The following is a 111,549-nucleotide window of genomic DNA, read 5'->3' on the forward strand; positions in this document are numbered from 1 at the left end:
ATCTCTAGTATTGTAATGATTTAATGTAATCATTGACTCTCAATTGTGGTGATTTCATTTTTGTAGGCAAATACCTTGGCATTATGTGCGCGTGGTGCCTGCGAACTGTGATAGAGGGAGCAACCCATGACCAATCGCTTGATAATCCTGTCGGCAAGCACGGCATTGATGGCAACAGCCAGCGCCGCATCAGCCGATACGTGGCGCTATGCACATGAGGAGGCCGCGACTGAGGTGCAGGGTGTTTTCGCGGAAAAGTTCAAGGAAGAAATCGAGGCAAACTCGGACCACACGGTGCAATTGTTTCCCTTCGGCACTCTGGGTGAAAGTGCCGATATTATGGAACAGGCCCAGTCCGGCATCCTGCAGTTTGTCAACCAGTCACCCGGATTTACAGGCGCCTTGATACCCGAGGCGCAGGTGTTCTTCGTGCCTTATCTGTTGCCACAGGATGAGGCGACGCTTCAGGAGTTCTTCCGCAATTCCAAAGCGATCAACGAAAAATTTCCAGGGCTTTACGCAGAACAGGGGCTGGAGCTGTTGACAATGTATCCTGAAGGCGAGGTTTGCATGACCACGCAGGAGGAGGTTAAAACGCCCGAGGATCTGGCCGGGGTAAAGTTCCGTGTCATGACCAATCCGTTGCTGGTCGAAAGCTATGCCGCACTCGGCGCTACGCCGACACCATTGCCTTGGGGCGAGGTCTATGGGGCGCTGCAGACCGGCATCATCCAGGGTCAGGAAAACCCCGGCTTCTTCCTCGACTCGACCAAAATGTACGAGGTGACGGAGTATGTCACATGTATCGGCCACAACAATTTCACCACCGCGATGATGGCCAACAAGGATTTTTATGACGGTCTGTCGGACGAGGAGAAGCAACTGATACAGAACGCTACCGACGCGGCGTTCGACCACATTCTCGACTATCAGGCGGGCCTTCAGGACAAGTCGCTTGAGAACATCAAATCCGCCAAGCCGGAAATGGTGATCAATATCCTGTCCGACGAAGAGCGCCAGCCGTTCATGGAGACTGCCGACGCGGTGGAAGCGGCATTCATCGAAATGACGGGGGACAGCGGCAAGGAGATTCTCGAACAGATGAAATCGGACCTCGAAGCGGCCGGCGCGGCGACGCAATGATATCCGACCCGTATGCCGGACGCGGTAGCGGTTCGGCGTATGGCCCACTTTGTCGCATGTGATAGGCTGAATCCACGGTGTCCAACGAAGAACACTCCCCAACAGGCGTGGTGCCGGTCGAACCGGAGCATGATGTCCTGACTGATGACACCTCGTCCCTTCCGGGGATACTTGGTGTTATCGATCTGGGCATTGCAAAGCTTGAAGCGATCATGCTGGCAGTCGGTGTCCTGCTAATGGCGTTGAACACGGTAGCCAATGTGATTGGCCGTGTGTTTTGGGAAAGTCTCTACTTCTCAGAGGAACTCAACCGGATCCTGATCATCCTGATCACCTTCGCAGGTATCAGCTATGCTGCCCGCCACGGGCGGCACATCCGCATGTCGGCGATCTACGATACCCTGCCACCCAAACCGCGCAAGGCGCTGACCATCTTAATTTCGCTGGTGACCGCGGTATTCATGTTGGGCTTGGCTTGGTACTCACTGCAATTCCTGCTGACGACGATGGGGCGTGGCCGGGTGTTGCCGGCACTGCAAATTCCGGTCTGGATCACACTCTGCTGGGTGCCGCTGGGTTTTCTGCTTACCGGTCTGCAATACGTGCTGACCGCGATCAAGAACGTCATCGAACCTGACATCTACCTGTCGACCAATGTGCTTGAGGGCTATGACAACGACGAGCGGGAGGTCTGAACCATGGCATGGGCCGTATTTGGCGTGATGATCGTGCTGCTGCTGATGGGATTTCCGATGATGATCCCGCTGTTGGCAGGTACGCTGACGGGCTTCCTGATGATTTTCGGCAATTTCGGTCAGCTTGAAACCGCAGTACAGCAGATAGTCGCGGGCATCCGCCCGGCCTCTCTGATCGCGGTACCAATGTTCATCTTTGCCGCCGACATCATGACACGCGGACAATCCGCCGGTCGCCTGATCGACATGGTGATGAGCTTTGTCGGCCACCTTAAAGGCGGCCTTGCGGTATCCACAGCGGCGGCCTGCACCATGTTCGGAGCGGTCTCTGGCTCGACACAGGCAACGGTGGTGGCAGTTGGCTCTCCGCTGCGCCCCAGGATGCTGAAGGCCGGCTACAAGGATAGTTTCGTCTTGGCTTTGATCGTGAACTCCAGCGACATCGCCTTCTTGATCCCGCCCTCCATCGGCATGATCATCTACGGAGTCGTTTCCAACACTTCGATCGCCGAACTCTTCATAGCCGGCATCGGGCCCGGGCTGTTGATCCTGCTGTGTTTTTCAATCTTTTCGGTGATTTACGCCATTCGTAATGATGTGCCGACCGAACCTAGGGCGGCTTGGAGTGCCCGCATCAGGGCAGTTCAAAAGGCGCTCTGGCCGATGGGATTTCCGGCAATCATCATCGGCGGCATCTACGGCGGCATTTTTTCTCCGACAGAAGCGGCCGCGGCTTGTGTCCTTTACGCGCTGATCCTCGAAGTCATCGTGTTCCGTGAACTCGACTTGCGTGGTGTCTATGAAACCGCAAAGTCGACCGGGCTGATTACTGCCGTTGTCTTCATCCTCGTCGGCGCGGGGGCCGCGTTTTCCTGGATCATTTCCTTTGCCCAGATTCCGCAAACGGTGCTGGGTGCCGTCGGCATAGACGACATGGGTGCTATCGGAGTGCTCTTCGTGATCTCCGTTGCCTTTTTTGTTGGATGCATGTTTGTCGATCCCATCGTAGTGATCCTTGTGCTGGTGCCAATTTTTGCACCCGTGGTCGAAGCGGTTGGACTCGACCCGGTCCATGTCGGCATTATTATCACGCTGCAGGTTGCCATCGGCTCGGCGACGCCACCGTTCGGCTGCGATATCTTCACTGCCATTGCCGTGTTCAAGCGGCCCTATATCGAAGTGATCCGCGGAACGCCGCCGTTTATCGCTATCCTGTTGTCGGTTTCGATCGCCCTAATCTTTTTCCCACAAATTGCGCTGTTTTTGCGCGACCTGGCATTCAATTGAGAAGCTCATGTTCAAGACGATTCTGACAGCCTGCGATGGCTCCACCCAATCGGAGAACGCCCTCAAGAAAGCCATCGAACTAGCGGATCTCAGTAACTCCGAACTTCTTATCCTGACGGTGTATAGGCACCATTCAATGAGTGAGGCATCACTTTCGATGGTGCAGGGCCGAAGACACGCGACACCGGATGAGGCTTTGCAGGAATACGGTCGTGAGATTGTCGATGCAGCCCGCGACATGGCGAAAGGAGCCGGTCTGACCAAGGTGCGCGCCTTTGTGCAGTCCGGCCAGCCCTCTCGCACTATTGTCGAATTCGCCAAGAAGCATGACGCGGATTTGATCGTTCTCGGATCGCGCGGCACCGGTTCGATTGACGGATTCTTCTTAGGCAGCGTGTCGCACAAGGTCACGGGAATCGCAGCGATTCCCGTTCTTGTGGTCTGAGGCCGCTGTGGTCGCCTCGCGCTGGGCGCTGCCCAAAACTATTCAACCTCGCTGCCACCCACCGGATGAGGATCTGCCAAGGCTTGGGGTTATCGCGCTCGCGACGGATCTGACGTTTGAACGGGATGCCGCGCGGTTGATAGGGTGGAACGAAGCAGTTGTTCATGTCGCACGCATTCAGTTTGATAACCCAACTACGCCCGAGAACCTTAGCGCGATGGGTCCAAAGATCGCCTCGGCCGCCGCGCTGATTGTGCCAGGGGCCAAGTTGGCAGCTATTGCGTTTGCCTGTACGGCTGCCTCGGTAACGATCAGCAACCGCGTCGTTGCGGAGGCGATTGGCAACGTCCATCCCGGAGTGCCTGTGGTGACGCCTTCCGGGGCTGCGGTTGCTGCACTCAAGGCACTTGGTGCGGACCGCGCTGCGCTGCTAACGCCCTATCTGCCGGAGACAACCGCCCCGATGGTCGACTACTTTGAACGCAATGGCATCAATATCGAAAGGAGCGCCTGTTTTGGTCTTGCCGACGACCGCGACATGGCACGGCTGGAAAAGGACACTCTTATTGAGGCTGCTGTGTCGCTGGATAGCGACAGCGTCGATGCGGTCTTTCTTTCGTGCACCGCAATGCCTTCGCTCGACGTGATCGACGCTATCGAGGCAAGGATCCGAAAACCGGTTGTTGGCTCGAACCAGGCGACACTGTGGGCGCTGCGCGGTCTTGCGGGACTGTCGCAACAAACATCAAGAACAGAGGGTGTTGGAAGGCTGTTCGGACTGCCTGCACCGTCTGGCGATTTGTTCAAATGAGGGCCAACTGCGTCAGCGTTGTTGAAATCAACGCCGCGCGCATTCGCATAGCTGACCATGTCCGGCGAACCTTCGTTGAACCGTCCGTATCGCTCTCAGAACGGGCTGGACAACCGGTACACCTGAAACTGGAGCACCAGCAGATCACCGGCAGCTTCAAGCTACGCGGAGCAATGAACGCAATTTTATCACTCGACGACGCCGCGCTGGTGCGTGGCATTGTAGCGGTTTCGACCGGCAATCACGGTCGGGCATTGGCGTATGCTGCCCGCGCCGCAGGCTCGCGCGCCACGATCTGTATGTCTGAACTTGTGCCACAGGCCAAGATCGACGGAATCGCAGCCGAGGGCGCGGATATCCGCATCATCGGGAAATCTCAAGACGAAGCGCAAAGGGAGGTTGACCGCCTCGTCGCCGAGGGTGGCTTGACAATGATCCCACCATTTGACCATCGCGATGTGATCGCAGGGCAGGGCACATTGGGGCTGGAGCTTCTCGAAGATGTGCCTGATCTCGCCACCGTATTGGTCCAGCTTTCTGGTGGCGGTCTGATCTCCGGAGTCGCGGCGGCAATCAAAGCCCGCAAACCTGAAGCCCGTATCGTCGGCGTTTCTATGGAACGCGGAGCTGCGATGTATGCTTCCCTGGTCGCGGGTAGGCCTGTCGAGGTCGAAGAACTGCCAAGCCTCGCGGACTCGCTCGGTGGCGGCATCGGATTGGAGAACCGACTGACCTTTTCTATGACGATGGATCTCGTCGACGATGTTATCCTGCTGAGCGAGAACGAAATCGCCGAGGGCATTCGGCATTGTTATGCAAAAGAGCGCCAGATCGTGGAAGGTGCGGGGGCGGTTGGTGTCGCGGCGGTGCTGGCGGGCAAGGTCTCTGCGCAGGGGCCTCTGGCGCTGATATTGAGTGGCGGCAATATCGATCTTGCAGAGCACCAGCGTCTGGTTTGTGGAGGTATGACATGAGCGGCATTCATGTGATCGACGAGACCCGGTTGCGCAAAGCAGTGCCGTTGGACTTGGCGGCAGTGGATTGCATAGACGCCGCGTTTAGAGCCTTAACCGACGAAGGTGTGGTGATGCCGCCCGTGCTATCTATGCATCTGCCGCGAGCGAATGGTGAGGTGGATATCAAGACCGCCTACCTGCCAGGATTTTCCGGTTTTGCGGTCAAAGTCTCGCCCGGCTTCTTCGACAATCCGGCGCGCGGCCTGCCTTCGACTTCTGGTTTGATGATCCTGTTCTCCGCAGAGACTGGACAGGTTCAGGCAGTATTTCTGGACAATGGCTACCTGACAGACGTGCGAACTGCAGCGGCTGGGGCAGTTGCCGCGAGGGCGCTGTCTCGCAAGGACGCGAAGCACGTAGTAATCTTGGGTGCTGGCACGCAGGCGCGGATGCAATTGCAGGCTCTGACACTTGTCCGGCCCGTAGAACGTGCCGTGATATGGGCTCGCAACGCAGAAAAAGCTGCACAGGCGGCGCGAGATTGCGCTGAGAATCTGGGTATTGTGGTTGAATCGACAACCGATTGTGAAGGCACGATCACCGGTGCTGACATAATCGTCACAACGACCCCGTCGGCCGATCCGCTTGTGATGGCTGACTGGCTTCGTCCGGGTCAGCATGTCACGGCAATGGGTTCCGATCAACCGGGCAAGTCCGAACTTGATCCTGCCTGCTTTAAGCGCGCTGATCTCTACGTGCCCGATCGTCTGTCGCAAACCCGCAAAATGGGTGAGTTGCGCGCCGCGATTGACGCAGGTTTCGTCGTTCAGGATCGCGACTTCGCCGAACTGGGTGACATACTTTGCGGTAGTGCCCCAGGTCGCGGCAGCCCGGATGATATCACGATTGCCGATCTTACCGGCACTGGCGCTCAGGACACCGCCATCGCAACCCATGCGCTTGCGGCAATTTCAACGAGGGGCAACGCCCGATGACCACTTTTGAAAAGAACTTCACCACCGAAGAATACGAGCGCCGTCTTGCCAAGACCCGCGCGGCCATGTCCAAGAAAGGGCTGGACGCGATCTTTGTCAGCGACCCATCCAACATGTCCTGGCTGACGGGCTATGACGGCTGGTCCTTCTATGTCTTTCAGGGCGTGATCCTGACCCTGGAAGGAGAGCCCGTCTGGTGGGGCCGGGCTATGGATGCCCTTGGTGCCCGGAGGACAGTCTTCATGGACGGTGAAGATGCAATTCGCGGCTATGACGATACATACGTGCAGAACCCTGACAAACACCCGATGGAAGACCTCGCAGGGCTGCTTGGCGAACTTGGCCTCGAGGACAAGCGCATCGGGGTGGAGATGGACAACTACTATTACTCCGCCACGGCACACGAATGTCTGAAAAAAAAGCTGTCCAAGGCGACACTGAAAGACGTGACCGGGCTGGTGAACTGGCAGCGCGCGGTTAAATCCGAGCGAGAAATCGAATACATGCAGCGCGCTGCGCGTATCGTTGAAGCCATGCACGAGCAAATTCTGGAAGTCGCTGAACCAGGAATGCGCAAGAATGACCTGATCGCAGAGATCTACGCCACCGGCATTCGCGGCGCCTACGGATACTGGGGGGATTATCCGGCAATTGTCCCGATGGCACCTTCCGGTCTCGACGCCACAGCGCCACATCTGACATGGGACGACCGACCGCTGGAAATTGGCGAGGCCACCTTCTTTGAAATTGCCGGGGCGCACAGGCGTTACCAGTGCCCGCAATCTCGCACGTTGTTCCTGGGCGAAGTGCCGCAGAAATACCGCGATGCCGAGGCTGCCGTGCTGGACGCCATTGAGGCGGGGTTGGAAAAGGCCAAGCCGGGCAATCAGGCTCAGGACATCGCCAACGCCTTCAACGCGACGCTCAACAAGGCAGGGTTCGAGAAAGATAGCCGTTGCGGTTATGCCATCGGCATAAGTTATCCGCCTGACTGGGGCGAGCGCACCATTTCGTTCCGTCGTGGTGATACCTCGGTGTTGGAGCCGGGCATGACGTTCCACTTCATGCCTGCCCTTTGGCTCGACGATGGCGGGCTCGAGATCACTGAACCGATACTGATTACTGATGACGGCCACGAATGCCTTTGCTCCACGCCCCGTGAACTCTGGGTGAAAGGATGACTGTAAATCCGATTGCGCCGACAATTCCGTTGGATGCCCAAGGCGCGCATCACGGTTTTCTGAAACTTCCCTACAGCCGCGATGATAGCGCCTGGGGTTCAGTCATGATCCCGATCAGCGTGATCGCCAATGGCGACGGTCCAACGGCGTTGCTGACAGGTGGGAATCACGGCGACGAATATGAAGGCCCGATTGCCCTTCAGGAATTGGCGAGGTTCCTGAAGCCGGAGGAAATTCGCGGCCGGGTCATCATCCTGCCGATGATGAACCTTCCCGCCTTTACTGCCGGATTGCGCTGCTCGCCGATTGATGGCGGTAACCTGAATCGCAGTTTTCCCGGGCGCCCGGACGGAACGGTGACGCAAAAAATTGCGCATTACGTGGCTACCGAACTCGTACCGTCAGCTGATGTAGTTCTCGACTTTCACTCCGGCGGGCGGACGCTGGACTTTCTACCTTTTGCAGCAGCGCATATACTGGCAGACAAATCTCAGGAGGCGGCCTGCATGGAGGCAATGCAGGCATTCAACGCCCCCTATTCGGTGCGAATGCTGGAAATCGATTCCGGAGGAATGTTCGATACAGAAGTGGAAGAGCAGGGCAAGATCTTCGTGACAACCGAGCTTGGCGGCGCGGGAACCGCCACGGCGCGTAGTGTCGCTATAGCCCGGAAGGGAGTTCGCAACCTGCTCTGCCACGTCGGAATTTTATCGGGTGCACCAGAAGTTGCTGCCACGATTGAACTCGACATGCCTGATGAACGATGTTTTCAGTTCGCCATGGGCGCGGGGCTAATTGAGTACCTGATCGATCTCGGTGACACAGTCGAAGAGGGGCGGCCAATTGCCCGCATTTGGCCCGCTGATCGCTGCGGTACAGACCCGGTGCCATGTTTGGCAAGGCGCGATGGCGTCCTTGCGGCCCGCCACGTTCCAGGGCTGGTCAAAGTCGGTGACTGCGTTGGGTTAATAGCCGTCCCCGTGGAGTGACGGCGTCGTTGCGCTCTCGATCCCCGGAAAATTGCCGCTCAGAAGCAATAAGCGTTTGCAAATATTAACGTCGATAATCTGGTACGTATCAATTTGGTTCGTTTAGGCTGATCGCGGCGCGGCGCACTAACGCCTGAATCTCGGACGGCATTATTGGTGAGCGACTATCAGCTTTAATACTCGAGTTGGCCTGCGGTCGTGCATCGATGGCCGCCTTGTACAGGAATTGGATGCAAGTGCCTCTCACGTCCGTCCTTTGCGATCTTCAATCGACCCGCAAATCAGCCCCTGGCGGAGCCTTGATGCTCCATGTCAATCTCCGTCCGGATAGAAGCTGAGCATAAGCATTGGGACCGACCTTCGGCCCGGCCATGTTGTGGAAGGTGCGTCGCATATTGCGAAAGAGAGCGGCCTCGAGCCGCAAGACGTCTGTCGCAGTTCCGTGAGCCCAGAAATTCGACCGGATCAGGGCACCGTCGGGATGCTCACCATGGAGCTGGATGACGACGGCGGAAGAGACCTCCGGTGGTCGGAACGCATATTGCACGCCCTTGTAATTCTGGAACGCAGAGGCCTGAACCCTGGTGCCCGGCGGCACAAGGTAAAGACTGTGCTCGAAATGACCTGGGAACATGCGCAGAAGATGGGGTATTTCGCGCGACCGATCATAGAAAAGAACGTCCGGCGAATTGCAGTCCGGATGAACGGCGTAGACGAAAGTCTCCTGCGCTTCGACCAGATCCATCAGGCTATGGAAATCGTCGGGGGTCGCATAGAAGTAGGTGCATTTGCGCATGTCAGCCTGTCTTCAATTCAGCTATGAACGCATCGAAATTGGGCGCGATGACGTGCAATCCCACGTCAAGCGGAACTTCATGATCGCGGAACAAGATTTTCCCGTGGTTAGGTCCCTTCAATGCGATGACGATCTGGTTGCCGCCATCATCTCTTCCGATGCTCAGATACCACGGACGCAGTTCCTGGCCAAAGTGCGCGTTGTAATGCCAAAGGTCATCGTAGCTGTGTTGGGCATTCACGGCATAGAGCGCGTGCAGGGTGGTGCCCGTCTCGCGTCCGTTCTCCATGAACTGGATGAGCCGGTTTTCGGGCGTTTGCCCGTTCCGCGTGGCAAGCCAGTCACGATAGGCAGGGGGAAGCCGCGCTTCGAACACGCGTTCCAGTAGGTCCAGCGTATCGGGGGAGAGGGAAGGCGGCGTGGGCTTGTGATCAGTGCTCATTTCAGGGTCTCTCGCGCGCCGGTTGGAACGTAGTCCGCTGCTGCGCCACGGTCCGTGAAACCCGGTTTGCAAGGATCGCTTTGCCAATCGCCAGCCGTCATCCTTCGCGCCGTTCATGCGCTGACATTTCTTGTCAATCCACACCGCGTCAAGTCTCGAAAGCGTTGTTCTGCAGTGCCGTATCGTGCATATGGAACTTTTTTCACGGCAGAGTGTGCAGCCGTCGCCATCGGTGCGCCAAGAAACGTGAACAATCTTCATGGACGCGGATACAGGCGGCATGGATACTTGTGTCGCGCAACAGCTGAAGGATCAGCGCCTGCGCCGCGCCTTTTCCGCATGGCGCAGCATTTCGGTAAAGGCGCTCACCTTTGCTGCGCGGAATTTCGACGCAGGAAGCACCGCGAAGATCCCCCCTTCGGGCAAGTGCCATTCGGGTAAGATCCGGGTCAGCAAGCCCGAGGCGACATGTTCCTGCACCAGATAATCGGGCAAGATCGCCAAACCCGCGCCCTCCTTTACGGCGGCCATGATCGCGGGCGCACTGTCGATTGAGAGATGGCTTTGCAACTTCGCGGTAACCGTGTCGCCGTCAGCGCCTTGAAACTGCCATTGCAGCGGGTCGGACAGCGCCTTGTTTGCGATGAAGGGGGCAGCAGCAAGATCGTCTGGATGTCGGATACGATCGAACTGACCCGAGTTGGCTCCCGCGCCGACTAGAACCTGTCTGAACCCACCCAGTTTGCGCGCCAAAAGCGTCGAATCGCGCAGCCACCCGATCCGAATAGCCAGATCAAGATCGCCTGCCATCAGATCGCTATGATCATCGCCAAGATACAGCTCGACCTGGCAATCAGGATATTGGCGCCGGAATGAAGCGACAAGCGGGGCGATTACCGCCGTGCCGTAATCATGCGGGGCGGTCATGCGCAATGTGCCCACGGGTTTCTCTGAAAGCTGCGACAGCTCACTAAAAGCCTCTTCCGCCTGATTGAGGATGGACGTGCAATGCGTGTAGAACAGTCGACCCGCCTCGGTGGTGCTGACCTTGCGCGTGTTGCGCACCAGAAGCGTTGCTTTCAGCTCCTGCTCCAGCTGGGTCACCTGACTGCTGACCACGGCCTTGGTCACCCCAAGCCGGTCGGCGGCATTGGTGAACGACCCTGTTTCGACGACGGCGGCAAAATAGGCCAGCCGGTTCAGATTATGCGCTTTCGACATGCGCCGACTGTTAATCTTTGGCATACATTTTGTCAAAATCGTTTGTCTTATCATCAGCAACGGATGCGCCTATCTCGGTGCCCAAGGAGACAGACCATGACACAGACAGCGACATTGCATTACCTTTTCGACCCGCTTTGCGGCTGGTGTTACGGGGCGTCGGCAACCATCGGTGCACTGGCAGATCAGCCCGATATCGACCTGCAGCCCCATGCCACCGGCCTCTTCGCCGGCAGCGGTGCGCGGCCGATGAAAAGCTTCGCGGCGCAGGCCTGGGTCAACGATCAGCGCATCGCCGCGCTCAGCGGCCAGAAGTTCACCGAAGCCTACCGTCAGAACGTGCTGGGCGCCGATGATGCCTCATTGGATTCTACCGTGGCCACGCTGGCCGTAACGGCCGTGGCTGACACCAACCCGGAGCGCGTTATCGACACACTGCGGGCCATTCAATCCGCGCGCTATGTCGCGGGCAAGGATGTGACCGCTGCGGCAGTCGTTGCGGACGTGCTGACCGATCTCGGCCTTGCGGATGCCGCGGCGCGTATCTTGAGCCCGGATACTGGGCTTGCAGACCTGGTGCGCCGACGCACGGCACAGGCCCGCAGCCTGATGACGACGTTCCAGCTCCAGGGCGTTCCTGCCCTCATTGCCGAAGCCGGGGGCACGCGCGGCGCGCTGGATGCAAGCACGCTCTATTCCGGCCCCGATGCTGTTCGCGCCGCGCTCAAGCTGCGCTGATCCACCTACAACCAAAGGACAAAACCCATGAACCGCAGAGACATCCTGAAACTGACCACTGCAGCCGGGGCCGCTGCCATGATGGCACCCGGACTCTCTTTCGCCGATGCGAACGGGCTGACCTGGACCCATTTCCCTGCCGGCGAGAGCGGCTTTTTCCGCGCGCCGGTCCTGGTCCAGGGCGCTACCGAGGCTGTGCTGATCGACGGCGGGTTCACCTTGCCGGATGGTCGTGCATTGGCCAAAGAGATCGAGGCTACGGGCAAGAGCCTGACCACGATCTACATCAGCCAGAGCGATCCCGATTTCTACTTCAGCCTGCGCCCGATCGTCGACGCCTTCCCCGAGGCCCGCATCATTGCAGCCAGCGAAACCGTCGCAGCCATCAAGGCCAATGTGGCGAAAAAGGTCGAAACCTGGGGGCCGCAACTTGGCGAGAACGGCCCGGCGACGGTGGCAGACGTGGTCATGCCCGAAGCAGATGACACCAGGACGCTCACGGTAGACGGCCATTCAATCGAAATCGTTCCCGCCGATGGGCTGGCCAACCGCCGCTACCTGTGGATCGAGGATCTGCAGGCGGTGTTTGGCGGCGTGATGGTGTTCTCTGGCGTGCATGTCTGGACCGCGGACACGCCGACCAAGGAACAGCGCGCCGCATGGATCGCCAATCTGGACGCTATTATTGCTCGCAGCCCGCAGGTTGTCGTGCCCGGCCACATGACGCTGGAAGCGCCGATGGGACTGGAAGCCGTGCAATTCACCAAGAGCTATCTTCTGGCGGTCGAGGAAGAACTCGACAAGGCAGATGGTTCGGCAGATCTGATTGCCGCGATGACCGCCCGCTATCCCGATCTCGGCATGAGCGTAGCATTGAACGTCGGTGCCAAGGTTCTGACCGGCGAGATGACATGGGGTTGATCCCCGTCTGACACGTTTCGTGACGTGTGCCACTCGCACAATCAGACGAAAGAGAGCGGCCAACTCGTTTTGGCCGCTCTCGCTTCGTTTCGGATAACGACAGATTGCAAACCTTCGAACCCAAGGCGACGGCGGAGACGATGGTGCCCGCCATCTTTTGCGAGCGCTTTTGAGCCAGCGTTGTCGCGGCTCAGATCATCGTAACGAAGGTCGGGTTCGGGCCACGCGTCGTCACGGTGGCCCTGACGTTCAAACCTTAGCAGCCATCTGAGATGGTTGAGCTATTCCCTGATCTTTGGGCAGGATCTGGCATAGTCTAAGCTACTCGTTGCACCTGCCGACCGACAATTACCTTTGCGCTGTCTTCAACATACTTATCGATCGCGTCACCCAGAGTTACATCACGGCGACGCGTGTCTGCGGCCAGTAGGTGTTCGAGAATTGTTGGCTTCGAGAGGTCTTTTTCACGTTTTTCTATCCAAGCCCCCGCAGTAGAGCGTAACTCAAAGGTTCGGTTTTCGCGTAAGACGGTCTTTCCGCGCCGCCGAATGGCAATCTGGGCGAGCCAGGCCACTCAGCCATCTTTCTGCATGCGCTTGATGATACTACCCATGGCGTTACAACATGAGGTTTCATCTACAGCATATGTTGTAAACCATGACCGAAATGGGCGAAAATTAAAACAAAAGAGACGAGAACACGACTGCGCTGTAGGCGATAAATGGCTGATAAAGAAAAAAATATAACCTTCTCAAAGCATCGCATTTATCGGTTGCCCCGATGGAGGATCGGACCGACTCCCTAGTAACCTGAGGCAGGTAGGGGGTGCCTATGTGCGATCCATGTGCAATGCGATCCGCCAAGAGACTTACGATTTCACAGATACTTAGCCCTGATCGGAATCCAGTGGCTTCGGTGGGTCTGGCTTCTTGCGGTTAGCCCTCGATCCCGCCTTGCGCGCTGCAGCGAACCCGCGGTCCGTGGCCATGAAGCGGTCGAGCATGGGGGCGACGAGGCGGGCGGGCTCAAGATCCTGTCCGGTCTGTTGGCCCAGGACAGCCGCGTAGTCGCAAAGGTCACGGTGCACATCAGCGGGAAGTTCGACGGTCAGCTTGACCGGCTTGTCGTCATGGATCGGGCCAAGCTTCAGTTTCGTCATCGGACTTCTCCCAAGGGCTCGAGGATCAGGTCGCGGGTGACCATGACGCGGACGGGGAAGCCCGGGCGTATGGTCAGTGTCGGCGGGACGGCGAGCTGCTGGCGGACGATCTCGTCCCCGGTCCGTCCGATCGTGTCCTGCGCGGCCTCGCGGATGGCGCGGGCGACATCGTCTTCGGTTTCTGCGCCACTTTCCAGGCCGAGGTTCAGGATCGTGGCGAGGCCAGCAGCAAGGAAGACGCGACCCCAATGATAGTTGACCCGGTCCTGCAGGCCGGACGCGCCTGTTCCGTCAGTGCCGGGCGCGCGCTCCAGCACAATGGAGCGACCATCCGGAAGGATGAGGCGGGTCCAGACCAGAAGCAGACGGCTTTGCCCGGATGCGATGCGGCTGTCGTATTCTCCCAGAAGCCGAGCGCCTTGCGGGATCAGCAAGTACCGCCCTGAGGGGCTATCAAAGACATTCGACGTCACCTGTGCCGAGATCTGGCCGGGAAGGTCGGAGCGCAGGCCGGTGATCAGGGCGGCCGGGATCACCGTGCCGGCCTGCAGGATGTAGGGGCTGGGCGGCGGCACTATGCGTTGCGCACTGACGGTGTCCGTGTCTCCGGGACGGGTGAGGAACGCCTCCCGGCCGGAAATCGGATCGCTTGCCGTAGGGCTGCCCAATGTGGAGGGGAAGAGCGCGCCGGTCGCGGGGGAGGTCGGTGTGGCCTGTGTTCCGCTGCGCGGCACGGTTTGCGCCTCGGCGAAAAGGGCGCTCAGCCGGGCGGCGTCGAGTTCCTGGAGACGGCGTTGTTCCTCCGGATCGACTGTGGGGGCCAATGGACCGGAAAGGGGCGGTGCCGGGACCGGCTGGCCGCGATCTTGCGCCCCAAGGATGGCGCGGCCCAACTCACCGGGCAAGGGTGGGCCGAGACGCGGGACATCGGCGTAATCCCGAGGAAGTGAGGACAGCCCTTCAGCCGCCTGAATGCGTTCGGTGGAAAAGAGCTCCGTCTGGTTGCCCTCCTGCCGGTTGTTCTGCAGGGCCACGATCAGGATTGCGCCAAGGCCAAGTCCGCCGATGGCGGTGGCAAGGGCAATGGCCCGGCGGGACAGGCGCATGACACGGGGCGGATCGGGCCTGAGACGGAGTTCATGGGCGATCTCTTCCTCGGTCCGTGGCGGCTCTTGCATATCAGGGACTTGTCTCATCGCTCCACCTCTGGCTGGGGCGCACGCGGCGGGCGCTGATCGCCATCCGTACGCACGATCCGCACGACCTGCTGTCGTCTTTCGCCGAGACGCAGTTCTGCAGCCCCGAACAGCCGGTCCTCGATCAGGACGTTGCCGAGCACGCGGGTGTTCACGATCTGGCCGCGCCCATCCGCGCCGATCACGAAGAGCGGAGGCATTTCGCCCTGGGCGATGCCGGGGGGGAACACGACATAGACACGGCGCCCGTCGTCGAAGACCGAGACCGGCCGCCAGGGCGGGGCATCGCCCTGCAAGCCGTAACGGTAGTGCCGTTCGGCCTCGTGCGGGATCGCCGGGCGGCGGATGGTCGGGGCGCGGGGCGTGGATCGCACCTCTGGATAGGCCCATGCGACGCTGGGCATCCAGGTCTCCTCGTCTGCGTGCAACTCGATTTGGTAGGTGCGCCGGTCGGTGTTTACGACGAGATTGGTGGAGATGTCGGGGCGGGTGGGCTTGACGAGGATATGGACGCGCTCGGTGCGGCCCGACCCGCTGGTTGTGTCGCCGATGATCCAGCGCGTGGTGTCGCCGGCCGCGATCGGGCCGGGGCCGGTCAGGCGTTCGCCGGGTTCGAGCGCGATATTCGTGATCTGCCCGGGTGCGGCATAGACCTGGTAGAGCGCGCCCTCGCTCCACGGAAACACCTGCATCGCGTTGTAGTAGCCCTGCTGTCGGGGCTCGACCCGGGCGGCGGCATTGGCGGCGATGATGCGCGCTTCCGGCGTGTCCGCTTCCGGATCGCCACCGCGGGAGGGCGTCCATGGGGGCGGCGTGTGGACCGGGCGGGGCGGCCCGTCGGCCGGAGGTGGTGCCGGCGGTGGCGCAAGGGCCGGGACCTGGTCATCATAGGCGATCTCGGGCGGGCGTTGGCCCGTGCAGGCGGTGAGCGCGGTGGCCGCGAGGAGAAGGACGGGCATGGGGGGCAATCGGCTCATTGGGCGCTCTCCTTCGACCAGTTGATGGCGTGGACATAGACGCCGAGCGGGTTGGCTCGCAGGCGCTCGGCATCGCGCGGCGGCTGAACCACGACGCTGAGGATGGCGGTCCATCGTTCGGTGGCAGCGAGTTGGCCGTTCTCAAAGCGGCGCTCGACCCAGGCGACGCGGAAGCTCGTGTCCGAGGCGCGGATGACGCTTGAGACCTCGACTGAAACCTGCGTGTCGCCGACCATGGCGAAGGGATCGTTCACGCGGGCATAGTCGTTCAGCGCAATCGCTCCGCGATCCGTGGCGAAGTCATAGGCGCTGAGTCAGCTCTGGCGCAGCACGATAGGGTCTGCCGGGACCTGCCGGACATTCTCGACGAAACGGGCGAGATGCCAGGCGATCTGCGGGTCGGTCGGGCGATACTCGGCCAGCGCCGGGGCGACGGCTTGGGCTGCACCGAGGTTGTCCACCTCGACCACGTAGGGGACGACGCTGCTGCGCGTCGATTGCCAGGCGAGGGCCGCGCTGAGCCCGGCGGACAGAGCGAGGCAGCCGAGCGCCATGAGGCGCCAGTTGCGGGCCTGGACGCGGGCGGAGCCGATGCGCTCGTCCCAGACCTGGGCTGCCTTCTGGTAGGGGGTGACGGGCTCGGGCGTGGTGCCGTATCGGACGCTGGGTCGTCGGAACATCAGGAGGACCTTTCGGAGAGGCTGACGACCGTGCCGCCACCGCCATGATCGCCGGAGCGGAGCGCATGGGCGGCCGTCGACAGGCCGTGCTGGAGGGATTGCTGGCGCTTCATCCGGCGCGCCCAGTCCGGTGGGCCGTCATTGGCCGGGGCGGGCAGGGCGCCACCCGCCATCCGTCCCCCGGTTGCGGCATAGGCTGCGCGGGCGCCGGACTGCGCACCGTCGGAGATCGCGCGCCGAAGCGGACTGAATGCCGCGACGGCACCGGTCTTTCCGACTGCGGCCACGCCACCGACGGACTTGCCCAATGCCGTGCTGCGCGATGCTGCGCCAAGCTGGTAGGCAGTAGCGGTTCCGCTGCCGACTGCGCTGGCACCGCGCAGGGCGGCACCGCCAGTGCCAAGGGCCATCCGAGTTCCGGCGACACCGGCGACCGCGGCCCCGCCCACGGCGATACCGGTGCCGAACGCGGCCCCTGCGCCAAGTTGCGGCCCACCCGAGACAATGCCATTGGCGATGCCGGGACCGAAGATGCCGAGGGCGAGGAGCGCCAGCGCGCCAAGGACCACGGACATCGCGTCGTTGATTGTGGGTTCACCCGCAAACCCGGCGGTGAACTCGCTGAAGATGGTGGAGCCGATACCGACGATGACGGCCAGCACCAATACCTTGACGCCTGAAGAAATGACGAGGCCCAGCACGCGTTCGGCCATGAAGGCGGTCTTGTTGAACAGGCCGAAGGGCACGAGGATGAAGCCTGCCAGCGTGGCCAGCTTGAATTCGATCAGGGTGACAAAGAGCTGGATTGCGAGGATGAAGAACGAGAGCAGGACCACCAGCCAGGCGAAGAACAGGATCCCGATCTGGATGAAGTTCTCGAAGACGGCGACGAACCCGGAGAGGTCGGCGATGGAGGCGAGGATCGGCTGCCCGGCCTCGAGCCCGACCTGCGCGATGCGCCCGGGCTGCAGCAGCTCGCTGGCGGAGATCGTGCCGCCGGTGGCGACCAGGCCAAGGCCCGCGAAACTGTCGAAGACGATCCGGGCCAGCGTGTTCCAGTTGCCGATGATATAGGCGAAGACCCCGACGAAGAGTGTCTTCTTCACCAGCCGGGCGATGATGTCGTCATCCGTACCCCAGGCCCAGAACAGCGCGAGCAGCGTGATGTCGATGACGATCAGCGTGGTTGCGAGAAAGGCGACGTCGCCGCCGAGAAGTCCGAAGCCGGAATCGGTGTCGGTGGCGTAGTCTTCGGGCGTCAGGTCACGGCAACGCGCGAGGGTGCCGCGCAAGGCGTTATCCCTGACCACATGCCCGGTGTCGGCCGGCAGGACCGTGCGTGTCAGTTCGACCACGGCGGCGAGGGCGGCGAGACCGCCCACACCGAAGGCGACAAGGCGCAGAATTCGCGGGGTGTCGAGGGCCATACGCTTACTCCCCGAAGAAGCGCACGGTGCCGGGGGAATAGCCGCCGCCGTAATCGAGGAATCGGGCGAGGTTCTCGCGGCCCTGTGCCTCCGCGGAGGCGATCCGGGCGGCTTCCAGCGCTTCGGCACGGTTCTGCGCGGCGATGGCTGCCGTCAGATCGGCGATCTGTGTCGATTGCAATGCGAGCAGTTGGTTGCCAGCCTGCGCGACCTGCAGGGCCCCAACGGCTCCTTGGCTTTCGCGGATGAGCGCGTCCATCTGAGTTCGCGCGCCGTCGATATTGCCCACGACCCCGGCCTGCACGCGCAACGCGTCTTCGAAGCCCGCGACGGAGGTCTCCCACCGCTTGCGCGCGCCTGCGATCATCGCGTCGAAATCGCCCTGAGCTGCGGCAGCACCGTAGTCCTGCGTGAAGGCCTGTTCGATAGTGGCCACGTCGAAGGCGAGGCTTTGGGCATCGGCTAAGAGTCGCTGGGTTTCGCCGATGGCGTCCTGCAGCTGCGCCAGAGAGGAATGCGGAAGGTTCGCGAGGTTCAGCGCATCGTTCATCAGCATCTGCGCCTGGTTCTGGATCTGCGCGATCTGGTTGTTGATCTGCTCGAGCGCGCGGGCGGCCGAGAGGATGTTTTCAGCATGGTTCCGCGGGTCGTAGACGATCCGCCCACCGCCGCCGAAGAAGAAGGCCTGGGCGGGTGTCGATATAACCGGTGTCAGGACGAGGGCGCTGGCCATCAATGCGGCGGCGAGTTTGCGGGTCCGGGCAGGGCGCTCAGGATTGCGGGTCATGTTCTGTCTCCTTTTGGTCAGGGTGAGGGGGTGTCGGATCGGCTGGTGCGATGTCGGGCCCGAGCAGGTCGATGGCCCAATCAAGACCGCGATGACGCAGCCAGGCGGCGGCGAAGCCATCCCGGCCATGGGTGGCGATAAGATTGCTGATTGCGGCCTGATCGGCCTTGGAGGCGGCGGCGGTGAAGGCCAGAGCCACCTCGCCGAGGCCCAGCGAGAAGAGCCGGTTGCCCCGCCGCGACTGGCAGTAGTAGTCGCGCTTCGGCGTCGCGCGGGCGAGGATGTCGATCTGGCGGTCGTTCAGCCCGAAGTTCTGGTAGATCCGGGCGATCTGCGGCTCAAAGGCCCGTTCGTTGGGAAGGAAGATCCGCGTGGGGCAGCTCTCGACAATCGCGGGCGCGATGAGGGACCCGTCGATATCGGCCAGCGATTGGGTGGCGAAGATCACCGAAGCGTTCTTCTTCCTCAACGTCTTCAGCCATTCGCGCAGCTGCCCGCCGAAATTGGCGTCATCGAGCGCAAGCCAGCCCTCGTCGATCAGGATCATCGTGGGGCGGCCGTCGAGGCGTGCCTCGATCCGGTGGAAGAGATAGGCGAGCACGGCGGGTGCGGCGGGGGAACCGATCAGCCCCTCCGTTTCAAACGCGAGCACGTCCGCGCTGCCCAGGTCTTCGGCCTCAGCATCGAGAAGCCGTCCGAAAGGCCCGCCGAGGCAGAAGGGTTTCAGAGCGCGTTTGAGTTCTGTCGATTGCAGCAGGACCGAGAGGCCGGTCAGTGTGCGCTCCTCGCGCGGGGCCGAGGCGAGCGAGCTCAAAGCCGACCAGAGATGGTCCCGCGCAGCAGGGTCGATCGTCGCGCCTTCGCGCCCGAGGATTCCCGCGAGCCAGTCCTGCGCCCAGGCGCGTTCGGACGCGTCGTCGATCCCGGCGAGCGGCTGCAGCTGCACGGCGGGGTCTTCGTCGGCCAGTGCATCTCCGAGGTTTTCCCAATCGCCACCCATGGCGAGCGTGGCGCAGCGGATCGAGCCGCCGAAGTCGAAGGCGAAGACCTGGGCACTGGCATAGCGCCGGAACTGCAGCGCCATGAGGGCCAGCAGGACCGATTTGCCCGCCCCGGTCGGGCCGACGATCAAGGTATGGCCGACATCGCCCACATGTGTGGAGAAGCGGAACGGGGTCGTGCCGTCGGTTTCGGCGTGGAACAGTGGCGGGCCGTCCAGATGGTCGTTCCGGTCCGGCCCCGCCCAGACCGCCGAGATCGGGATCATATGGGCGAGGTTCAGCGTCGAGATGGGTGGCTGACGGACATTGGCGTATAGATGGCCGGGCAGGGAGCCGAGCCAGGCCTCGAGCGCGTTCAGCGATTCCGGGATGCAGGTAAAATCGCGCCCCTGCACGATCTTCTCGGCGGCCTTGAGCTTGGCCTCGGCGGCTGCTGCGTCCTCGTCCCAGATGGTGATCGTGGCGGTTACGTAAGCCGCGCCCGCCACATCGGCGCCGAGTTCTTGCAGTGCCTCGTCGGCATCCGCTGCCTTGTTGGCCGCGTCGCTGTCGAGCAGGGTCGAGGCTTCGTTGGTCATCACCTCTTTCAGGATCGCGGCCACGGACTTGCGCTTGGCGAACCACTGCCGGCGGATGCGGGTGAACACTCGCGCAGCATCCGTCTTGTCGAGGCAGATCGCCCGCGTGCACCAGCGATACTCGAAACCCTGCGTGTTCAACTCGTCGAGCAGTCCGGGCCAGGTGGCGCTCGGCAGCCCGATAATGGTCAGCGTCTTGAGATGCGCGGCCCCGAGCCGAGGTGTCAGTCCGCCCACCAACGGATCATCGGCCAGCACCGCGTCCAGATGCATCGGCACCTCCGGCACGCGGACGTGTTGGCGCCGGGTCGAAACGGTTGAATGCAGGTAGGTCAGGGTATCTTCATCGGAGAGCCAGGCGATCTCCGGCATGAACCCGTCCAGCAGATCGGTCAGCCGGTCGGCGCGGCCGACAAAGCTGGAGACAAGATCCTGAGGCTTGGTGCTGCGATCAGGGGCGTTCTCCAGCAACCAGCCTTCGGCGCGGCTCGCGTCGTCAGCGGGCGGCATCCAGACCAGCGTCAGGAAATACGCGCTCTCGAAATGCGCCCCTGCTTCTTCGAACTGCGCGCACCGTTCGGCATCGACGAGGGCGGAGACAGGATCGGGAAACTTGGAGGCGGGGTAGTCCTGCGCTGGTATACGCTGCGCTTCTAAGAAGACAGTCCAGCCGGAGCCAAGCCGCCGGAGCGCGCTGTTGAGCCGGGCCGAAGTGGCGACCAGTTCGGCGGGCGTGGCGGATTCCAGATCCGGCCCCCGAAACCGCGCTGTGCGTTGCAGGCTGCCGTCCTTGTTCAGGATGGCGCCGGGCGCGATCAATGCAGCCCAGGGCAGAAAATCGGCCAGTCGGGCGGATTTGGAGCGGTATTCGGCGAGACGCATCATCGGCTCAGACCCCGAACCAGGAGGGGTAACGAAGATGTCGCCGCGCCACCTCGGCGATCTGCGCATCCCGCTTCGCGGCCCAGACCGCGAGGAGATGACCGACGAGCCAGAACACGAGGCCCACAAGCCAGAGCCGTAGGCCCAGCCCGATGGCGGCCGCCAAGGTCCCATTCGCGATGGCGATGGTGCGGGGAGCACCGGCCAGCAGGATCGGATCGATGAGGGCCCGGTGCACCGGCGCAAAATAGCCGGGGATGTCGGTGGGGTTCTCCATCAGATCAGCGCTCCGCCGCCGAAGGAGAAAAAGGAAAGAAAGAAACTCGAGGCCGCGAAGGCGATGGATAGGCCGAAAACGATCTGCACCAGCCGCCGGAAACCGCCCGAACTGTCGCCGAAGGCCAGTGTCAGCCCCGTGACGATGATGATGATCACCGCGACGATTTTGGCGACCGGGCCTTCGATCGATTCCAGGATGGTCTGCAAGGGGGCTTCCCATGGCATGCCCGACCCTGCGGCGAGCGCCGGTTCGGGCAGGGCAAAGACGACGGAGCCGAGCGCGGTTGCGCCAAGGGCTGTGCGAAGTGATGGCAGAAGGGTCATGGATGGCTTCCTTGTGTTGGTGGGAAAAAGGGGGTGAGGGCGTAATCGCCCGAGGCGGTCAGGCCGGTGACACGCGCCAACTCGGAAAGGCGACGCTCGGCGCCCCGTCCGGACAGAACGGCGATCAGGTCGATGGTTTCTGCGATCAGCGCGCGCGGGACGGTGACAACTGCTTCCTGGATCAGCTGTTCGAGCCGCCGCAGCGCGCCGATGGCGGACCCGGCGTGAATCGTGCCGATCCCGCCCGGATGGCCCGTGCCCCAGGCCTTGAGCAGGTCGAGCGCTTCCGGCCCACGCACTTCGCCGATGGGGATGCGATCAGGCCGCAGCCGCAGCGACGCGCGCACGAGATCGGACAGGGTCGCAACGCCGTCTTTCGTGCGCAGGGCCACGAGGTTGGGGGTCAGGCATTGCAGCTCGCGCGTGTCCTCGATCAGGACCACACGGTCGGAGGTCTTGGCGACCTCCGCCAAGAGCGCGTTGGTTAGCGTTGTCTTTCCGGTCGAAGTCCCACCCGCGACGAGGATGTTGGCCCGGCTCGTGACACCCACGCGCAAGTGGTTGGCGGCGTCGGCGGAGAGAATGCCGCCAGAGACATAGTCCTCGAGGGTGAACACCGCGACGGCGGGCTTGCGAATGGCAAAGGTCGGCGCGGACACGACTGGAGGCAACAGGCCTTCGAAGCGTTCGCCGCTTCCCGGCAATTCCGCAGAGACACGCGGGGCCGCAGGATGGACTTCCGCGCCGACATGATGCGCGACAAGCCGGATGATGCGTTCGCCATCGGCAGGGGAGAGAACTGCGCCACTATCAGCCAACCCATCGGCCAACCGGTCGACCCAGAGCCGCCCGTCAGGGTTCAGCATCACCTCGACGACGCCCGCATCCTCGAGCCAGGCGGCGATGCCGGGCCCGAGTGCCGTGCGCAACATGCGTGCGCCGCGAGAAGACGTCTCGGTTTTGAAGGGCGTAACGGTCATGATTGGCCTCGCGATGGATCACGAGACCGATCAAGAAGACCGCTATTGGCCTAAGGGCAACAGCTGTGAAGGCGTAGTAGGGGCGTGGCGTGCAGAGGCAGGCAGGAGCGTAATTCGAACCCCACAGACCCCAGTTGCGTCTTGAACAATGTGTCTTTCTACTAAAAGCCTTTTCTGGCCTTATCCGCGACCAATCGACGTCGAGTAATAATTTGTGCAATCATCAATGTAACGAAGGAGATTGCTGTAATAGCCCACTGGCAGTTTGAAACCTGTATCTGCTGCAACTGAACGGTCTTATCAAGCATCAAGACTAAGACTCCAGCGGCGAAATATGTCGAATTCATAAGTGCACAAGCATGGTAGATAATGAAACTTGCGCCAAAGCCGTCATAGGACGGCTTTTCACTATTTCTTGGAAGCACAGAGGAGCCAAAATCGGCAGCGCCAGGTTTCTTGAAGAAAAAGTCTCGAATTGAGTTGACTACTCGAGCATATAGAATCGCATCTAGCCTTAAGCCCTCAATATAAGAAATTACTGCCGCACCAACTAGGCTGAGCAAAACGGCCGAAACTCCAAATATGAGAAAGGCAAGGATGCGTGCCTCCTCGCTTATCCCATCTTTTGAGAAGTTGAGAAGAGCCAGCCCGACAGTGGTGATGGGAATTGCCGTGATGAGCAGAAAATATCTATAGAAGGTCGCAAGTACCTCGTTTGTCTTGAAATGAGCCTGAGATATGTTCTCATATTCCTTTAGCTGGAACTGAGAAAATGCATCTGACACGTCATTTTCTGGTGCCATTTCGCCCGCCCAATCTCTACTTGTTAGTCGTGGTCCAGATGGTCCACCGTTTGCTTTCTCGTTCAAGTTTCGATTTTAAACAGAATTACAACCGTGACAAACGATCCAACATTCGGTCAATCAGGCTTTTGGCGGCAACTTGATTGACAGAGCAATCATAGATCAAATCGAAGACCTCCTTGTAGGTTGCGCGCTTGCTCGCTGGCAAACTCTCAAAGATGTCGCCTTCGGCCTTTGTGGTTCGGGCATCGACCGCTTTCTCGATCGAAGCGAGGCGACCAAGCATCGCACGGCGGTCTTCATCTTCAAAGAGATCAAATTCCACGGCTTTGCGCATCTCCGCAAGGAGCGTCCCAATCTCGGCCTTGATCGACTTGGCAAAGCGCGCAGACACGGCGCCTTGCTTAAGAACATCAAGCTTCTCGTAGATTTTGTCAGCTGCAAGCTCAAAAGTCTTAAGGCGATTCCGCTTTTGCGAGGAGACGCGGCACTCCCGCGCCACCTCAGCGCCCACTGGCCTCAGATGCGCAATGATGTTGTCCAGATGCATGTTGCTCTCAAACTCATCGCGTCGACCGTTCGGAACCACACGTCCATCCAGCACATGCACTTCACCAATCGTCCAAGAGCAGAACCGGTCTTCCGGAAAAACCTCTAGAAAGAGCCGATCATGACCCACCTGAATATTTCCGACCCGCGCGCGCAGACCACGGACGCCCTGCGCGGAGGGTATCGCACCCTGATAGTCGTGATGGATTAGCCAGCCGACTGCCGCCGGTTCGCCATCAATGCTCTCGATCTCAAATGTCTTCAGACTGCGTAGAGAGGCCTTCTTGGTATCCGAGTATTCAACATAGTCGCGATAGGGCCTACAGACTGGCTCCTCAGCGCCGTTAATGTGAATCTGATAGGACTTGCCGGCACGGCCGTGCGCTTTGAGAAGAGTTGCAATCTCTTGACCGTAAGAGAATTCGGGTGAGAAAGGACAGGGGCAGACCTGGCTCACAAACGCCTCGATCTCGATCTCATTGAGCAGACGGTCATTGGCGATCCGGCGAGGTTTGATCAGTTCGACCTCGAAGAAATGTGCGGGATAGTCTTCCGGTTCCAGCTTCTTAAGTGTCACGGCTTCCCGTACAATTGTGCGTAAGTCCGCCTCACTATCGTTTTTTGCAAGCATCCGCTTCACTATGCGGCCGTCCCAAGTTGCTTCCAGAACCTTCGTGTCTCCCTTGGCGCGCGAGCGAAAGACAAGCTGCTGGACGTATCCAAGACCGGATAGACGCCCGACACCGCGAAAGCCACGCGCATCCGTTCCGCGCTTTTCGCTGGCGCCGAACGAGAGCATGCGCGCGGGAAAGTCTTTATTGGACAAACCCTTGCCGTTGTCGCGGATTACGACGCGCCGATCGATGTGATCGAGATTGATCTCGATACGGCCTTCGTCGATGGACGACAGTAGGCCAGACGCAACGGCATCATCAATGGCATCGGTGGCATTCTGAACATACTCGCGGAAGATAGAAAGCGGATTGACATACATTGAGCTGCTCAAGAGCTCCAAAACATCTTTACCTACGAAGATTTCCGTTTCGTCAAATCCCTCATCATCTATCCGTGCCGCTTCAGTCATTCTTCTTTCCCCTGAAACTCTTTTACGCATAGACTTGCGTAATATTCTTGATTTGAGCTTTCACTTTTGATCCTGGCTGAACGTCTTCATCGGTTAGTCCGGCATCTTCAACTCGCTCGTCTTCCGGCACCAGATAGGAATTAATGTCTTCAACACGCCTAAGTTTCTGCGCCGACCAGATCTTCGCCTCGTCCGATTTGGACATCGGCACGAAGTAACGCGCAGCGTCCCGTAGTTTGCCAACCGCCAGTGTGTTAAGATCATGCACATAGTCGTTCTTGTCACGGCTACACAAATATTCAATGAGTTCAGTTCGCTCATCGGAGGAGAGCGCTGCTATCGCATTTTGAAACGAGTCAAACTCCGCGCGCCCGTCATATTGTTCATACCAAAAGCGATTGAAAATGTAGTGGTGAGGGCGAAGCAGAATATTTTCGAATTCTTCAAAAGTATCACCATAGGCCGTGCGGAAGAAATCCGGTGCTCCACTGACGACGCCATGCGTTGCCTGTAGGATGACCTGCATCGAGCGAAGGTAATAAGAGTTCCATCTCTTCCCTATATGGCCGCGGTCAGGCCGCGTAACCGGTTGATATCGCATTGGGAAAGAGAAAATTCGAATACCAAGCTCTTCATTGAGTGTCACGTTGAGCCGCATTCGCTCGAACAGGTCGGCCGGATCATCATGGAAATTATAGAGCATATAATTAGACAGCTCGGTTATCCCGGCTTCAGCAGAATAACGGATTGCTTGCTCGTATGGTTTCTTGACCCCAAGATGGTCAAACGCAATTCGCAGCGGTTTAAGGGCAATGCGCGAAAGCTGCTGTAAATACATCGGATCTTTGCACAGAATGCGCGCGTCAACGCCCTGATTGAAATCCACGCGCCGCTGCAACTCGTACCGCCCACGCTTGAGCTTGGCACCGCGCTCGAACCCTAGGTCAATGATCTCGGCGATGATATCTTTGAAATTTGCCGAGGCGACCACATTGTTGTCCATCAAGATCAAGTCGCGCTTTTCACCGTAGAGCTTGCTGACCCCTTCGACGACTTCGGTTAAGGAGTTTGTGTCGCGCTGTCCGCCTTCAAGCTTTGGTACACCGCAAAACGCACATTTGCGTACGCAGCCTCGCGAGGCGTAGGTAAAGTAGGCGTCATTCACAGGATACTGGTATTCGATGTGGTCGAGTATGCTGTAGTCGGGGACAAGGTCCTCAATCGGCTTGCCGTTCACGTCATCAGCATAGAGTTCCTCATCAAACGGGTCGAGGCCGAGCGAGACTGCCGGTGCTTCGCCAAGTAGCCCCTTGATAAAGCGGACGCCGCGCCATTTTGGCTCGTCGATGAAATTTTCGTGCATCAGCGAGGCGGCAATGCCGCCGACAAAAACGCGGTGCGCCTGTCCGCCCACCAAATCAAGGGCGTAATCGATGCTGCGTGCCGTCCGCTCCCACTCAAATGAGAAGAGCGTTGTGATGTAGACCCGGTCCCAAGCCGTCTCATAGGCCGAAGGATCTTCACCCTTTACGAAGCGAACATTATCCTTCTTACCACTGGGTCCATGATACTGAGCAATCTTCATCAGGCCGAGCGGCGGGTATTTGTTCCGGTAGCCCGGTTCGACAAGGAGGATGTTCTTGTTAGTCATGCTCTGCCTCGATTCGAGTTATGTTCCACCCTAGCTACAGACACCTGTCTTGTCGATCCATCTCTCGAAGCACCCTTGAGATGGGAGAGCTACCGCCGCCACCCATTAAGCGACCGCCTGTGACTGTTCTGTTTCCGCAGGGAAATACTTTTCAACCTTATCGTAGATTTCTTTGACGAACGCCACCTGCTCGGCATCCAGCACCCCTTGCTCAGGATGAGCAACCTTGTTGCGAATGTCGTTTAAATCTCTGATCCATTTTGTATTCTTCGTCTTGGCTTGTTTATCATTCTCATCTAGGGAAATGACATCCTTTACAACATCCCAATTGTGGATGCAGATATCTATATAGTTTTGTAAATAGAGCTGGCTCTCCGGCTCGCCCTCTTGGTCTTTATACTCCCACCTTGCACTGCAATCGATCCTGATTTTCGAGGGAATGCCTTTGACCCACCACGCCCTGTCGTGTGTACCGTACTGTTTTTTCAGGGTCTCAATAACGTAATCGAAAATTCGTTTCTGGATACGCAGCACTTTTGTGCGGGCCTCTTCCGTGCCCGCTTCGTCCCGCGAGTCCAGATACTCCGCAAGTCCCGCCGGCTTGAAGTCAGGACGCTTCTTCTGGATTTGTGCCTCCATCCCGTAGGCCTGCTGACGAACCGCCGTTAGCGAGGAACCAATGCGCCGGAAGGCTTGAATGTCCTGATCTGAAGCGCTTTTGAAGAAATCAACGAGTACTTGAAGGTAGGGTTCGACCGCTTGGAAGGTTGCATCAGCATCGAAGACATAAAGGTCCGTTCCGTTTTTCTGCCGCACATGATCGGCAACATCCTTCATGACGTGGAATAGCGCCCTTAGGCCGTTATTCGTGCACAGATAGCCGCCTGGGCCGTCGCCGAGTTTCCAATTGTTTGGTAGCTGATCAGCAAACATTCGCAGGCAATCCGACAAGACCGAGAGGCCCTTTTTGAGGTTGTCTTCGTAGGCTTCAGATTGCCCCGTGGAAAACGGTCCTGGGACTATCGAGCCTTTGCTAAGCGTTCCCAACAGCTTGGCTCCGCGCTCGCCGAGGCCATCCCGGATTGATGTTTGTGTAAGACACCGATGCTGCGTTTTCTTTTTCCCGGTCACGACCATGCGGTCGTGGAGCGGTGAGGTTTTGTCACTGTTGAGTCTAGATGCAATGCGAGAGAGCAGAGCTTGGAAGGCCTCTTCGGGATCAGAAGATTTCCAGTGAAGGTCGGCGTAGAGTTCAACAAGTAGCCCGGTGCTTACTTTCACCTGCTTGCTGTTGATGTCGATGAATAAGTTCATCTCCTTGTCAGCTGGCAGGTTCTCGTAGGCAAGAACAGGAATCATTGAAGAGTCTTCCTTGAAGCCCTTCATGTTCCGCGCATATGCATAGCCATAAAGCCGGTGTTGGCCGTCAATAACCCATGCAGAAGCATAGTTCGGAGGAAGGTGCAGCTTCCCTAGTGTTTCGTTTTCAAAGTTTTGAATGACATCGAATTTTAACTTTGTCTTTTTGCCGGTCTTTAAGTTTACGACGATATTAGTGGGAAATTTACCACCATCATTGATGTACTCGGCAATCTTCTTCAGTCGTCTGGACTGAAGCATCCTCTGATAGGTCTCAAGGTTCTCGGTATCGCGACTCGCCTTATGGCCGACATAGGCAATTTTCAAAAGTTCGTCGGGTGGAATCAAGAAAGTAAAGAAGGTCTCACCGCCCATCTTTCCGCGTGTCGCAACGACCTGCTTTGAGAGGCCATCAATCTTCTGACCGCCGAACATGTGCGCAAGGAACTGGTAGCGCGCTGCCTGCTTGAGATGGTGAACTAAAGAAGCGTAGTAGTCGAGCTCGGCATCCGTGATGACCGTAATCTGCGCTTCGCTGCACTTCGCTAGGTCAGCTTCGCTCCATGCGATGTTGCGCGTTGCAATGACGTGCTTGACCTTGAGTTTGGCTTGCTGCCCGTAGAATTTACGGATCGACTTGAAGATTGGTTCGCGGATGGCCCTGATCTTCTCGATCAGGTTCGCCATGTTCTTCTTCCCAGGACTCTCGCGCTGTGTGCACTCGACTATGATAACCGTCTCGTCATCCTTGGCGAACACGTCAATCTGACGAGGCTCCAAGCCGTCTTCCACTGCGATAGTGAAGTTCCGGCCCTTGCTCATTTCCTTAAAACCCATTTGGGCAAGGATACTCCAGGCTTCGTCTTCAAGTTGCTCGTCTGCGGGCTTGGGCTTTGCCATGCGCGTGGATTTCGCGTTCTTTCTGATGACGCGCCAGCCGTCCTTTTGCTCCACTTCGACTTTCTCGCCGATCAGCTTCTTGTTCGCGGCCGTGACGGCCTTATGCTGATCCTTGCTCTTCCGGCGCCGAAGCTCCGAAGTGATCTCGTCCTCCGAGACGAGGGGGCCTAGATACTGCTCAGTCATGCCTTGCGTCACCAATAAATCAATATACGGTAGTAAGCAACGTGAGGCCGACTATATGCAAGGGGTCTCGGATGGTGATCTTGCCAAAACCTGTGCTTTCATCGGTTTTTGCTAGGTTGCTTCGGCACAATCAATGGCCAATCGTACGCCGGTGTTCAGTTCAATCGACAGTGCCGTGCGATGTGATGTGTGTTTCACGCCGACAGTGGCATGGGCGGAAAACTGATTCGAAAATCATTTGTTTGGGTTGGCTTCTGTATTGTGGCTCAACTCCCTCTGCAGCGTAGTGCTGGTCGAAAGTCGCCGCGACAGCGTTCGAACGAAGCCGCTATATCTCTCTTTCCCTTTCGCCTTGGCGGCGGAATAGGTGTCATCGGGCAGCGGCGGCGTTGTCGTCAGCCAGAAGCGGACGAATAGCGCCAGCGCCTCAGTCGTGATTTCCTGGTCTCGCTCTAGTCTTTCCAGCGACCGTGTTAGGCGGTCCAGCCTGCGGACGATTGCGGCTTCGTTCTGCTCTGCGCTATCCGGCGAGAGGAACGACGCCAAGGCCGCTTCTATGATCTGTGTCCTGGGAATGCGCCGCCGCACCGACAATTCATCAAGTTCATTGAAAAGCGCGGCGTCGACATAGGCGGTGATCTTGGCTTTCTTCATCGCGTCACCTCACAATTCGATGCCGTCGTCCGGATCGAGGGCAGCTTGACGCGCGACGGTGCGGAAGCGGGTTTGCATCGCGCGGGTGCGTTGGGCCTCGTCGTCGGGTTCGTCTTCGAGGGCCGCGAATTCCTCGCGCGGAAAGGGGAGCTCAGGGGCCACGTCCTCATGCTGTGGAACCTCCGGTTCGCGGCGGATGCCGCCATCTGCATCGTCAGCGGGCTTGTTCGTGCAAGCTTCCCGAGGCGGCGCTATCGGCTGAAGACAGCTCCAATCGTCTGACCCCGCAGGGCTGACGGATGCAGATGCTTCGACGATGGGCGGCTCTTGGATTCTCGCCGTCAGTTGCGCATCGCGGAAGTACCGCACTTTTTGTGCCCGGATCGGGGCTGCGCCCGACACGAGGATGATTTCGTCGTCGGGTGGCAGCTGCATGATCTCCCCGGGGGTCAGCAAGGCGCGGGCGGTTTCCTGGCGCGAGACCATCAGATGTCCGAGCCAGGGTGACAGCCGATGCCCGGCGTAGTTTTTCATGGCACGCAGTTCGGTCGTGGTGCCGAGGGCGTCGGACAGGCGCTTCGCCGTGCGCTCGTCATTGGTCGCGAATGCGACGCGGACATGGCAGTTGTCCAGGATGGCGTTGTTCTGGCCATAGGCCTTTTCGATCTGGTTCAGCGATTGGGCGATCAGGAACGCCTTAAGGCCGTAGCCGGCCATGAAGGCGAGCTGGGATTCAAAAAAGTCCAGACGGCCGAGGGCAGGGAACTCGTCGAGCATGAACAGGAGGCGGTGCTTGCGCTTTGTGTCATGCAGATCTTCCGTCAGACGACGGCCGATCTGGTTCAGGATCAGCCGGACCAGCGGTTTGGTGCGGGAAATGTCCGACGGCGGCACCACGAGGTAGAGGGTGAGCGGGCGCGCATCCGAGACCAGATCATCGATCCGCCAGTCGCAGCGTCGGGTCACGGCGGCGATCACGGGGTCGCGGTAGAGGCTGAGGAAGGACATGGCGGTGGACAGGACTCCGGAGCGTTCGTTCTCGGATTTGTTCAGCAACTCACGGGCCGCCTGAGCGACAACGGGATGCGGGCGATCTTTCAGATGGGCGGTGCGCATCATGGCAGTCAGTGTGGCGGCGATGGTACGCCGCGGATCGGACAGGAAGGCGCCGACGCCCGCCAAAGTCTTGTCCTTCTCGGCATAGAGGACATGCAGGATCGCGCCCACCAAAAGGGAATGGCTGGTCTTCTCCCAATGGTTTCGCCGTTCGAGTTGACCTTCGGGATCGACGAGGATGTCGGCGATGTTCTGGACGTCACGGACTTCGCGCTCGCCTCGGCGGACTTCGAGCAGCGGATTGTAGGCGGCGCTGCCTGCATTGGTCGGGTCAAACAGCAGGACGCGCCCGAAACGCGCCCGCCATCCGGAAGTCAGCTGCCAGTTCTCGCCCTTGATGTCGTGGACGATCACAGAGCCGGGCCAGGTCAGCAGGCTCGGGATGACGAGACCGACGCCCTTGCCGGAGCGGGTGGGCGCGAAGCACAGCACGTGTTCCGGACCGTCATGCCGGAGGTAGCGCTTGTCGAGACGGCCCAGCACGACCCCGTCTTCCGCGAACAGCCCGGCGGCGGTGATATCCTTGGGGCCTGCCCATCTGGCCGAGCCATAGGTCGTCACATCGCTCGCCTCACGCGCTCGCAGGACCGACAGCAAGATGGCGACGGCAATGGCGGCGATCCCGCCTGCGCCGGCGATTGCGGCGCCTTCTATGAAGACGCGCGGCGCGTAGGCGTCATACCAGTACCACCAGGTGAAGACCTGCCACGGGCGATAGATCGGCAGGCCGAACAGGGCGGTGAGAGGCGCGCCAAGCTGGGGCTGGAACCCCAGACGAAACGCGACCCATTGCGTCGCCGCCCAGACGAAGAGCAGCGCCACGAGGCTGACGATGAGGATCTGGCCCCAGAGGATCTTGGTGGCGGATGACGTGTCCTGACGGCTCATGGTTATGTCCTTCCTGCTCAGAGGTTCAGCCCGCGTTTGCGCCCGAGGCTCCAATCGATCCCGCCGCCGTGCGTCATCGTGCCTGTGACGGTTTGGCCGAGATGGCGTTCGAGTTGCGGAGTCCAGGGGACCAGCGAGAATCCGAGGCCATCGTCGATCATGGCGAAGCGGCCCGATGCGAGATCGAGGCGTTGACGAAACGTCCCTGCGACGGGTTCGCCCTCGGTTGGTTTGTGGTGGGGAAGCCCGGTTTGTGTGCTGAGGTCTTGACCGATGGCGTCCAGTTCGCGGGTGCGAAGGGTCGCCAGCAGATCGCGGGCAAAGGTGACCCGCTGTCCCTGTCGTCGGGCGAGGCCTTCGGCGACTAGGTGATCCGCGCGGCGCTTCAATGCCTGGCGAACCTCCGCGCCAAATCCGGCACCGCTCAGCGGTGCGCGGTCTCGGGCAAGATGCAGGCGGTCGAGCCAGGTGGCGCCATCCGCCGCGATCTGGGCGGCCAGCGACAGATCGGAACGACCGACAAGAGACAGTTGCGGTGCCCCGTCCGTCGTCCCTGTCCAGAGCCGGGTTTCGACAATGCCACCTTGCGGCGTGTCACCGGTCGCATCGAGATCCTGGAAGCGTAGGTGATGTACGCGACCGTCAACTCCGTCGATGATCGCGCAGCCACTACCGGCGTGGTCATCATGAAAGCCGCGTTCCACCAGCCGCCCGAGGATCGGCGCGGTGGGCGTGCCTTCGATGGCGAAATCACCCGCCGCGCGGTGGCGCTCGGCACCCATGGCCCGGTGCATCCGTTTGATAATGTCGCCGCGCATCCCGAGCTCGCGCAGAGTGTCTTCGGTATTCGGTTTCAACTCCCAGACGACGGGGGCGATTTGTTCGGCCAGCCCAAGCCTCTCCAGTGTCTGGGCGCGCCGATCATCAAGCGGCGCAGCTCCGGATCGCGGGGCTCCGGTGTGCCGCGACGCAGGTCGGCGATGCCGGCATGATCATCCGCCAGAGATCGCAGGCCCCGGTCCAGATCGGTCCAGCGTTCCGCCGTGACCTGAATTTCGAGCGCTTGGGAAATCTCGCGCACGCTGCGGGGTCCCAGTTCCAGATGTACGAGGTCTTCGGCGCGAGCGCGAAACCCGCGGCTGATATAGTCACGCGAGATCACAAGGTCCCGCCCATCGTCGTCCTTGCCGCGCACCAGGATGTGGACATGCGGATTGTCGGTGTTCCAGTGATCGACGGCGACCCAGTCGAGTGTTGTGCCGAGATCCCGTTCGGCACGGGCCATCAGATCACGGGTAAAGGCGCGCAGGTCCTCAAGCTCGGTGGCATCTTCCGGCGAGACGATGAACCGGAAATGATGCCGGTCGTCTTCACAGCGCGCCGCAAATCCGCCCCGGTCGAGATCATCGCGTTCAGACCCGAACAAGTTTGCGTCGCGTCCGTCCTGACCGACGCCGTCGCGCTGCAGGTAGCCGAGATGCTTGGCCATGGGCGCGGAGCGAAAGCGCTTGCCCTGGTGGCGCACGACGCGGGCCTTCACGACAACGCGCCGGGAGGTGCGGGTCAGGCCCTTGGCGGTTCGGGCAAATCGTCCGCGCCCGAAAGACGTGTTGCCGGAACGCCTGCTGCCCCCGCCGATACGATAGCCGGTATGTCCGGATTTCCGCGCGGCACGCATCACCTCGTTGACGAAACGTGTCGGTTGCTTCGAGGTTCTGCCGCCGTCGCGGATACGCCCGGGGCGGATGCGCAGATCATTGTCGCGCCGGGTCATAGCCGCATTCGTGCGTAGGACCAGCTGCCGCATGAAAAGGGTATATAAATCATATTTCTAGATGAAGTCCTGCGGCATGCAGTTTGGATGCGCGGCACAAATCCTCGCAGAGAAACAACGGCTTGAGGTCCGCTTGCGGCACCTCTTTTATCTCGCGCTCTTTCTGTTGAGACCCTGCGCGTCGACCCTCTCCGGCACATTCCTGCGACCGGGCTTTCCAGACCTCGCCATGCTGCGATTCCGCGGATCATGGCGTTCGCCCCCGGTTGAGGGGCACGAAGATGCCGTTCTGAGATGCGTCCGACGTAATCCGTTGGGCGTCATCGCCGGGGGCGTGACCCGCCTCAGCGGTTGCCGCGAACAGCGGGGCGTCGCGCCAGTCCTGTGTCCTTTGCGGGCGGTTGACTGCCCGCGCGACGTCGGTTCCATCGGTGATGAGCGGCGCTAGGATTGCGAGGTAATTGCGGGTTTCATGCGGCAGGGCGCGCCCGGTATCAAGGTGGTTCTGGTACCGTGCAGGCCCGGCGTTGTAGGCCGCGAGAAAGCCGGGTGACCCGAACTGATCGTACATTTGCCGCAGATAGGCGGCTCCGGCCAGAATGTTGTCGCGCGGATCGAAGGGATCATCGCCAAGCCGGTGGGCTGCGCGCAATTCGGCCCAGGTGCCGGGTATGATCTGCATAAGTCCCATGGCGCCCGCGTGGCTCACCGCGCGCGGATTGCCCGCACTCTCGACCTCCATGACGGCACGGATCCAGGGCTGCGGGATGCTGAACCTGCGCGAGGCTTCTGCGATATAGGTGTCGATTGCTTGCTGTTCAGATGCAGGAGCAGTGCGGTGCTGAGCGATCACGGCTGACGGTGCCACGGTCATCGGCGTGCAGAAGGTCAGTACAAGCGCCGTAGTAACTACCGCGTGCCGACGGCTGTGGCCGCGTTCAAAACTACGCATCTTCCGCCTCTCCATATGTCCAAAGAAGGATGGCACGTCCGAGGATTATGTCCGCTGACAGCGGCCCGAAATACCGTCCATCGAGGCTGTCCGCGACACCAGCAAGGAGCAGGAAGACATCGTCCGAGCCGAGCGTGACACATCCCGTCCAACGAGGAAGCGGGCGCCCCTGTTGGTCAGCCGATGCAGCCTCGGCAACTACGCTGCCGTCGATGGTGATCTCGAGATTGTTCCGACAGACCGTCATGCCGGAGACGGCCGCGATGCGTTTCAACAGCAAGGTATCCGCACCGACATAGCCGCGTTCAACCACCCAGGATGACAGGTCTTTCGGCAGGCGCACGGCAACGAGATCGCCCGGTGATGGCCCGTGTGACGCTCGAACGACGTAGATGCCGATCGGCACGCTTGCTGAGGCATTCCAGATCAGACGCGGTGCGCGGTCGATCTGTGCAGCTGCGAGCAGACCGAGGGACAAACCGGCCGCGAGGAGGGGAGGGGCCGCCGTGCTCATGTCGTCACCATGCGCCGCTTGAGCCAAGCCGCATGCCGGGCAGGGGTGTAGGAACGGGGCTCCAATGCAGTGGTCAGGCGGTTGTGGACGTGCCGCCAATGGTCGGGGCAGACATCTTCCGGTGCGATGCCATAGCTTTCCACGATGTCGATGGACCGAAGCGCTGCCTCGACCTTAGGCCAACCGGAAAGGCGCAGCAAAAGCTCTCCGCCTGGTGTGACACAGGGCACCGTCGAGCAGGGTTCGCCTGCACTGACGGCGCGCAGAATATCTATCCGGCTTTCAACGGTGCCATAGTCGTTCGAGTACCAGCGCACTAATGCAAAGATCGCACCTGGCGCAAAGGCAACGTGCTTTTCCGTGCGCGTCAGGATGATTTCCTCGGCAATCCGACCGAAACGGATCCAGCGCTCGGTGCGCCCTTCAATCCAGGTGAGGTGGACATGTGTCTGCACCGGCTCAGCGCCCCCGCCGCAGATATGCCGGCGAAACGGCGGCATGGCGTTTGGCGGGTAGGACGCGATCTTCGGTCTCGTCCGAGGTCGAGGTCTTCTCGCCCCTCGTGACCCAAGCCTGCAGATCGTCGACCGCGTAGACGACACGCCCGCCGATTTTCGAGTACCGCGGGCCAGTCCCGTAGGTCCTGTGTTTTTCCAACGTGCGACCAGACAGGCCGAGAAATCGAGCGGCTTCCGGGGTTCTGAGGTAGCGGGGCGGGAGTCCTTCGTTTGGGTCGGGCATTTGAGCATCTCCGGTGGCTAGGCCCCGCGACGGCGCGTCGCGGGCTGTCGGAGGTCATCAAAGCGGAAGAGCGCCGTGGGGAGGGATGACGAAGATCGCGGCGCGAAAACGTCACCCCCAAAGGCCAACAGGATCAGGGGCTGATGGGGGTTCGATATTCGGAGATCGCGCGGTGATCACCTGCGCGGCTTGGAGCGCCCCGTTGGTCTTTTGCCAAGAAGGAGAAAGCGATAGCCTTTGGTGGTCAGATGCGTTCCATGGGCCGACAGTCGGGTGATCTGGGCTTTCAGGGAGCTGGTCTTCCAATGCTCGCGCGACACAGCCTCCGCGCCGAACAAATGCCGCGCGATCGTCTGGTAGCTGGCACGGTCCCGGCGCGCATCGAGCGTGCGCAGTGCAAGCTGGATGCGTCGCTGCTGCTGCGTTGTCAGGGACGGAGGGGTTCGTTTCTGGCGCAGCAATTGCACACGGAGGGCCTTGAGTGTGTCCACCCGTGCCGCCCAATGTTCGTCCAGCGGCACCAGAATCCCAATCGGGCGTTGGATGCTTTTGGCATCCAGCACAAGCAATGCGCCTGTTGCGAGGCGCACATAGATCAAGCCGTCCTGCGTTCCGATGACGGTCAGATCATCTGTATCGATGTGCGGCGCGGCGGTGTCGCCGCCGGGGACTGGCACAACATACCCGACCGCTGCCGGGGCGATTGATGGCGTCCAGAACACGGGTGCATTGGGTGCGTCGATGTCCGGATCAACCGGGAAATCGCAACCCCCATGCGGCCGGTGATTTCAATCCATCCCGCATTTGCGGGTAATTGGCGCGATAGTCGGAATTGCGGCGCAAGCATTCCCAGGCCAGCCCGGACAGGTCGAGACTGTCGAAATGCTTGTACGCCGTTTCGTCTTGCCAATCCTTGGTCATGGCGAAGCTCCGCGTCAGCTGTTTCGATGGGCGATGAGTATAGCTTGGTGACGCGTCAAAACGACGGCAAGAACGGTTGCTGTGCGCAACCTGCGCGAGTGTTCGCCGATCTCAGACGGATCGGGCGATGTTCAGCCAGTCCGGCCCTCGAGCAGCTTGCGATAGCCGTGCTCCGTCATCCAGCGAGCGCGGGCGAGGTGGCTGTCGTACATCTTTTTGGCACGCTCTGGTTCCTCGGCGGCATCTATACTGAACAAAATCTCACTGACTTCCTGCAGGCTGGCACCGCTTTCGGCGGCATCAAACAGGCGCAAGTACAGTGTCATATGCGCGTGGTCGTAATCGGTCAGCTCATCGCTTTGTGGTGCGAGATCAGCGATCGGCGTGGTGCCGGTAGCAGACATGATTCCCCCTCGCCATTGGGCATTAAGGCTCATAACAGCACATCAGATTGCATGTGCAAGGTCGGATTACGGTCAGTCAAACTACAGATGAGCATTATAATACGTCGCACCAAAATACGCGATAGGTTCTTTACTCGCGGATGGACATCCGCGTTGTTTTTGCAAGGAATCTCAAGCACTACCGCCAATTGCGCGGGCTGACACAGGCCGCGTTGGCGGCGGCGATGGATGTCGATCGCGCTCATGTCAGCGCGATGGAGCGGCAACAGCAGAACGTCACCATCGTGACACTGCAAAAGGTAGCGGACGCCTTGGGTGTCGAACCAGCCCAGCTGCTTGCTAAGCTTGAGTGACAGAATGCTTGGGCGGGGAAGTGTGCATTCGCTGCTTCGCAGCGAGGCTATGAGGTGATCTTGAAAGCGGACTTCAAAGTTAATGCAGAAAGAGAGGCAAAGAAAAGCACATTGCTTGCATAGCCCCGCTAAAGCATCTGTGCACAGTATTAAGCTGTGTTTTTGCTAAGCAACTCTTGTAGCAAGGCATGCGCCCCTTCGGGTACAAATTTCCGCCACTTATCGTCACCTGATCGAAAGAGCTCTCTAATCTCAGTGCCAGAGGCTCTCGGCACGTGAGATTCGTCATGTTCTAAAACCTCAACATCAAAGCCGGCGTCTTCCAAGAGCTTAACCTTATGCTCGTTCCATTCGGTATGCCTCGTGGTAAAGCACTTCACACCTGTCGGCAAAAAAGTGGAAATGCGGAATGGGTCCTCTATTGGAAAGGGGATTATTCTGAACTCCTCCAAAGAGAACCCATTTGCCAAGAGGCAAGTTTCGATAATCCAGAACCTTTCAAAGAACGTAAGTGGGTTGTTGTCGATCAATCCTCTATGATTTGCGCCCGGAAAGTGGCCGCCGCTTTCATTATAAATCTGTGTAATTCCTATATAGACGCAATCAGCGCGTGACTTTGCCCACCGAAAATACTCCAAATGACCATTGTGAAATGGCTGAAAGCGACCGTGGATTGAGGCATGAGTTAGTCTCTCCACGAAATACTCACCCCCGCGTACGGTTCTTCCTGCCTGAACTCTCCGATGTGAATGGGGTCCCAACCGTGTAGTTCCCTAAACTCATCTACAAAGTCATCGACATTTGTTGAGGCAACAAAAAAAAGCGCGGGACCTGCAAACTCGGCACAAAGAGCTACAGCTTTCGATCTACGGCACGTAGCTGTGAATGCGTCTGTAGGAATTCCGTCCGCTTCAAAACATCCTACTGGAATCCCGAGGACATCTTCATGGACGATGTTTAGGTCGCATAGGGAAATTTGAACTCTAGCCCCGACCCGGTAGGCCAAATTTATCGCTGCGCCCGCAAGCCCAAAACCTGTAATATCTGTAGCGAAGAATTCAGTCTCCATTCCACCAAGAAACCGCTTACTAACAATCTCTGACGCAAAAGGCGCGCTGTCATCGTTATCAATCTCACGCAGCACGGCCATTTTTGCTGCCCCCAGTCTCCGGGAGATCAAAACACTGCCAGAATTTGGAGTGGGAATTTGCGAATGTTCTCTTGCGCCGAAGACGGAGACTGTCAGATGTGTGTAGTCTGATCGCACGGAGTGTAGATTTTGAAGCTCAATACCAAGCTTCTTAAAGCCGTCAGATAGCGATTTACTCAACGCAGCCATCTTTTCGACTGTGTCGAACTCCGGGCCATACTCAATGCAGACCGAAGCGCATTGAGGGTTAACTTTCGAAACAATCAAATCAGAAACCGCGTGCAGGATGGCAACTTCGCAAAACTGGTCAATGTCGTTCAACATTCTCCCTATGCGATCAATGCTTGAACATATCAAAGCGTCACCAACCACTGTACAACCGGTATCGGACCATAGCTCGATATCGATTGCCTTAGACAAAACGCTTACGTCGCGCATATGGACCTTCTGGCCGCAACCAACCTTATTCAAATCTACCTGGAACATTACCGATACTTCGTAAGGTCCACCGCCGAAGTCTTCGGGTCAGTCCACATCCGTTCGAAATAGTCCTTAAACGTGTAGTAGAGGGAGTGGGAGGAGCGCTCATTTTGACCTGCGGTAAGAACAACTTGTGGGTTGCTTCGACCTTCTTGATCGTCCCAAATGGTGTAGCTCATAACACAAACTCTATCATCGATGAATACTAGGCGAAATTGTTGGAAATCTGCCTCGCTTTCGGCATGATAGAATTTCACCTCTATGTTGAAGCCTTCCTTGATCGCCAAGTCGGCGACAGTTTTTAAAGACTCCCGAACTCGACTTGCATACGTATTTCTGTCGATTCCGGTTCTGCTCGCGACGTTTCTCAGAACCGGATTGTCTGGGGGAGAGAGGAGCAATCTGACTGGTCGTCCTGCCTTCGCACACCTCACAATCATTTGTCGAAACTCTGGGATCGAAGTCAGCTTGTGCGCTCCAACCCCAAGAAAGTCGAAAGAATGACGCGGACGCTTCAAAGATGCACGATAGTCGATCCCACTGGCAGTGCGCATAAATACATCAAGGATACCCAGCCGATAGAACCTGTACAGCAGGTAAGTGGAAGTCGCACTCACCAGTCCAGCGAATGCAAGAGCCGCGTTAAGTGGGGTCATGTAGCCAAAATAGGCGACCACCCAGCAAACAGTGGCGGCAATCGCGGAAACGAATAGGAGCTTTCGCGTTGCTCCTACAAACCACCACAAAAGCCTTTTTCTGATCAAGATTAACACCGAAACCGTGGCAGCAGCCAAGACGATCCAAACGAGGTTTGAAATAAGCTCTGTTGCAACACCACCGGGTAGTTCTGTCCAAAAATCGCCCATCAACCTACGCACTCATCCAAAACCAAAAATGTCCAATCGTCGAATTCATCCTTTTTAGCGGTTATGTCGGCTTTAGAGAAAAACTCCAATGAAGTAAGAAAACCCGGCTCCCCAGAGTTTACGTCAACGGCACTTTGTGATCGGACTTCAAATACCAAGCCTACATGTTGGCGTCCGAACATATTAGTTGTTTCGTGAATTGCTCCAAAGAACTCAACAGTCTTTTCATCTGGCGTAAACTCAAGCTCTTCCCGCAACTCACGCTGCAAACTTTGTTGAACCACATCCGGATCGGATGCAAACAACGTTGGAAAATCTTCAACTTGCAGGTGCCCGCCAAAGTTGATCGACCGGGTGCCATGAAGCCTCTTTTCAGGAAGTCGTTTTGTCCTTTTATAAGTAAGGAACTGGTCGCTTCGGCGCACAAAGAACAGTGGGATTAGCTGAACGTACTCCTCAGTTTCTTCCGCCTCGACACGGGGCATTCCTTGGGACTCTTTGAATACTTGGACATAGTCGATATCAAAGAACTCGGAGCCTTGACGAGGTTTTAGGAAATCGAGAAATCTCGATCTGGGTATGACCGCGATAGTCTCATTGACTGGATTGATTTTGCGACGAAGTGCCTTGTGTTCCACCACATCTGGCCACTCTCTCAATCCGAACCGACCGTCATCGACCCTGATAAATACAGAGTTAACTCCGTGATCTAATATTTCAGCGGATATTCTCGCGTTTATGGTCTTCCAAGGCGTCTTTCCGGACATTGAAAAGTCGACACTATCTTGAATAAACGCCGAAATCTCTCTCGAACTCATGGGTCGGTTTGCATTGCGCAGGGCAACCAAAGCAGCTTCTAAGTACGTGGAAGGTTTCACAGAAAGACAATCTTTTTGTTGCAAGGCACATGGAATGGAACACGCCGCTTGGGAGTATTGCAAGTTCTTTCAGTGTTGCTGATGTTTCGCCTGCGCTGCGAATGTCGGCAACGCTGACTGCCCTCGCAGCATGACTTCCGTCAGTTGTACCGCAGCTTTGGGCCGTCTCCGGCGTCGCACGGCTTCGAGAGCCGTCGATCATCAGTAGCCCGCTCCAGAAAAATTGCCCCGCTCGGTGATCCCGAGCGGGGCAATCTGCTGTCAGTCGCCGTTGCGACGGCTGTTGGACCGCGACCAGATGAGGCTGAAGGTCTCTTCGCCGCCTTCGATCACCGTATCGTCGAAGAGGTTTGCATAGATCGGCTGGGTGAAGCTCGGGTCGTCGAGCTTGAGGCTCAGGTAGTCGCGGCCCTCGGTCGAGCGCTTGGACCATGCGGCGCCGATCTCAGCACGGCCCACGAAGACGCGGTGGGAGGGGGCGTTGTCGTTCGGGGTGCTGTCCTCGGGGACGATGCGGACGGCTTTCGCCTGAACGCTCAGGGTGACGATTTCGCCGACGTATTCGCTGCCGGTCTTCTTGAAGGTTCCGATGGTGGCCATGTCATATCTCCTTTTGGCTTGTCCGAGCCCGCGCCCTTCGCGGCCTCGATGGCGATCGTCAGGACCGGGGCGATCCGCTGACGCAGCCCCTGTGGCCCGCAGCGCCAGCGGAAGACGGCAAGGCCGGTCTTTCTTGTTCCGCGAGGAATGGCGGACCGGAGACTTTTCGGGGACGCCAGGGGAAGAAAGTCCGGACCGGCCGTTGCGACCTAGGCGGTCGAGGCGTCAGCCGATCCCGGTCAGATCAGCCGCTGAGAGGCCCGCAAGGGACGCGTGGCGCAAGCCATGGGTGAGGGGATGACTGGCTATCTTTGGACCGCGCAAGACCCCGGCAGCGTGCGTCGTGCAAAGACAGGCTATGGCGTGCAGGCGGAAACGGTGCATGTCCCGGACGTGCCTCGCTACTCCGGGATTGCCCCCTCTCGCCGTGTCTATGTCTGTCTGCCGTGATGTTCGGTCTGCCGGCGATGCAGGTGCATGCGCTACCGGGGCCATGCGCCACAACGTGGGTCTCAGTGATCTGGCTTTTCTCAGCCGATCCTGCCCAACTGCAATGCTGCGGTGACGGCGAGGATCGAGACCTCTTGCAGCAATCGGTTGCGGCCCACGCTGACGGCGTCGCTGACAGCATGCTGCTGCGAAAGCTTCACAGGGCGTTCAGTGTTCGTCGAAAGACCTGTGCGGATGCGGGTCGGACATGGCGTTGACCTCGGACCAGCTCGACACCCGCGCCCAAGCGGTCCCGCCCACGACCAGCGCGCCCAGCCAGGACAAGAAGGTGATGGTGGCGGTGCCCGCGCTGCCGAATTCGGCAAGACCCTTTGCCGCATGAAATCCGGCGATCCCGGCGGGGACCGCGTAGATCAGACCGATGGCGAGTTTGAGTGGGGCCCAACGGATGCGGTCAAAGGCGAATTCCCCCAGAGCCGCGATGAAACCGCCTATGAAGAGGCCCGCAATGATCGACAGAAAGACGCCTTGGCCCGTTTCATACAGATACATGCCGGACGTCAGGCCAATCGCGAAGGGCAGGGCGTAGACGGCCAAGTTGAACAGGATCCAGCAGAGGGCACCGAGGCCGAACAGCGTGAAGAGGGTGGAGAAAAACATGAGGCACTCCTTTCGAGAACAAGGATCGCGCCGCCACCTCCTCCATTGGCACGGGCAGATCATAGCAGAAAACGGCCCGCCCCGGGAGGGTCCGGGGCGGGCGTCGGCGGAAATCCGGTCATGCCGGTGGGGCGGCTTTCGACCGGAAGTCGAATAGCGGAATGCCCATCGTGCGGGCCTTGTCGGCGAGATTTTCCGTGATGCCTGAGCCCGGGAAGACGATGAGGCCGATGGGCAGGGTGTCGAGTAACTGGTCGTTGCGCTTGAAGGGGGCCGATTTGCCGTGCCGCGTCCAGTCGGGTTTGAAGACGATCTGCGTCACGGCGCGATTGTCGGCCCAGGCAGTGGCGATGCGCTCGGCCCCACGCGGCGCGCCGCCGTGCAACAGGACCATGTCGGCGTGTTTCGCGTGGACGCGGTCGAGCGCCGCCCAGATGGCTGTGTGATCGGTGCAGTCGAGCCCGCCGCTGAAGGCGATCTTCGTGCCTTGCGGCAGCAGCGGTTCCAGATCGGCCCGGCGCTTGGCGGCGATGTGATCGCGGCTGTCGATCAACGAGGCGGTCAGGGTGCGCCGGTTCACGTGGCTGCCTGTGCGCGGGTGCCAGGTTTGGCCGAGATGCGCCTCGAAGCCCTCGGCCGCGAGATCGCGCATGGCCTCAAAGGCATTGCGCCGCTCGATGAGCGTGATGCCCTCCGCGATCAGGGTCTCGAGCTCGACCGAGCGAACTTCGGACCCGTCCTGTTCGCGCTGTGCCCGTTTCTGCGCCTGTTCGTTGCTGTCGAGTTCGCGGCCGGTCTGGGTCGCCATGCGGTGGAAAAGGTTCGTGGTGGACCAGAGCAGGTCTTCGAGGTCGGGCTCCAACCGCGTGTCGGACAGCGTCGAAACGAGTGCGTCGAAAATGTCGGCGATGGCGGTGCGAATGGCGTCGGGCTCCGGCAAGGGACGGGGATCGGGCTCGTCCGTGAAGGGGCGCCAGCCGTAGAGCTGCAGTTCCTCGAGCACGACGGCGGTGGAGGATCGGGTTTGAAGATGTGTGTCGGTCATGATGTCGTCTCCGGTTATCGAAGCCCGCGCCTCTCGCGGCCTTCCCGGGCAACCGAAAAGCGGGGGCGGGACGGGTCTGCACCGCCGCTCCGGCGGCGGCCGAAGCGCAGCGGAGGACGGCCATGGCCGTTGCGGGCGCGTCCGGGCTCTGCTCCGTTTGGCCCGCTCTCGGAAGGCCGGAAGGCGTGGCTCTGATTGCGGAGGCGCTGGCCGGCTGCGCCGATCCCGATCAATCCTTGGCGTGGTCGAGGAAGGCCACGGCATCCTCGGGCGCCAGTTGCGGGCGCAGATGCGCGCGCAACGCGTCGCGGCCATTGGCCCGCAGATCGTCATTGATATCGCCGAGACAGGGGGAGAGGTGAACGGTATCGATCCCGGCCCCCATAGCCCGATGCGCCAGTTGGTCCGCGGCGGACAGGCCTGCCGGGTCGGCATCGACGGCGATGTAGAGGCTGCGAAGATCGGCGGGCAGCTGCAGGGCTGCGAGATGATTGGCGGACAGAGCCGCCACCGCAGGCAACTCCGGCAGGGCCAGATGCAGGGAGAGCATGGTCTCAAGCCCTTCGCCTGCGGCCAGCACGCTGACCGGTTTGCCGATGCGAACACCATAGCCGAGGAGATTGCCCATCGCCTTGCGCGGTGGAATGACCGGGGCCTTGTCCGCAGTGGCGGGGTCAAGCCAGGTGCGGTGCAGGCCGGTGAGCCGTCCATCGAGGTCCGTTACCTTGGCGAGCAGGGCGGGCCAAGTCTCGGGCGGATCGTTCAGTGCGTGATCCTCGCGCCAATAAAAGCAGTTCGGGTGAAACCGTAGACTGTCGAGATGGCCCAGCCCGGTGAGGCCGCGTCCGGCGAGATAGCGTTCGGCCAAGGTGCCCGACATCGGCTGGCCCATGGCCCAGAGCCGCCGTGCCGCCTCAGGTGAGCCAGGACTGGCTGGCGGATTGGCGGCGCGGTCCCTGTCTGTCTGCGGCAGGCTGAGAAGCCTGCGCGCTTCGTCCAGCGTGTCCCTCAGCGTGGTGATCCCCATGTTCAGGGCGATCAGGTCCAGAAGGTCGCCATGCTGCCCGGTTGCGGAATCGGTCCATTTTCCGGCGGCGCCGGGACCATAGATCGGACCGGTCAGTCTGACATAGAGGCTGCGGCCTGGTTTGTTCTGCACATCGCCAACGATCCAGTATCGGCCCTGTTTGCGTCCGTTCGTAAGGTAGTGGCGGCAGACGGCCTCGGCATCTTCGGCAAGGCGGAGGGCGATGTCGGCGGCGGGGCTGTGCATGCTCTGTGCCTCCTGTCGTGGATTGAAAAAGGGGCCCGCCATTTCTGGCGGACCCCGGCTGCCGGAACTCGGGGGGAAGGAGCTCCGACCTGCTCGAAGGTCACTCGACGGCAGTCCGGGCGAAGGCGTCACCGGCGATGGGATCATCTTCCTCCATCGGGTCGTAATCTCCGATAGCCGGTTCGCCGCCGTCTTCCGCCGATTGCGCTTCGCTGCTGTCGGGATCGTCTTCCGAAGGGTCATCGTCGGAGCGGTCCGCCTCGTCGACCAGCTCGATCTCCGGGGCATCCTCTTCCGGCAGCGGCGGCGTGCGCAGAGGTTCGGGCAGCCAGCCGGTGCCCACGAGCAGGTCCTCGGCAGCCGTCACCATCTCCGACTTCTTCAGCCCGGCGATCCGGTCAGCGGCGTCTTCGCCTTTCGCCTCGCGCACGGCCTCCAGGATACGCGCCTTGGTCACGCGGCCGATGTAGCTGTCACCCGTGGCCGTCCAGCCCGCATTGGCCATGTCGAGTCCGACGGTCCCGGCCAGCACATCCGCATGCGCGATGGCCCGCGGGCGGCGCTGGTAGGGATCGTGGACGGCATTGACGCTCATCGCCACGCAATGGGCGAAGAGCGCCTCGCGGCTGCAGCTGTCGAACTCGGTCAGCGCCTCCCAGAGGTCTTCGGATGCCTTCGGCAGGTTCCGCGCCCAGGTCTCGTGGCGCTGGTCGATGGCCTGCGCATAGGCCGTGTCGCCGAGGCCCGGCACCTGCGATCCGAAGGCGGCGTTGCGCGGTTCGATCTCTACGCAGCTGTTGACGGCGTAGCGATAGAAGAGCCGCAAGACCATCGCGTGCAGCGCCGCGAGGAAGGCGACCTGCGGGTCCTGGGCCAGCGCATTGCGCAGCGCCAGGGTGCGATGGGCCGTCAGTTCCATGACAAGGCGGTCGGATAGCGGCTTGAGGCCGTCATCCTCTTCCTCCTCGTCCGTTGCGGATGTGACGGTGTCGTCGGTGTCCTCGATCCGTGCTGCTTCCGGTGCGACCTCGCCGATGTCCTCCACCTCATCGACCGGCTCATCTTCGGGCCGCACATAGCCCCGTTCGACCCGCAGTCGCCCGGAGCTGTCGATGCTGACGAAGGCACCCGCCAGCGCCAGATCCTCGGACTCGAATCGGATCGGGCGTGCCTCGAACGCCTCCATCGCCTCCTCAATCTCGCCCAACCGGGCATCGACGTCGTCAGGCAACTCGTCGGCCTCCGTATGCTCGGCCTCGAGCGCGTCGTATTCGGCCTTCAGCGCCTGGTAGCTGGCAGCCTCCTCGTCGCTCATCGGCACCGCCTCGCCATGAACCCGGCGCATCCCGAAGATGTGGCCATAGGGGAACTCGGTATCGACCTCGACCCAGTTCCAGCCCTCGGCGCGCACCGCCTCGGCCTCTTCGGCGAGCTTCTCGCGCACCATGACGTCGAGCAGGGCGGCATCCTGCAGCCATCCGCCGTCGTCCTGTTGGAAAAGGTCGCGCAGGATTTCGCCCCCGGCCTCGACGTAATCGTCGAGCCCGACGAACTGCGCCCGTTTGTCCGAGGCCCGCACCGCACCCTCGGTCAGCATGCGGCGGATCTCGTAGGGCTGCCGCGAATAGTGCCGCTGCAACGCCTCCCAGACCTGCACCTGCCGCGCGTGATCTGGATTGACCGTGAAAGCCATGAGCTGGTCGAGGGTCATCTCCTCCTCGGCATAGGCATCGAGCAGCGACGGTGCGACGGCGGCGAGCTTCAGCCGCTGCTTGACCACGCTGGCCGAGACGAAGAAGGCCGCGGCGATCTCCTCCTCGGTCCGACCCTTCTCGCGCATCGCCTGGAAAGCGCGGAACTGGTCGAGCGGATGCAGCGGCGCGCGCTGGACGTTCTCGGCGAGGCTGTCCTCCTCGGCGAGCCCGTCTGTGCGGACGATGCAGGGGACCAGCGCAGTCTTGTTCATGCGCTTCTGTTTCACGAGCAACTCCAGCGCCCGGAACCGCCGCCCGCCAGCGGGGATCGTGTACATGCCGGTCTCGGTGCCGCTGTCGTCCAGCACGGGCCGCACGGTGATGGAACTGAGCAGCGTCCGCCGCGCGATGTCCTCGGCCAGTTCCTCAATCGACACGCCCGCCTTGACGTGGCGCACGTTCGACTGGCTGAGCATCAGCTTGTTGAAGGGAATGTCGCGCGAGGCGCTGAGGGTGATCTTCTGTTGCTTGGTCATCGGGATATCTCCGCGACAGGCCAGCCGAGAGCCTCTCTCTCGACCTCCAAACCCGTCACGGAAAACCCGGCACCCCTCTCACTCTCAGTACTATTTTGCTTTGCGTCGTCTCTGAAAATTCGCGAATACCGCCACGGCAAATGAAACTGCAGAAAACATAATAAGCCAAAGTATAAGCACGGTCATTCCCACCAAGTCTCGCCCAAGATCAGTCCAAATATCACCTTCGATACCGCCAGATTGAGCAACAGCCTCGTCCGCAATCCAGGGACAGGCGCCTTGAAAGAATTCTTCAGCCTTCTCCGTGCAAAAAAATCCCTTTAGTTTTCTTTCTCCATCTGGATCTGGGTAGCTGAGAAAATTTAAGGCAAATACATAAATCAGGAATGAAACCACAAACAAAATGATTCCACCAACAACCTGCTTGTCTACAAACCGTTTCGATTTTCTATCGATAACCTGATAAACAAAAATTAAAATGAGCAATTGGAACACCGCTGTTATCTGTATGATTCCGTCAGGAAATGGCGGCGTAATGTTGGAAAATTCGGAGATCAATGCCATGAGAGCGCCGCCTAGCGTTGCAGCCAAGACACCCTTGTAGCCTTTGATAAAGGTATTAAAGTCGTCAAGCCCGTTTGCCATCTCAGTTCGGCCGCAGCACAACAGTCGCTGGGTCAGGCATGTTTCTTAGGTCGCGATAGGACTGAACCTCTCGTCCATCGGGCCATTTTGCATAAAGAATAAAGTTTCCTTGTTCGAGCAGTGACCCTTGGCCAGTAACCTCGTTCCAAGCTTGACAGCGTCGGGAGTCTTGTTCGCGGAATTCGCAAAATTTCGCTCTTAGCGGGGTAGTCCGCCAAACCTGCGCACCTGGCGGCTCGGTTGAAAAGAAAATTTCCACGGGTCCTCCGCAACCGCTTTCGTAATACAGTCCTGGGTAACGAACTCCATACTGAGCGAACAGTGTAGGTAAGTTGGCGCTCAGCGCTTCACCATAGCTATTGTATTCAACGCCGTCGAAGAGAATAGTTTGATATCTTCCAAACCTTGTCTCGAGTCGGCTAAATGCGTCTTGCGCTAGTCTATACGGTACTTCCGATCGGCTGAAACTCGCGATCATCAATGCGTACTCGTCCAGTACCCATGCAAGCGATTGAGTCTCGTCGTATCCCTCATAAGTCCACGAGAACCCCGAAGGTAGATCGGATATCTCAATTGGCGTATTCCGTCCACAATTGACAATCGTAATCTGCCCACTTTCGATCCAATCAAGATGCTCGGGGAAATTTTCCACATAGGCTTGAGCCGCTGAATCCAGAATTTCCGCCAGCTCCCCGCGATAGCTTATCGTGACTTCTTGGGCATGCAGAGCGAGTGACTGAACGAACATCAACACCCAAGCTACCAAGAATATTGCATGACTGCGTTTGATCAATTTTGTCATACCATTCTCCTTGGAGCCGTTTTTCACCGATCCTACGATCAGAGTAACAAAGGCCATTGCATCGACCAAGAGGATTTTGGTGCGAGAGAATTGTCCGGGCTACACGAAATTCTCCAGTAACGCCTTCGCTTTCCCCTCCATCACCAACCGCGCATCCTGCTGTCGCTTCGACCGAGCCACCGCAGTAATCCCCTGCACGAAGTCGAAGACGCTCTCGGGCGGCCGGCCTTCCTCGACCAGCACCGTCTCGACGATCCGGCTTGTCTCCGCCTTCGAGAACCCGCGCTTGCGCAGGAAATCCTGACGGTCCTCCTCCGACCGCGCGACGATCTTCTCCCGCGCCGCGCGGATGCCGTCGATGAAGGGCGCGGGCGAGGACTCGGCGAAACGGCTGAGCGCCGGCGCGGCCTCATGGGCGAAGCGCGAGGCGGCGTATTTCGAGTGCCGGATCGTGATCTCCTGGAAGTCCTCGACGCCCCAGAGATTGCGGTTCTGGCAGACCGCGCGCAGGTAGAAGCTGGCGATGCCCAGCGTCTTGGCGCCCACCTCGGAGTTCCAGCAATAGAAGCCCCGGAAGTAGAGGTCGGGCGAGCCGTCGGGCAGCAGCCCCGCCTCGATCGGGTTGAGGTCATCGACGAGGAATAGGAACACGTCGCGGTCCGAGGCGTAGAGCGTCGTCGTCTCCTTCGTCACATCCACGCGCGGGTTGTAGATGCCGGTCGACCAGTCGAGTACGCCCGGCACCTTCCAGCGGGTGTCGCCTGTCCCGTTGCCCGCGATGCGCTGGACGGCGGAGACCAGTTCGTGGTCGTAGATGCGGCCGTAGTCGGGGCCGGTCACGGCGCGCAGTTCGGTGTGGCCATCCGCAACTTCCATCGTCTTGATCTGCTCAGCCCGGTGGTTGGTCAGCCCAAATTGCAGGTTGATCCCGGCCAGTGGCGCGGGCAGTTGGCGCAGATAGGCTGCGGGCGCACCGACGAGGCTGGATAGCTGGCCGAAGCTCCAATGCGTCGGCGCGATGGGTTCATCCGCGCCAGGCAGCACAAGGCCCAGCTTCTCCGGGTCGTCGCGATGCGCCTCGACCCGGATCGCCGCACTCTCCACCGTGCGCGTCCGGCTGCGCTCCGCCCGGCCCTTGACCGAGGCGAAGAGATCGTCGAGCGACAGATACCGCTCGTCATCCGGCCTCGAGAACCATTCGGACGAAACGCGGTCCACGCATCCGCCGCGCGACACATCCACCTTGTAGCCGCCGTTGATGTCACGCCCGGCTTCGATAATCTCGGTATTCATGGGTTTTCTCCCGCAACGGGCGGCCGAAAGCCTCTCTCTCGACCTCCAAACCCGTCACGGGCCGGGACGGCACCCCTCTGACTCTCCGATCACTCGGCTGCGCGGGTCGCAAGCGGGGAAGGGGCACGCGACGCGGCCAGCCCGTGCAGCGTTTCCGGGCGTATATGCGTGTACCGGCGCAGCATTTTCCAATCCTTGTGGCCGGTGACCAGCGAGACCTGTTCGATCGCGAATCCGGCCTCGAACAGGCGGCTTGTGCCTTCATGGCGCAAATCGTGGAAATGCAGGTCCTTCACGCTGACCTCGACGCAGGCGCGCCGGAAGGCCGTTCCGACTGATCTCGAATTGTAGGGAAAGATCCGGCCTTTTGCGTGCCCGAGTTCCTTTGCCTGTTCGGTGACCAACGCCCAGGCATCGAACCCCGTGGCGGCGAAGAGTGGGATCCGCTGGTCGTTCCCGGTCTTGTTGCGCGGGTCCTTCCTGTCGCGGATCAGGAGCATCCGGCGGTCGACGTCGAGATCGGTCCATTCGACGCGGCAGATCTCGTCGAGCCGCATGGCCGTGGCCACCGCGAATTTCACGATGCGTGTCATCGGCAATGTCAGGCGCTCGTTGTCTTCGAAGCAACGGAACAGGCGGTTCAACTCGTCCGTGGTGGGGCGACGATCCCGCTCTGTGCCCTTGCCGATCAGCCCGAGTCGCTTGAGCGCGACGCGTGCCAGATCAACAGGTTCCGGAGAGATATCGAGCCCGTGCACGGCTGCAGCGTGGGTGATGATCATCTTGATCACCCCGATGTCGATCCCGAGGGTGACCGGACCTGCACCCTGGTCTGCACGCATCTTGCCGTAGTCGATCAGCTTTTGCCGGTCGAGGTGCCCGATCTTCTCCTTGCCGAGATCGCGCTTGAGCGTCGTGAGCGTGGCGGCCTTGCTGCGACGCGGCGGTTTCCCTACCTCGCACATATCGGTTATATGAAGGTCGATGAGGTCGCCAAAGGTCTGGAGGCGGGAAACGGACGACTTGTTCGGCGCCAGCCCCTGGTCGACCCGGGTCTCCGCCTGGCGGGCCCAACGATGGGCGTCGTCGCGGCGGAGGAACGTCTCGCTCGCGTAGCGGCCCTTTCGTCTGATCTGGACCCGGTAGGCACCGGAGGGGAGCTTGGTGATGGAGGCCATTTTCGTGTGCGCTGTGTGTGCAATGAGTCGTCGTAGAGGGGCAAATTCGGGGATATTGGGGCGTACTCCAGCGTAGCAGCATCCGCCGCCAACAGTTTGAAGATACACAAAAAATGCAAATAAATCAACACGCTAGATTATCCTGTGCCCCTATGATGGACTGGACGGACCGGCATTGCCGAGTGTTTCACAGGCATTTTTCGGCGTCAGCGTTGCTCTATACCGAGATGATCACGTCTGCCGCGTTGGTCAACGGAGATGCGCGTCATCTTCTCGACTATTCGGAACAGGAACACCCGGTTGCGCTGCAGCTAGGCGGCTCTGACCCATTGGAGCTGGCGGACGCGGTAAGAATCGCCGCACCTTTTGGGTACGACGAAATCAATCTTAACGTGGGTTGCCCGTCGGACCGGGTCCAGTCTGGATGTTTCGGCGCCATACTGATGGAGCGCCCCGACCTTGTGGCGCATTGCGTGGAAGCCATGGTTGCTGCGACCGATATGCCCGTGACCGTAAAGTGCCGCATCGGTGTCGACGCGCAGGAGCCCCGCGAGGTCTTGCCAGCGTTCATCGCAAAGGTTCGCGATGCCGGTGCCGCGCAGGTGACCATACACGCGCGAAAGGCGTGGTTGCAGGGGCTGAGCCCGAAGGAGAACCGCGATATCCCGCCGCTGGACTATGAGATTGTCAGAGAAATGAAAGCAGCGTTCCCGGATCTGCCGATTTCCGTCAATGGCGGTATCAACAGTTTGGCGGAGGTCGAGGAATTTCTGGCCAGCGGGCTGGACGGTGTGATGGTCGGGAGGGCTGCATATCATCAGCCGGCTAACGTTCTCAGCGCTGCGGATCAAAGGATTTTCGGTACCCGAGCAGACGCAGTGTCTGCCGAGCGTGCCGTAAGTGCCATGTTGCCATATATCGAGTCAGAACTCGGAAAGGGAGTGCCGCTCAACCGGATCACACGTCACATGCTTGGTGCCTTTGCGGGACGTGCGGGTGCGCGGCACTGGCGGCGCACGCTCAGCGAGGGTGCTCATAAGCGCGGGGCAGGGCCGGAGCTTGTCGAACGGGCGCTCGCGCAGGTGACGGCGCTTGCTGCATGAGGCATTGAGATTATTGATGCCGGCCTTTTCTGCCGCCTTTTCTCCGGCTTTGCAGCAGGGGTTTTCGTTCCGGCAGAACTGCCATGATCTCGGCGCGAGCCTCGGAAGACATTTGCGACCAGTTTGCTATTTCCTCTCCACTACGCAGACAGCCGATGCAAAGTTGGCTGTCGGGATGAAGGACGCAGATTTTCACACAGGGGCTTATAACACGCTCGCGCCGCCAGATATCGTCGCTCATGGGACACGCCCGCGCCGCATGTGAGTGAGTCGATCGAGAAAACCCTGAAGAATGTAGCTAGCGGCCACGTGGTCGATGACTTCGGCCCGGCGGCGGCGGGAAGTATCGGCTTCGAGCAATGCCCGCTCGGCGGCCACGGTAGAAAGCCGCTCATCCCAGAAGGTAATGGGAACGATCGTGCGCGTGGCCATGTTGCGTGCAAAGGCTTCGGTGGACTGGGCGCGGGGGCCGCGGCTGCCGTCCATGTTCAGAGGCATTCCGATGACGATACCGCAGATCGCACGCGGACCAATGATTGCCTCCAGTGCTTCGGCGTCGCCAGTGAATTTCTTGCGGTTTATCGTGAGGATGGGCGTCGCGACGCTGCGAAGTGTGTCTGACACGGCAACACCGATCGTCTTGGTGCCGAGGTCGAGGCCCATCAGCGCACCGACAGAGGGAAGTTCAGCGATGAAGTCTGAGGTATCGGGATGGATCATTGCGCGACCTCGGCATCGCGCGCGGCCTGTTGCAGGCGGTTGAGTGCGACCTCATCGTCGGTGAAGATTTGGCGTGCATCTTGCCACGCCCTGCTGGCATCGGCTGTCCTGCCGAGCACCCCGTAGGCGCGGATCAGACGTTCCCATTCGTCCAATGTGCCGCCTTCATCAGCCAAACGCAGGGCCAATCCTTCCACCATGCCTTCAATCATGGCGGCCCGTTCATCATCGCTCATGGCTTCCGACGCGGCAATATCTGCGCCGCTTGGCCCCGTGGGTACATTGCGACCTGCCGCGATTGCGACCTCTGCAATCTGCGATCTTATGGCGGCGATCCATGGAGCGTTCGAGGGTCCTTCTGCGAGAAGGCGGTTCCAGAGATCGTAGGCAATGTCCGCGCGTCCGGACTGATACGCGAGCAGACCAGAATAGTAGCGCGCACGCGGATCCGAAGGAGCAAGTGTCAGCGTCCGGCGCAAAGCTCTTTCCGCCTCGGGAGAAACATAGCCTTTGACGGCCAGAATGCGATACTCAGCCAAGGCAAAAATGTCATCGGCAGTTGCCATCTCGCCCAAAAGGTCGACCAGATGTGCCTGAGCCCGCGCCGCCCGGGAAAACAATCGAAGGTTGGCGAGATTTCCGGCAAGTAGTCGATAGCCCCGAACATCGTCAGGTCGATCCTTCAGGAGGTTTTCGAGCCTGTCGATCAGGGCCAATTCTTCCGGGTCGAGCTCCGGACCGCCCTGCGAGATCATGGCTTCTGCCTCTTTCTGTCCGACACGGTCTGCGACCCGTGCTGATTCCTCAGCAAGCCGCTTTTGCAAAGGTTGGTCGGGCAGGCCACTGGCGCCCAGAAGCAGGTAGGTCGCAAGACCAGTGAAAAGAAACACCACCGCCAGGCCGACTGCCAAGAAGCTGTGTTGAGAAGTATCGGCTGCCACCGCCACGTTTCCATGGCCTGCGAGTATTCGGCGACTGATCTCCACACGCAAATTTTCTGCCTCGGTTGAGGAAAGTGTGCCGCGTGCAAGGTCGCGTTCTATCTCGTTCAACTGGTCTCGATAGACGCCGAGATCCTTGCCGGGACCGTCACTGGCTGTAGCCGGGGCATTCCACACTTGACGGAGCACCACGATAGATACCCCCAACGTCACCGCTATCGTGACTGGCCAAAACCACACTGATCTGCTCCCTTGTCTGGATGGCGACACTATCGCCGACATGCAGATGGCTGCAATGTTGAATCCTTGGCCAGATGTCGCACCTCTCGAAAATGTCGCGAACCGCGATCAGGGTGCCGGTGACCGGAATTGACCAAGATCGGCAATCAGGCAGAAGTGGGATAGGGTCAAGGTGCCACACTCTTGATTCCCTTGTGTACGGGAGCCGGAATGAAACGCTATTCTGCATTTGCCATTGCTCGCGAGGCCGTTCGCCACCACATCGGCTGGGAGCGGGCATGGCGATCGCCGGAGCCGAAGGCGACTTACGACGTGGTTATAGTCGGTGCTGGTGGTCACGGTTTGGCAACCGCTTATTACCTTGCCAAAAACCATGGTATCCGCCGGGTAGCCGTTCTGGAAAAAGGCTGGCTTGGAGGCGGCAATACGGGCCGCAATACCACTATCATCCGCTCGAACTATTTACAGGACGAAAGTGCCGCGATCTTCGAAAAGTCGCGGGGCTTGTATGAGACACTGAGTCAGGATCTCAATTACAACATTATGTTCAGTCCGCGTGGAGTGTTGATGCTGGCGCAGACGGAACCCGAACTGCGGGCGTGGCAGCGCACGGCACATGCGAACCGGCTGGCCGGGATCGAATCTGAGATGGTGACACCGGACAGGATCAAGCAGATTGTGCCGATCATCAACGTCACTGGGCCACGCTACCCGGTGCTTGGCGGGCTTTGGCAAGCCCGAGGTGGAACCGCCCGACACGATGCCGTTGCCTGGGGATATGCCCGCGCGGCCTCTGACTTAGGCGTCGATATCATCCAGCAGTGCGAAGTAACTGGCATCAAAAGGGATGGGGCGGCCGTCACCGGCGTCGAGACGACCAAAGGCATGATTTCGTGTAAGAAACTTTGCATTGTGGTGGCAGGATCGTCCGGAGTACTTGCGGAGATGGTCGGCTTTCGGCTGCCGGTGGAGAGCGTCGCGTTGCAGGCCTTGGTTTCCGAGCCGATCAAGCCTTGCATGGACTGCGTCGTCATGGCCAATACCGTCCACGGATACATGAGCCAGTCCGACAAGGGCGAATTGGTGATCGGTGGTGGTGCGGACGGCTTCAACAACTACACTCAGCGCGGCTCGTTCCAGCATATCGAGGAGACGGTGCGAGCGCTGATCGAAACCTTCCCGATGATTTCCCGACTGAAAATGCTGCGTCAGTGGGGGGGCATCGTCGACATGACTGGCGACCGTTCGCCAATAATCTCAAGTACTCCGGTGAAAAACGTCTTTATTAATTGCGGCTGGGGTACGGGCGGCTTCAAGGCAATCCCGGGGTCTGGGTGGGCAACGGCTGAGATGGTGGCTGACGGCGCACCACGTGCTCTGGCATCGTCCTTCAGTCTCGATCGCTTCCGCGAAGGCCGGATGATCGACGAGAGTGTCGCGGCGGCGGTGGCACACTGATGCTGATTGAGTCCGCGACGCACAAAAAAAACGCGGCCTCATGGGCCGCGCTTACGGTGGTGTTCTCTGCGGTATGGCGCGGGTTACTTGTTGCGCCCGAAATCGTACTCGACATGTTTACGGTATCTCGGATGCGGTGCCGGCTTGGAGATCCGGTAGAGCGCGAACGCAAGAATTGCGAGGAGACCGTAGAGAGTGACACTTGTCAGCAGCGGCGAGGCTTCCACACCCATCGGGGCATAGAAAAATTCAGCAATGAATTCCTTGCTGGCTTCCGAAGCGGCGAGCAGGTCTTCTTTGATGGTTTCTGTACTCATGTCTTCGCCCCCACGAAGTTGCATCGTTACTGGGTTTCAAGTGCTGATGACCATAGCATGGCAGGAAGCCTTGGTGAACACTGTGTAAAAAGTAACAGCCGCGGCGCACTCGCTTGGAATCGTATGCCGATCACAAACCGCACGCAGATCAATCAAAGGTTGTTCGCTCAAGTAATTGATTACATTAAACAAAAATGTCTTGCGCCTGTCATTTTTGCGCCAAATTTGTCTTGCTGGAACGATAAGCCGCGTTTGTCTCCTGTGAGCAACCGACTTCCAACTTTCAATAATCATAGGCTTCCAACGATGGGAATTCGCACCGAATCATCTGTCCGATTGGCCGACTTTGCTGGCCTGTCTTCAAAACCGGAAATCTTTCCATGCTGATACTTTCATGCCCTTGCTGCGGAGTTCGCGGTGAAGAAACCGAGTTTTCGCCCGGTGGTGAAGCCCATCTGCGCCGCGCGGGTCCAGAAACTGACGATGCAGTTTTCTCTGAATATTTGTTCCAGCGTCGCAACCCGCGCGGAGTTCATTTCGAGCGCTGGCGTCATTCATTCGGCTGTGGCAAGTGGTTTCATGCTGCGCGATGCACAAAGACATTGGAAGTGTTCGGCACTTATTCGGCGCAAGTCAGCGAAATTCCCGAAGACATCATCGCCGCCATCCGTGCCCGGCGGCCTGACTGGGAGATCAATCAATGACAACGCGGTTGGGGCAGGGTGGTGCACTCATAGATCGAACAAAACAAGTTGAATTCATTTTCAACAATGTTCGGATGAGAGCGTTCGAGGGGGATACGCTCGCCTCAGCGCTTCTTGCAAATGGTCAGCGTTTCATCGGGCGATCGTTCAAGTACCATCGGCCCAGAGGGATCGTTGCAGCCGGTGCAGAGGAACCGAATGCGCTGTTCACCATTGGTGAGGGAAAGACGCTGGAGCCGAACCAAAGGGCGACGACAACGGAGGTATTCGATGGGTTGACCGCCTGTAGCCAGAACCACTGGCCGACGCTGAAGTTCGATGTCGGCGCGATCAACAGCCGCCTCTCCCGTTTCTTCCCAGCAGGTTTCTACTACAAGACGTTCATCCGCCCCAGGGCGGCCTGGAAGCATGTTTTCGAGCCGATCATCCGCCAGTCCGCCGGTCTGGGCAAACCGCCGAAGGACGCGGATGCTGACCGCTACGAGTATTTTTATGCCTATGTCGATGTATTGATCATCGGCGGCGGTATCGCCGGAATTGCAGCGGCAAGAACGGCAGCGGCTTCCGGAGCGCGGGTGCTGTTGTGTGAGCAAGGCGCGACGTTCGGTGGCCGGGCATTGGTGGACGACGTCGAGATCGATGGCAAGCCAGGTGCGGACTGGGTGGCGCAGGAACTGGAAACGTTAACCGCGCTCGAGAACGTAACGGTGCGCAACCGGATGATGGGGGCAGGCGTATACGATCACGGGTACGCGCTGGCGTACGAACAGCTGGACGACCACCTTGCGTCGAGCGACGGTCCGCGGCACAGGCTCTGGCGCATAAGGGCGCGTCGGATCATCACTGCCACAGGTGCAATCGAGCGGCCGCTGTCGTTTGCCGGAAACGATGTACCGGGCGTGATGCTGGCATCTGCGGTGCGTGACTATGTTAGGCTTTATGGCGTTTCCCCAGGCGACCGGACTGTTGTTGTCACCAACAACGATGACGGCTACCGCACGGCTCTTGCTCTGCATACCGCCGGATTGATGGTGCCCGTGATCCTCGATGCCAGGCAATCTGCGAATGGAGTCCTACCGCAAACTGCGCGCGCCGCTGGGCTGAAAGTTGAAACCGGGCGCGGCATTGCTGCGGTTAAGGGGCGGACGGGTGTCGAAGCTGTCGATATTTGCGTCCAAGCCGGCGAAGGAAGCATCATTGACACGATCGAATGCGATTGCGTCGCTATGTCGGGCGGTTGGTCTCCGGTAGTGCACCTGTGGTCGCATTGCGGTGGGAAACTGGTCTGGAACGAGGAAGAGGCCCATTTTCTTCCCGATCCTGCGCATCCACCGATTGGCGATGATGGCGAGGTATCCGTATTGGCCGCCGGGGCGGCCGCGGGAGCATTGCGCGACGATTGTCTCGAGAATGCAATAGCGGCCGCACACTCGGCCGCACGGTCTTCGGGCTATGCGGCTGTTGATGTGCCCAAACCTCAGTTACGCGTCCCGGCAGAAGATCCGATGGCACCGGTCTGGGTCATGCCGCAGGGCGCGAAGGCGACGCTTAGGGCCAAGGCGTTCCTGGATTTCCAGAACGACGTGAAAGTCGCGGACGTGGAACTCGCCGCCCGTGAGGGTTTCGAAAGCGTGGAGCATGCTAAACGTTACACCACATTGGGGATGGCAACGGACCAGGGGAAACTCAGCAACATCAATGGTCTGGCTGTTCTTTCTGGAGCTTTGAATTCGCCAATTCCTCAGGTTGGGACAACAACCTTCCGCCCGCCCTACACCCCGATCTCGATGGGCTCAATCGCCGGGGAGGCGAGAGGTGCGCTGTTCAAACCATTGCGTAAGACGCCGATCGACAGATGGCACGACTCCAATGGTGCAAGTTGGGAACCGGTCGCGGAATGGCGCCGCCCGTTCACCTATCTGCGAGATGGCGAAACCCGCGATGATGCTGTGAAACGGGAGATCCTGAACACGCGCACTGCGGTCGGTCTGCTGGATGCGTCTACTCTTGGAAAGATCCTTGTAAAGGGGCCGGATGCCGGTCGGTTTCTCGACCTGATCTATACCAACATGATGAGCAGCCTGAAGCGGGGTTCCTGCCGTTATGGGCTGATGTGCACTGAGAATGGGTTTCTCTTCGATGACGGCGTCGTCGCCCGTTTGAGTGAAGACAGTTTTCTGCTGCACACCACATCTGGGGGCTCGGACAGGGTTCATGCGTGGTTGGAGGAGTGGCTCCAAACGGAGTGGTGGGACCTGAAAGTCCATACCGCGAATCTGACGGAGCAATATGCCCAGATCGCCGTGGTCGGCCCAAAGGCGCGGACGGTTCTCGAAACACTCGGTGGTATGGACCTCTCGGCAGAGAACCTGCCATTCATGAAATGGGCGGATGGCCAGCTTGCGGGCATCGCCGCCCGTGTGTTTCGCATCTCGTTCTCTGGTGAATTGTCCTATGAGGTGGCTGTGCCAGCGGGGCAGGGGATGGCATTCTGGGATGCTTGCCTGACAGCAGGCGAAGCTCATGGCATCATGCCCTATGGCACCGAGGCGCTGCACGTGATGCGCGCTGAAAAGGGGTTCGTGATGATCGGAGACGAGACGGATGGTACAGTAACGCCTCAGGATCTGAATCTTGGTTGGGCGGTGTCTAAAAAGAAAGCGGATTTTATCGGCAAGCGGGCTCAGATGCGCAGTGATTTTCAGAGGCCGGGCCGAAAACAACTTGTGGGGTTGGAGACGCTGGAACCACAAACCGTGCTGCCAGATGGTGCCCATGCGGTCGAGCCGGGAAAGAATGCTTATGGCCAGGCCCGGACCATTGGTCATGTCACCTCGACTTACTATTCGCCAACCCTAGAGCGTTCCATTGCCATGGCTCTGATCAAGGGGGGCTCCGACCGGATGGGTGAAGTGCTCGACTTCCCGGTGGAAGGGGACAGGGTGATCAAGGCACGGGTTGTTGATCCGGTTTTCCTCGACAAGGAAGGGGAGCGGCAGAATGTCTGAAATCGTGCATGTCGAAAAGCTGGGCCGCCGTGGAATGATTTCTATGAAGGGAGATCTGGCGGAAAAGCTGGTCGCCGCTGTTGCCGAGGCGGCGACAGGAATGGCGTTGCCCGGGCCGCGAGAGATTATGCTGGAGGATGGAAGGGGCTTGGCATGGATGGCCCCGGATGAGTTGCTACTGCTGTTTCCAGAAGAAGAGGTGGAGCAAGCACTGACCAAAATGGAATCCAGTGCGGGAGATCAGCACATCCTGATTGCAGAGGTTTCAGATGCCAGGACCATTTTCGCAGTCGAAGGCGCCCGTGCCCGGGAAGTACTTGCTAAACTTGCGCCGGTAGATCTATCGCCTGAAGCCTTTGGGCAAAGGCAAATCCGGCGGACGCGGCTGGCGCAGGTGGCGGCAGCTTTCTGGCTCGTCTCTGAGACCCGTTTCGAAGTTGTCTGTTTCCGCTCTGTCGAGGATTACGTGGAGGGCCTGCTACGCTTGAGCGCGGCACCCGGAACAGTGCCGGAGTTCTTTTAAATCAGGCGGTCTTGCCGCTTAGTATCCGCCAGCTGCGCCCTGGCCGCGTTGCTACCCTGTTGGTGCGTCCATCCTGAGGGCGCCCGGCGAGCGTGGCCACGACGTCGGTGATGACTTCCTTGCGCAATCGATAGTACTGATGTCTTCCATGGTCCGGTGCTGTGTCACTGACATCCCGGCAATCGATCGCCATCACGCGTTCGTCCAGCAGATCCAGGTTTTCCGGGCCATGCGCGCCCAGCCGGTTTGGGTTGCCCTTGGTGCTGTCGCTGATCTGCAAGGCCCGGTCGTCGCGGGCATGGTAGACGTGGATATAGTTTGCGAGGCGCAGGAGCTTTGCCATCTTGTGTTCGTCGCGCAATGTATCCGCGTCATCGTCAGCTGCCATCAGGAAACAATGATCGACAATTCGTGGTACGCGGCCTTCGTTGATCTCCGCGAACCGGTTGATGGCGTGGCGCAGAGCCCAGTTTCCCATTGAGTGCGCAACGATGTGGATCGAGCGGTTGCACTGTTGAAGTTCGTCATCGGTCGGAACCCTACCTTCACGCTGCGCGTCGATCATGGTCTGTCGATCTTCGGCCCGAAGTTTTTGAAGAAAATCAACAAGCTTGGCAAGTACGCGCGCCATTGCCACGCCTGAAAGCGAAGCGTCGTCTCTGTCCGAATGATAATTGTAGCTGCCAAAGACCTTCCCGTTGGATGGCCAGGAAAAGGCGACGACGACGGCTGATTTTCCTCCTTCACCATAGAGGTGCTCCAATGCGGCGGTGCGTTTTGCCGTATTGACGAAATCGTTGGCAAAGCCGTGCAGGTAGATGATGACATCCTTTTGCTTTTCCTTGAGGATTTCGCGAAGGTCCGCAAACATCGCAGCGGAGCCGAGCTTGGCGCCTTCTTTCCGGCGTGAATCCAGAACCTCCGGATAGAGTTCCGTATGGCCCACTTCCCAAGCATTATCGTCCAGCGGGTCGCCAGTCAGTTTGACATCGGTTTTGCCGAGCCTGAACAATTGAGGACCGGCTTCGTTGAAGCGTGTTCCGAAATTGTTCGAGTTTTTCGATGTTTCGTACTTTACGTCCCGGTTCGTCGCGAAGAAAATTTGTACCATATTGTACCCCCATCAAGTTGTCTTCAGGCTACAGCAAAGGTTGAAATTGATGAATAGTGGAAGTGTGATCTTTGTTACGCCGGCAGGAACTATTACTCTGATTCTGCCGGCCATTATCTTTCTTGGTATTGTTTTCTTGGGAGGTGCTCCTTCGGAATGGGCGCGAGGTGCCCTAACCTGCTGGCTTGCTCTTGTGGCTGTTCTGATCGCCGGTATTGGGATCGCAATTCTTGGCTCAATGGTAGGGTTGGCTGTGCTCGTCGCTGCCATGATCGCGCTGGTAGCAGGGCCCGGCGGCGTGACCGCTTTGGCGTTGGCCTCGTTTACCTTGTTTGGCCTGCTGGCTGCCCACCATCTCTTGTCTCCTCTGCCAATCCATTGGTCGCTGCTGCCTTCGCTGACTGCCTGCGGTATCATCTCCACGCTCAAATCCGTCTGGACATGAAGCATCTTCCCGCGGTTTCGCTTGACGAACTTGGGTGGTTGGGTCAATTTTTTGAAATGTTTGTTCCGGGAGAAAAGTAATGAGATCAGTACTTGGTGCGATCGTATTGGCTGGTATGGCGAGTAACGTTGTGGCGGCGGATATCAACATCTGTGTCGAAGGGGCCTATCCGCCGTTTTCGTATACGACCGAGAGTGGTGATGTCGAAGGGTTCGATATCGACATTGCCAATGCACTTTGCGACGCAATGGGCAAATCTTGCGAGATGGTGAAAACCGATTGGGACGGCATCATCCCAGCGTTGCTGGAGCGTAAGTGCGATGCCATTGTCGCCTCAATGTCCATCACCGAGGAACGCAAAAAAGTCATTGATTTTTCTAACAAATATTACAACACGCCTGCGAAGTTCACGGGGCCCGAGGGGATGACCCTTGAGGAACTGGATGGCAAGACCGTGGGTGTGCAGCGTGGCACGATCCATCAAGAGTTCATGGAGGGGGAATTCCCCGAGATTGACCTGAAACTCTACGGAACGCAGGATGAAGTCTTCCTCGATCTTTCTTCTGGCCGGATCGACGCACTGATGGCGGACAGCATCGCGACGCTTGACGGCTTTCTGAACACGGACGCGGGTGCCGGTTTCTCCTTTTTCGGCCCCAACTATTCCATCCCGAAATATCATGGCGTCGGGCCGGGTATCGGTGTGCGTCAGGGAGAAGAAGACCTTCGCAACGCGTTCTCGCACGCTATCGGCGTTATCCGAGGTACTGGCGAGTACATGAAAATAAACGAAAAGTACTTCGACTTTGACATTTACGGCGGCTGATAAAACCGTTGTCATCGGGGTGCGCACGGTCTACAGGTCCGTGCGCACCTGATGGAAAAACTGATCCCTTACATTCCCCTTTTGATGAAGGGCACTTTTGTCACGGTTTCGCTGGCAGTATGTGCGCTGTTCCTGGCCACGCTACTAGGTGCGCTCGGTGCCGTCGGTCGCGTTGCCGGTGGGCGCGTTGGCTCCGGAGCTGTGCTGATCTACACTTCGCTGGTGCGCGGTGTGCCGGAACTCGTGCTGATATTGCTGATCTATTTCGGTGGACAAAGAGCCCTCAACCAGATCGGTGGCACACTTGGATTGGAATACATCGACCTGTCCAAGTTCTGGGCCGGCGTGATCGCCATCGGTTTCATTTATGGGGCTTATCTCGTGGAAACTTTTCGCGGGGCCTATCTGACCATTCCGCGGGGTCAGGGCGAGGCGGCGGCGGCTTTGGGATTGCGGCCATTCGTGGTGTTCCGCCTCGTTATGGTGCCGCAACTTATCCGTTTTGCGCTGCCGGGCTACGCCAATGTCTGGCAGGTTTTGGTCAAGGCCACCGCCGTAGTGTCGATCATAGGTTTGCAGGATCTTGTCGGCCTGGCCAACGATGCCGGTAAGTCAGTTCGGGAACCGTTTACGTTTCTTGCCTTTGCTCTCTTGATTTATCTTTGTATTACATGGGTTTCCACGCAAATATTCGAGTGGTTGACCCGTCGCTACGCCGAGAAGACACATGCGAATTGAGTTGGTGCTGGAAAACTGGCAACTCTTCGCAGAAGGCGTCTGGATGACACTTCAGTTGACTGCGCTGGCACTTGTCTTTGGTCTGTGCATTGCAGTGCCGGCCGGCCTCGCCCGGGCGCGGCGCCTACCTTTCTGGTCACCACTGGTTAACGCTTATGTCTACGTTTTTCGCGGCACGCCGCTGCTGGTGCAGCTTTTTCTGATCTACTACGGCCTTGGCCAGTTCGAATTTGTCCGGGACAGTTATGCGTGGCCGGTATTAAGAGAGGCTTACTGGTCCGCGCTGATCTGTTTCTCCCTGAATTCCGGTGCCTATGTCACCGAAATTGTACGCGGTGCCGTTGAGACGGTACCGAAGGGTGAGCTGGAGGCCTCGGAGGCTCTGGGGATGACGCCACGTCAGACGACCCTGGCGGTACTGCTGCCCTCGGCTATGCGACGCGCACTGCCACAGTATGGCAACGAGGTGGTGTTCATGTTACACGGATCTTCCTTGGCAAGCACCATTCCCTTGATCGACATCCTCGGCGCAGGGCGAACACTCAACTCCCGCTATTACCTTGCTTATGAAGGACTTTTGACAGCGGCCGTGCTGTACATGGCAATAACGCTCTGCGTGGTTTTCATATTTCGAATGCTGGAGGCCAAGTACCTTGCACATTTGCGGGTGACGCGGACCAAGACGAAAAAAATGAAGATTGGGTTGAGATAGATATTCCCTGCCGGCAAACCGGCTTTGCGTTTTTGTGCGGTGCAAAATAACTTCGGCATACCTATTATCTCTGCTGTAACACGAAAAGTGGAATGGAGCAGTTATGGCCGATTACAATTATCCCAGCCCGAGTGAGATCGCTCGGATCGAGCGTGAAGCAGAACAGATGCGTGCGGAAGCCATTCGTGATGGTTTCGCGGCAATGGTTCGTGCAATTTCCGGCGGTTTCCGCCGGTTGGGCAACGTTTTCGCGACAAGAAAACACGCCTGATCGCATCGCGACAGACTGAAGCAAAGCCGCCCGTTACAAGGCGGCTTTTGTTTTGCCTGAAGGTTGGGTAGGGAGTGCGGATGACAGATCACCGTCCCGCAATCCGCCTGCTGCCCAAGCAATCACCGATGCCGCTGCGCCATGGCGCGGTCTGGGCCTATGCCGATCAACTGGTACTGGACCGGCGGACCAAGGCGCTGGTGCCGGGCACGATTGTCGATCTGCTGGACGGCGAGAAACGCTACGTCGCGACCGGCGCTTTCAACCCGAGCTCGAAGATTGCCTTTCGGGTGCTGGAGCGCGCAGAGGGCGTGGCGATTGATCGTGAGTGGTTGAAAAACAAGATAAAAAGAGCGCTCGAGTTGCGGGAGCAACTGTATGAAGCGCCTTTCTATCGCTTGATTCATGCCGAGGCGGACGGTCTGCCCGGCGTGGTCGTGGACAGGTTCGGCGCGACGCTGGTTTTGCAGCCGAATGCAGCCTGGGCTGAGACGATGCTGGACGATCTGGCTGGGGCGTTGCGGGACGTGACGGGCGCGACCGGCATCTGGAAGAGCGCATCGGGGCGGGCGCGGGGACTGGAAGGCCTGGACGACGCTTCTACAGCGCTGACGGGCACGGTGCCCGACGTTGTGGATGTGCCGATGAACGGGGCGATCTATCGGGCGGATCTGCGTGGCGGGCAGAAGACCGGTTTGTTCTACGACCAGCGAGAAAACCATGCGTTTGCGGCGCGCCTCGCGGCAAGTGGTTCTGTTCTCGACGTTTTTTCGCATGTCGGTGGCTTTGCTCTGGCATCCTTGGCGGCGGGGGCTAAACGGGCGGTATGTGTCGATGGCTCGGCCGCGGCGTTGACACTGGCGGCGGAGGGCGCGGCGGAGGCCGGGTTTGGTGATCAGTTCAGCACGCGTCAGGGTGATGCCTTTGCGGAAATGGATGCCTTGGCCGAAGAAGCGGCGACGTTCGATACGGTGGTCTGCGATCCACCGGCCTTTGCGCCGGCCAAGAGTGCCGTTGACGCGGGGTTGCGGGCCTATGAGCGGGTGGCGCGCAAGGCGGCGCCACTGGTGCGGTCCGGCGGCTATCTGGTTCTGTGCTCCTGTAGCCATGCCGTTGATTTGAAACGCTTTCGCGAGGTGTCACTGCGCGGCATCAGCAAGGCCGGACGTGCCTGCCAACTGTTGCACACGGGTGCGGCTGGGCCGGACCACCCGGTACATCCGGCCTTGGCAGAGAGTGCCTATCTGAAGGCGATTTTCCTGAGACTTTCATGAGCCGGGTGCTGCTGGATGCCTGTGTTCTTTATCCGACGGTGTTGCGAGAAATTCTGATGGGGGCGGCGGATCGGGGGTTCTTTACACCCGTATGGTCGGCGCGGATTCTGGAAGAATGGGCGCGGGCGGCGGCGCGGCTGGGGGCGAATGGCGAGGCCGTGGCTCGGGGGGAGATCGCGTTGCTGCGGGCAGTACACCCTGAGGCGGAAGTCACATACAGCTTTGATCTGCAACGGGAAATCGAGTTGCCAGATGCGGACGATGCCCATGTTCTGGCGGCGGCTGTGGCCGGAGGCGCGGATGAGTTGCTGACGTTCAACTTGCGAGACTTCCCCGGCCGGGTATTGGCGGGCTATGGCATCCTGCCGCGTGGGCCGGATGAATTCCTGCTGGAACTGTTCCACAATGAGGCTGGATTTATCGAGGTTTTGGAGGCGGTTAGGGTGCGAACCGAAAAGATTTCGGGGCGCGAACAGCCGATGCGGGCGCTGTTGAAGCGGTTGCGCCTGCCAAGGCTGGGCAAGGCCGTCGGCTGACGGGCCGAAACTAGTTTTTAGGTAGTGGTGTCAATGGGTTGGAGCCCCAACGGGAGGCGAGACGCTCTATCGCGGCGATCCGTTCCTGCGGTTTGGGATGGCTGAGCATCCAAGCGGGCATGCCACCTGCCGGAGCCATTTTTTCCAGCTTTCTGAATAGGTTGATCTGAGGTCTTACGCCAATTCCGGCGCGGGTGAGCAGGGCGGCGGCGTAGGCGTCGGCCTCGTATTCATCCTGGCGGGAGAGGCGGCTGCCCAGCAATTTTGCAATGAAATCAGCGATATGGGCGCCGATAACTGGGATGAAACGGGCGAGCAGCAGGGTGAGGATGACGCGGATCACGTTCTGGCCGGAAAAATCTATCATCCGGCGCCTCGAATGGCCGAGAGCGACATGGCCGAGTTCGTGGGCGATGACGGAGGCGACCTCCTCCTCGCTGATCTCTCCGAGCTTCATCTTGTCGAGAAAACCACGGGTGACGAAGATGCGCCCGTCGGGGGCAGCGAGGCCGTTTATGATAGGAATTTCATAGACATGCACGTTGAGGTCCGGCAGATCCAGTGCCTTGGCCATGCGTTTCGCAAGGGCACGCAAACGCGGCTCGTCGAGCGGGGTCGACTGGGCGTCGAGCTGACGTTTCAGACGCCACGAGGACATCTGGTACATGACCACGGCCGTCAGGATGGCAAGGAGGATCGGGGTGAGTCGCAGCATCTCTCTGTCAAATATGGGTTTGGTATGGGTTAGGTAGTGTTTTGGTATGGCAAAAAACAGCGGGAAGGCGACTTACGGCGGAGAAAATGCGAGTTCGGGCGTTGCCGATCCTTTTTCGGACCGAACGGTCAAGGATTTCCCGGTGCGCTGCACATATGCAGAAGTGTCATAGCTCTGTCGGCGTCATTTATCCGCCGAAACCTGCCGCCCGGCGAGATTTCTGTCGCCGTCAGGAATTTGATCGCATAATTGTTCGGACAAGCGCCCGCAAAGAGCGTGATCGCCTGTCGAGAGTGTTCCCGTTCCCCGAATTCCGCAACCAGCGCGTCTGCGCCCAACTGGCACGGAGACTGCCGATATGCCTACGACCATCCCCTCGCTGCCCGACTCTGCCTATGATCTCGATTTCGAAGGGCCGAGTGCACAGGACCAGTTCATCGTCGAGTTGATCAACAGGGCGCGGGCGGACCCTAACGCGGAGTCGGATCGGCTGGACAAGGCGCTTGCTTCGGGTGTGAGCAGCGGTCCGAAGCAGGCGCTGGCGGTGGTGGGGGCGCTGGACATCGCCGCCGAGGGCCATTCACGCGACATGCACGAGATGGATTTCTTCGACCACACCAATCCGTTTACCGGCACGTCGCCGTGGCAGCGGATGGAGGATGCGGGCTACGGGCCGCAGGGAAGTTTTGCCGGCGGCGAGAACATCGCCTGGATCAGCGGCTACGAGTCGCCGAACTCTGCGGGCAGTGCCGAACGACTGCACAACAACCTGTTCCGCTCCGACGGGCATCAGCGCAATATCCTCAACGGCGGTTTCTCGGAAATCGGTGTCGGCTACGAGGTGGGTGCGGACAATTCGCAGAACGTGACGCAGAATTTCGGCGACCGGGGCGGCTATGCCTATGTGACTGGCGTGGTGATCGACGATGCCGACGGCGACGAGTTCTACGATATCGGCGAAGGGCAGGGAGAGGTCCGTGTCACGGCGTGGAATGCCGCCGGTACGTTTGCGACTTCCACCTGGGACGCGGGCGGCTATTCGCTGCGGCTGCCGCCGGGCACCTATTCGCTGGGTTTTGAAGGTGGTGACCTGAACGGGCAGTACGTGACGACCGTGACCATCGGATCGGACAACGTGAAAATCGATGTCGTCGAGGACCGGGACGCGGTGTCGGTGGCGTTTCTGGACCTGACAACGGGCGCGGACGTGTTCGATGGCACCGATGGTGTCGATCTGGTCAACGGACTGGGTGGCAACGACACGCTGCGCGGGCTGGCGGGGGACGATACGCTGAAGGGCGGCTGGGGCAATGACCTGCTGCTTGGCGGCGCCGGCAATGACAGGCTATTCGGCTCCAACGGCAATGACCGGATGTTTGGCGAGGGCGGCGCGGATGTCGCCCGGGGCGGTGCGGGCGACGACCGGCTGGGCGGCGGCGACGGCCGTGACAAGCTGTGGGGCGGTAGCGGCAATGACAGTATCGACGGAGGCGGCGACCGCGACTCGCTGAACGGCCACGCGGGTGACGATGTGCTGGATGGCGGCGCGGGCGGTGATTGGCTGAACGGCGGCAACGGTGCGGACATCCTGATCGGCGGCGCTGGGGGCGACAGGCTGCGCGGCGGTGCCGGACGGGACGTCTACGTCGATGGTGCGGGCAGTGATGTGATTTATGACGAGGATGCCGGACGGGACGACTATTTCGTCATGGCTGACGGCGCGCGCGACTGGGTAAACGGCTTCGGCGATGCCGATGTGCTGTATTTCGAACAGCCGGGCGGGGTGACTGGCCGAAGCGTGAGCGCGGGACTGGCGCTCTATATCGGTGGCGTGCACGAGATGACGCTTGCAGGGGTGACGGACAGCCTTGCGGACCTGCGGGCCGACGGGCGCGTGCTGGACGATTCGGCGCTGCCGGACGGTGTGCTGGACCTGTTGTGAGGCGTCACGCGGGGGGCATGGTGCGAGTGGAGCGCTGATTGCCCCATCTGCATTACCGGGAGGGAGTTCAGGGCCGCAGGCCGGATGTGGATCTGGCCCTGAACACGCCGGACGCGAGGAGAACACCTGCGACCACGATGGCGATGCCGGTGGCTTTCAGCAGGCCGATCGGTTCACCCAGAAACAGCCAGCCGCCGAGGGCGGCGAGGACCGGGACGAGAGCCGCGAAGGCGGCGCTGCGCGACGGGCCGAGGTGGTGGACGGCGTAGAAAAAGGTGAAGTTGGCAACGAAGCCCGACAGCACGCCCTGAAACAGGATCTGGATAGCCAGCGGCCCGGCGCCCACACCCGCGAAGCTGATGCCGGTGAACAGGCCGACGGCGAGAAAGGCCAGTGCCGACCAGAAGCTGAGGATCGCGGCGCCGTCCTCTGCCCGCAGCCCGGAGAGGCGGAAGACGAGGGTGTAGACTGCCCACGAGATCGAGGCGAGCGTGAACAACAGGTGGCCGGACCAGACATCGCCGCTGCGCGACAGGGCCGAAAATCCGCCGACAGCCACCGCACCGAAGACGATGAGGGCGAAGCCGGCGAGGCGCAGGCGCGTGAAACGCTCGCCCAGAAACAGGGCGGAAAGTACGGCGACGTAGACGGGCAGCATCGACGGGGTGAAGACACCGCTGTCGGCGACCGGAGCGCGCTGGAGACCGAGCCCGAGAAAGATGACGAAGAGGAAACCGCCGCAGAGTGGAATCAGCGTCAGTTCCCGCCAGCCCGCGCCGGGCGGGCGCAGGCCGCGACGGAGAATCAGGGGCAGGAAGAACAGGGCGCCGACGCCGGAGCGGATCAACCCGACCTCAACCGGGCCGAGTTGCGATGTCATTGCCGCGCGGGTGACGACGAGGAAGGACGCCCATATCGTTACCGTGACGGCGATGGCGAGCCAGGCGAGGGCGGGAGGTCTGGTCATGGAGGGCTGCCTTTTCGTCTGGCCGGAGACTAGGGGCACAGACTGGCGCAGGCAATCACCGGCATGGGCCGGTCATGCACTGGCCGGCGCGGTGGTGAGCAGGGTGCGGGCCATGGTCTGCATCGTTTCGGCATAGCGTTCCTGGCTCCAGCCGCAATCCTGGCGGAAATGTTCCCATGTGCGGATGGACAGCATCGTCCAGAGGATGTCGGTGGCCTCGCGGATGCTGTGGTCGGGCGCAAGGGTGTCATCCTCGGCGAGAGCGCGGATCGCGGCTTCGCAGCCTTCGCGGAAAGCCTGCATTCGGCCTGCCCACGCGGTGGCGGCCTCGGCGTCCGTGTCCTTCATGGCCATGAGCGCGCGGGCGACGCCGTAGACCTCGGGAATGTAGGCGGCCCAGCAGTCGATATAGGCGGCAAGACGGTCCAACCCGCTTTCGGAACCGCGGCTGTCGGCAAGACGGTCGTCGATATTCTTGATCTCGTCGAGGTGGCGGGTGGCCGCGATCAGGAGGTCGGCGCGGTTGGGATAGTGCAGGTAGAGTGCCTGCCGGCTGATGCCGGCGGCGCGGGCGATATCGGCCATGCGCACCGGCCCACCCTGCTCCAGCAGGGTCAGGGCGGCGTTCAGGATTTTGGCGGGGGTCCCGGATATTTCACTTGACATGATGTCAATGTGGCAGGTACTTGACGCGGTGTCAATTGACACGGTGTCAAGTTGAGTCGACGGATTGGAGGGCGACATGAAACGCAGGATTTTCATCTGGGATGCGAACCCGAAGCCGGGATCCCTGAACGCGGCATTGGCCGACGCCTACGCGGCAGGAGCGGAGCGTGAAGGCGCCGAAGTGCGGCAGATGGCGCTGGCGGACATGCGGTTCGACGCGGACTACGAAGGGTTCGGCAGGCCGCAGCCGATGCTGGAGCCGGACCTGGTGACGTGGCAGGCGATGATTACCTGGGCCGACCATGTTGTGATCGTTCATCCATACTGGTGGGGGGCGATGCCCGCGCGCGCCAAGGCGGTGCTGGATCGGGCGCTGAGTTCGGGTTTCGGTTACAAGTATCATGGCCGTGGCATGGGGTGGGACAAGCTGCTGTCGGGACGGACCGGGGATGGGATCATAACCTCGGACACGCCGCCGTGGATCGACACGCTGATCTATCGCGCCCCGGCACGGCGGGTGTTGAGAAACCAGGTTCTGGGCTTCTGCGGGATCAGGACGCGGCGGGTTGTGCAGTTCGGCTCCGTCAAGCTGTCGGACGCGCCGACACGGGCGAAATGGCTGGCGAAGGCGGAACGCATGGGCGCGGCGGCGGCACAGGGGCCGGTGGCTGAGCGTGGCGAAGAGATGCGGAGGGCTGCGTGATGGGCGGATTGGAAGTGAGCGTGCTGGCCGGGGCGCTGGCGCTGGGTCTGGTGGCCGGAGTATTCCTGACCTTCTCTGATTTCGTGATGACGGCGTTGCAGCGGACGGAGGGCGATGGCGGTTGGCAGGCGATGCAGGCAATCAACCGGCAGGTCTATCGCTCCGTCTTCATGGTGCTGCTGCTGGGGCTGGTTCCGGCAGGTTTTGCCGTGGCGCTGCTGGCGGGCGGAACCGGCGGCGCGCCATGGTTTCTTGGCGGAGCGATCATCTATGCCATCGGAACGATGGGCGTGACGATGTTCGGCAATGTGCCGATGAACAAGCGGCTGGATGGGCTGACGGGGACGGAGGCGGCTGCGTACTGGCGCGTCTACGTTGTTCGCTGGACGCGATTGAACCATGTGCGAACGCTGGCATCGGCGTTTGCGGCGCTGGCGTTCATCATCGGTTGGCGCATGATATGAAGATGGCGGCGGGCTTCCCCCGGTGCGGCAGGCCGCAACCGGGCGGAGATGCCTGCCGTCAGCGACCCGAGCGCATCACGTTGCCATGCCAGTCCCCGATCTGTGCCGGGGTGGCGCCGAGCCCTGCGCCCTGCACATCAGGTGCGCGCTGAATGGTGGCGATGCCGTAGCCGAGAAGAAAGACGAGAAGGAGGACCAGCGCCCGCCGCACCTGATGGATTTGCGGGGCCGGGGCTGCTTCGCGAAAGTGAAGTTCCGGTGTCATGTCTGTGTGTCCCTTTATCTTGGTGAGCCTGATATAGGGACCGGAGTGACATAATGAAAATGAATGATTGATGGTTAATGCATCACGAAACGTGATGCATTCAGGCTGAACAGCTCGCCCCGCCGAGAACGCAGAACTTGGCGCAATGGGGGTGGTTGAGTTTCACGGGGCGTTCCGCCTCTGCCAGCGTTGACCCGAGTTCGAACTCCGGGCTGTAGGGAAGAAGAGTGCAGGCGAGGACGGCGGGGCCGGCGGCACCCTTGCGCCGGATGACCATGCGGGACGACGCACACATCACCTCCTCCGGTTGCTTGCCGAGGATGCCCCAACAGGCGGTGGTGATTTCCGGCACATCGACGGTTTCATCCATTTCGGGAAACAGCACGGTTTCGCCGGGGTTCATTGCATCTATGCGGAAGTTCTCGCGAGCAAACAGGTTGGCATAGCCGCGGCGGCTGGTGGCATCGTCGTCGCCCCAGACGGTGCGGCCGGCGACAGCCATGCGAAAGCCGTTGTCGCGCAGCCAGCGCATCCCAGTCAGGGTTTTTTCGTAGGATCCCTTGCCGCGCTCCGTATCGTGGTGCTTCGGGGTGTGGTGATCGAGCGACACGCGCAGTGTCAGCTTGTCACCAAAGGCGAGACGGAGGAGAAGCAGACCTTCCCGCACCGTCTTGCGCATCATCGGGCGCATGGCGTTGGTGAGGATGAGGACATCGTAGCCGCGCAGGAGGGCGGCCTCGGCCATGGCGATCATCTCCGGATTCATGAAGGGTTCGCCGCCGGTGAAGCCGATTTCCGTAACCGGCCAGCCGCGATCCTCGATCTGGTCGAGATAGTCCTCGACGTCGGCACGGGTCAGGTAGACAAGGGCGTCGTTGGTGGGGCTGCTCTCTATATAGCAGTTGGCGCATTCGATGTTGCAGAGCGTGCCGGTGTTGAACCACAGCGTCTTCGGATCGGACAACGAGACGGAAGCCCGCTCCTCCCCCTTGGCGGTGATGTCGGGATGCTGAAACTTGCCGCCCGGTTGCAGTGGAGCCTGATCTGTCATCGTTCACCCGTTTTGACGCAGATTGAACAATGACTCAAACGGACGAAGGGTCAAGCGGTGCGGGCAAACAGTTGCGTGAGCGTTCAGGAGCGCAATTTGAAGAGGGAGGTGAGCGCACGCCGGCGCTTGGCTGGCCGGTGTGATGGTTCGGGCTTGAAGGCTGGTGCGGAGATCGGAGGGGAGGCCAGATAGTCCTCCGCCCGCAGCCAGTCGGCGACGCGGTCGCCGATCATCGCCTGTTTGCCTGCAGGACTGAGGTGACCGTTGCCGGGTTTGGTGTGCAAAGAGGTGTCGCCCTGGGTCTGGCGACCGGCGGTGATCTCGTCCGAGAACAGGCGCACGAGGTCGATATAGGGCACGCCCATTGCGCGGGCCGCTTCAGCCTGGGCTGTGCGCAGGCCGCGCATGCGTTTGCGCTGCTCAAGAAAGCCATGCTCCATGAAGTCGCCCGTTTCCCGCTCCGTCGCGGAAAAGTTGCGGTAGTGGGCGCCGAGGACGAAAATATGCTCCACGTTCTGCGACTTGAGCAGGCGGACGATCTTGGCGATGTTTTCGGCGCGGGCGATTTCAATTCGCGTGCCGCCGACGGGCCGGAAGGGCAGCGGTTGGCGCAGGGTGACGAAACCCTTCTTCATTTCGGCGATTTCGACAATGTGCTTGCGAATCCGGATGATGCCGCCGACCCGCAGGCGGGTGTGGCCCTGAATCTGGAAGCTCTGCTCGGTGTTAAGCGATGACGCGATCACCTCTGGCTCTACGTAATGATCATTGTTGCCGGTGTAGAGGAACGCAAATCGGTCGCTGAGCGGGATGGCCTTGCGTACTGCAGCAAGGGTTTCGTGACTGGTGTGGCCGCCTTTTGCGAAATTGCGGTGTTCCTGGCTAAACAGAGCGGCAACGTGCGGAGCCCAGGACTCATTCTTGTCGTTGGAAGTGTGACTGTCGCCGAAAAAAAGCATGATCGAAATCCCGAAAGACAAGGGGCGGCCGCTTCGAGAGTGTAGCAAAGGCACGGGACGCCTCAAGTGACCGGGTGTGTGGCGTCGGCCACGATTACGGCCATCTTGTACGCGAGGAAACCGGTCCGGCGTTGTCCCTCTCTGGACAGTGCCCATGGCTCTGCGCTACATCCTGTGAACTTTTCGGAAACGCAAGATGCCCAACCCGCTGAAGATAACCCGAGAGATTTCCTATGCGAATTCCGCCCAGACACGGGCGGGACGGGGCTTTATCCGGTCTGTCGAGAACCTGACAGGCCGCATCAAGCTGATCCGGATGGCCAAGGGCTACGACGACGAGGTGCGGGCCGGGCGTGATTTCTGGGAAGTGATGGTGGAACGCTATGCTCTCGGGCTGGACGTGCTGGCCGGGAGCCTGGCCAATATCCCGCGCGAAGGGCCGCTGGTGGTGATTTCCAACCACCCTTACGGCATTCTGGACGGGCTGATGCTGGGCTACATCCTCAGCCAGACGCGGGGCGATTTCCGTATTCTTGCGCATCAGGTGTTCCGCAAGGCCGAGGATCTGAACCGGATCATCCTGCCGATCTCCTTCGAGGAGACGAAGGAGGCGCAGCGGGTAAATATCGAGACGCGGAAGATCGCGCTGGACTATCTGGCTGACGGTGGCTGCATGGGTATTTTTCCCGGCGGCACAGTCTCGACCGCGCTGAAACCGTTCGGGCGGCCGATGGACCCGGGCTGGCGGCGGTTCACGGCGCGGCTGATCGCCAAGAGCGGTGCGACGGTGGTGCCTGTGTTCTTCGAGGGCCACAATTCGCGGCTGTTCCAGGTGGCGAGCCACGTGCATTACACGCTGCGGATGGCGCTTTTGATCAACGAGTTCAAGCTTCGGGTGGGCGAGAAGGTTCCGGTGGTTGTAGGCGAGCCGCTGCCGATGGAAAACATTCGGAGATATGCCGGGGATGCCAAGGGGTTGATGGATTATCTTCGCGCGGAAACCTATGCGCTTTCGCCCAAGCGGATCGACGACCTGACCTACGGGTTCGAATTCGAAGAGGGGCGTTGATGCCCATCGGCGTCTTCGACAGCGGCTTCGGCGGGCTGACTGTTCTGGGGGCGCTGCGCCAGAAATTTCCGGAGCAGGACTTCCTGTATCTCGGTGATACCGCCCACGCGCCCTATGGCGAACGGTCGGAGCAGGAGGTGCTGGACCTGACAATGGCGGGCTGCCGCTACCTGTTCGGGCGCGGCTGCGGGCTGATCGTGCTGGCCTGCAACACGGCTTCTGCGATCGCACTGCGCCCGATGCAGGAGTATTTCGTGCCGGCGGACCGGCGGGTGCTGGGTGTGCTGGTGCCGATGATCGAGGAGATCGCGGCGCGGCCCTGGCACGGGGCGGAGCAGGTGGCGCGCCCGGTCGAGGACGTGCTGTTCTTCGCCACGCCGGGCACCGTGAGAAGTGGAGCCTTTGCTCGGGAACTGGCGCTGCGGGCGACAGGGCCGAAAGTGCACTCCGTGGCCTGCGGGGGGCTTGTCGAGGCACTGGAACAGGGGCGGAGCGAGGATGCGGGGCGGTTGGTGCGGGGCTATGTGGCGGAAGCGCTGGCTATGGCACCGGCACCTGATGTGGCGGTACTGGGCTGCACGCATTACCCGCTGATGGAAGCGGCTTTCCGCAGCGCACTGCCAGATGATGTGCGCGTGTTGTCGCAGGGCACGCTGGTGGCGCGGGCGCTGGAGCGCTACCTGCGACGGTTTCCGCAGTTCGCGGGCGGGGGCGGCGGGCTGGAACTGGTGACAAGCGGCGACGCGGCGACGGTGTGTGCCGGTGCGGAGCGGCTGTTCGGGGTGACGCTGCCGTTCAAGGCGATGTGATTGCGTTGCCCCGGTTTCTGCCTTAGATGACAGGCGGAAACCGGAGGATATTCAGATGACCAAGCGGATCGCGATACTGGGGGCCAGCGGCTACACGGGCGCCGAGCTTGTGCGCCTGATCGCGACGCATCCTTCGATGGAAATCGCGGCGCTGGCGGGCGACCGGAAAGCCGGCGAGGCGCTGGGCACGGTGTTTCCGCATTTGCGGCATCTGGACCTGCCGGTGTTGCAGAAATTCGAGGAAATCGACTTCGGGAACATCGACCTTGCTTTCGGGGCGCTGCCGCATGGCACCAGCCAGGAGATCATTTCCGCGCTGCCGGGACATGTGAAGGCCGTGGACCTGTCCGCCGGATTCCGGCTGCGCGATCCGGCTGTCTATGAGCAGTGGTACGGGGCGCCGCACGCGGCCATGGCGTTGCAGGACGAGGCGGTCTACGGGCTGACAGAGTGGTATCGCGACGAGATCCGGGAGGCGCGGATCGTTGCCGGAACGGGTTGCAACGCGGCGACGGGGAATCTGGCGGTGCTGCCGTTGCTGAAAGACGGCGTCATCGACGCGGACGAGATCATCATTTCGCTGGCGACGGGTGTTTCCGGGGCGGGCCGTTCCCCAAAGGAGGGGATGCTGCATGCAGAGGTTTCCGAAGGATTTCATGCCTATGCACTGACGGGGCACCGGCACATGGCGGAGTTCGAGCAGGAGTTCAGCAAGGTGGCGGGCAAGCCCGTTACCTGTACTTTCGTGCCGCATCTGTTGCCGCAGAACCGGGGCATCCTCGCCACGATCTACGTCAAGGGCGAGGCGGAGGCCATTCATGCGGCTCTGGAGAAGGCGTACGCGGATGAGCCCTTCATGGTAGTGCTGCCGCTGGGCGAGGCGCCTTCCACCCGGCATGTGCGCGGCTCGAACTTCTGCCATCTGGGTGTGGTCAAGGATCGGCGTGAGGGCCGGGCGATCGTGTTCTCGGCGCTCGACAACCTCAACAAGGGGTCTTCGGGGCAGGCGATCCAGAATGCCAATCTGATGTTGGGGCTGGAGGAGACGGAAGGGCTGATGCTGGCCCCGATGTTCCCGTAAACGTAGCATGGCCGGGTTGAGGAAAAAGCAGCGAATTCATCTGGTTATCATTGCCGGTTGCCTGCTGGCCGTGGCGTCTGCGTTGGTGATCTACGCAGCCCGCGATGCTTTCGAGTTCTTCCGCTCTCCGTCCGATATCGCCGCGGACCCGCCGCGCGAGAATGAGCGGTTCCGGCTGGGCGGGCTGGTGAAGGAGGGATCGTGGGAGCCGGGCGACGAGCATCGCTTCGTCATCACCGATCTGGACGCGGACTTTCCGGTGGTTTTCCGGGGCATTGTGCCGGACCTGTTCCGCGAGGGGCAGGGAACGATTGTAACTGGCGTGATCGAGGACGGTGTGTTCGTGGCCACCGATGTGCTGGCCAAGCATGACGAGGAATACATGCCCAAGGAAGTGGCGGATGCACTGAAGGAACGGGGCGTGTTCAAGCCGGACGCTGCCGAGTAGCATGAAAGCCGGGTTCGGTGCTGCTGCCCGGTTGTGGTGGCGCACGCTCCATTAAGATAAATTTACTCACGTTTTGGCATTCTGCCCGCTGATTTCAGGCAGCAGTGGAGCAGCACGATGCAGAGCGTGGAAGCAATCGCGCGGGAAATCGTCTCCCGTGAAGGCGGCTATGTGAACGATCCCGACGATCCGGGCGGGGCGACGAAATACGGCGTGACGATTCATACGATGCGCCGGTTGGGGCTGGATCTCGATGGTGATGGCGATATCGACAGCGCCGATGTGCGCCGCCTGCCGCTGGAGCGGGCGGTGGAGATATTCGTGAAGCATTATTTCGAACGGCCGGGCATCGGGCTGTTGCCGGGACTGATGCAGCCGACGGTGTTCGACATGTATGTGAACGCTGGCAACAACGCGGTGAAGATCCTGCAGCGGGTGCTGGCGGAATTTGGCGAGGCGGTGGCGGTTGACGGGGCGCTGGGGCCGAAAACCGCTGGGGCCGCGAAACGGGCCTATCAAAAGGCCGGGGCCTATCTGGTGGACGCCTACGGGATTGCGCGGCGGGACTATTACTACGAACTGGCCGACAGGCGGCCGGCGAGCCGCAAGTACGCGCGGCGGCGCGATGGCGGCAAGGGCGGCTGGATCACCCGCGCCGAAGAGTTCATCACCGAGCGTTTCCGGCTGAGCGATGCGCAGCACCGCGCGAGGGTGGCGGCATGGGGTTGATGAACTGGCTGGGGATCGGCCGCACGGTGGCCAATGTCGCCGAGGTATTCGTGGAGAACCGGACGGCGCGGGCGGCGCATGAACATGTGGAGCACGTGGCCAGCCTGAATGCCCTATCGGCGGAGTTTGCACGGCCGCGTGGCGGCTGGTTCGACCAGTTGATCGACGGGCTGAACCGGCTGCCGCGACCCTTGCTGGCGGGCGGAACGATGGGGCTGTTCATTTATGCGATGAAGGACCCGGTGTCGTTCGGGGCGCGTATGCAGGGGCTGGCGTTGATGCCGGAGCCGATGTGGTGGCTGCTGGGTGCGATCGTCTCGTTCTATTTCGGGGCGCGGGAGTTGCATCACTTTCGCGGGCGGAAGGCGGCGGAACCGGAGCAGGTTGCCGAGGTGATGCGCCGGGTGCGCGAGGTCGAGGCGCTGAGCGAGGCAGGTGCCCCGGAGGAAAGCAGCGGCAACGCTGCTGTGGCAGCATGGCGGGTCGAGCAGGGGTGAGGTGACTGTGCAAGTATCGACGGCGGGGCGGGCCGGAGGGAGATCGGCCCACCCCGCATTGGTGGGGACACGGCGCAGGCAGGGGGTGGAAGCCCGCACCGCGCCCCACATCCCGGCCCGTCAGAGACCGAGGGGCACGGGAGGCACGGCGCGGGCCGCTTCGGCGGAAGCCGGCTGCGCGAACCCCCTGTAGATCGTCTCGCCGCCGGAACAGGCGGCGAGAGAGGCGAGCAGGGCGAGGGCGACAAGTCTGTGCATTGGGTATCTCCTTGATGTCGGGAAGGAGACGCGCCGGGGTGGCGGATTATTCGCCGGAAAATTAAATTTCTCTCCAGACTCTTGTGATCCGGGGGGGCTTGCGCGCGGATGCGCTGGTCAGCGGCCCTCGTATTTTGCCGGACGCTTTTCGAGGAAGGCCAGCACACCTTCCTTGAAGTCGCGTGTCTTGCCGGCCTCTCCCTGCAGCTTCGCCTCCAGCCCGAGCTGCGTTTCGAGATCATTCTCGAAGCTTTGGCGGAGCGCCTGCTTGATCATGCCGTAGGTGGCTGTCGGCCCCTGGGCGAGATGGCGGGCGCGGGCGTCGACGGTCGCGGTGAAGGCGTCGTCGGGAACCGCCTCCCAGATCATGCCCCAGTTCTCGGCCTTCTGCGCGGTTATGCTTTCGGCGAACAGCGCCGCGCCCATTGCCTTGGCCATGCCCATCTGCCGGGGAAGCCAGTAGGTGCCGCCGGCATCCGGGACGAGGCCGATGCGGGCGAAGGCCTGGATGAAGACGGCGCTGTCGGCGGCAATGACGACGTCAGCGGCGAGGGCGAGGTTGGCGCCGGCACCGGCGGCGGCGCCGTTGACGGCGGAAATCGTCGGGATGGGGCAATCGTAGATCGCCTTCAGCAGCGGTTCGTATTCCTCGCGCAGGGTCCTTTCCATGTCGAGCCCCGTGGTGACGCTGGCGTCGCCGAGATCCTGGCCCGAACAGAAGGCGCGGCCCGCACCGGTAAGAACGATGGCGCGGGCTTCCTCCGGTGCGTGGCGGAGGGCGTGCAGCAGGTCGAGGCGCATCTGGCCATTGAGGCCGTTCATCACGTCTGGCCGGTTGAGGGTGATACGGGCGATATCGTCCGACAGTTCGTAGAGAATGGTTTCGTATTGCATGTGCGGACTCTCCCTTTTGGCGGGAGGGTAGCTGCGGATGGGTTCGGGCAAAAGATAAAACGTGGCGTCAGTTGCAATGCGCAAGCTCCGGGTCGTGCCGCCGGGCCGAGGTGGGATAGCGAAAGGGTATCGACACTTCAGGGAGGTACGGGATGCGACTGGCGGACAAGGTGATCATCGTGACGGGAGCAAGCAGCGGCATTGGTGCGGCGGCGGCGAGATTGTTCGCTGCCGAGGGCGCCGCAGTGGTGCTGGGGGCACGACGGGCGGAGCGGCTGGAGGCGCTGTCCACGGAAATAGTGGCCGATGGCGGGCGGGCCGTATGGGTGGCGGGCGACGTGCGCGAGGCGGATGTGGCCGTGGCGCTGGTGGCACGGGCGGAGGCTGCGTTCGGCGGGCTGGACGGTGCTTTCAACAATGCCGGAACTGTGGGCGAGATGGCACCGGTAGCGGACATTACGCCCGGGACGTGGCGCGAGGTTCAGGATACCAATCTGACGGCGGCGTTCCTGAACGCACGGGCGCAACTGCCGGCCCTGCAGGCGCGGGGCGGCGGCGCGCTGGTGTTCACATCGTCCTTTGTCGGCATGACCGTGGGCCTGCCGGGAATGGGGGCATATGCGGCGGCAAAGGCCGGGCTGATGGGGCTGGCGCAGGTGATCGCGGCGGAATACGGGGCCGAGGGTATCCGCGCCAATTGCCTGATGCCGGGGGGTACGCGGACGGAGATGGCCGGGGACGACCCGGAGTTCCATCGTTTCGTCGAGGGGCTGCACGCGCTGAAGCGGATGGCCGCACCGGAGGAGATCGCGGAGGTGGCGTTGTTCCTCCTGTCGGATGCCGCTTCGTTCGTGACCGGCGGTGGGCTTTTTGCCGATGGCGGCAATTCGATCTGCAAGACCTAGGTGGTCATGGTTTCTTCATGTGGCTGAGAGGGTAATGTCACGAACGGGCCGCAGATGTCTGGCGACAATCACAGCCCCGGGGGACCCCAGCCATGACCAGATTCCTGAAACCTACCCGCCGCACGATGCTGGCCGGCAGCGCCGCCTTTGCGGGCGGCCTTGCCATGCCCGCGATCTCGCGAGCGGCTCAGAGGCCGGTGTTCACGCATGGCGTGCAGTCGGGCGACGTGGATGCGGCATCCGGCATGATCTGGACGCGGGTGGACCGGCCCTCGCGGGTGATGATGGAGGTTTCCACCACCGAAAGCTTCGCCGATGTCCGCCGTCTCGCGCCGCTGAACGCGCTGCCGGAAAGCGATTTCGCAGTGAAGCGACTGGTGGAGGGACTGCCGGCCGATCAGGAGATATTCTATCGGTTCTCCGCAGCTGATCTGACGGACATCAATGTCAGCTCCGAGCCGATCGTCGGCCGGTTTCGCACCGCACCGGCGTCGCGGCGCAATGTTCGCTTCGCGTGGTCCGGTGACACGGCCGGGCAGGGTTGGGGCATCGACGACGAGGGCATGGCAACCTATGCGACGATGGCGCGGCACACGCCCGATTTCTTCCTGCATTCCGGTGACACGATCTATGCCGACGGCCCGATGGAAGACGAGGTGCAAAAGGACGGCGAGACCATCTGGAAGAACGCGGTCCTGATTGATGAGAAGCGCAAGGTGGCCGAGACGCTGGACGAGTATCGCGGCCAGTGGAAGTACAACATGATGGACGAACATGTGCGGGCGCTGAACGCGGAGGTGCCGACCTTCTTTCAGTGGGACGACCACGAGGTGGTCAACAACTGGTCGGACAGCAAGGATTTGAAGGGCGACGACCGTTACAGCGAAAAGTCGGTCCATGTGCTGGCTGCGCGGGCAGGCCGCGCCTTCCACGAGATGACACCGATCCGCTTCCAGCCGCAGGAACCGGGGCAGGTGTATCGCAAGATCGCCTACGGCCCGATGCTGGACGTCTTCTTCCTCGACCTGCGCAGCTATCGCGGTGCCAACAGCGACAACGTGCAGGGTGAACCTTCGGAGGCGACGCGAATCCTCGGGCAGGAGCAGATCGCATGGCTGAAGCGGGAGCTGGCGAACTCGCGTGCGACGTGGAAGGCGATCGCCTGCGACATGCCAATCGGGTTGGTGGTGCGCGACGGCGACACGAAGTTCGAGGCGATTGCCAATGCCGATGACGGCGATGCGAAGGGCCGGGAATTCGAGATCGCCGATTTGCTGCGGTTCATCCGTACCGCGGGTATTACCAACACCGTCTGGTTCACGGCGGATGTGCATTACACGGCGGCGCATCACTACAGCCCGGAGCGGGCGGCGTTTCAGGAGTTCGAGCCGTTCTGGGAGTTCGTTTCCGGCCCGTTGCACGCGGGCACCTTCGGGCCGAACGCGCTGGACATGACGTTCGGGCCGGAAGTGCGCTACGTGAAGGCGCCGAGCGAGGAGCAGGGCGTGAACCTGCCGCCCTCCGCCGGGTTGCAGTTCTTTGGACTGGTCGACATCGACGGCGCGACCGAACAGATGACCGTGCGCCTGATGGACCGGGCGGACGAAGAGTTGTGGAAGGTGACGCTGGATCCCGTGCGGGCGGCGCTCTGACCTGATGCTTGTCCGATGCCGGCGTCTTTCGCGGTTGCGGAGGGTGCCGGCATGCCTGCGTTCGAGACAGGTGTTGCCTTGCATGGCCGCGGCCTGACCGGTTGCCAGTCCTTCTCCTGCCCGCTTGACAGGCCCACAAGCGGCCGGTAGGCACGCGGCTTTCTTCGCAGCCGGGAGGTGTGGACATGGCGGGGCAGGGTCCGGTTCTTGGGGTCGATTTCGGAACGTCCAACTCGGCGGCGGGGCATGTGGTGGAGGGGCGACCGGTGCTGATCGAGATGGCACCCGGGCGCACCACGCTTCCGACGACCTTCTTCTTCGATTTTGAAACGCGCGAGACGCTGATCGGTGATCCGGCCAATGCCGCCCTGCTGGACGGGCTGGAGGGGCGTTTCATGCGGGCGCTGAAACGGGTGCTGGGCACTTCCCTCATGCATGAGCAGCGCCAGATCCTGAAGGAGCGTGTGACGTTCGTCGATATCATCGGCCGGTTCCTGCGCGCAATCCGGGAGCGGGCGGAGGCACAGACGGGGCAGACGTTCACGCGCGTGCTTTCCGGCAGGCCGGTGATCTTTCATGGCCGTGGCGCGGAACGGGAGGAGAAGGCGGAGGCGGATCTGCGGGCGTGCTACATGGCGGCCGGATTCGAGGATGTGGCGTTCATGGCCGAGCCGGAAGCGGCGGCGATTGCCAGTGGCGCGACGGAGCGCGGCGGCGAGGTGGGACTGATCGTCGATATTGGTGGCGGCACCTCTGATTTCTCGCTGTTCAGGGCCGGTGAAAGCGGTGTCGAGATATTGGCAAATCACGGGGTGCGGATCGGCGGCACCGATTTCGACAAATCCATCAGCATCGACCGGGTGATGCCGTTGCTGGGCAAGGGCACCGAGGTGCGCAAGGTGCTGGGTGCCGGTACCTCACCGGTGCCCAACGCAATCTTCAACGATCTGGCGACGTGGGAGAAGATACCGTTCGTCAACACGCCGCAGAACCGGCGGATGGTGGCGGAGATGTTGCGGCTGGCGGAAGCTCCGGAACAGCTTGGGCGGCTGGCGACGGTGCTGGAGGACGACCTTGGCCACGACCTGGCATTCGCGGTGGAGCGGGGCAAGATCGCGGCGAATGCCGGCGACGGTGGGAGTATTGATCTGGGCGTGATCGAGGCCGGTCTGGGCGTGCCGTTGAGCGCTGCCGAGGTGGCCGAAAGCCTGACTGCGCACGCGCAGGCGCTGCGGACAGGGGCGGAGGAAACGGTGCGGCTGGCGGGGGGATGCAGCGTGGACCGGGTGATCTATGTTGGCGGGTCGAGCCTGATGACCATGGTTTCCGACGAGATGAAACGGGTGTTTCCAGAGGCGCGGCACAGCACGTCCGAGGTGTTCACGGCGGTGGCCGACGGATTGGCGCTGGCGGCGGCACAGATGTGAGAAAACTCAGCTCTGCATGATGCCGGGCGTGGTAGAGACGCTGGCATGGAGAGGCTGCATCCAAGCGACAGGCCGGTTTTGCAGGCGGAAGCCCTGATCGCGGTTTTGGCGGCGCACGAGGTGCGCTGGGTTCTGTGCGGCTCTCAGGTGCTGGCGCTGCATGGGGCGAAACTGGTGCCCAACGATCTCGACGTGGTGCCGGAGCTTTCACCGGAAAACCTGGCGCGGGTAGCTGAGTGCCTGCGCAGTCTGAACGCTGTGCGGGCGTATCTGGACGGTTGGGGCGGTGCGACACTGGCGGAATGCGAGGACTGGAGGGTGGGAGCGGCAACGGCGGAGGCGCTGGACTGGCTCTACGTGACGCCGTTGGGGATGCTGGACATCGTGGTTGAGTTTGCGGCTCCTTACGCGGAGTTGATGCAGGGGGCCATTGAACTGGAGGCGGCCGGGGTGCCGTACCGGGCCTGCGATCCGCGTAAGGTATTGCGGGCGCTGGAGCGGCGGGACCGGAGCAAGGATGCGGCGCGGCGTGCGGAATACGCGCGGCTGCGGCGAGAACTGGGGGTGGCATGAACTGCCGTGGGGCCCGCGCAGTGACGGGTTCGGTCGGCGGACGGGATTCGCTCAGCCGTTCAGCAGCTTGTCGAGCTGTGCCTGCTCCTCGGCGCTGAGCGGTTCGGGGCTGTGAGGGGCGCTGCGCGTGCGGATGAAAGCGAGGGCGGCGATGGCTCCGATCAGCAGGAGGATGGGGCCGGTGAGCCACAGGAGCACCGTGGCACCGGTGAAGCGAGGGCGTAAAAGCACGAACTCGCCATAGCGATCCGTGAGGAACGAGAGGATTTCGGCGTCGCTGTCACCCGCTGTCAGCCGCTCGCGGACGAGGATGCGCAGGTCCTTTGCCAGATCGGCGGAACTGTCGTCGATGCTTTCGTTGCGGCAGACAAGGCAGCGGATTTCCTTCGACAGCTCACGGGCGCGGGTTTCCAGCGCGGGATCGTTCAGGACCTCGTCGGGTTCCACCGCGAGGGCCGGAGTGGCGAGCAGCAGCACCATCAGAAAGAGCGCACGGATCATTCGGCGGGCACCGCACTGACGGGCCGCTTGGCGGCGGGTGCGCCGAGCCGGTAGCGGCGATCGGACAGGGAGAGCAGCCCACCGAGAGCCATGATGATGGCCGCGCCCCAGATCCAGTTGGCGAATGGCTTGATGAAGGTGCGGACGGCCCATGCCTCGCCCTGGCGATCACCGATAACGACGTAGACATCGCGGGTGAAACCGGAGTTTAGACCGGCCTCTGTCGTCGGCATGCGCTGGACCGGATAGAAACGCTTCTCCGGCGTCAGGGTGCCGAGATTGCGGCCGTTCTGCCAGAGGGTGAGGGTTGCCTGTTCGGAGACGTAGTTGGGCCCGCGCAGTTGTTCCACCTTTTCCAGCCGGAGTGCATAGGGGCCGATTTCGTAGCGCTGCCCGGGCTCGACAAGCCGAATATCCTCCACCTCCCACGCGGTGATGGCGGCGATGGCGAAAATGATGAGGCCGAAGCCGGTGTGGGACACGGCCTTGCCCCAATCCGCCCGGGGCAGGTTGGCGGCGCGGCGCAGTGCCGTGGCGGGCGATTGGAAAAGGCGGATACGCTCGGCGAAATCGGCCAGTGCACCGAGGACGACCCAGGCGGCCAGCGCCGCGCCGATGGGCGCGAGGAGGCGGCCACCCGTTTGTATCGACCAGACGAGCGCGCCGAGAGCGAGTGAGAGGGCAATGGGGCCGGTGAGATGACGGAGCGAACGCGCGGTATTGGCCCGCTTCCATGGCAGGATTGCGCCGAAGGGCAGGATCATCGCCAGCGCGACCATGAAGGGTGTGAACGCTATGTCGAAGAACGGGGGCCCGACGGAGAGCTTCTGGCCGAAGGCAAGCTCGGCGATCAGGGGCCAGAGCGTGCCGACGAAGACGACGGCCGTTGCGGTGACCAGCAGAAGGTTGTTCATCACCAGCCCCGACTCGCGGCTGACCATCGAGAATACGGCCGTGGTGCGCAGGCTGTGCGCACGAATGGCATAGAGCGTGAGCGCGCCGCCGGTGAAGACGACGAGGATGCCGAGCACGAAGAGGCCGCGCGTCGGATCGGAGGCGAAGGCGTGGACGGAGGTGATGACGCCGGAGCGGACGATGAACGTGCCGATGAGCGAGAACGAGAATGCGAGGATGGCCAGAAGGATCGTCCAGCTTTTCAGGGCCTCGCGCTTCTCGACCACGATGGCGGAATGCAGCAGGGCGGCAGAGATGAGCCACGGCATGAAGGAGGCGTTCTCCACCGGATCCCAGAACCACCAGCCGCCCCAGCCGAGCTCGTAATACGCCCACCAGGAGCCGAGGCCGATGCCGATGGTCAGGAAGAGCCAGGCCGCGAGCGTCCACGGCCGGACCCAGCGGGCCCAGGCGGCATCGACGCGACCCTCGATCAGGGCGGCGACGGCGAAGGAAAAGGCCATCGAGAGGCCGACGTAGCCGAGGTAGAGAAAGGGCGGGTGGAAGGCGAGACCGGGGTCCTGCAGGAGCGGATTGAGATCGTTGCCGTCGAAGGGCGGGTTGGCCAGCCGGGTGAAGGGATTGGAGGTGAACAGCATGAAGGTGAGGAAGGCGACGCCGATCGAGCCTTGCACGGCGAGCACACGGGCGCGCAGGGCCAGCGGCAATTGCTGGCCGGCCCACGCCACGGTGGCGCCGAACAGTGCCAGGATCAGCACCCAGAGCAGCAGCGAGCCCTCGTGGTTTCCCCATGTTCCGGAGATCTTGTAGAGCAGCGGCTTGGCTGAGTGGGAGTTGGCGGCGACGAGTTCGACCGAGAAGTCGGAGATGACGAAGGCGCGAACGAGGGCGGCGAAGGCGAATGCGATCAGCAGAAACTGAAGGTTGGCGGCCGGAATAGCGACGCGCATCCAGTTGGCCCAGCCCTTCTGAGCCCCGACCATGGGCAGGATCGTCTGCACGAGGGCCACGCCGAGGGCAAGGGCGAGGGCAAGATGGCCGAATTCCGCAATCATGGGGTCTTCTCCTTTGCGCGGAGTATAGGGGCCATGCGGGCGAGGGCAATTCACGAAGTGTCGCGGTGCGCAGACGCGGATGGCGCCCGGCGCTGTGTCACATCACTTACAGCTTGCGTGGCGGTTCCATGCTTCCTTGTGGGGAAAATTACAAGAGGAACCCAAAGTAATGATTATTCCGCATAGCGATCAGAACAGTGCCCGCCACCATGCCGACAGTTTCTTCGGCGGATCATCCTTTGAGGCGGCGGATGTGCCGTGGGTAAAGGTTGGCGGCCTGTACATGTCCGTTTGCATCACCGGCGAGAACTCCTGGGGACCGATCGCCAAGGACCTGAGCGGCGACAGCCGCAAGGTCTGGGTGTTCACCGGCCGCCATGGCGAGGCGAGTGGCAACCCGGTGGGCAAGGATGGTACGTTCATGGCCAAGAAGGTCTATGACATCGAGCATCTGAGGGAGGACCGCAAGATCGTCGATGGATTGCAGGGGGCCGGATTCAACGTCGCGTTGCTGGACCTGTACGAGGCCAATGACAGCCGCACGACGGAGAAGCTGAAGGCGCTGATCAAGGAGAAGCTGGACGGTGGCGATATCGTCGTGCTGGCGTGGTGTTTCTCTCTGTTCGCGATGAACGAGTATGACAAGAACCTGAAGAACAAGGGCGTTGTGCATACGGCGATTGCCAACATGAACTACGACGCCTCGATCACCTCCATCATCACCAACAAGTTCGCCTGGGTGCCGAAGCCCTGGTAGGCGGCCGGACCTCCCTGCTTCAGCGTTCTGGCCACTGCCACTGAGGCGGGTCGTTGCCGATGACTTCCGTCTCGCCATGCGGCTTGGACAAGGCGATGAGCGTGGCGTCCTCCGCCTCGGCCAGAGCCTCGACCAGCGGGGCGGCGTGCGAGACAGTGATGATCTGACTGCGGGCGCTGGCCGCAACGATCAGCCGGGCGAGGGGCGCGAGAAGCGACGGGTGGAGGCTGGTTTCCGGTTCGTTGAGCACCATCAGTTCCGGCGGTCGGGGTGTCATCAGGGCGGCGGTAAGCAGCAGAAACCGCAGGGTGCCGTCGGACAACTCCCGCGCACGAAGCGGCCGCAAGAGGCCGGGCTGGTGCATCTCCACTTCCATCAGACCGGCAGACTCGCTGATCCGGACCTGACTGCCGGGGAAGGCCTCGTCGATGATGGAGGCAAGGGCGCGGGTATCGCCGATCTCAATGATTGTCTGGAGGGCGGCGGCGAGATCGCCGCCATCACCCGCCAGCACCGGCGTACGGGTGCCGAGGCGGGGCTGACGGGCCGGGGCCTCCATATCGGTGCGCAGATGATCGTAAAAGCGCCAGCTTCGCATCCGTTCCCGCAGGGTGAGCAGTTCGGGGAGTGATTTCGGGTCCGCGGCATGGGTCATCATGCTTTCGTAGGGGGCAAGATCCGAGATGACGGCTTCGCGCCGGCCCGAGAGCGCTAATGCGGTAACGGCGGGGCCGACACGGCTGGCGAATTCGGTACGTCGGGACAGGGCCTGCCCGGCCCAGACCGCCTCTGCCTTGATCTCCGGATCTTGCGAGAACAGTGATGTGGAGGAGGGTCTGGGCAGGCCGAGGTCGATGGCATAGCCGTAATCGTCGGTGGCGAAGCCGAGACGTAGGGCTACGGGCCCCTTGCGAAGCGTTCCCTGAACCGGCACCTCGCCGGATTTCATCGCCCGCGAGATTTCTTCCGGTCCTGCCCAGAGTGTCGATTGCAGCCCGCCCTCGGCGGCGATCGCGGGAATGGCGGCGCCCTGCGCGACATCGCAGAGCAGGCGCAGTGCCTTGTAAAAGCTGGACTTGCCGCTGCCGTTCGGGCCGGTGACGATGTTCAGACGCTCCAGCGGCAAGCGAAGATCCCGGATCGAGCGGTAGCCGGAAATGGCGAGGGTGGTCAGCATGGGCGCAGTCTAGCCGGTTGGCGTTGCGATGGAAGTGGCTGGTTTCACGCGGGCATGCGGGAATGGGAAGGAGTACGGGAGACGCAAGCTGCGTGACGCCCGGACAGGGTCAGAGGTCGAGTGAGCCTGACATCAGCACCCGGCCTCGGCCTCCGACCCTGATGCCGTTGATGGCGTCGCGGGGGCCGAGAACCTCGATGTGGGCCTGGCCGGGGCGGCCCATTCCATGGCCCTGATCCGCCTTGTAGACCGGATCGTCGATGAGGCCTTCGGCCCAGAGATAGGCGGCCATGCAGCCGTTGGCGGAACCGGTGAACGGATCTTCGGCGGGCATCGGCGGCGCCAGCAGCAGGCGTGAGAAGATGTCGCCTTCGTCGGCGCCTTCGAGCACTGTCAGGAACGGCTCCATCAGCGCAGCCTGTTCGCCCTGCCGGCTGCGCCATGCCTCCAGCCGGGCGACATCCAGTTTGGCGGCGTCGAGCGAGGGCCGATCCCGCAGGACCGTGCAGCAGAATGGCGTCCCGGTGGAGACGATGCGCGGGGTGCCGAGGATGGCATCCGTCGGGAGACCGTACATCGCTGCGATTTCCGCCGGATCCTGCGGTGCACCGAAGAGTGGCGCCGATTGTTGCATGGTGATCAGGTCGCCTTCGACCGTGATGGGGAGCACGCCGGCGCCGACCTCCAAAGTGAATTCGGCTCGGCCGGCCTTCAGCGGTACAAGCCCGCGATGCAGCAGTGACGCCACGGTGGCGATCGTCGGGTGACCGGCCATCGGGATTTCGCGGGTGGCGAGGTAGTAACGGGCACCGAAGTCGGCCTTCTCGGACGGAACAATGTAAGCACACTCGGACAGACTGGTCTCGCGCACGAGAGCCAATCGGTCTTCAATGCCGAGATCTGCGGCCTCGTGGACAACGACACAGGCGTTGCCGCCGAATGGCTGGCTGGTAAAGGCATCGACCCAGTCGAAGGCGTATGTGGGCATCGTTGGCTCCTCAGTTGTGGCGGAGTTTGGTTGCGACCCACGAGTTGGGCAAGGGGCGTTTCCATGACTTTTGCTGAAACGCGATATCACCGGGCGGGGATGGAGCTTGATCGGCGGGCGGTTTTGTGGCGGGGTCCGACGGGCAAACATAAGGAGCGGCGGATGCCCGAATTTCACATGATCGCCAGCGGCCCGACGCCCGTGGCACCCTTCAGCCATGCGGTGGAGGCCGATGGCTGGGTGATGCTGACGGGGCAGATGCCGACCTGGCCCGGCGAACCGGAGCGGGCTTTGCCGGAGGGCATTGTCGCCCAGACTCAGCGGGTGATGGACAACCTCGAACTCATTCTGAAGGGCATTGGCATGTCGCTGGCTGATGTCTTGCAATGCCGGTGCTACCTGACGGAATTCGAACGGGATTACGGGGCGTTCAACGAGACATACAGCGCCCGGTTCTCCGAGCATCGTCGACCGGCCCGGACGACCATCGGCGTCACGGCGCTGGCGGTCGGCGCGCTGGTGGAGATCGACATGGTGGCGAAGCGGCCCTGATGGTTGCGGCAAGTGAGATCGGAGTGGCTGGCTGGCGTCTGTGGCTGACCGAATTCTGGTGGTTCGGAGTGCGACAGGCCTGGGCCTGCCTGTTCGGCGGGCTGATGCTGGCGCTCATCGTCGCCACACATTTCTTCTGGCCCGATGGCGCCGTGCTGCATCGCTACGACTTCCTGTTTCTGGCGGCGCTTATCGTGCAGGCGGGCCTGCTGGCACTCGGACTGGAAAGCTGGGAGGAGGCGCGGGTGATCCTGCTGTTCCACGTTGTGGGCACGGCGATGGAACTGTTCAAGACCTACGCAGGCAGCTGGATCTATCCGGAGGAAGCGATCTTCCGTATCGGCGGAGTGCCGTTGTTCTCCGGCTTCATGTATTCTGCGGTTGGTTCCTACCTCGCACGGGTGTGGCGGCTGTTCGATTTCCGCTTCACCCGCTATCCGCCGTTCTTGGCGACGGTGGCGGTGAGCGTGCTGGCCTACATCAACTTCTTTACCCATCACTACGTCGTCGATCTGCGCTATCCGCTGATTGCGGCGACGGTGCTGCTGTACGGGCCGACATGGGTGCATTACACGCCGCGGCGGATGCGGTTGCGGATGCCATTGGTGCTGGGATTCTTCCTCGTGGCGCTGTTCATCTGGTTTGCGGAGAACATCGGCACCTTTGCCGGGGCGTGGATGTATCCGAACCAGAAGGAGGGCTGGGCCGTGGTGCATTTTTCCAAGCTTGGGTCTTGGTATCTGCTGATGATCCTGAGCTTCGTGATGGTCAGTTGGGTGGCGCGGCCGGAGGCGGAGACTTGACGAAAGGCCCCTGGCGGTGGCCTTTGGGGGCATGAGCCTTTCGCATCCCGCCATCGCCCCGCCGCTGCCCTTTGCCTCCGCCCCGGCCGAGGAGGCGCGGGCACGCTACCGAGACACCACGATCGCGGACCTGGCCGCTGGAGCGGCCGGGTGCAGCCCGTACCTCGCCGGGTTGCTGGCGCGAGAGGAAGAATGGCTGCGGGAGGTTTTGCCCCTGAGCCGGGAAGAGGGGCTGGCGCGCTGTTTTGAGGCGGAAGAGGGGGCTGAACTGGCATCCATGCTGCGCCGGACAAAGGCGCGGGCGGCGTTGTGGGCCGGGCTGGGCGATCTGTCCAACGACTGGACGCTGGAACAGGTGACAGGGGCGCTGACCGAGGTGGCGGATCGGGCTGTCGATACGGCGATGCGATCGCTGGTGGATGCCGAGATCGCCCGCGGCAAGCTGCCGGACGTGGGTGCGCCCTGCGGTGGATTGTTCGCGCTGGCCATGGGCAAGATGGGGGCGCATGAGCTGAACTATTCGTCGGACATCGACCTGATTCTGCTGTTCGACGAGACGCTTTATCCGGCGGAGGATTACCAGAATGTGCGGCGGATCTTCGTGCGGATTGCGCAGAAGCTGGTGCGGATACTGTCCGACAACACGTCCGAGGGGTATGTTTTTCGCACCGATTTGCGGCTGCGCCCAAACCCTTCGGTGACGCCGGTTGTGATCGGTGTCGGTGCGGCGGAGCGGTATTACGAGGCGGAGGGGCGCGGCTGGGAACGCTCGGCGATGATCAAGGCGCGGCCCTGTGCCGGCGATATCGCGGCAGGCGAGCGGTTCATGGAGGATCTCCGGCCTTTCGTCTGGCGGCGGCACCTCGATTTTGCGGCAATCGAGGATGCGCATACGATGCGGCTGCGTATCCGTGAGCACAAGGGACTGGCCGGTCCTTTCCGGTTGCCGGGCCACAACGTGAAACTGGGGCAGGGCGGTATCCGCGAGATCGAGTTCTTCGCGCAGACGCACCAGCTTATCCTCGGCGGCCGCCAACCGGAGCTGCGGTTGCGTGGTACATGTCCGGCTTTGAAGGCACTGGCCGAAGGTGGCTGGGTGCCAAGCGACCTGGCGGCGGATCTCGCGACGGCCTATCGCGCCCACAGGGTGCTGGAACACCGATTGCAGATGCTGGACGACGCGCAGACCCATACCTATCCCGAGAGCGATGACAGTCGGAGTCGGCTGGCCTTGTTCTGCGGAGCGCAGGATGCCGCGGCATTCGAAGCGCACGAGGCGGCACGATTCAAGGCGGTACACGCGGCAACGGAGGATTTCTTCGCCCCGGACAAGGCGGTGCAGGCCGACTGGACCGGGTTTGCCGATGAGGAGGCGGCATTGGAGCGGGTGGACGGGTGGCAGAGCCTGCCGGCGCTGCGCTCCGACCGGGCGCGCAATATCTTCCGACGGCTATTGCCGAAGATTTCCGCACGGTTGGCCACCGCACGTGCGCCGGATGAGGCGCTGGTGCACTTCGACAGGTTTATCAGGGGCTTGCCAGCCGGTGTTCAAGTGTTTTCGTTGTTTGACTCGCGGCCGGAACTGCTGGATCTCGTGGTTGAAATCTGTGCTGTCGCGCCGCGGTTGGCCGGCTATCTTGGACACAACGCGCATGTGCTGGACTCCTTTCTGAGTGCCGACTTCTTTCGGCCGTTGCCGGGTTGCGATGCGCTGGAAGCGGAGTTGCGGGCCGTGCTGGATGAGGTGGGCGACTACGAGCGCGCACTGGATAGCGTGCGCGTCTGGGTGCGCGAGCGGCACTTCCGGGTGGGCGTGCAATTGCTGCGCGGACTGGCTCCACCCGAGGAGGCGGCGCGCGAATACGCCGATCTGGCGGAAGCCGCCGTGAGGGCGTTGCTGCCGCTGGTGGTGGATGAATTCGCCGTGCGGTTCGGACGACCGCCGGGTGCCGGACTGGCCGTGGTGGGTATGGGCAAGCTGGGCAGTCGGGAGATGACGGCCTCCTCCGATCTCGACCTGATCATCATCTACGATGCGGCAGGCGTGGAAGCGTCAGACGGCCCGAAGAGCCTTGACGCTGCCGTCTATTATTCACGGTTGACCAAGGCGTTCCTGTCGGCATTGACGGTGCCGACGGCCGAAGGTGGGCTGTATGAAGTGGACATGCGATTGCGGCCCTCGGGGCGGCAGGGACCTGTGGCCACGGGCCTGGCGAGTTTCACCAAGTACCAGCAAGAGGAAGCATGGACCTGGGAACATCTGGCGCTGACACGCGCGCGGGTGGTGGCCGTTGCCGGAGAACCGGCGCTGCGGGCCCGGATTGAGACGGCGGTGCGTGAGGGCCTGTGCGCGGCCCGACCGCGTGACGAGGTGATGGCGGACATGCGCGATATGCGCCGCCGGTTGCTGGAGGCCAAGGGCAGCGGCAGTATCTGGGATGTGAAGACCGGGCCGGGAAGGCTTCTCGACATGGATCTGTACTTGCAGGCCGGTGCCCTGACGGAGCAACTGGTGGAGAGCCATGCGCCGCGTGACATGCTGTCGGCGCTGGCAGACCGGGGGTATCTGACCCCTGCGGATGCCCGGACGCTCTCCACCGCCTACCGGGCCTTCTCGACAGTGCAGCATCTGGCTCGGGTGGCGGTCGAGGGCACGCTGGACCGCGACAAGATGGGCACCGGCGCGGCGGAAGTGCTGTGTCGTGCGCTGGGCGTGGCCGACATTGAAGCGCTGGAGGCGGAACTGACCATCCAGGCCGAGGCGGCGGCGGCGGTGATCGATGCTGGTATCGGCTGATGTTGCCGATCGTCTACCATCCGGACTACATGGCGCCGTTGAAGCCGGGGCACCGTTTTCCGATGTCGAAATATGGCTATCTGCGGCAGTCGCTGATCGCAGATGGTCTGTTGCCGCAAGTTGGCGGCTACCTGGCTCCGGCGCCCGCCCGCTTTTCAGAAATCGCTGCCTGCCATGCGCCGGATTACGTTGACCGGGTGTTCACCCAGACCTGCCGACCGGACGAGGTGCGGCGCATCGGTCTGCCGGATACCGAACGGGTGGCGCGGCGCGCGCGGCTGTCGGCCGCCGGGACGACGCTGGCGGCGCGTCTGGCGCTGGAACATGGCGCCGCCTGCAATGCCGCCGGTGGCAGCCATCATGCCGGGCCGGAAGGTGGTGCGGGGTTCTGCGTCTTCAACGATGTCGCGGTAGCGGCGCGGGCGCTGCTGGATGCCGGGCAGGTGTCACGGGTCCTGATTCTCGATCTTGATGTGCATCAGGGTGACGGCACCGCCCGGATATTCGCAGACTGTCCGGCGGTGCATACCTTTTCGCTGCATGCGGAGCGCAACTACCCGGCGGTCAAGGCCGTCTCCGACGAGGATGTTGCACTGCCGGACGGTATCGGCGACGCGGCTTACCTCGCCGTTCTTGCGGGCGTGCTGCCGAAACTGCTGGCGGAGGTGCGGCCGGAAATCGTGTTCTACAATGCCGGGGTCGATCCGCATGAGGCGGACCGCCTCGGGCGTCTGTCACTGAGCGACGCCGGGCTTGCGGAGCGGGAGGCCTATGTATTTGCCACCGTGCGGACCGCTGGCATTCCTGTTGTCGGGGTGCTCGGTGGCGGCTATGACACGGACATGCCCGCCCTCGGGGCCCGCCATGCGGCGATGTTCCGGGCGGCCGCGGCGGAACTGGCGCGGGGCTGAGGAGGTACGATGCCGAAAGGAGACCATCCGCTGGACCCGCGTGGCCTGATCATGGAGGCCTATCGCATAGAGGGCATCACCCCGCAGGACTGTCGCACGATCTTCTTTGACTGGGCGATGGGTCTGGACGCGGATCAGGATTCGCGGTCGGCCGTGCTGGTCCTGCGGGACCACTATGGCCCGAAAAACCCAGACCATCCGATGACGCGTGTGCTGGAAGAGGACACCGCGAGCAAGCCGGCTTCGCGCCGCACGCGGCGGCGGAGAACGCAGCGCTGATGGTGCACGGGCTGACGATGCTCCGCGGGTTGGGGGCGGCACTCGTGGTTCTGTTCCACGTCTATTATTCGCCCGGAGATCGCAGCGGTTTTTTCATCGACCTCCTGCACCGTGGCTTTATTGGTGTGGATCTGTTCTTTGTATTGTCGGGTTTCGTGCTGGCACATGTGTATGCCCGCGACATCCTGACGGCGGGAGCGTTTTCCTACGGCGACTACGTGCGCAACCGTTTCGCGCGGATCTACCCGCTGCATCTGGTTGTCACGCTGTTTCTGGTGGTGCTGGCGCTGACTATTCCCGAAGCCATCGCGAAAGCCGGACTGCGGGCCATCTGGCATGATCTGCCGCTGCACCTGCTGATGCTGCAGGTCTGGGCGATTTTCGGGATATCGAGCTGGAATTTCCCGGATTGGACGATCAGCGCGGAATTCGTCGCCTATCTCTGTTTGCCGTGGATCATCCGGGGCTTTTTCCGGCTGACACCGCAGCAGGGGCTGATGATCGCGCTGGCAGTGCATGCGGTGGTGCTGGCAGCGACCTCGGGCATCGGCAACGGATACTACTATCTTTCCTACGGCTACGGCCTGCTGCGGCTGTTTCCGGAATTTCTGCTGGGCATCGCCGTCTATCGGATGGTGCCGGCGGGGGGGGATGCGGATGCGCGGCGGTCTCGGCTGATCTTGCTCGGCTTGCTCCTGCTGCTCGCGGCGATGCTGGGGTTTGCCGGTGGCTGGATAATCCTGTCGCCGGTGCTTGGCGCGATCGTGTTCTTCGCCGCGACGTCGGAGTTCCGCCTGGAAGAAGGCCGGCATGTGCGGGCTGCGGTCTACCTTGGGCGGATTTCCTATGCGACCTACCTGGTGCACATGCCGGTGGTGATGGTGATCCGCGCATATCTGGGCCTGTCTTCGGTGGATCCGCTGACGACCCCGCAGGCAATGGCGATCGTCGCGGCGATTTACCTCGCCTCGGTGGCGTTGCACCATCTGGTGGAGGAACCGGCACGCAAGGCCCTGCGTGCGGGCCGCAACAGCAAAGGGAGGCAGGAAAATGAAAATAGCCGATCTGGGTGATCTATCCTTGCATTGGCGTGAGGATGGCACGCCGGAGGGCAGGCCACTTATCTTCGCCAATTCTCTGGGCACGGATCTGAGGCTGTGGGATGCGCTGCTGCCGCTGTTGCCGCCCGGTTACCGGATCATCCGCTTCGACAAGCGCGGGCATGGACTTTCCGAATGCCCGAAGGGCCCCTATGCGATGGGGGCACTGGTGCGGGACGCTGAACGTCTTCTGGACCATCTGCAGGTTCGCGACTGCATCTTCGTCGGCCTTTCGATTGGCGGCATGATCGCGCAGGGGCTGGCCGTGAAGCGACCTGATCTCGTCTCGGCAATGGTCTTGTCGAACACCGGAGCGAAACTCGGCACCGCGCAGATGTGGCAGGACCGGATGGATGCGATCGCGGCGGGTGGAATCTCTGCGCTGTCGGACGCTATCCTCGAACGCTGGTTTTCCGACGCGTTCCGCGGGACGCCGGAGCTGGCGCTGTGGCGGGCGATGCTGGAGCGGACGCCCGTCGAAGGTTATCTGGGCTGCTGCGCGGCCATTGCCGGCACCGATTTCATTACCCCCACGTCCGGCCTGCGGTTGCCCACACTGGGTATCGCGGGCAGCGAAGACGGCGCCAGCCCGCCAGATGTCGTCCGTGAAGTCACCGGGCTGGTTCCCGGCGCACGTTTTGCACTGATCAGGGGTGCGGGGCACCTGCCTTGCGTGGAAAAGCCCGCCGAGTATGCGGCTATCCTGAACGGTTTTCTGGAGGAACTATGAACGAACGATTTGACGCTGGTATGAAGGTGCGCCGGAAAGTGCTGGGCGATGCCCATGTCGACCGGGCGGAGGCAGCGAAGACTGAGTTCGACACGGCGTTTCAGGGCCTGATCACGGAAGGGGCGTGGGGCACCGTCTGGGCCAGCGACGGGATCAGCCTGCGCGAACGCTCGATGTTGACGCTGGCGCTGCTGGCGGCCTGCGGCAATTTTGAGGAGATCCCGATGCATATCCGCGCCACCGCCAATACGGGTGCGAGCAAGCAGGATGTGCTGGAGGTGTTTCAACACGTGGCGATCTATGCCGGTGTACCGCGCGCCAACCATGCGCTGAAACTGGCGAAGGCGACCTACGCGGAGATGGAAGCGGATTGACGGCGGAAAATTCGGCCTAAGGTTGCCTTCTGATTTGCGGAAATGTCCGCCCCCGGTTTCGCGCATCGGAGCCGGTGGCCTTTGCGCCGTGGGTCTGAAACGGCTATGCCGGGCTGCCGAAATCCTCGATCTGGCCGAGTAATTCTTCGGCGGCCAACAATGCCGCGCCGGTGGACTCCGCCATCTGCGGCAAGGCCAGCCATTCGCCGGCCCAGGCGATGCCGGAGCGCTCCATCTCATGGATGCCGGTCATGGTTGGAAGCATTGTTGCAGTCCAGCGGGCGAGGGTGACGAGGGTTTCGGCCCGAACGGGGTTCTGCTTGTGGGGCATGGCGGAACTGGTGCCGCCGCCTGACAGGCGGACCTCGCCTATGCCTTGCTGGGCCATGAGGGCGGTGTCGAGGCCGATCTTGCCGAGGGCGGTGGCGAGGCGCGAGAGCCAGTGCGCGTAATCGGCGAGGTGGCTGCGGTCGGTGTGGCGGGGCCGCTCCGGCACAGCAAGGCCGAGGCTGTCGGCCATGGCGGTGGCGAGATCGGGATCGTCACGGGTGCCGACCGGGCCGCCGAACTGGAGGATGGCGGTGGCGGCCGTGACCGTCGTAAGGCGGTTGCCGGCCTCGATCAGGGGGGCACGCCATGTGGCGATGCGATCGGCGACGGTGATCGGCAGGGCCGCCTGAAGACGGGTGCGTGCCATGAGCGGGCGACTGCCGTGCCTGGCTTCCAGGGCTGCGAGGGCTTCGAGAATGGCGGCGAGACGCGGTGCGAACAGCGATGACAGATCCCGGAGAATGCGGGCCGTGGCGGTATCAAGCAGGTCTTGGCTGGTGGCGCCGGTGTGGAAAGCACGGGCGGCATCGGGGCCGATATGGGTCTTGATCTGTCGGGTCAGGCCGGGAACGAGAAGGCCGTCGTCACGGGTGCTTTCACGCAGCGCCGCGATGTCCGGCTTGAAACTGGCGAGGGCTGCCAGCGCTGCCTCGGCATCTGCGGACTCGGCCCGGCCGGTGGCGGCCAAGGCTTTCGTCAGCGCGATTTCGAAGGCGATGCACTCGGCGATCAGGCGCTCTTCGGAGAAGAGGGTCGCCACCTCCGGGTCTGTCAGGAGCGGATGGGCGTAGGCGCTCATGACGTGGTGAGCGCGTCCAGCACGCGGATCCAGCTGCGAATGCCCTTGTGATAGCTCGTAAGGCTGTATTTTTCGTTCGGACTGTGGATGTTGTCGTCATCCAGGCCGAAGCCGATCAGCAGGCTGTCGGTTTCGAGATAGGTGCGGAAATGGCCAACGATGGGGATGGAACCGCCACAGCCGGCGAAGACCGCCTCGTTGGGCCATTCATCGGACAGGGCGGCGCGTGCCTTGGCGAATTCCGGCGCGTCTATCGGCAATGTCGTGGCATTTGCAGGGTCACCGCCGCGGAATTCGACTGAACAATCCGGTGGCAGGCTGTCGGTGATGTAGTCGCGGAAGCTTTGCTGGATCTTCGCGGCGTCCTGCTCTCCTACCAGCCGGAACGAGACCTTGGCGCTGGCTTTCGAGGGGAGCACTGTCTTGAAGCCGGCGCCGGTATAGCCGCCCCAGATACCGTTGATGTCGCATGTCGGCCGGGACCAGATCTGCTCCAGTACACTGCGGCCCTGCTCGCCAGCCGGTTCGGACAGGCCGACATCGCCGAGGAACCTTTCGGCGTCGAAGGGCAGGGCGTCCCAGCTTTCCTGCACTTCGGCGGGAAGGTCGGGCACACCATCATAGAAGCCGGGCAGAGTGATGCGGCCGGTATCATCATGCAGACCGGCGAGGATGCGGGTGAGGACGCGGATCGGGTTGATGGCGGGTCCGCCGTACATGCCGGAATGAAGGTCGCGGTCCGGCCCGGTGATGGTAAAATCCTCCTGCGCCATGCCGCGGAGCATCGTTGTGATCGCGGGGGTTTCCGCGTCGAACATGCCGGTGTCGCAGACAAGGGCGAGATCGGCTTTCAGTTCTTCGGCATTGGCCTTCAGGAAGGGGATCAGCGAGGGGGAACCGCTCTCTTCCTCGCCCTCGAACAGCAGGGTAATGTTGCCGGGCAGGGTGCCGGTGGCAGCTTTCCACGCGCGACATGCCTCGACGAAGGTCATCAACTGGCCCTTGTCGTCCGACGCGCCGCGGGCACGGATGACCTTGCCGCCGGGTGTATCTTCCAGCGCCGGATGGAACGGATCCTTGTCCCAGAGGTCGAGCGGATCGACGGGCTGGACGTCGTAGTGACCGTAGAAAAGGATATGCGGCCCGTCGGCCTTGTGATGGGCGACGACCATCGGGTGGCCGGTGGTGTCACGGCGGCTGGCATCGAAACCGAGTTCCGTAAGCTCGCGAACGAGCCAGTCGGCGGCGGCGCGGCAGGGTTCCTCGTAGGCCGGGTCCGTCGAGATACTCTCGATGCGCAGGAGGTCGAAGAGGCGGGAGACGGCGCCGTCGATCTGGGCGTCGGCGGTGCGGAGAATGGTATCGAGTGTCATGGCTGCCCCTTTTCCTGTCGGCTGTTGCGCCAGAGAGTGGCGATGCCAGAGGCGGAAGAAAAGGGGTAATCGCCATGAAAAAGGCCCGCGCCGGAGCACGGGCCTTCCGATCATGTCTAAGGGCGTGCGGTCAGTTCAGCAGCGCGGCTTCCGCCGGGCGCAGCACCGGGCGGGCCATCTGCATCGCACGGTCGCCGTTGGCAAGCTCGGGGAAGATAGCCACAAGTTCCTCGTAGGCCTTGCCGCCGAAGAGAGCTGCGTCGGCTGCCAGCGGCTGCAGGGATTCCGTGGCTGCACCCTCGGCGAAGATGATCTCGTGGTTGTCGAAGGCGACGTGCACGTAGGTGATTTCACCACCCACCTTGCGATAGATGCGGTCGCCGTCGATCAGGTCCTCGGCGGCGACGAGCATTTCCCTTTCACCGAACAGGGCTTCGACGCGGGCGCCGGATACAGCCATGCGGTGATTTGGGGAAACGATCAGGTCGCGGGTATTGCCGAGAGCGCCGGTGGCGATAACCACAGGAGCGGTGACGCCGATGGCCGGCACTGTGCGCATGGCAATGTAGCGAACCGGCTGAAGACCGCGGTCTTTGGTGACGACAAGATCGCCAGCCACGAGATCTTCCACGGCGACGAGGCCGTCTGCGGTCTCGACAAGCGTGCCTGCCGCAAGGCAGGGGGCTGCATCCGGTGTGAAGGTGGAGCTGTCCTGGAACGTCGCGAGGATATCCGCCGGGGTAAACGCATTAGAAAAATCGTCGATCGTCGTGAGGCTCCAGGTCGTGACGTCGCTGGTGCTCGGGTCCGTGTAGCTGATCGTGAAGGAGTTCTGCGCATTCTTCACGACAGCATAGTCAGCAATATCCGCATCGCCGATGTAGAACCCATCCTGCCCGCCACCGCCGCCGGCCTTGAAGCCGGTGATGATGTCGTTCTCGCGACCGGGTTCGATGCTGACGATCTGGGAACCGCTGGATGCGAACCCGCCGAGTTCGAGCGTGTCGACATCACTGTCGAGACCGGCGTCAATAAACGCGTTCCCGGCCCCGTCGGCCATGTTGTAATCGTCCGCGCCCGCGCCGAGATAGAATTCCTCGTTGGCGCCAAAGGGCGTGCCGCTGACGTTCAGAGTATCGTCGCCGTCGCCCATCGCGATGATGTCGTCGCCATTGGCGCCAACCTCATTGACCGTATCATTGCCGGCAAGCGCCTGAATCGTATCGTCGCCGGCCCCTACGCCCCCACTACCGCTGGTTGCACTCGTAAATGTGTCGTCACCCGTCGTTAGTGTAATATCAGCCACTTGGATCTCCTGCGTGTTTCAATGAGCTGACCACAACCATAGCGGTCATACTCATATATATGCCGGCATGCATATAGGCGGCTGATGCGGCGCGGCAAACAAAATATTAACCTAGTAAAATACTTTTATTAAATTGCATTGATTTAATTGAAAAAGAAAATGCACGCGTCGATTGCTTTGGGTGGCATCGCCCAGGAAAAGCACCATTTTAGCGCGGATTTTACCGTAATTCGCCGATTTTTCGGATGAGCCGAATGTGTCGGGAAAGTTGAATCCTTACAGTTCCGACGCGCCAGCCTCGGCCAATTTCCGCCAGCAAGAGCCAAAGAAAGCAGCAAGCTACCCAGACTGGCAAGACCTGCCAATGCTGCGCCGCAGCGTTGGCGACTCAGCCTTTATGGATCCAGCCGCCGCCCAGCACGCGCGATCCATCGGTATCGTAGAACACGCAGGCCTGACCCGGCGAAATGCCTTCCTCGGCTGCCAGCAGCTCCACTTCCGCTGTGGTTTCGGATATCGGACGAATGGTCGCTGGCCGGGGTGGCCGGGTTGACCGGACCTTGACCTCGACCTGCCAGCCACCATCGGGGCCATCCGTGAAGGGCACATCACCGAGCCAGTTGATTTCCCGTACAGGGATCAGGCTTCGTGACAGGGCCGACTTGGGACCGACGATGACCTCGCGGCGGTCGGCGTCGAGCTTTACCACATAGAACGGCTCGCCGCCGCCAACGCCGAGGCCGCGACGCTGACCGATCGTGTAGTGGATGACGCCGCGATGCTCACCGAGGTCGCGGCCATCCATGTGGATGATGCGGCCGGGTTCGGCGGCACCGGGGCGGAGCTTCTCGATCACCGCGGCATAGGAACCATTCGGGACGAAGCAGATATCCTGGCTGTCGGGTTTGTCGGCGACAATCAGCCCGAACTCGCGCGCGAGAGCACGGGTTTCGTCCTTGGATTTCAGATGTCCGAGCGGGAACCGCAGATAATCGAGCTGTTCCTGCGTGGTGGAGAAGAGGAAATAGCTCTGGTCACGGGCCGGATCGGCAGCGCGGTGCAGTTCGGCAGCCGACGCGCCGCCCATGCGCTGGATGTAGTGGCCGGTGGCCATGCAGTCCGCCTCCAGATCCTTGGCGGTTTCCAGCAGATCGCGGAATTTGACACGCTCGTTGCAGCGGATGCACGGGATCGGGGTGGCGCCGGCGAGATAGGCGTCGGCGAATTCGTCGATCACGGCTTCCTGAAAACGGTTCTCGTAGTCGAGCACGTAGTGGGGAAAGCCCATTTCCTCCGCCACCCGCCGGGCATCGTGAATGTCGCGCCCGGCGCAGCAGGCGCCCTTTTTGGCGAGGGCCGCGCCGTGGTCGTAGAGTTGCAGCGTGACACCGACGACATCGTAGCCTTCGCGGGCAAGCATCGCGGCGACGACGGAACTGTCCACCCCGCCGGACATCGCCACGAGCACACGCGTCTCCGAAGGTGGTTTGGCAAAGCCGAGGCTGTTCAGCCCGATCTGTGATGTGGCGCTGTCTTTGGGCATGTCCGGTGCTCTCTGGGTCCTGCGAGATATAATAAAAGTCGATGCAGTCTCAACCCCCCGTTTCACGCGAGCTTAAGAACTGGAGGTTTAACCACGCCCCGGGTGCAAGACCAAAGGGGTGAGAGATGTATATACGACGCGAAAAGGGGCCGGTTTTTGTTACGATGCCGGACGGGACAAGGATGAGCCGGGCGGACCTGCCTGATATTGGCACGACCCGCTGGGTTGCGCGGCGGAAGGCGGCGGTGGTGAACGCTGTGAACGCCGGTCTTATCCAGGAAGAGGAAGCCTGCGATATGTACGGACTTTCGGCGGAAGAGCTGCATAGCTGGCGTGTCGCATTGCAGACTCACGGCAGCCGCGCGCTCAAGGCGACATCGCTGCAAAAGTATAGACAACTTTAACGATAGTAGTTAATCTTCTGAAAAAGTAATACCGCATTAACCATTGGTCCCTAATCATCGAGGCGATCCGCGGAGAGTGAGCCGAGTTTTGGAGGGTAAAGATGCGAATACTTTTGGTAGAGGACGACCCGACGACTGCGAAGAGCATCGAAATGATGCTGACCAGCGCCAACCTGAATGTCTATGCGACTGACCTCGGGGAAGAAGGGATCGATCTCGCCAGGATCTATGACTACGATCTTATCCTTCTCGACTTGAATTTGCCCGACATGAACGGGCACGAGGTGCTGCGGCAGTTGCGGATGTCCAAGATCGAGACACCTATCCTGATCCTTTCGGGTCTCGACGACACGGAGAACAAGATCAAGGGTTTCGGTTTCGGTGCCGACGACTACATGACGAAGCCGTTCCACCGCGAGGAACTTATCGCCCGTATTCACGCCATCGTGCGCCGGTCCAAGGGCCATGCGCAATCGCTGATCGAAACGGGGCGGTTCAAGGTGAACCTCGATGCCAAGACGGTCGAGGTTGATGGTGTACCAGTGCACCTGACCGGCAAGGAATACCAGATGCTGGAACTGCTGAGCCTCCGCAAAGGGACGACGCTGACAAAGGAGATGTTTCTCAACCATCTCTACGGCGGCATGGATGAGCCGGAACTGAAGATCATCGACGTGTTCATCTGCAAGCTGCGCAAGAAACTCTCCGAGGCGACCGGCGGTGACAATTACATCGAGACGGTCTGGGGGCGCGGCTATGTGCTCCGTGATCCAGTGGAAGATACCGAGCGCCCCGGCAAGCTGGCTGTCGGCGCCTGAAGCAAGCGGACAAGGTTGAAGACGTTCCGGTGCGCCGGTTGACCGTGTTGTCCGGCGTCTGGCAAGGCAGGTTCCAGCGTTTGGGCTGATTTCGGGCTGATCCGGATCGCTCGCGTCGGCGGTGAAGCGGCCCCCAGCAGATGGCGCGGCGAACGGTAATCGTCAGCCCAGACACTCCCTTATCACTCCTGACCCTACAATGTTGCAAGATGATCGAACGTGACCTCCGCGTGGCGATGGGGTGTTTTAATGGTCCACCCGCTGTGGTGACGGGGGGGGCTGCAAGGTATATGCAAGAGCATTGAACGATTACTGGTTTTTCGGCCAACTGCGTTGCTGCTGGGCGCTTCGCCCGCTGCAAACAATCTTTTGGCATTTGTTTCGGCATCAAGAGCAGGTTGGCTTCGGACGGCAAGAAGCATTCTCGGCGGCCTTGCGGCTTGGGCGGTACTGGTCGTTCTCGTTTCCTCCGGCCTTGATGCACTGTTACGAACCTCGGAAATCGCCTTTGTCGCGCTGAAATGGATCGGCGTGGCATATCTGCTCTATCTCCCGTGGCAATTCTGGACGGCTGATGTTCGCACTGAAATCGAAGCCACCGAAGTCTCGTCATTGATGCGCCGTGAATTTCTGACGCTCATGGGCAGCCCTAAAGCCAGTTTGCTGTTGACGGCATTTCTGCCGCAATTGTTCGCCTTGAGAGTGCACTACCTGCTTGTCGAAGGTGTGGCTGCGCTGTTTTGGGTATCGGCGGGCGCTTTGGTTGGCGCGCATGCGTTGACGCCGTTGCGGCGGAGGGTCGTCAATCGTGGATCTGCTGGTCTGATGGGAACCGCGGCCGTTGTGCTCTGCAAGTCGGAAAGGGCTGCCTAGATGCGTACCGGGTGTTCGAGTGACTGTTGCTGACGGCACCCTCGTCTGAACTGCGCACCTTTCGAGAGCCGTGGGCGCAAGCCTGAATTCACAAGGAAATTGGGGATTGCCGGGTCAACAATGCCTGACGTGGCCCGTTGCCACGTCACTGACAGGCCATCGCAAGGAGCCGACTGTGCGCGACGTTTCATAAATTGCCAATCGGGAGGTCCGTCGCGATCATTGCGGTACATCTGTTCTTATAACGGCCGGAATTATAGGTCACCGCCGGGTGACAAATCAGACTTCCGAACGACTATCCTCGGATAGTGCGGGGCAAACCTCGTCCTGACGTGGTGACCGTGGTTGCAAAGTATAGCTCGCGATGTGGTTTGGTTTCCGAATTATGGCGTGAATGACCGGGTTCGCTCCAGGTCCTACCGGACCATCAAAGCCGCAATCGCATGTGAGCGAAACTGGGCGTGCGCCATGCAGCGATGGAGTGGACCTCTTTCCGTCCCGGCGCTACACCTTGGCGGCGTGAGTCCGGGAGGTTGGGATGGCGGCTGCGAAGGGCGTAGGGGAGTTATCGGGGGAGGAGGCCGCGGCCGAACTTGCCAGGCTGGCGGAACTGCTTGCTGACGCGAACATCGCCTATCATCGCGATGACGCACCGAAAATTTCTGATGCGGACTACGACGCATTGAAACGGCGCAATGCCGAGATCGAGGCGCGTTTTCCCGACCTGAAGCGGGCTGACAGCCCCAGCGAGCAGGTTGGCGCTGCGCCGGCGCGAGGTTTTGCGAAAGTACGGCACAGCGTTAGGATGCTGTCCCTCGGCAACGCGTTCAATGCAGACGACGTGCGGGATTTCGACCGGCAGATACATCGTTTCCTGGGATTGGACGAGGATACGCAACTGTCGTTCACGGCGGAACCGAAGATTGACGGGCTCTCGCTCTCGCTGCGTTACGAGGCCGGTAAATTGGTGCAGGCGGCAACGCGCGGCGACGGCGAGGAAGGCGAGAACGTCACGGCGAATGCGCGGACGATCGACGACATTCCGGAGGCGCTGGATGGCGCACCTGAGGTCCTGGAGGTTCGGGGCGAGGTTTACATGGCGCATGAAGACTTCGCGGCGCTGAATGCGCGGCAGGAAGCGGCGGGGGGCAAGACATTCGCCAACCCGCGAAACGCCGCTGCAGGTTCGTTGCGCCAACTCGATCCGACAATCACGCAGTCGCGGCCGCTGCGGTTCTTCGCCTATGCGTGGGGCGAGATTTCGGAGCCTCTGGCGAGAACCCAGTCCGGTTCTCTGGCGCGGCTGAAGGCGCTTGGCTTTGCCACCAATCCACAAACGAAGCTTTGCAACGGTGTTGAAGAGATGCTGGCGCATTACGAGGCGATCGCCGCCGAACGGGCGCTGCTGGGCTACGATATCGACGGCGTCGTCTACAAGGTTGATGATCTGGGTTTGCAGGCGCGGCTCGGTTTTCGGTCCACCACACCGCGTTGGGCTGTCGCCCACAAATTCGCAGCGGAGGTGGCGGTGACGCAACTGGTGGCCATCGAAATCCAGGTGGGCCGAACTGGAGCCCTCTCGCCCGTTGCGCGGCTGAAACCGGTGACAGTGGGCGGTGTCGTGGTGTCCAACGCAACGCTGCACAATGCCGATTACATTGCCGGCCGCGACAGTACCGGGGCGGAAATTCGCGAAGGGCGGGACATTCGTGTCGGCGACTGGGTTGAAGTGTATCGCGCGGGCGATGTGATCCCGAAAGTGCGGGATGTGGACGTTTCGCGGCGACCCGCAGGTTCGGTTCCGTATGAGTTCCCGACGAAGTGCCCGGAATGCGGCTCCGACGTGGTGCGGCCGGAAGGTGAGGCGGTGGCACGTTGCACCGGTGACCTGATCTGCCCAGCGCAGGCGGTGGAAAAGCTGAAGCACTTTGTCTCCCGGGCTGCGTTCGACATTGAGGGGCTGGGAGCCAAGCAGGTGGAAGCGTTCTTCGCCGATGGCTGGATAAAGGAGCCGGGTGACATCTTTAGGCTGAAGGAGCGCTTTGGTCCTGGGCAAATTCAGGCGCTCAAGAATCGCGAAGGTTGGGGGGCGAAATCGGCGGAAAATCTGTTCGCGGCGATCGACGAGAAACGCAGCATTCCGCTGGCACGGCTGATCTTCGGCCTCGGCATCCGGCATGTCGGCGAGAGTTCTGCCGGATTGCTGGCGCGACGCTATGGCAATTGGGAAGCATTTCGGACGGAAATGGCGGCGGCGCGGGATCACGAGGGCCCGGAATGGGAGGCGCTGAACGGAATAGACGGCGTCGGAACGGTGATGGCTGGGGCCCTTGTCGACTTCTTCCACCAGGCGGAGGCGCGGGCGGCGGTCGACCGGCTGGTGCAGCATCTGACTATCGAGGATGCCGAAGGTGTCGCCGGCGACTCTCCGGTGGCGGGCAAGACCGTCGTGTTCACGGGGACGCTGGAGACGATGACACGGGCCGAGGCCAAGGCGCAGGCGGAGGCGCTCGGCGCGAAGGTTTCGGGATCCGTGTCGGCGAAGACGGATATTCTGGTGGCGGGGCCGGGGGCCGGCTCCAAGTTGACGAAGGCGGAATCGCTGGGCGTTAAGGTGTTGAGCGAGGAAGACTGGCGGGCGCTGGTTTCGTGAGTGGGCGTCCGGAGATCCTGTTTCCGCTGTTCGGTGATCTGGAGGGACTCGCCGGAATCGGCCCGAAGATCCGAACGGCACTGGAAAAGCCAGCAATTACAAGGCCGAGAGATCTGTTATTCACCCTGCCAACGGCCGTGGTCGACCGGCGGCTGCGAAAGAGTGTGCAGGGCGCACCACTGCCCGGGGTCGTGACCGTGGAAGTGGAGGTGGTGTTGCATCAGGCCCCCTCCGGACGGGGGCGACCATACCGGGTGACTGTGCGGGACGCCGAGACGGATTTTCATCTGATCTTCTTCCACCCGCGCATCGACTGGCTGCGCAAGGTTCTGCCAATGGGGCAGCGGCGGATCGTTTCGGGCAAGGTGGAACTGTTCGACGGGGTGGCACAAATGGTGCATCCCGAGCACATTCTTCCGCTGGATGAATCGACCGCTTTGCCGGAGTTCGAGCCGGTCTATCCGCTGACCGAGGGGGTGACGCAAAAGGTGATGGCGCGGGCGGCGGCGGATGCGCTGGACAAGACGCCGGCTCTGCCGGAATGGATCGAACCCACGGTGAAGGCGGCGGCGGAATGGCCGGACTGGCGCGAGGCGCTGCGGGCAGCCCATGCGCCGGATGGGTCGGCGGCGCTGTCGCCCCAGAGCCGGGCACGGGAACGGCTGGCTTATGATGAGCTTCTGGCGCATCAGATGACACTGGCGCTGGCCCGCGCTGCGGAGCGGCGCAAGAAGGGACGAGCGACGCAAGGGGACGGTCGTTTGCGCCGGGCAGTGCTGGCGGCGCTGCCCTATGCGCCGACGGGGGCGCAGGACCGTGCAGTCGCCGAGATCGTCGGCGACCTTGGGGCACCCCGGCGAATGAACCGGTTGCTGCAGGGCGATGTCGGATCCGGCAAAACGCTGGTGGCGCTGATGGCGATGCTGGCGGTGGTGGAGGCCGGGGGGCAGGCGGCGCTGATGGCGCCGACGGAAATTCTGGCGCGCCAGCACCTGGAGGCGCTGGTGCCGCTGGCTGAGGCAGCGGGCGTACGGCTGGAGGTGTTGACGGGGCGAGACAAGGGCGAGTCGCGGGCCGCGAAGATGGCGGCGCTGGCGGCGGGGGAGATCGGGATACTTGTGGGAACACACGCGCTGTTTTCGCGTGACGTGGTTTTCGCCGATCTGCGTCTGGCGGTTGTCGACGAGCAGCACAGGTTTGGTGTGCGGCAACGCATGGATCTCGGGGCGAAGGGGGCGGCTGTCGATGTGCTGGTGATGACGGCGACACCGATACCGCGCAGTCTCGAACTGGCACATTACGGCGATATGGACCTTTCGGTGCTGGACGAGAAACCACCGGGGCGGCAGCCAATCGATACGGTGCTGATCAGCGCCGGGCGGCTCGACGAAGTCGTGACGCGGCTCGACCGGGCTTTGTCAGAGGGGCGGCAGGCCTATTGGGTATGCCCACTTGTCGAGGAATCGGAGACGGTTGAGGCAACAGCGGCAGAAGCGCGCTTCAAGTCATTGCGCGCGACGCTGGGCGAGGGCCGCGTCGGGCTGATCCACGGGCAGATGCCACCGGCCGAGAAGGACGCGGTGATGAAAGATTTCGTTGCCGGGCGATTGCAATTGCTGGTGGCAACAACGGTGATTGAGGTGGGTGTCAACGTTCCTGCGGCGACGATCATGGTGATCGAGGGGGCCGAGCGGTTCGGCCTGGCGCAACTGCACCAGTTGCGGGGGCGGGTGGGGAGGGGCAGCGGCAAATCCACCTGCATGCTGGTCTATTCCGGACCTCTGGGGGAGACGGCTCGGGCGCGGCTGGAGATGATGCGCGAGACTGAGGATGGTTTTCGGATCGCCGAGACCGACCTGAAGCTGCGGGGCGCGGGCGATGTGCTGGGCGTGCAGCAGTCGGGTCTGCCGAAATTCCGCATCGCCGATCTGGAAGGGCAGGCGGCGTTGATGAAGACGGCGCAGGACGATGCGCGACTGCTGCTGAATGCCGACCCGAAACTGGAGAGTTTCCGCGGCAAGGCAATGCGGGTGCTGCTTTACCTGATGGAGCAGGACAAGGCGATTCTTTTGCTGGGTGTGGGTTAGCCCGGAGGGGGTTGGGGCGCCGCGTATAACCGTATGAAATTGCTAAGGTAGCCTTAATTTTGCATTTTGTTCGCACAAAGTTCTTGACGAAGGGTTAAGAAAATGAGAACAATCAGGCAACACGGAACGAAAGGAGATCATCATGTACGCATCGTTGAGCCGCGCAGTTCGGGAAGAGCCCAAGGGGTGGGTTGCTGACACGGCGGGACTGGCGGCGGTATGCGTCATGGTGATTTCTGCCCTTTTCGTACCGGGTATGCTCTGATCACTGACTTTGCCTGCGGACCCTTTGCAACATGACACATCTTTGATGTGAGGGCGGCCCTGCCTGCGCCGGCCCCTTCATGACGGGAACGCCACTTCATCGCCGCATCCTTTTGGGGATCGCGGCGATTTTTTTTTGATCGGCGGGTAGCCGGGGCAGGTCCGGAGGGGGAATCGGGGGCGGTGTCTGCCGGACTTGCGACCGGATCATGCGCGGCGGCGCAGGATCGCATTAATCACATATCAAATTTGGAGATAATTGTCGTCAAATTGCCCAATTTGTGATTTTCAGTGCTGCACGCCGCAGGCTACTGTGTATTTGGTGTGGTGATTGTGGAGTTTGTATGTATGCGTACGCTTAAGAGTGGGGATTGTAGCGTTGCCTGATGCCAGAGATTGGCCGGAGGTCGTCGAAGTGACGGTCGACCCGGCTTTCGTTCACAGTCATGGATCCGAAGAGACTGGAGAAGACCACGGGCCGGAGGATCATCCGGAGGTGGAAGGCGGTGCCGATGCGGCTCCGACGCCGGGAACCCTGACAGAACTTTCGACTTACCTGACCGACGGCTATTGGGAAGAGACCCACCGCGCCCGCCATACGTTCAACTTGGCCAGCAGCGGAATCGGCTCCAATGATGGCGTGATCACCTACAATGTCACCGGTTACTTCAACGACGAAGACGGCATGGATGTGGCGCGGCAGGAACTGGTGCGGGAGGCATTCCGCCAGTACGAGACGCTGACCGGTATCCAGTTCGTCGAATCGACTGAAGTCACCAACGAAGTGGATATCTTCTTTGGCGACGCGATGAGCGGCGCCAGCGCGAGATATTTCATCTATCAGGGCACGGAAACGACGAGCCGGGTGGAGATCAACATTTCCCCGGATTTCTATTCCGGTCAGACGGAAGTGGGCGATGGCATTTACCGGACCGTCATTCACGAGATCGGTCATGCCATGGGCCTTGGCCACATGGGCAATTACAACGGCGAGCACGTCACATGGGCAGATAGCCGCTCGTTCGACAATGACAGTTGGCAGTTGTCGATGATGTCGTATTTCTCGCAGATCGCCAACCCGACCGTCAACGCTACCTATGGCCACGTGATCGGGCCGATGGCGGCGGACATGCTAGCGCTCGATTCGCTCTACGGCGATCTTGGATATGGATCGGCCGGGGCCTATCTCGGCGATACCGTCTGGGGCTTTCATACCTCGGTGCAGGAGAGCAGTTCGGCTGCCTATGCGCATCTGGTAGACTACCTGTCAAACAACGCAGTCACGATTGTCGACGGCGGCGGGGAAGACACGATCGATCTGTCCGGTTTCGCCATGGATCAGCGCATCGATGTGCGCAGGACCAGCGAAAGCCATACCGCACCACGGACTTCGGACGTGGGCGGTGGTGTCGGCAACCTGACACTGGCCGTCGGAACCCTGATCGAGAATGTGATCGCCGGGACGGGCGACGATTTTGTCTTCGGCAACAACTGTGCCAACTGGATTGAGGGACGCTCCGGCAGTGACAGGCTGATGGGCAAGGGTGGCGACGACCTGATTTTCGGGGGCGCCGCCAATGACTTTCTGCGGGCCGGCAACGGCAACGACGAGTTGCATGACGGCTGGGGCGTGGACAGGATGTGGGGTGGGGAGGATCTGGACGTCTTCATTCTTGCCCATGACGATCAGCGCGACTTCATCCAGGACTGGGAAGCGGGCGATCTGATCGACATCGCTAGTTGGGGGCTGGTGGACGAGGGCGATCTGGAATTCGTTCAGAGGACTGAGGAGTGCATCCTGGTGCGCGAAGTCGGAGGCAGCGAGTCGCTGATGATCCGGAGCGGCAACGGCGAGATCAATGTCAGCGAT

117 protein-coding genes and 1 pseudogene (2 of these 118 only partly in view) are annotated in these 111,549 nt (G+C 61.1%); 55 read left to right on the top strand and 63 right to left on the bottom strand.

From position 1 onward, the window contains the following. From ehuR to doeB, 10 genes are all read left to right on the top strand, one after another. Positions 1–8: the end of a MocR-like ectoine utilization transcription factor EhuR gene (gene ehuR, locus GO499_RS03985; RefSeq protein ID WP_161860974.1), read on the top strand. Its footprint begins 1,378 nt before the window's first position; the window shows 8 of its 1,386 coding nt (coding positions 1,379–1,386); the start codon falls outside the window, past its left edge; the stop codon is at positions 6–8. A 118-nt stretch (positions 9–126) separates the two neighbouring features. Beyond that, positions 127–1,143 (top strand): TRAP transporter substrate-binding protein, encoded by a 1,017-nt coding sequence (locus GO499_RS03990; protein WP_161860975.1) that lies wholly within the window; start codon positions 127–129, stop codon positions 1,141–1,143. A gap of 137 nt (positions 1,144–1,280) precedes the next feature. Next, positions 1,281–1,838, top strand: coding sequence for a TRAP transporter small permease (locus tag GO499_RS03995; RefSeq protein ID WP_431309892.1), 558 nt, complete (start codon positions 1,281–1,283; stop codon positions 1,836–1,838). Between the two features lie 3 nt (positions 1,839–1,841). After that, complete coding sequence (locus GO499_RS04000) at positions 1,842–3,125, top strand: TRAP transporter large permease (RefSeq protein ID WP_161860976.1); 1,284 nt, start codon at positions 1,842–1,844, stop codon at positions 3,123–3,125. A gap of 7 nt (positions 3,126–3,132) precedes the next feature. Continuing rightward, positions 3,133–3,570 (top strand): universal stress protein, encoded by a 438-nt coding sequence (locus tag GO499_RS04005; protein ID WP_161860977.1) that lies wholly within the window; start codon positions 3,133–3,135, stop codon positions 3,568–3,570. Between the two features lie 7 nt (positions 3,571–3,577). Beyond that, positions 3,578–4,381: an aspartate racemase/maleate isomerase family protein gene (locus GO499_RS04010; RefSeq protein ID WP_161860978.1), complete on the top strand. Its 804-nt coding sequence runs from the start codon at positions 3,578–3,580 to the stop codon at positions 4,379–4,381. Next, complete coding sequence (eutB, locus tag GO499_RS04015; RefSeq protein ID WP_161860979.1) at positions 4,378–5,355, top strand: hydroxyectoine utilization dehydratase EutB; 978 nt, start codon at positions 4,378–4,380, stop codon at positions 5,353–5,355. The genes GO499_RS04010 and eutB overlap by 4 nt, the downstream gene beginning before the upstream one ends. Beyond that, entirely contained in the window at positions 5,352–6,332 is a 981-nt protein-coding gene (locus GO499_RS04020) for a cyclodeaminase (protein ID WP_161860980.1), read from the top strand. The genes eutB and GO499_RS04020 overlap by 4 nt, the downstream gene beginning before the upstream one ends. Then, entirely contained in the window at positions 6,329–7,513 is a 1,185-nt protein-coding gene (doeA, locus tag GO499_RS04025; protein ID WP_161860981.1) for an ectoine hydrolase DoeA, read from the top strand. The genes GO499_RS04020 and doeA overlap by 4 nt, the downstream gene beginning before the upstream one ends. After that, positions 7,510–8,502, top strand: a complete 993-nt coding sequence (gene doeB / locus GO499_RS04030; protein WP_161860982.1) for a N(2)-acetyl-L-2,4-diaminobutanoate deacetylase DoeB — start codon at positions 7,510–7,512, stop codon at positions 8,500–8,502. The genes doeA and doeB overlap by 4 nt, the downstream gene beginning before the upstream one ends. Positions 8,503–8,767: 265 nt before the next feature. Here doeB and GO499_RS04035 read toward each other — a convergent pair whose 3' ends face one another. The 3 genes from GO499_RS04035 to GO499_RS04045 form a co-directional block, all read right to left on the bottom strand. Continuing rightward, positions 8,768–9,298, bottom strand: coding sequence for a hypothetical protein (locus GO499_RS04035; protein ID WP_161860983.1), 531 nt, complete (start codon positions 9,296–9,298; stop codon positions 8,768–8,770). A 1-nt stretch (position 9,299) separates the two neighbouring features. Next, a complete protein-coding gene (locus GO499_RS04040; RefSeq protein ID WP_161860984.1) occupies positions 9,300–9,740 on the bottom strand; it encodes an SMI1/KNR4 family protein in 441 nt (146 codons plus the stop codon). Positions 9,741–10,052: 312 nt separating this feature from the next. After that, the gene (locus GO499_RS04045) at positions 10,053–10,961 is read right to left on the bottom strand and encodes a LysR family transcriptional regulator (RefSeq protein WP_161860985.1); all 909 of its coding nucleotides are present in this window, start codon (positions 10,959–10,961) and stop codon (positions 10,053–10,055) included. A gap of 96 nt (positions 10,962–11,057) precedes the next feature. Between GO499_RS04045 and GO499_RS04050 the strand changes: the two genes are divergently transcribed. Both GO499_RS04050 and GO499_RS04055 read left to right on the top strand, forming a co-directional pair. Further along, positions 11,058–11,699, top strand: coding sequence for a DsbA family protein (locus GO499_RS04050; protein ID WP_161860986.1), 642 nt, complete (start codon positions 11,058–11,060; stop codon positions 11,697–11,699). Positions 11,700–11,726: 27 nt separating this feature from the next. Further along, positions 11,727–12,620 carry an MBL fold metallo-hydrolase gene (locus GO499_RS04055; RefSeq protein WP_161860987.1) on the top strand — a complete coding sequence of 298 codons (894 nt, stop codon included), beginning with the start codon at positions 11,727–11,729 and terminating at the stop codon, positions 12,618–12,620. 316 nt (positions 12,621–12,936) lie between these two features. Here GO499_RS04055 and GO499_RS04060 read toward each other — a convergent pair whose 3' ends face one another. From GO499_RS04060 to GO499_RS04180, 26 genes and pseudogenes are all read right to left on the bottom strand, one after another. Continuing rightward, positions 12,937–13,194 carry a hypothetical protein gene (locus GO499_RS04060; RefSeq protein WP_161860988.1) on the bottom strand — a complete coding sequence of 86 codons (258 nt, stop codon included), beginning with the start codon at positions 13,192–13,194 and terminating at the stop codon, positions 12,937–12,939. A 312-nt stretch (positions 13,195–13,506) separates the two neighbouring features. Further along, positions 13,507–13,779, bottom strand: a complete 273-nt coding sequence (locus GO499_RS04065) for a DUF2274 domain-containing protein (protein ID WP_149884418.1) — start codon at positions 13,777–13,779, stop codon at positions 13,507–13,509. Then, positions 13,776–14,885, bottom strand: coding sequence for a TraB/TrbI/VirB10 family type IV secretion system protein (locus GO499_RS04070; protein ID WP_161863832.1), 1,110 nt, complete (start codon positions 14,883–14,885; stop codon positions 13,776–13,778). Before GO499_RS04070 ends, GO499_RS04065 begins: the two co-directional genes overlap by 4 nt. An 86-nt stretch (positions 14,886–14,971) precedes the next feature. After that, complete coding sequence (gene trbG, locus GO499_RS04075; protein ID WP_161860989.1) at positions 14,972–15,952, bottom strand: P-type conjugative transfer protein TrbG; 981 nt, start codon at positions 15,950–15,952, stop codon at positions 14,972–14,974. Next, positions 15,949–16,632, bottom strand: a pseudogene (gene trbF / locus GO499_RS04080) (conjugal transfer protein TrbF). Before trbF ends, trbG begins: the two are co-directional and overlap by 4 nt. Continuing rightward, on the bottom strand, positions 16,632–18,059 hold the full coding sequence (trbL, locus tag GO499_RS04085; protein WP_284154888.1) for a P-type conjugative transfer protein TrbL: 1,428 nt from the start codon (positions 18,057–18,059) through the stop codon (positions 16,632–16,634). The pseudogene trbF and the gene trbL overlap by 1 nt, the downstream one beginning before the upstream one ends. A gap of 4 nt (positions 18,060–18,063) precedes the next feature. Beyond that, a complete protein-coding gene (gene trbJ / locus GO499_RS04090) occupies positions 18,064–18,846 on the bottom strand; it encodes a P-type conjugative transfer protein TrbJ (protein ID WP_161860990.1) in 783 nt (260 codons plus the stop codon). Continuing rightward, on the bottom strand, positions 18,830–21,310 hold the full coding sequence (gene trbE / locus GO499_RS04095) for a conjugal transfer protein TrbE (RefSeq protein ID WP_161860991.1): 2,481 nt from the start codon (positions 21,308–21,310) through the stop codon (positions 18,830–18,832). Before trbE ends, trbJ begins: the two co-directional genes overlap by 17 nt. Positions 21,311–21,314: 4 nt before the next feature. Then, complete coding sequence (locus tag GO499_RS04100) at positions 21,315–21,584, bottom strand: VirB3 family type IV secretion system protein (protein ID WP_161860992.1); 270 nt, start codon at positions 21,582–21,584, stop codon at positions 21,315–21,317. After that, positions 21,584–21,910: a TrbC/VirB2 family type IV secretion system protein gene (locus GO499_RS04105; RefSeq protein WP_161860993.1), complete on the bottom strand. Its 327-nt coding sequence runs from the start codon at positions 21,908–21,910 to the stop codon at positions 21,584–21,586. Before GO499_RS04105 ends, GO499_RS04100 begins: the two co-directional genes overlap by 1 nt. Further along, the gene (trbB, locus tag GO499_RS04110) at positions 21,907–22,842 is read right to left on the bottom strand and encodes a P-type conjugative transfer ATPase TrbB (RefSeq protein WP_431309893.1); all 936 of its coding nucleotides are present in this window, start codon (positions 22,840–22,842) and stop codon (positions 21,907–21,909) included. The genes GO499_RS04105 and trbB overlap by 4 nt, the downstream gene beginning before the upstream one ends. A 209-nt stretch (positions 22,843–23,051) precedes the next feature. After that, on the bottom strand, positions 23,052–23,759 hold the full coding sequence (locus tag GO499_RS04115; protein ID WP_284154889.1) for a hypothetical protein: 708 nt from the start codon (positions 23,757–23,759) through the stop codon (positions 23,052–23,054). Between the two features lie 19 nt (positions 23,760–23,778). Beyond that, positions 23,779–25,326 carry an ATP-binding protein gene (locus tag GO499_RS04120; RefSeq protein WP_161860996.1) on the bottom strand — a complete coding sequence of 516 codons (1,548 nt, stop codon included), beginning with the start codon at positions 25,324–25,326 and terminating at the stop codon, positions 23,779–23,781. Between the two features lie 22 nt (positions 25,327–25,348). After that, positions 25,349–26,977: a radical SAM protein gene (locus tag GO499_RS04125; RefSeq protein WP_161860997.1), complete on the bottom strand. Its 1,629-nt coding sequence runs from the start codon at positions 26,975–26,977 to the stop codon at positions 25,349–25,351. A gap of 105 nt (positions 26,978–27,082) precedes the next feature. Further along, positions 27,083–29,422, bottom strand: coding sequence for a DGQHR domain-containing protein (locus GO499_RS04130; RefSeq protein WP_161860998.1), 2,340 nt, complete (start codon positions 29,420–29,422; stop codon positions 27,083–27,085). Between the two features lie 234 nt (positions 29,423–29,656). Next, complete coding sequence (locus tag GO499_RS04135; RefSeq protein ID WP_161860999.1) at positions 29,657–30,076, bottom strand: ribbon-helix-helix domain-containing protein; 420 nt, start codon at positions 30,074–30,076, stop codon at positions 29,657–29,659. Between the two features lie 9 nt (positions 30,077–30,085). After that, positions 30,086–32,080 carry a conjugal transfer protein TraG gene (locus tag GO499_RS04140; protein ID WP_161861000.1) on the bottom strand — a complete coding sequence of 665 codons (1,995 nt, stop codon included), beginning with the start codon at positions 32,078–32,080 and terminating at the stop codon, positions 30,086–30,088. 17 nt (positions 32,081–32,097) lie between these two features. Further along, entirely contained in the window at positions 32,098–32,985 is an 888-nt protein-coding gene (locus GO499_RS19825) for a DUF3363 domain-containing protein (RefSeq protein ID WP_348520806.1), read from the bottom strand. Continuing rightward, positions 32,934–33,854 (bottom strand): hypothetical protein, encoded by a 921-nt coding sequence (locus GO499_RS19830; protein ID WP_348520798.1) that lies wholly within the window; start codon positions 33,852–33,854, stop codon positions 32,934–32,936. Before GO499_RS19830 ends, GO499_RS19825 begins: the two co-directional genes overlap by 52 nt. Positions 33,855–34,101: 247 nt before the next feature. Further along, positions 34,102–34,806 carry a lytic transglycosylase domain-containing protein gene (locus tag GO499_RS04150; RefSeq protein ID WP_284154890.1) on the bottom strand — a complete coding sequence of 235 codons (705 nt, stop codon included), beginning with the start codon at positions 34,804–34,806 and terminating at the stop codon, positions 34,102–34,104. Beyond that, positions 34,799–35,320 (bottom strand): S26 family signal peptidase, encoded by a 522-nt coding sequence (locus tag GO499_RS04155; protein ID WP_161861001.1) that lies wholly within the window; start codon positions 35,318–35,320, stop codon positions 34,799–34,801. The genes GO499_RS04150 and GO499_RS04155 overlap by 8 nt, the downstream gene beginning before the upstream one ends. Continuing rightward, positions 35,317–35,775 carry a DUF2840 domain-containing protein gene (locus GO499_RS04160; protein ID WP_284154891.1) on the bottom strand — a complete coding sequence of 153 codons (459 nt, stop codon included), beginning with the start codon at positions 35,773–35,775 and terminating at the stop codon, positions 35,317–35,319. The genes GO499_RS04155 and GO499_RS04160 overlap by 4 nt, the downstream gene beginning before the upstream one ends. Before the next feature lie 4 nt (positions 35,776–35,779). Then, positions 35,780–36,061, bottom strand: coding sequence for a helix-turn-helix transcriptional regulator (locus GO499_RS04165; RefSeq protein ID WP_021100692.1), 282 nt, complete (start codon positions 36,059–36,061; stop codon positions 35,780–35,782). Between the two features lie 176 nt (positions 36,062–36,237). Continuing rightward, entirely contained in the window at positions 36,238–36,738 is a 501-nt protein-coding gene (locus GO499_RS04170; RefSeq protein WP_161861003.1) for a DUF2285 domain-containing protein, read from the bottom strand. A 73-nt stretch (positions 36,739–36,811) separates the two neighbouring features. Continuing rightward, a complete protein-coding gene (locus tag GO499_RS04175) occupies positions 36,812–36,982 on the bottom strand; it encodes a transcriptional regulator domain-containing protein (RefSeq protein ID WP_161861004.1) in 171 nt (56 codons plus the stop codon). Positions 36,983–37,113: 131 nt separating this feature from the next. After that, the gene (locus GO499_RS04180) at positions 37,114–37,386 is read right to left on the bottom strand and encodes a DNA -binding domain-containing protein (protein ID WP_161861005.1); all 273 of its coding nucleotides are present in this window, start codon (positions 37,384–37,386) and stop codon (positions 37,114–37,116) included. A gap of 140 nt (positions 37,387–37,526) precedes the next feature. Between GO499_RS04180 and GO499_RS04185 the strand changes: the two genes are divergently transcribed. Beyond that, the gene (locus tag GO499_RS04185) at positions 37,527–37,739 is read left to right on the top strand and encodes a helix-turn-helix domain-containing protein (RefSeq protein ID WP_161861006.1); all 213 of its coding nucleotides are present in this window, start codon (positions 37,527–37,529) and stop codon (positions 37,737–37,739) included. A gap of 149 nt (positions 37,740–37,888) precedes the next feature. Here the strand turns inward: GO499_RS04185 and GO499_RS19880 are convergent, their stop codons facing one another. The 5 genes from GO499_RS19880 to GO499_RS04210 form a co-directional block, all read right to left on the bottom strand. Next, complete coding sequence (locus GO499_RS19880; RefSeq protein ID WP_161861007.1) at positions 37,889–38,437, bottom strand: adenylyltransferase/cytidyltransferase family protein; 549 nt, start codon at positions 38,435–38,437, stop codon at positions 37,889–37,891. After that, entirely contained in the window at positions 38,425–39,327 is a 903-nt protein-coding gene (locus GO499_RS04195; RefSeq protein ID WP_161861008.1) for an AIR synthase related protein, read from the bottom strand. The genes GO499_RS19880 and GO499_RS04195 overlap by 13 nt, the downstream gene beginning before the upstream one ends. Before the next feature lie 47 nt (positions 39,328–39,374). Next, complete coding sequence (locus GO499_RS04200) at positions 39,375–40,235, bottom strand: hypothetical protein (RefSeq protein WP_161861009.1); 861 nt, start codon at positions 40,233–40,235, stop codon at positions 39,375–39,377. Continuing rightward, a complete protein-coding gene (locus GO499_RS04205; RefSeq protein WP_161861010.1) occupies positions 40,235–41,113 on the bottom strand; it encodes an HTH domain-containing protein in 879 nt (292 codons plus the stop codon). The genes GO499_RS04200 and GO499_RS04205 overlap by 1 nt, the downstream gene beginning before the upstream one ends. 261 nt (positions 41,114–41,374) lie before the next feature. Beyond that, entirely contained in the window at positions 41,375–41,713 is a 339-nt protein-coding gene (locus tag GO499_RS04210) for a DUF736 domain-containing protein (protein ID WP_161861011.1), read from the bottom strand. A gap of 297 nt (positions 41,714–42,010) precedes the next feature. Between GO499_RS04210 and GO499_RS04215 the strand changes: the two genes are divergently transcribed. Continuing rightward, a complete protein-coding gene (locus GO499_RS04215) occupies positions 42,011–42,163 on the top strand; it encodes a hypothetical protein (protein WP_161861012.1) in 153 nt (50 codons plus the stop codon). 207 nt (positions 42,164–42,370) lie between these two features. Here GO499_RS04215 and GO499_RS04220 read toward each other — a convergent pair whose 3' ends face one another. The 8 genes from GO499_RS04220 to GO499_RS04255 form a co-directional block, all read right to left on the bottom strand. Next, positions 42,371–42,823: a hypothetical protein gene (locus GO499_RS04220; protein ID WP_161861013.1), complete on the bottom strand. Its 453-nt coding sequence runs from the start codon at positions 42,821–42,823 to the stop codon at positions 42,371–42,373. A gap of 118 nt (positions 42,824–42,941) precedes the next feature. After that, entirely contained in the window at positions 42,942–43,868 is a 927-nt protein-coding gene (locus tag GO499_RS04225; protein ID WP_161861014.1) for a DUF2493 domain-containing protein, read from the bottom strand. Between the two features lie 229 nt (positions 43,869–44,097). Beyond that, a complete protein-coding gene (locus GO499_RS04230) occupies positions 44,098–45,141 on the bottom strand; it encodes a DUF7146 domain-containing protein (protein ID WP_161861015.1) in 1,044 nt (347 codons plus the stop codon). 100 nt (positions 45,142–45,241) lie between these two features. Continuing rightward, entirely contained in the window at positions 45,242–47,371 is a 2,130-nt protein-coding gene (locus tag GO499_RS04235) for a ParB/RepB/Spo0J family partition protein (protein ID WP_161861016.1), read from the bottom strand. A 90-nt stretch (positions 47,372–47,461) separates the two neighbouring features. Then, complete coding sequence (locus tag GO499_RS04240; protein WP_161861017.1) at positions 47,462–48,016, bottom strand: hypothetical protein; 555 nt, start codon at positions 48,014–48,016, stop codon at positions 47,462–47,464. Between the two features lies 1 nt (position 48,017). Continuing rightward, positions 48,018–48,818 carry a hypothetical protein gene (locus tag GO499_RS04245; protein WP_161861018.1) on the bottom strand — a complete coding sequence of 267 codons (801 nt, stop codon included), beginning with the start codon at positions 48,816–48,818 and terminating at the stop codon, positions 48,018–48,020. Between the two features lie 99 nt (positions 48,819–48,917). Beyond that, on the bottom strand, positions 48,918–50,111 hold the full coding sequence (locus GO499_RS04250) for a DUF932 domain-containing protein (protein WP_161861019.1): 1,194 nt from the start codon (positions 50,109–50,111) through the stop codon (positions 48,918–48,920). A gap of 89 nt (positions 50,112–50,200) precedes the next feature. Next, a complete protein-coding gene (locus GO499_RS04255; RefSeq protein WP_161861020.1) occupies positions 50,201–51,289 on the bottom strand; it encodes a site-specific integrase in 1,089 nt (362 codons plus the stop codon). Between the two features lie 113 nt (positions 51,290–51,402). On the opposite strand from GO499_RS04255, the gene dusA reads away from it, so the two are divergent. Further along, a complete protein-coding gene (gene dusA, locus GO499_RS04260; RefSeq protein WP_161861021.1) occupies positions 51,403–52,392 on the top strand; it encodes a tRNA dihydrouridine(20/20a) synthase DusA in 990 nt (329 codons plus the stop codon). 10 nt (positions 52,393–52,402) lie between these two features. Here the strand turns inward: dusA and GO499_RS04265 are convergent, their stop codons facing one another. The 3 genes from GO499_RS04265 to ccmI are packed head-to-tail and all read right to left on the bottom strand — an operon-like array spanning position 52,403 to position 54,245. Beyond that, complete coding sequence (locus GO499_RS04265; protein ID WP_161861022.1) at positions 52,403–52,633, bottom strand: DUF1289 domain-containing protein; 231 nt, start codon at positions 52,631–52,633, stop codon at positions 52,403–52,405. Further along, complete coding sequence (gene ruvX, locus GO499_RS04270; RefSeq protein ID WP_161861023.1) at positions 52,630–53,112, bottom strand: Holliday junction resolvase RuvX; 483 nt, start codon at positions 53,110–53,112, stop codon at positions 52,630–52,632. The genes GO499_RS04265 and ruvX overlap by 4 nt, the downstream gene beginning before the upstream one ends. Further along, the gene (ccmI, locus tag GO499_RS04275; RefSeq protein WP_284154892.1) at positions 53,109–54,245 is read right to left on the bottom strand and encodes a c-type cytochrome biogenesis protein CcmI; all 1,137 of its coding nucleotides are present in this window, start codon (positions 54,243–54,245) and stop codon (positions 53,109–53,111) included. The genes ruvX and ccmI overlap by 4 nt, the downstream gene beginning before the upstream one ends. A gap of 258 nt (positions 54,246–54,503) precedes the next feature. Here ccmI and GO499_RS04280 point away from each other — a divergent pair, with 258 nt between their 5' ends. Continuing rightward, positions 54,504–55,751 carry a sarcosine oxidase subunit beta family protein gene (locus GO499_RS04280; protein ID WP_161861025.1) on the top strand — a complete coding sequence of 416 codons (1,248 nt, stop codon included), beginning with the start codon at positions 54,504–54,506 and terminating at the stop codon, positions 55,749–55,751. Positions 55,752–55,834: 83 nt separating this feature from the next. Here the strand turns inward: GO499_RS04280 and GO499_RS04285 are convergent, their stop codons facing one another. Next, on the bottom strand, positions 55,835–56,068 hold the full coding sequence (locus GO499_RS04285; RefSeq protein ID WP_161861026.1) for a hypothetical protein: 234 nt from the start codon (positions 56,066–56,068) through the stop codon (positions 55,835–55,837). A gap of 380 nt (positions 56,069–56,448) precedes the next feature. Here GO499_RS04285 and GO499_RS04290 point away from each other — a divergent pair, with 380 nt between their 5' ends. From GO499_RS04290 to GO499_RS04300, 3 genes are read left to right on the top strand one after another with little or no spacing between them, the layout of a single operon-like run. Further along, positions 56,449–56,772: a sarcosine oxidase subunit delta gene (locus GO499_RS04290; RefSeq protein WP_161861027.1), complete on the top strand. Its 324-nt coding sequence runs from the start codon at positions 56,449–56,451 to the stop codon at positions 56,770–56,772. Continuing rightward, positions 56,769–59,780: a sarcosine oxidase subunit alpha family protein gene (locus GO499_RS04295; protein WP_161861028.1), complete on the top strand. Its 3,012-nt coding sequence runs from the start codon at positions 56,769–56,771 to the stop codon at positions 59,778–59,780. Before GO499_RS04290 ends, GO499_RS04295 begins: the two co-directional genes overlap by 4 nt. Then, entirely contained in the window at positions 59,773–60,303 is a 531-nt protein-coding gene (locus tag GO499_RS04300) for a sarcosine oxidase subunit gamma (RefSeq protein ID WP_161861029.1), read from the top strand. The genes GO499_RS04295 and GO499_RS04300 overlap by 8 nt, the downstream gene beginning before the upstream one ends. A gap of 1 nt (position 60,304) precedes the next feature. Here the strand turns inward: GO499_RS04300 and GO499_RS04305 are convergent, their stop codons facing one another. Then, positions 60,305–61,414: an alpha/beta hydrolase gene (locus tag GO499_RS04305; protein ID WP_161861030.1), complete on the bottom strand. Its 1,110-nt coding sequence runs from the start codon at positions 61,412–61,414 to the stop codon at positions 60,305–60,307. A 40-nt stretch (positions 61,415–61,454) separates the two neighbouring features. On the opposite strand from GO499_RS04305, the gene GO499_RS04310 reads away from it, so the two are divergent. The 7 genes from GO499_RS04310 (at position 61,455) to GO499_RS04340 (ending at position 66,216) form a co-directional block, all read left to right on the top strand. Continuing rightward, the gene (locus GO499_RS04310) at positions 61,455–61,859 is read left to right on the top strand and encodes a hypothetical protein (protein ID WP_284154893.1); all 405 of its coding nucleotides are present in this window, start codon (positions 61,455–61,457) and stop codon (positions 61,857–61,859) included. A gap of 79 nt (positions 61,860–61,938) precedes the next feature. Then, positions 61,939–62,685, top strand: a complete 747-nt coding sequence (locus GO499_RS04315; protein WP_161861032.1) for a transporter substrate-binding domain-containing protein — start codon at positions 61,939–61,941, stop codon at positions 62,683–62,685. A gap of 51 nt (positions 62,686–62,736) precedes the next feature. Next, the gene (locus GO499_RS04320) at positions 62,737–63,423 is read left to right on the top strand and encodes an ABC transporter permease (protein WP_161861033.1); all 687 of its coding nucleotides are present in this window, start codon (positions 62,737–62,739) and stop codon (positions 63,421–63,423) included. Continuing rightward, positions 63,413–64,135 carry an ABC transporter permease gene (locus tag GO499_RS04325; RefSeq protein ID WP_161861034.1) on the top strand — a complete coding sequence of 241 codons (723 nt, stop codon included), beginning with the start codon at positions 63,413–63,415 and terminating at the stop codon, positions 64,133–64,135. Before GO499_RS04320 ends, GO499_RS04325 begins: the two co-directional genes overlap by 11 nt. 103 nt (positions 64,136–64,238) lie before the next feature. Next, the gene (locus GO499_RS04330; RefSeq protein ID WP_161861035.1) at positions 64,239–64,406 is read left to right on the top strand and encodes an RSP_7527 family protein; all 168 of its coding nucleotides are present in this window, start codon (positions 64,239–64,241) and stop codon (positions 64,404–64,406) included. An 80-nt stretch (positions 64,407–64,486) separates the two neighbouring features. Beyond that, the gene (locus GO499_RS04335) at positions 64,487–65,680 is read left to right on the top strand and encodes an RSP_2647 family RNA methyltransferase (protein ID WP_161861036.1); all 1,194 of its coding nucleotides are present in this window, start codon (positions 64,487–64,489) and stop codon (positions 65,678–65,680) included. Continuing rightward, positions 65,677–66,216, top strand: coding sequence for an RSP_2648 family PIN domain-containing protein (locus GO499_RS04340; protein WP_161861037.1), 540 nt, complete (start codon positions 65,677–65,679; stop codon positions 66,214–66,216). The genes GO499_RS04335 and GO499_RS04340 overlap by 4 nt, the downstream gene beginning before the upstream one ends. A 10-nt stretch (positions 66,217–66,226) precedes the next feature. Here GO499_RS04340 and GO499_RS04345 read toward each other — a convergent pair whose 3' ends face one another. Further along, positions 66,227–66,931, bottom strand: coding sequence for a M48 family metalloprotease (locus tag GO499_RS04345; RefSeq protein ID WP_161861038.1), 705 nt, complete (start codon positions 66,929–66,931; stop codon positions 66,227–66,229). A 358-nt stretch (positions 66,932–67,289) separates the two neighbouring features. Between GO499_RS04345 and GO499_RS04350 the strand changes: the two genes are divergently transcribed. Next, complete coding sequence (locus GO499_RS04350; protein WP_161861039.1) at positions 67,290–68,873, top strand: CAP domain-containing protein; 1,584 nt, start codon at positions 67,290–67,292, stop codon at positions 68,871–68,873. A 67-nt stretch (positions 68,874–68,940) separates the two neighbouring features. Here the strand turns inward: GO499_RS04350 and GO499_RS04355 are convergent, their stop codons facing one another. Together GO499_RS04355 and GO499_RS04360 are read right to left on the bottom strand one after the other, a co-directional pair. Further along, positions 68,941–69,840: a DMT family transporter gene (locus tag GO499_RS04355; RefSeq protein ID WP_161861040.1), complete on the bottom strand. Its 900-nt coding sequence runs from the start codon at positions 69,838–69,840 to the stop codon at positions 68,941–68,943. Positions 69,841–69,912: 72 nt separating this feature from the next. Beyond that, on the bottom strand, positions 69,913–70,506 hold the full coding sequence (locus GO499_RS04360) for a TetR/AcrR family transcriptional regulator (protein WP_161861041.1): 594 nt from the start codon (positions 70,504–70,506) through the stop codon (positions 69,913–69,915). Positions 70,507–70,582: 76 nt separating this feature from the next. On the opposite strand from GO499_RS04360, the gene GO499_RS04365 reads away from it, so the two are divergent. Both GO499_RS04365 and GO499_RS04370 read left to right on the top strand, forming a co-directional pair. Continuing rightward, positions 70,583–71,209, top strand: coding sequence for an NAD(P)H-dependent oxidoreductase (locus tag GO499_RS04365; protein WP_161861042.1), 627 nt, complete (start codon positions 70,583–70,585; stop codon positions 71,207–71,209). Next, positions 71,209–71,673, top strand: a complete 465-nt coding sequence (locus GO499_RS04370; RefSeq protein WP_161861043.1) for an anthrone oxygenase family protein — start codon at positions 71,209–71,211, stop codon at positions 71,671–71,673. The genes GO499_RS04365 and GO499_RS04370 overlap by 1 nt, the downstream gene beginning before the upstream one ends. Positions 71,674–71,731: 58 nt before the next feature. On the opposite strand, the gene GO499_RS04375 is transcribed toward GO499_RS04370, so the two are convergent. The 3 genes from GO499_RS04375 to GO499_RS04385 form a co-directional block, all read right to left on the bottom strand. After that, positions 71,732–71,938, bottom strand: coding sequence for a hypothetical protein (locus GO499_RS04375; RefSeq protein WP_161861044.1), 207 nt, complete (start codon positions 71,936–71,938; stop codon positions 71,732–71,734). A 100-nt stretch (positions 71,939–72,038) separates the two neighbouring features. Next, positions 72,039–72,989, bottom strand: coding sequence for a radical SAM protein (locus GO499_RS04380; RefSeq protein WP_161861045.1), 951 nt, complete (start codon positions 72,987–72,989; stop codon positions 72,039–72,041). Between the two features lie 83 nt (positions 72,990–73,072). Continuing rightward, positions 73,073–73,948, bottom strand: coding sequence for a GDSL-type esterase/lipase family protein (locus tag GO499_RS04385; protein ID WP_161861046.1), 876 nt, complete (start codon positions 73,946–73,948; stop codon positions 73,073–73,075). Positions 73,949–74,144: 196 nt separating this feature from the next. On the opposite strand from GO499_RS04385, the gene GO499_RS04390 reads away from it, so the two are divergent. The 6 genes from GO499_RS04390 to GO499_RS04415 all read left to right on the top strand — a co-directional run bounded on the left by GO499_RS04390 (position 74,145) and on the right by GO499_RS04415 (position 78,581). Further along, complete coding sequence (locus GO499_RS04390; protein ID WP_161861047.1) at positions 74,145–75,017, top strand: lysophospholipid acyltransferase family protein; 873 nt, start codon at positions 74,145–74,147, stop codon at positions 75,015–75,017. Continuing rightward, positions 75,017–75,826: a glutamate racemase gene (murI, locus tag GO499_RS04395; RefSeq protein WP_161861048.1), complete on the top strand. Its 810-nt coding sequence runs from the start codon at positions 75,017–75,019 to the stop codon at positions 75,824–75,826. Before GO499_RS04390 ends, murI begins: the two co-directional genes overlap by 1 nt. 55 nt (positions 75,827–75,881) lie before the next feature. After that, entirely contained in the window at positions 75,882–76,907 is a 1,026-nt protein-coding gene (gene argC / locus GO499_RS04400; protein WP_161861049.1) for an N-acetyl-gamma-glutamyl-phosphate reductase, read from the top strand. Between the two features lie 7 nt (positions 76,908–76,914). Then, entirely contained in the window at positions 76,915–77,355 is a 441-nt protein-coding gene (ccmE, locus tag GO499_RS04405; protein WP_161861050.1) for a cytochrome c maturation protein CcmE, read from the top strand. A 117-nt stretch (positions 77,356–77,472) separates the two neighbouring features. Continuing rightward, entirely contained in the window at positions 77,473–78,084 is a 612-nt protein-coding gene (locus tag GO499_RS04410; protein ID WP_161861051.1) for a holin-associated N-acetylmuramidase, read from the top strand. Then, entirely contained in the window at positions 78,075–78,581 is a 507-nt protein-coding gene (locus GO499_RS04415; protein WP_161861052.1) for a holin family protein, read from the top strand. Before GO499_RS04410 ends, GO499_RS04415 begins: the two co-directional genes overlap by 10 nt. Before the next feature lie 120 nt (positions 78,582–78,701). On the opposite strand, the gene GO499_RS04420 is transcribed toward GO499_RS04415, so the two are convergent. Further along, a complete protein-coding gene (locus tag GO499_RS04420; RefSeq protein WP_161861053.1) occupies positions 78,702–78,839 on the bottom strand; it encodes a hypothetical protein in 138 nt (45 codons plus the stop codon). A gap of 117 nt (positions 78,840–78,956) precedes the next feature. Then, positions 78,957–79,733, bottom strand: a complete 777-nt coding sequence (locus GO499_RS04425; protein WP_161861054.1) for an enoyl-CoA hydratase-related protein — start codon at positions 79,731–79,733, stop codon at positions 78,957–78,959. 152 nt (positions 79,734–79,885) lie between these two features. Here GO499_RS04425 and GO499_RS04430 point away from each other — a divergent pair, with 152 nt between their 5' ends. The 4 genes from GO499_RS04430 (at position 79,886) to GO499_RS04445 (ending at position 84,290) form a co-directional block, all read left to right on the top strand. Then, positions 79,886–80,638, top strand: coding sequence for an SDR family oxidoreductase (locus tag GO499_RS04430; RefSeq protein ID WP_161861055.1), 753 nt, complete (start codon positions 79,886–79,888; stop codon positions 80,636–80,638). 92 nt (positions 80,639–80,730) lie between these two features. After that, positions 80,731–82,290, top strand: coding sequence for an alkaline phosphatase D family protein (locus GO499_RS04435; RefSeq protein ID WP_161861056.1), 1,560 nt, complete (start codon positions 80,731–80,733; stop codon positions 82,288–82,290). A gap of 185 nt (positions 82,291–82,475) precedes the next feature. Beyond that, complete coding sequence (locus tag GO499_RS04440; RefSeq protein WP_161861057.1) at positions 82,476–83,717, top strand: Hsp70 family protein; 1,242 nt, start codon at positions 82,476–82,478, stop codon at positions 83,715–83,717. Between the two features lie 45 nt (positions 83,718–83,762). After that, positions 83,763–84,290: a hypothetical protein gene (locus tag GO499_RS04445; protein WP_161861058.1), complete on the top strand. Its 528-nt coding sequence runs from the start codon at positions 83,763–83,765 to the stop codon at positions 84,288–84,290. A 51-nt stretch (positions 84,291–84,341) separates the two neighbouring features. Here the strand turns inward: GO499_RS04445 and GO499_RS04450 are convergent, their stop codons facing one another. After that, on the bottom strand, positions 84,342–84,791 hold the full coding sequence (locus GO499_RS04450) for a cytochrome c-type biogenesis protein (protein ID WP_161861059.1): 450 nt from the start codon (positions 84,789–84,791) through the stop codon (positions 84,342–84,344). Beyond that, positions 84,788–86,761, bottom strand: coding sequence for a heme lyase CcmF/NrfE family subunit (locus tag GO499_RS04455; RefSeq protein ID WP_161861060.1), 1,974 nt, complete (start codon positions 86,759–86,761; stop codon positions 84,788–84,790). Before GO499_RS04455 ends, GO499_RS04450 begins: the two co-directional genes overlap by 4 nt. A 169-nt stretch (positions 86,762–86,930) precedes the next feature. Here GO499_RS04455 and GO499_RS04460 point away from each other — a divergent pair, with 169 nt between their 5' ends. Beyond that, positions 86,931–87,518 carry a hypothetical protein gene (locus tag GO499_RS04460; RefSeq protein WP_161861061.1) on the top strand — a complete coding sequence of 196 codons (588 nt, stop codon included), beginning with the start codon at positions 86,931–86,933 and terminating at the stop codon, positions 87,516–87,518. A 19-nt stretch (positions 87,519–87,537) separates the two neighbouring features. Here the strand turns inward: GO499_RS04460 and GO499_RS04465 are convergent, their stop codons facing one another. Beyond that, complete coding sequence (locus GO499_RS04465) at positions 87,538–88,695, bottom strand: AAA family ATPase (protein WP_161861062.1); 1,158 nt, start codon at positions 88,693–88,695, stop codon at positions 87,538–87,540. A gap of 109 nt (positions 88,696–88,804) precedes the next feature. Next, entirely contained in the window at positions 88,805–89,683 is an 879-nt protein-coding gene (locus tag GO499_RS04470) for a PhzF family phenazine biosynthesis protein (protein WP_161861063.1), read from the bottom strand. Positions 89,684–89,845: 162 nt separating this feature from the next. Here GO499_RS04470 and GO499_RS04475 point away from each other — a divergent pair, with 162 nt between their 5' ends. From GO499_RS04475 to pcaC, 8 genes are read left to right on the top strand one after another with little or no spacing between them, the layout of a single operon-like run. Then, complete coding sequence (locus GO499_RS04475) at positions 89,846–90,235, top strand: RidA family protein (RefSeq protein WP_284154894.1); 390 nt, start codon at positions 89,846–89,848, stop codon at positions 90,233–90,235. Further along, positions 90,235–91,038 (top strand): DUF817 domain-containing protein, encoded by an 804-nt coding sequence (locus tag GO499_RS04480; protein WP_161861064.1) that lies wholly within the window; start codon positions 90,235–90,237, stop codon positions 91,036–91,038. The genes GO499_RS04475 and GO499_RS04480 overlap by 1 nt, the downstream gene beginning before the upstream one ends. Positions 91,039–91,069: 31 nt before the next feature. Further along, positions 91,070–93,835 (top strand): bifunctional [glutamine synthetase] adenylyltransferase/[glutamine synthetase]-adenylyl-L-tyrosine phosphorylase, encoded by a 2,766-nt coding sequence (locus GO499_RS04485; protein WP_161861065.1) that lies wholly within the window; start codon positions 91,070–91,072, stop codon positions 93,833–93,835. Continuing rightward, a complete protein-coding gene (locus tag GO499_RS04490) occupies positions 93,835–94,746 on the top strand; it encodes a histone deacetylase family protein (RefSeq protein ID WP_161861066.1) in 912 nt (303 codons plus the stop codon). Before GO499_RS04485 ends, GO499_RS04490 begins: the two co-directional genes overlap by 1 nt. Positions 94,747–94,755: 9 nt before the next feature. After that, a complete protein-coding gene (locus GO499_RS04495) occupies positions 94,756–95,025 on the top strand; it encodes a hypothetical protein (protein ID WP_161861067.1) in 270 nt (89 codons plus the stop codon). Then, a complete protein-coding gene (locus tag GO499_RS04500) occupies positions 95,025–96,098 on the top strand; it encodes an acyltransferase family protein (protein ID WP_161861068.1) in 1,074 nt (357 codons plus the stop codon). Before GO499_RS04495 ends, GO499_RS04500 begins: the two co-directional genes overlap by 1 nt. Further along, complete coding sequence (gene pcaD, locus GO499_RS04505) at positions 96,076–96,855, top strand: 3-oxoadipate enol-lactonase (RefSeq protein WP_161861069.1); 780 nt, start codon at positions 96,076–96,078, stop codon at positions 96,853–96,855. The genes GO499_RS04500 and pcaD overlap by 23 nt, the downstream gene beginning before the upstream one ends. Further along, positions 96,852–97,229 (top strand): 4-carboxymuconolactone decarboxylase, encoded by a 378-nt coding sequence (gene pcaC / locus GO499_RS04510; protein ID WP_161861070.1) that lies wholly within the window; start codon positions 96,852–96,854, stop codon positions 97,227–97,229. The genes pcaD and pcaC overlap by 4 nt, the downstream gene beginning before the upstream one ends. 103 nt (positions 97,230–97,332) lie before the next feature. On the opposite strand, the gene GO499_RS04515 is transcribed toward pcaC, so the two are convergent. From GO499_RS04515 to mnmA, 4 genes are all read right to left on the bottom strand, one after another. After that, positions 97,333–98,358 (bottom strand): lyase family protein, encoded by a 1,026-nt coding sequence (locus GO499_RS04515; protein WP_161861071.1) that lies wholly within the window; start codon positions 98,356–98,358, stop codon positions 97,333–97,335. Next, positions 98,355–99,731, bottom strand: a complete 1,377-nt coding sequence (locus GO499_RS04520; protein ID WP_161861072.1) for a M20/M25/M40 family metallo-hydrolase — start codon at positions 99,729–99,731, stop codon at positions 98,355–98,357. The genes GO499_RS04515 and GO499_RS04520 overlap by 4 nt, the downstream gene beginning before the upstream one ends. 130 nt (positions 99,732–99,861) lie before the next feature. Next, complete coding sequence (locus GO499_RS04525) at positions 99,862–101,037, bottom strand: Hint domain-containing protein (protein ID WP_161861073.1); 1,176 nt, start codon at positions 101,035–101,037, stop codon at positions 99,862–99,864. A 388-nt stretch (positions 101,038–101,425) separates the two neighbouring features. After that, on the bottom strand, positions 101,426–102,580 hold the full coding sequence (mnmA, locus tag GO499_RS04530; RefSeq protein ID WP_161861074.1) for a tRNA 2-thiouridine(34) synthase MnmA: 1,155 nt from the start codon (positions 102,578–102,580) through the stop codon (positions 101,426–101,428). A 125-nt stretch (positions 102,581–102,705) separates the two neighbouring features. On the opposite strand from mnmA, the gene sciP reads away from it, so the two are divergent. From sciP to GO499_RS04560, 7 genes are all read left to right on the top strand, one after another. Then, entirely contained in the window at positions 102,706–102,984 is a 279-nt protein-coding gene (gene sciP / locus GO499_RS04535; protein WP_161861075.1) for a CtrA inhibitor SciP, read from the top strand. 101 nt (positions 102,985–103,085) lie between these two features. Continuing rightward, on the top strand, positions 103,086–103,802 hold the full coding sequence (gene ctrA / locus GO499_RS04540; protein WP_161861076.1) for a response regulator transcription factor CtrA: 717 nt from the start codon (positions 103,086–103,088) through the stop codon (positions 103,800–103,802). Positions 103,803–104,135: 333 nt separating this feature from the next. Next, the gene (locus GO499_RS04545; RefSeq protein WP_161861077.1) at positions 104,136–104,675 is read left to right on the top strand and encodes a LysE family translocator; all 540 of its coding nucleotides are present in this window, start codon (positions 104,136–104,138) and stop codon (positions 104,673–104,675) included. A gap of 538 nt (positions 104,676–105,213) precedes the next feature. Next, positions 105,214–107,328: an NAD-dependent DNA ligase LigA gene (gene ligA, locus GO499_RS04550; RefSeq protein ID WP_161861078.1), complete on the top strand. Its 2,115-nt coding sequence runs from the start codon at positions 105,214–105,216 to the stop codon at positions 107,326–107,328. Then, positions 107,325–109,415, top strand: a complete 2,091-nt coding sequence (gene recG / locus GO499_RS04555) for an ATP-dependent DNA helicase RecG (RefSeq protein ID WP_161861079.1) — start codon at positions 107,325–107,327, stop codon at positions 109,413–109,415. Before ligA ends, recG begins: the two co-directional genes overlap by 4 nt. A 142-nt stretch (positions 109,416–109,557) precedes the next feature. Next, positions 109,558–109,680, top strand: coding sequence for a hypothetical protein (locus GO499_RS19630; protein WP_284154895.1), 123 nt, complete (start codon positions 109,558–109,560; stop codon positions 109,678–109,680). Between the two features lie 378 nt (positions 109,681–110,058). Next, positions 110,059–111,549 carry the 5' portion of a M10 family metallopeptidase gene (locus tag GO499_RS04560; RefSeq protein WP_161861080.1) on the top strand. Its footprint extends 30 nt past the window's final position, so 1,491 of the gene's 1,521 nt are visible here — the first part of the coding sequence; its start codon is at positions 110,059–110,061; the stop codon falls past the right edge of the window.

The sequence above is a fragment of the Algicella marina genome, from assembly GCF_009931615.1.
Taxonomy (GTDB): Bacteria; Pseudomonadota; Alphaproteobacteria; order Rhodobacterales; family Rhodobacteraceae; genus Algicella; species Algicella marina.

Coding starts and splice junctions, on each gene's coding strand:
- GO499_RS03990 (WP_161860975.1), top strand. CDS start 127: ATGACCAATCGCTTGATAATCCTGTCGGCAAGCACGGCATTGATGGCA.
- GO499_RS04000 (WP_161860976.1), top strand. CDS start 1,842: ATGGCATGGGCCGTATTTGGCGTGATGATCGTGCTGCTGCTGATGGGA.
- GO499_RS04005 (WP_161860977.1), top strand. CDS start 3,133: ATGTTCAAGACGATTCTGACAGCCTGCGATGGCTCCACCCAATCGGAG.
- eutB (WP_161860979.1), top strand. CDS start 4,378: ATGAGGGCCAACTGCGTCAGCGTTGTTGAAATCAACGCCGCGCGCATT.
- GO499_RS04020 (WP_161860980.1), top strand. CDS start 5,352: ATGAGCGGCATTCATGTGATCGACGAGACCCGGTTGCGCAAAGCAGTG.
- doeA (WP_161860981.1), top strand. CDS start 6,329: ATGACCACTTTTGAAAAGAACTTCACCACCGAAGAATACGAGCGCCGT.
- doeB (WP_161860982.1), top strand. CDS start 7,510: ATGACTGTAAATCCGATTGCGCCGACAATTCCGTTGGATGCCCAAGGC.
- GO499_RS04035 (WP_161860983.1), bottom strand. CDS start 9,298: ATGCGCAAATGCACCTACTTCTATGCGACCCCCGACGATTTCCATAGC.
- GO499_RS04040 (WP_161860984.1), bottom strand. CDS start 9,740: ATGAGCACTGATCACAAGCCCACGCCGCCTTCCCTCTCCCCCGATACG.
- GO499_RS04045 (WP_161860985.1), bottom strand. CDS start 10,961: ATGTCGAAAGCGCATAATCTGAACCGGCTGGCCTATTTTGCCGCCGTC.
- GO499_RS04050 (WP_161860986.1), top strand. CDS start 11,058: ATGACACAGACAGCGACATTGCATTACCTTTTCGACCCGCTTTGCGGC.
- GO499_RS04055 (WP_161860987.1), top strand. CDS start 11,727: ATGAACCGCAGAGACATCCTGAAACTGACCACTGCAGCCGGGGCCGCT.
- GO499_RS04065 (WP_149884418.1), bottom strand. CDS start 13,779: ATGACGAAACTGAAGCTTGGCCCGATCCATGACGACAAGCCGGTCAAG.
- GO499_RS04070 (WP_161863832.1), bottom strand. CDS start 14,885: ATGCGCCTGTCCCGCCGGGCCATTGCCCTTGCCACCGCCATCGGCGGA.
- trbG (WP_161860989.1), bottom strand. CDS start 15,952: ATGAGCCGATTGCCCCCCATGCCCGTCCTTCTCCTCGCGGCCACCGCG.
- trbL (WP_284154888.1), bottom strand. CDS start 18,059: ATGGCCCTCGACACCCCGCGAATTCTGCGCCTTGTCGCCTTCGGTGTG.
- trbJ (WP_161860990.1), bottom strand. CDS start 18,846: ATGACCCGCAATCCTGAGCGCCCTGCCCGGACCCGCAAACTCGCCGCC.
- trbE (WP_161860991.1), bottom strand. CDS start 21,310: ATGATGCGTCTCGCCGAATACCGCTCCAAATCCGCCCGACTGGCCGAT.
- GO499_RS04100 (WP_161860992.1), bottom strand. CDS start 21,584: ATGGAGAACCCCACCGACATCCCCGGCTATTTTGCGCCGGTGCACCGG.
- GO499_RS04105 (WP_161860993.1), bottom strand. CDS start 21,910: ATGACCCTTCTGCCATCACTTCGCACAGCCCTTGGCGCAACCGCGCTC.
- trbB (WP_431309893.1), bottom strand. CDS start 22,842: ATGTTGCGCACGGCACTCGGGCCCGGCATCGCCGCCTGGCTCGAGGAT.
- GO499_RS04120 (WP_161860996.1), bottom strand. CDS start 25,326: ATGACTGAAGCGGCACGGATAGATGATGAGGGATTTGACGAAACGGAA.
- GO499_RS04125 (WP_161860997.1), bottom strand. CDS start 26,977: ATGACTAACAAGAACATCCTCCTTGTCGAACCGGGCTACCGGAACAAA.
- GO499_RS04130 (WP_161860998.1), bottom strand. CDS start 29,422: ATGACTGAGCAGTATCTAGGCCCCCTCGTCTCGGAGGACGAGATCACT.
- GO499_RS04135 (WP_161860999.1), bottom strand. CDS start 30,076: ATGAAGAAAGCCAAGATCACCGCCTATGTCGACGCCGCGCTTTTCAAT.
- GO499_RS04140 (WP_161861000.1), bottom strand. CDS start 32,080: ATGAGCCGTCAGGACACGTCATCCGCCACCAAGATCCTCTGGGGCCAG.
- GO499_RS19830 (WP_348520798.1), bottom strand. CDS start 33,854: ATGACCCGGCGCGACAATGATCTGCGCATCCGCCCCGGGCGTATCCGC.
- GO499_RS04150 (WP_284154890.1), bottom strand. CDS start 34,806: ATGCGTAGTTTTGAACGCGGCCACAGCCGTCGGCACGCGGTAGTTACT.
- GO499_RS04155 (WP_161861001.1), bottom strand. CDS start 35,320: ATGAGCACGGCGGCCCCTCCCCTCCTCGCGGCCGGTTTGTCCCTCGGT.
- GO499_RS04165 (WP_021100692.1), bottom strand. CDS start 36,061: ATGCCCGACCCAAACGAAGGACTCCCGCCCCGCTACCTCAGAACCCCG.
- GO499_RS04175 (WP_161861004.1), bottom strand. CDS start 36,982: ATGACCAAGGATTGGCAAGACGAAACGGCGTACAAGCATTTCGACAGT.
- GO499_RS04180 (WP_161861005.1), bottom strand. CDS start 37,386: ATGTCTGCTACCGGCACCACGCCGATCGCTGATCTCGCACCACAAAGC.
- GO499_RS04185 (WP_161861006.1), top strand. CDS start 37,527: ATGGACATCCGCGTTGTTTTTGCAAGGAATCTCAAGCACTACCGCCAA.
- GO499_RS04195 (WP_161861008.1), bottom strand. CDS start 39,327: ATGCGCGACGTAAGCGTTTTGTCTAAGGCAATCGATATCGAGCTATGG.
- GO499_RS04200 (WP_161861009.1), bottom strand. CDS start 40,235: ATGGGCGATTTTTGGACAGAACTACCCGGTGGTGTTGCAACAGAGCTT.
- GO499_RS04210 (WP_161861011.1), bottom strand. CDS start 41,713: ATGGCCACCATCGGAACCTTCAAGAAGACCGGCAGCGAATACGTCGGC.
- GO499_RS04215 (WP_161861012.1), top strand. CDS start 42,011: ATGACTGGCTATCTTTGGACCGCGCAAGACCCCGGCAGCGTGCGTCGT.
- GO499_RS04220 (WP_161861013.1), bottom strand. CDS start 42,823: ATGTTTTTCTCCACCCTCTTCACGCTGTTCGGCCTCGGTGCCCTCTGC.
- GO499_RS04225 (WP_161861014.1), bottom strand. CDS start 43,868: ATGACCGACACACATCTTCAAACCCGATCCTCCACCGCCGTCGTGCTC.
- GO499_RS04230 (WP_161861015.1), bottom strand. CDS start 45,141: ATGCACAGCCCCGCCGCCGACATCGCCCTCCGCCTTGCCGAAGATGCC.
- GO499_RS04235 (WP_161861016.1), bottom strand. CDS start 47,371: ATGACCAAGCAACAGAAGATCACCCTCAGCGCCTCGCGCGACATTCCC.
- GO499_RS04240 (WP_161861017.1), bottom strand. CDS start 48,016: ATGGCAAACGGGCTTGACGACTTTAATACCTTTATCAAAGGCTACAAG.
- GO499_RS04245 (WP_161861018.1), bottom strand. CDS start 48,818: ATGACAAAATTGATCAAACGCAGTCATGCAATATTCTTGGTAGCTTGG.
- GO499_RS04250 (WP_161861019.1), bottom strand. CDS start 50,111: ATGAATACCGAGATTATCGAAGCCGGGCGTGACATCAACGGCGGCTAC.
- GO499_RS04255 (WP_161861020.1), bottom strand. CDS start 51,289: ATGGCCTCCATCACCAAGCTCCCCTCCGGTGCCTACCGGGTCCAGATC.
- dusA (WP_161861021.1), top strand. CDS start 51,403: ATGCAAATAAATCAACACGCTAGATTATCCTGTGCCCCTATGATGGAC.
- GO499_RS04265 (WP_161861022.1), bottom strand. CDS start 52,633: ATGAGCGACGATATCTGGCGGCGCGAGCGTGTTATAAGCCCCTGTGTG.
- ruvX (WP_161861023.1), bottom strand. CDS start 53,112: ATGATCCATCCCGATACCTCAGACTTCATCGCTGAACTTCCCTCTGTC.
- GO499_RS04280 (WP_161861025.1), top strand. CDS start 54,504: ATGAAACGCTATTCTGCATTTGCCATTGCTCGCGAGGCCGTTCGCCAC.
- GO499_RS04285 (WP_161861026.1), bottom strand. CDS start 56,068: ATGAGTACAGAAACCATCAAAGAAGACCTGCTCGCCGCTTCGGAAGCC.
- GO499_RS04290 (WP_161861027.1), top strand. CDS start 56,449: ATGCTGATACTTTCATGCCCTTGCTGCGGAGTTCGCGGTGAAGAAACC.
- GO499_RS04295 (WP_161861028.1), top strand. CDS start 56,769: ATGACAACGCGGTTGGGGCAGGGTGGTGCACTCATAGATCGAACAAAA.
- GO499_RS04300 (WP_161861029.1), top strand. CDS start 59,773: ATGTCTGAAATCGTGCATGTCGAAAAGCTGGGCCGCCGTGGAATGATT.
- GO499_RS04305 (WP_161861030.1), bottom strand. CDS start 61,414: ATGGTACAAATTTTCTTCGCGACGAACCGGGACGTAAAGTACGAAACA.
- GO499_RS04315 (WP_161861032.1), top strand. CDS start 61,939: ATGAGATCAGTACTTGGTGCGATCGTATTGGCTGGTATGGCGAGTAAC.
- GO499_RS04320 (WP_161861033.1), top strand. CDS start 62,737: ATGGAAAAACTGATCCCTTACATTCCCCTTTTGATGAAGGGCACTTTT.
- GO499_RS04325 (WP_161861034.1), top strand. CDS start 63,413: ATGCGAATTGAGTTGGTGCTGGAAAACTGGCAACTCTTCGCAGAAGGC.
- GO499_RS04330 (WP_161861035.1), top strand. CDS start 64,239: ATGGCCGATTACAATTATCCCAGCCCGAGTGAGATCGCTCGGATCGAG.
- GO499_RS04335 (WP_161861036.1), top strand. CDS start 64,487: ATGACAGATCACCGTCCCGCAATCCGCCTGCTGCCCAAGCAATCACCG.
- GO499_RS04340 (WP_161861037.1), top strand. CDS start 65,677: ATGAGCCGGGTGCTGCTGGATGCCTGTGTTCTTTATCCGACGGTGTTG.
- GO499_RS04345 (WP_161861038.1), bottom strand. CDS start 66,931: ATGCTGCGACTCACCCCGATCCTCCTTGCCATCCTGACGGCCGTGGTC.
- GO499_RS04350 (WP_161861039.1), top strand. CDS start 67,290: ATGCCTACGACCATCCCCTCGCTGCCCGACTCTGCCTATGATCTCGAT.
- GO499_RS04355 (WP_161861040.1), bottom strand. CDS start 69,840: ATGACCAGACCTCCCGCCCTCGCCTGGCTCGCCATCGCCGTCACGGTA.
- GO499_RS04360 (WP_161861041.1), bottom strand. CDS start 70,506: ATGTCAAGTGAAATATCCGGGACCCCCGCCAAAATCCTGAACGCCGCC.
- GO499_RS04365 (WP_161861042.1), top strand. CDS start 70,583: ATGAAACGCAGGATTTTCATCTGGGATGCGAACCCGAAGCCGGGATCC.
- GO499_RS04370 (WP_161861043.1), top strand. CDS start 71,209: ATGGGCGGATTGGAAGTGAGCGTGCTGGCCGGGGCGCTGGCGCTGGGT.
- GO499_RS04375 (WP_161861044.1), bottom strand. CDS start 71,938: ATGACACCGGAACTTCACTTTCGCGAAGCAGCCCCGGCCCCGCAAATC.
- GO499_RS04380 (WP_161861045.1), bottom strand. CDS start 72,989: ATGACAGATCAGGCTCCACTGCAACCGGGCGGCAAGTTTCAGCATCCC.
- GO499_RS04385 (WP_161861046.1), bottom strand. CDS start 73,948: ATGCTTTTTTTCGGCGACAGTCACACTTCCAACGACAAGAATGAGTCC.
- GO499_RS04390 (WP_161861047.1), top strand. CDS start 74,145: ATGCCCAACCCGCTGAAGATAACCCGAGAGATTTCCTATGCGAATTCC.
- murI (WP_161861048.1), top strand. CDS start 75,017: ATGCCCATCGGCGTCTTCGACAGCGGCTTCGGCGGGCTGACTGTTCTG.
- argC (WP_161861049.1), top strand. CDS start 75,882: ATGACCAAGCGGATCGCGATACTGGGGGCCAGCGGCTACACGGGCGCC.
- ccmE (WP_161861050.1), top strand. CDS start 76,915: ATGGCCGGGTTGAGGAAAAAGCAGCGAATTCATCTGGTTATCATTGCC.
- GO499_RS04410 (WP_161861051.1), top strand. CDS start 77,473: ATGCAGAGCGTGGAAGCAATCGCGCGGGAAATCGTCTCCCGTGAAGGC.
- GO499_RS04415 (WP_161861052.1), top strand. CDS start 78,075: ATGGGGTTGATGAACTGGCTGGGGATCGGCCGCACGGTGGCCAATGTC.
- GO499_RS04420 (WP_161861053.1), bottom strand. CDS start 78,839: ATGCACAGACTTGTCGCCCTCGCCCTGCTCGCCTCTCTCGCCGCCTGT.
- GO499_RS04425 (WP_161861054.1), bottom strand. CDS start 79,733: ATGCAATACGAAACCATTCTCTACGAACTGTCGGACGATATCGCCCGT.
- GO499_RS04430 (WP_161861055.1), top strand. CDS start 79,886: ATGCGACTGGCGGACAAGGTGATCATCGTGACGGGAGCAAGCAGCGGC.
- GO499_RS04435 (WP_161861056.1), top strand. CDS start 80,731: ATGACCAGATTCCTGAAACCTACCCGCCGCACGATGCTGGCCGGCAGC.
- GO499_RS04440 (WP_161861057.1), top strand. CDS start 82,476: ATGGCGGGGCAGGGTCCGGTTCTTGGGGTCGATTTCGGAACGTCCAAC.
- GO499_RS04445 (WP_161861058.1), top strand. CDS start 83,763: ATGGAGAGGCTGCATCCAAGCGACAGGCCGGTTTTGCAGGCGGAAGCC.
- GO499_RS04450 (WP_161861059.1), bottom strand. CDS start 84,791: ATGATCCGTGCGCTCTTTCTGATGGTGCTGCTGCTCGCCACTCCGGCC.
- GO499_RS04455 (WP_161861060.1), bottom strand. CDS start 86,761: ATGATTGCGGAATTCGGCCATCTTGCCCTCGCCCTTGCCCTCGGCGTG.
- GO499_RS04460 (WP_161861061.1), top strand. CDS start 86,931: ATGATTATTCCGCATAGCGATCAGAACAGTGCCCGCCACCATGCCGAC.
- GO499_RS04465 (WP_161861062.1), bottom strand. CDS start 88,695: ATGCTGACCACCCTCGCCATTTCCGGCTACCGCTCGATCCGGGATCTT.
- GO499_RS04470 (WP_161861063.1), bottom strand. CDS start 89,683: ATGCCCACATACGCCTTCGACTGGGTCGATGCCTTTACCAGCCAGCCA.
- GO499_RS04475 (WP_284154894.1), top strand. CDS start 89,846: ATGCCCGAATTTCACATGATCGCCAGCGGCCCGACGCCCGTGGCACCC.
- GO499_RS04480 (WP_161861064.1), top strand. CDS start 90,235: ATGGTTGCGGCAAGTGAGATCGGAGTGGCTGGCTGGCGTCTGTGGCTG.
- GO499_RS04485 (WP_161861065.1), top strand. CDS start 91,070: ATGAGCCTTTCGCATCCCGCCATCGCCCCGCCGCTGCCCTTTGCCTCC.
- GO499_RS04490 (WP_161861066.1), top strand. CDS start 93,835: ATGTTGCCGATCGTCTACCATCCGGACTACATGGCGCCGTTGAAGCCG.
- GO499_RS04495 (WP_161861067.1), top strand. CDS start 94,756: ATGCCGAAAGGAGACCATCCGCTGGACCCGCGTGGCCTGATCATGGAG.
- GO499_RS04500 (WP_161861068.1), top strand. CDS start 95,025: ATGGTGCACGGGCTGACGATGCTCCGCGGGTTGGGGGCGGCACTCGTG.
- pcaD (WP_161861069.1), top strand. CDS start 96,076: ATGAAAATAGCCGATCTGGGTGATCTATCCTTGCATTGGCGTGAGGAT.
- pcaC (WP_161861070.1), top strand. CDS start 96,852: ATGAACGAACGATTTGACGCTGGTATGAAGGTGCGCCGGAAAGTGCTG.
- GO499_RS04515 (WP_161861071.1), bottom strand. CDS start 98,358: ATGAGCGCCTACGCCCATCCGCTCCTGACAGACCCGGAGGTGGCGACC.
- GO499_RS04520 (WP_161861072.1), bottom strand. CDS start 99,731: ATGACACTCGATACCATTCTCCGCACCGCCGACGCCCAGATCGACGGC.
- mnmA (WP_161861074.1), bottom strand. CDS start 102,580: ATGCCCAAAGACAGCGCCACATCACAGATCGGGCTGAACAGCCTCGGC.
- sciP (WP_161861075.1), top strand. CDS start 102,706: ATGTATATACGACGCGAAAAGGGGCCGGTTTTTGTTACGATGCCGGAC.
- ctrA (WP_161861076.1), top strand. CDS start 103,086: ATGCGAATACTTTTGGTAGAGGACGACCCGACGACTGCGAAGAGCATC.
- ligA (WP_161861078.1), top strand. CDS start 105,214: ATGGCGGCTGCGAAGGGCGTAGGGGAGTTATCGGGGGAGGAGGCCGCG.
- GO499_RS19630 (WP_284154895.1), top strand. CDS start 109,558: ATGTACGCATCGTTGAGCCGCGCAGTTCGGGAAGAGCCCAAGGGGTGG.